Source organism: Pseudoroseomonas ludipueritiae, assembly GCF_014490445.1.
Lineage (GTDB): Bacteria > Pseudomonadota > Alphaproteobacteria > Acetobacterales > Acetobacteraceae > Pseudoroseomonas > Pseudoroseomonas ludipueritiae.
Window position 1 is genome coordinate 1 of sequence record NZ_JACTUZ010000007.1, and the last position, 92,502, is coordinate 92,502.

The following is a 92,502-nucleotide window of genomic DNA, read 5'->3' on the forward strand; positions in this document are numbered from 1 at the left end:
GGGCGCCGCCATCGTCGCCCGTGGCCTTGGCGCCTTCCGCCGGCTGCGCGAGGCACCGGAGGCCGTCGCCGCCGAGCTCCGCCAGGCAGCCGCGGAACTGGCGGCGCTGGAGGGTGCCACGCCGAGCACCTTCCACGCCGCAGCGATGCTGCACGAGGCGGCCGCCATCCTGGCCGAGCGCCCGCGTTTCTTTTTGCGCGGCCATGACTGGCTGGCGGAGCACCCGGCGCCACCCCGCGCCGCCGAGGCGACCGCCTGATGCTCTCCGAGATCAATATCGCCGGTGTTTACCTGGCGCCCATCGTCGTCGAGGGATTGGCGGGGCTCGCCATCTTCCTGCTCTGCCGCTTTGTGCTGGGGCGGCTGGGGCTGCTGCACCGGCTCTGGCACCCGGCATTGTTCGAAGTGGCCCTGTTCCTCTCCATCGTCTCCCTGCTCGTCCTGCTCCGGTAGAACCCACAAGATGCGCTTTCTCCAATCCTCCCTCCGCGTCCTTGTTACCCTGGCGGCCGTGGCGATCGCCGCCGTCCTGGTGGTGGCGCTCTGGCGCTCCTACATGCTGGCGCCCTGGACGCGGGACGGGCGCGTGCAGGCCCAGGTCGTCAATGTCGCGCCCGAGGTGGCCGGGACGGTGGTGCAGGTCCCGGTGCGGGATAACCAATTCGTCCAGCGCGGCGATGTGCTCTTCGAGATCGACCCCATCCGCTTCCGCCTGGCGGTCGAGCAGGCCGAGGCGCAGGTGGAGGGCGCCCGCAACCAGCTGAACTTCGCGCGCTCGGAATCCCGCCGGCAGCAGCAGCTCCGCGTCTATGCCTCCGAGGAAGCGCGGGAGAGGGCGGAGAATACCGTGCAGGTGGCGGCCGCCAGCCTGGATCAGGCGCAGGCGGCGCTCGACATCGCGAAGCTGAACCTCGTGCGCTCCCGTGTCGTGGCGCCGGTGAATGGCTATGTGACGCACCTGCGGTTGCAGGCCGGCAGCTATGTCGCCGCCGGGGCGCCGCAGATCGCCATCGTGGATTCGGATTCCTTCTGGATCGAAGGCTATTTCGAGGAAACCAAGCTATCCCGGGTGAGGCCCGGCGACCCTGCCCGTGTGCGGCTGATGGGCTATGACACGCCGCTGCAAGGCGAGGTGGAGGGCATCGCGCGCGGCATCAGCGACGCCAACGATATCAGCAACAGCCGTGGCCTGCCCACGGTGAACCCGGTCTTCACCTGGGTCCGGCTGGCGCAGCGCATTCCTGTCCGGGTGGCCATCCGGGAGGTGCCGCCGGAGGTGACGCTGGTGGTCGGCATGACCGCTTCCGTGGCGTTGGGGCCGGAAAGCGAGAAGCCGGCGGGCCTGGGCGGGCAGATGCTGGAATGGCTGCGTGACCGGTTGTGACACATAGGTGTCACACTCTCGAATCTCGCGCGTTATTTGCTATATGTGACGGCAATAAGATCGAATAACGAGAGCGGAAATGGCACGGCCGCGTGAGTTTGACCCGGAGAAAGCCTTGCAGGCTGCGCTGATGCAGTTCTGGCAGAAGGGCTACGAGGGCACCAGTATCGCCGACCTGACGGCGGCAATGGGTATCACCAAGCCCAGCCTTTACGCCTGCTTCGGTAGCAAGGAAGACCTCTTCCGCAAGGCGCTGGACAGCTACGAGGCCCGCTACCGCGCCATGGCCGATGGTGCCCTGGCCGAGCCCGATACGCGCAGGGCGGTGGAGCGGCTGTTGCAGGGTTATGCCGATCTGCTGACCTGCCAGGGCATGCCGCATGGTTGCCTTGGCCTGAACGGCGCCATTGCCTGCTCCCCGGACAGCGAGTCGGTGCGGCAGGAACTGATTCACCGCCGCCTGGAGGCCGAGGCCGTGCTCGCCGAGCGGCTGGAGCGGGCGCGGGAGCAAGGCGACCTCCCCGCCAATGCCAGCCCGGATGCCCTGGCGCGCTACCTGATGGCGGTGGCCATGGGCCTGGCCGTGCAGGCCAAGGCGGGCGCGACGCGGGAGATGCTGGGGGAGGTGGTGGAACTCACCATGGCAGGCTGGCCCGGCGGCACCCAGCGCCGCCCGGCCGAGGCGATGGAGCCCGTGGAGGCCTGACGCCGCCTCATTCTCGGGTGGGCGGAAGGGCCATGGCGAGCAGCGCGCGGCCGCTGCGTTCCAGCACTTCAGCGGCTTCCTCATTGCCCAGGTAAGGCGCGGCGGAAAACGCACCCTCCAGCAACAACAGCAGCGCATCGCCCAGCATCGCCGGTTCGGCGGCGCCGGCCTCGGCGCAAAGTTGCCGTAGGTCCTCGCGCGTCTTCAGCTTATGGCTATCGGCCACCTTGCGGGCGGGGTGCTCCGGGTCCGGGAATTCGGCAATGGCCAGGCCGACCGGGCAGCCCCGGAAGCCGGGGGTGCGCAGCGCTTCCGCCGCGGCGGCGATGCAGGCCGCCGGCCGTTCGCGCGGCGGCACGGCCGGGCCTGAAGCGCGGCTGATCAGGCAGGTCCCGTCCGCGCATTCGTCGCGAAGAATGGCCGCGATCAACTCGTCCTTGGATGGATAGGCGCGGTAGAGGCTGATCTTGGTGGTGCCGGCGATGCGGCACAGCTCCTCCACCCCCGTTGCCCGGATGCCCTGACGGTAGAACAGGTCCTTCGCCACCGTTCGCAGCCTCTGCGCGGCCGGGCTGCGTGGCTTGGTGGTTGCGGCATCCGTCACAGGCGCTCTCCCGCTCGTGTCCCCACGGCCGGCATGGGGATCTTGCAATTATACCGATCGGTATGTAATTCCCGGTACGAACCGGTCGGTATCATCCGGCCTCCGGAAATAGACCATGCCCATCTCCTTCCGCAAGACCCTGGCCACGATGGCCATCGTCCTCGCCTTGCCAGCCGCTCCCGCGCTGGCCCAACCCGCTCCGCCCACCGTCACCGTCGCCGAGCCGCTGCGCCGCGACGTCACGGAATGGGAGGAGCACATCGCCCGGCTGGAGCCCTCGGCCCGCGTGGAACTGCGCCCGCGAGTCTCCGGCCTGGTGGAGCAGGTGCACTTCCGCGACGGGCAGGTGGTCCGCGCGGGGGACCTGCTCTTCACCATCGACAAGCGGCCCTTCGAGATCGCGGTGCTCAGCGCCGAGGCGGAGCTGGCCCGCGCGCAGGCGCGGCTGGACCTCGCGCGGCAGGACATCCGCCGCACCACGCCGCTGGTGGAGGGCCGCATCGCGCCCCAGGCGCAGCTCGACACCCGCCGCGCCGCCGAGCGTGAGGCCGAGGCCCAGCTGGCCGATGCCCGCGCCAAGCTGCAGCAGGCGCAGCTGGAGCTGACCTGGACCGAGGTGCGCGCGCCGCAGCCCGGCCGGGCCTCCGACCGCCGCGTCGATGCCGGTAACCTGGTGCAGGCCAGCACGACGTTGCTGACCACCATCCTGACGCTCGACCCCATCTATGCCACCTTCGACATGAGCGAGGCCGATTACCTGCGCCTCGCCCGTGACGGCGGCGCCCGCGCGGGGGCCCAGGCGCCCGATATCCGCTTGAAGCTGGCTGATGAGGCAGGCTGGGACCGCCAGGGCAAGCTGAACTTCCTGGACACCGAGCTGCGTGCCCGCTCTGGCACCATCCGCGCCCGGGCGCTGCTGCCCAATCAGGATCTGTTCCTGACGCCCGGCGTCTTCGCCCGCCTGCGCCTGCCGGTGGGGCAGGGTGAGACGCTGCTGATACCCGATGCCGCCATTGCCGCCGATCAGGCCGCCCGCGTGGTCATGACCGTCTCGGCCGATGGTACGGTGGTGGCCAAGCCGGTGACGCTGGGCCCCATCGTGGATGGGCTGCGCGTGGTGCGCAGCGGCCTGTCGCCCAAGGACCAGGTGATCGTCGCCGGGCTGCATCTCGCCCGCCCGGGCACACGCGTGACGGCGGAGGCACAAGGCCCCGGCCGCCTCGCCCAGGCGCAATGAAGGAGCGGGTGCCATGCGCTTCGCCCAGTTCTTTATCGCGCGGCCGGTCTTCGCCGCCGTCATCTCCATCTTCATTGTGCTGATCGGCGGCATTGCCGCCACGCGCCTGCCGATCAGCGAATATCCGGAGATCGCGCCCCCCACGGTCACCATCAACGCCACCTATCCCGGCGCTTCCGCCGCCGTGATCGCCGAGACGGTCGCGACGCCGATCGAGCAGGAGATCAATGGCGTTGAGAACATGCTCTACGTCACCTCCCAGGCCACCGGCGACGGCAAGCTGACGGTGAACGTGGTCTTCCGCCAGGGCACCGATGTCGATCAGGCACAGGTGCTGGTGCAGAACCGCATGGCGGTGGCCGAGGCCCGGCTGCCGGAGGAAGTGCGGCGCCTGGGCCTGCTGGTGCGCAAGGCCTCGCCGGACATCATGATGGTGATCCATCTGATCTCGCCGGACGGGTCGCGGGATTCGCAGTACCTGTCCAACTACGCTTCGCTGAACATCAAAGACCGGCTGGCGCGGCTCGATGGCGTCGGCGATATCCAGGTCTTCGGCGGCCGCGACTATGCCATGCGCATCTGGCTCGACCCCGCCCGCATCGCCGCGCGCGGCCTGACGGCCGGCGAGGTGGTGGAGGCGCTGCGCCGCGCCAATGTGCAGGTCGCCGCCGGCGGCCTGAACCAGCCGCCCACCGGCGCCAGCGGCGGCGAGGCCTTCCAGCTCAATATCCAGGCGCTGGGCCGTCTCCGCAGCGTCGAGGAATTCTCGGACATCGTGGTGGCCACGGGCGAGGGCGGTGCGCCGCTGCGCCTGCGTGACATCGCGCGCGTGGAGCTTGGCAGCCAGGATTACACCGTCAACGCCTATCTCGGCCGCGACGAAGCCGTGGCTATGCCAGTCTTCCAGCGCCCCGGCTCCAATGCCCTCGCCACCGCCGCCGCCCTGCGTGCGTCGCTTGAGGATGCGAAGCGCAGCTTCCCGCCCGGCGTCGATTACCGCGTGGTCTATGACACCACGCAGTTCATCGAGCAGTCGATGGAAGCGGTGGTGCATACCTTTATCGAGGCCATCGTGCTGGTGGTGCTGGTGGTGATCCTCTTCCTCCAGTCCTGGCGCGCTTCCATCATCCCGCTGGCGGCCATTCCGGTCTCCATTATCGGCACGCTGGCCTTCATGGGGATGCTGGGCATCTCGGTGAACAGCCTGTCGATGTTTGGCCTGATCCTGGCCATCGGCATCGTGGTCGATGACGCCATCGTCGTGGTGGAGAATGTGGAGCGACACCTGGCCAATGGCCTGGACCCCGTCACCGCCACGCGCCGCACCATGGACGAGGTGGGCTTCGCGCTGATCGCCATCGCGCTGGTGCTCTGCGCCGTGTTCGTCCCGACCGCCTTCATCGAAGGCCTGGCCGGCGCCTTCTATCAGCAGTTCGCCGTCACCATCGCCGTCGCCACGCTGCTTTCGGCGCTGGTGTCGCTGACGCTCTCGCCCGCGCTGGCGGCGCTGCTGCTGCGGCCGCATTCGCATGAGAAGCCGACCGGCTGGCGCGCCGTGGCCGGGGCGCCCTTCGGCCTGTTCTTCCGTGGCTTCAACAAGCTCTTTGACGCGCTCTCCCTCGGCTATGGCGCCATGACGCGGCGGCTGGTGCGTGTCGCGGCGGTGATGATGCTGCTGTTTGCCGGGCTGCTCTTCCTGACAGGGCAGACAGTGCGCACCACGCCCACCGGCCTGATCCCGCCGCTGGACCGTGGCTACCTGATCGCCGCCTTCCAGCTTCCGCCCGGCGCCACGCTGGGCCGTACTGATGCGGTGATGCGCCAGGCTTCCGCCGATCTGCTGAAGGTGCCGGGCGTGGCCAATACGGTGGTCTTCACCGGCTTCGACGGCGCCACCTTCACCAACGCGCCGAACAGCGGCGTGATCTTCGTCACGCTGGATTCCTTCGAGAAGCGCGAGGCCGAGCACCTGTCCTATCCCGCCATCATCGGCGCGGTGCAGCAGGCGGTCTCGGGGCAGCGCGACGCCATGGCGCTGGTGATCCCGCCGCCATCGGTCTCCGGCATCGGCACCGGCGGCGGCTTCAAGCTTTACGTGCAGGACCGTGGCGATCGAGGCGCGCGGGAGCTGGAAGCGGTGACCAACCGCGTGGTCGGCGCCGCCAACCAGCTACCGGAGGTCGCCATGGCCTTCACGCTGTTCAACACTTCCACGCCCAGCCTGCGGGCGGAGGTGGACCGCAGCAAGGCGGAGATGCTGGGCGTGCCGCTCTCCCGCGTCTCGGAAACCCTGTCCGTCTATCTGGGCTCGGCCTTCGTGAACGACTTCAACATCCTGGGCCGCACCTTCCGCGTCACCGCCCAGGCGGAGGAGGACCAGCGCCGCACGCCGCGCGACGTGGGCCTGCTGCGCACCCGCAACGATGCCGGGGACATGGTGCCGATCGGCTCCCTGGCCTCGCTGGAGCCGGATACCGGCCCCTATCGCGTGCCGCGCTACAACCTCTTCCCGGCGGCGGAAGTGCAGGGCGCGGCGGCGCCGGGCGTTTCCACCGGCCAGGCCATCGCGGCCATGGAGAAGATGTTGGCCAGGGAACTTCCCCAGGGCTACAGCTTCGAATGGACCGAGATCGCGCTTCAGGAAACCACGCAGGGCAATACCGCGCCCATCGCCTTCGGGCTGGCGGTGGTCTTCGTCTTCCTGCTGCTGGCGGCACTCTATGAAAGCTGGCTGCTGCCGCTGGCGGTGGTGCTGATCGCGCCGATGTCGGTGCTGGCGGCGCTGACGGGCGTGGCCTGGCGCGGCATGGACAACAACGTGCTGGTGCAGATTGGGCTGGTGGTGCTGATCGGCCTGGCGGCGAAGAACGCGATCCTGATCGTGGAATTCGCCCGGCAGGCGGAGGAGGAAGGCATGACCCGCTGGCAGGCGGCCGAGGCCGCGGCCCGCACGCGGCTGCGGCCCATCCTGATGACCTCGCTGGCCTTCATCCTGGGCGTGCTGCCGCTGGCCATCGCCACGGGGGCGGGGGCGGAGATGCGGCAGAGCCTCGGTACGGCGGTCTTCGCCGGCATGCTGGGCGTGACGGTTTTCGGCTTGGTCTTCACCCCGGTCTTCTATGTCGTCGCCCGCGCCGTGGCGCGGCGGCAGCGGCAGGCGACGGTATCCGTGCCCGCCGAGTAAGTTCTCGCCCCCTGCGAGAGCAGGGGGCGGATGCCTTCAGGCGCCAGCGCGCATGCGGCGGGCCAGCGCCTCGCCAATCATCACGCAGGTGAAGTGCAGGTTGGCGCGGCAGTCGGTGGGCATGATGGCGGCATCGGCCACCCGCAGCCCCTCGACCCCGCGCACCTTCAGGTCCGGGTCCACCACGCCGCTCTGGTCCTCATAGGCCGTCATGCGGCAGGTGCCGGCGGCGTGCTGGATGTCGCTGGCTTCCGACAGCAGCAGCGCATCCAGTTCCGCATCCGGCATGGCCGCCACATCGGCATAAACCAGCGCGGTGTCGGAGAAGGTGATGCCCGAGGCGATGCCGGCCACCGCCGGATGCGCCGCGATGCGCGCCAGGCGCCGCACGCCGTCCCTCAGGCGCATCAGGTCGCGCGGGTCGGCCAGCATGTTCTCGTCCACCTCGGGATTGGCGAAGGGATCGGCTGAGGTCAGCCGCACCTCGCCACGCGAGAAGGCGTCGTAGAGCGAGACGCCGATGGAGCCGGTGGAGGCGGGGTTGGAGGCGCCCTCGACATAGCCGGTGTGGTTGAAGGCGATCATGATCATGTCACGCTCCCCACCGCCAGCGAGGCCGGAGCTATAGGTCAGGCAGCAATTGGTATGGCGTGCATCGGGATGGGTTGCTTGGTGCCCGGGCGTCAGGGAGAGGCTGGCCCGGACGATAGGGTGGTCCATCAGCCCCTGGCCCACGGCGGGCAGGTCCTGCAGCAGTTCGATGCCAAGCTTGGCCAGTTGCGCCGCCGGGCCGATGCCGGAGCGCATCAGGATGGTCGGGCTATGGATGGCACCGGCGCAGAGTACCACCTCGCGCGCCGCGATCTCCTGCCACTCGGCCTCGCCCTTGAAGCGCACCTTCACGCCACGTGCGCGGCGGCCATCGAAGAGCACGCGGTCCACCAGGGCGCCGCCACGTATCTCCAGGTTCGGGCGGCCACGCGCCGGCTCCAGATAGCCGTCGTTGGTGGTGACGCGCTGCCCGTCACGGCTGTTGATGGGGTAGCAGGAGACGCCTTCGCCCTGCGGGGCGTTGAGGTCTGCTTTCCAGGGATAGCCGAGGTCCAGCGCCGCTGCCTTCAACGCCCGGTCCACCGCGCCCCAATCCTTCTCCGGCGCGCGGTAGATGGGCAGCGGGCCGCCGAGACGGACGCCGGGGGCGGTGCCGGTTTCCGGATCGTCCTCGATCAGGTCGAAGAGGGGCAACACATCCTCTGCCGCCCAGCCCTCGCAGCCCAGTTCCGCCCATGCATCGAAAGCGGCTGGCACGCCGCGGATGGCGATCTGAGCATTCACTGTAGAAGAGCCGCCCATGGCCTTGCCACGCCAATAGAATTTCGGCTGCTGCGCGCGGGTGCGGCGGGTCTCCAGCCCCGGCCATTGCCATTCCGCCTGATGCGCCGGGGAGCGCATGAACGGGATGATATTGGCGCTGCGCAGCGCATGCGGCGCCTCCGCGGCGCGCCAGTCGCGCCCGGCTTCCAGCAGCAGCACGCGGCGCGTGGGATCTTCGGACAAGCGGGCGGCGAGCGGGGCGCCGGCGGAACCGGCGCCCACCACGATCACATCGTACATTCCCAAGCCTTACCGCGATTCGCGTGGGTGCAACATCGGCTTGGCCGTTACAGCGTTCTCCTCGTCACATCCTGTGGAAGCAGCGCTTCGCGCTGCCATCCCTGCCCGGCGCGCCGCGTTCGTCCAGGGCGAACAGGAGGCGCTCTTCATGAAGTTGCAAGGCAGGATCGCTATCATCACCGGGGCCGATTCGGGCATCGGGCAGGCCACGGCGGAGCTTTTCGCCCGGGAAGGGGCCGATATCTGCATCGGCTACCACACGGACCAGGCCGGCGCCGAGGAGACCCGGCGCCGCGTGGAGCAGGCCGGGCGGCGCGCCTTGGTGGTGCAGGGGGATGTCGGCCAGCCGGCGGATGTGGAGGCCCTGTTCCGCGAGGCCGCCACGCTGGGCACTCCCGACGTGCTGGTGAACAGCGCGGGCAAGGGCATGGGCGGCATGCCCGTGGCCGAGATGGAAGACGAGATGCTGGAGCGCGTGCTGCGCACCGACCTCCTGGGGCCGCTCTTCTGCTGCCGCGCCTTCATCCGGCTGAGGAAGCAGCATGGCGGCAAGGGGCGCATCGTCACCATCAGCTCCGTCGCGCAGCACCTGCCGACACCGGGCAGCGCGCCCTATGGCATGGCCAAGGCGGGCATCGGCTCGCTCACCCGCAGCCTCGCGGTGGAGGTGGCGGAGGACAAGATCAATGTGAACAACATCGCCCCCGGCCTGATCCAGACGCCGATGACGCAGGAACGGCTCGACGATCGGGAGAAGCGGGAGGCTTCCTTCAAGGAGATTCCCTGGCACAGGGCAGGCCAGCCCGAGGAGATCGCGCGGCTGGCCCTGTTCCTGGCCTCGGATGACGGGGATTACGTCACCGGCCAGACCTGGACCATCGATGGCGGCCTGACCATGAACTGGGGTGGCGCCTGAGGCGCCGGCCTCAGAGCGTTTCCGTCACCTTCCGCAGATGCGGCGGGTGGTCGGGGTCCAGGCCCCGGGCGCGGGAAAGGGCTTCCACGAAGCGGTAGAAGCCGGTGATGGCGGCGATGGAATCCGTCAGCGGATGCCCTGTCGCCGGCACCGGCAGCGTTACCGCCCCAGGCGCTTCTCCACCGGCCACAAAGACCCGGCCGCCCTGGGCCGCCAGGCGCGCCACAGTGTCCAGCAGGCCCGGGCGTGCCGCGTCATCCTGCAGGAAGGCCAGTACGGGGAAGCCACCCTGCACCAGGGACATCGGCCCATGCTGCACTTCAGCAGAAGAGAAAGCCTCGGCATGCAAGATGCTGGTTTCCTTGAACTTCAGCGCCGCTTCCATGGCTATCGCGAGCCCGGGGCCCCGCCCCAGCACATAAAGCGAGGAGGCAGCCGCGAACTCGGGAAGGGCAACGGACCAGCTATCCGCCGGAGCGGCGCGCAGGGTGGCGGGCAGGCGGCTCAGTGCCTCCCGCAACGCTGAATCCTGCCGCCAGGCGGCCAGCACAGCCAGCGCCGCGGCGGCCGAGCTGACGAAGCTCTTGGTGGCGGCGACACTGCGCTCCGGGCCGGCACGCAGCGGGATGGTGATGTCGGCGGCCTCGGCCAGGGGCGAGCGTTCGACATTGACGATGGCAATCGTCGCGCCGCCGCCCTGCCGCGCCGCCTGCAAGGCAGCCACAAGGTCCGGGCTGCGGCCGGACTGGGAAATGGCCAGCGCCACGGCCCCCTTCAGCCGCGGCACCGACCTGTAGATGGATGCGATGGAAGGGCCGAGGGAAGCTACCGGCACTCCGGTCAGGATCTCGCAGGCGATCTTGAAGGCGCTGGCCGCGTGGTCCGAGGAGCCGCGTGCCACCGTGACCACCACCGGGGGCGAGAGGCGGCGCAGCAGGGCGCCGGCTTCCGCAATCTCAGCGGCCGAGCCGGTGAGCAGCCGCTCGATGGCATCGGGGATCTCGGCGATCTCCGCTTGCATGAGGCTGGAAGCTTGCGGTGTGTCGCTGGGCATCGGCCGGATGATCTCTCCTATGGTCTGGCACCGGCAGCGGGCGGGGCATGTGCCGGATCAGGCCGCCCCCAGCACCCGCAGCCAGAGGACCAGAGCAACCAGCACCACCAGCAGCACCGGCGGCGTGATGGCAAGGCCGATGCGCATGTACTGCCCCCAGCCGATGGTGATGCCCTTGCGCGAGAGGACGTGGAGCCAGAGCAGCGTGGCGAGGCTGCCGATCGGCGTGAACTTCGGCCCGAGATCACAGCCGATAACATTGGCATAGACCATCAGTTCCCGCGTCAGGGGCGGGATACCCTGCGCCTGCTCGATCGACAGGGCCCCGACCAGCACGCCCGGCAGGTTGTTCATGACCGAGGAGAGCAGGGCGGCGCCGAAGCCGGTACCGATGGCGGCGGCCCAGGGACCGTGACCGGCCAGCCAGACGAGGGCCTGCGCCAACTCCTGCGTTAATCCCGCATTTCTAAGCCCATAGACGACGAGATACATGCCAAGGCTGAAGACCACGATCTGCCACGGCGCCTCCCGCAGCACCTTCAGCGGAGAGATTGCCGCACCCCGGCCACCCTGGTGCCAGCGGCCCGCCAGAGCCAGCAGCACCAGCGCCGCCGTGCCAGTCACCGCCGCCACCGGCACGCCCAGCGGGGCCAGGATGAAGTAGCCAAGCAGCAACAGCACCAGCATCGGAAAGGCGGCACGAAAGACCAGCTGGTCCCGCAGGGCGGTGGCCGGAGCTTCCAGCTGCGCCAGCGGATAGTGCTGCGGCATCTCCCGGCGATAGGCCAACCAGAGGACCCCCAGCGTCGCCAGGAGGGACACGAGGTTCACCGGCACCATCACTGCTGCGTAGCGGTTGAAGGTGATGCCGAAGTAGTTGGCGCTGACGATGTTGACGAGGTTGGAGATCACCAGCGGCAGGCTGGTGGTATCGGCCACGAAGCCGGTGGCGATGACGAAGGCCAGGGTGGCCGCCGGGGTGAAGTTCAGCCGCAGCAGGATCGCCACCACGATGGGCGTCAGCAGCAGCGCCGCGCCGTCATTCGCGAAGACGGAGGTGATAAGAGCGCCCAGAACTACCACCAGGGGAAAGAGCCGGCGCCCCTGGCCGCCGCCCCAGCGGGCGACGTGCAGGGCGGCCCATTGGAAGAAGCCTGCTTCGTCCAGCAGCACTGAAATGACGATCAGCGCCACGAAGGTGAAGGTCGCGTCCCAGACGATCTGCCAGACGGCGGGCACATCGGCCCAACCGATCACGCCCGTCAGCAGGGCCAGGCCGGCGCCGCCCATGGCGCTCCAGCCAATGCCAAGGCCGCGTGGCTGCCAGATGACCAGCGCCAGGGTGGTCAGAAACAGAACAAGAGCAAGCATCAGGCATCCTCGGCCAGCGGCAGGCGGGAGGTTCGGCGGGACGGAACGAGGGGGGGAGAGGTTAGGCTGGTGGAGCCGGCTCAGCCGGCTTCGGTGCCGCTTGCCTCGGGCAGGATCTCAAGAACAAGCTCAGCCGGCCGGCAGAGCCTCACGCCCAGCGGCGTGGCCACCAGAGGGCGGTTGATCAGGATGGGATGGGTCACCATCGCTTCCAGCAACTGGTCTTCCGTCAGCGCCGGATCGTCCAGTCCAAGCTCGGCATAAGGTGTGCCTTTCTGCCGAAGCAGGTCGCGCGCGCTCATGCCGGCACGGGCCAGCAGGCTAGCCAGCTCGGCGCGGCTGATCGGTGTGCTTAAATATTCAATAACAGTTGGTTCCAAGCCTTTGCTACGGATCAACGCGAGAGTGTTCCGGGAGGTGCCGCAGGCCGGATTGTGGTAGATGGCGACGTCCAAGGCTCAGGCTCCGTAAGGTAGCGAGGCCTCAGCTTAGCGGAACTGCGGCGCCTCGGCATGAGGGTTCTTGAGGCCATGAGGGCATCGGAGCCTAACAGCGGCGAATGCTGATGCCTTTACGGACGGGTACATAGGATGCACTGCACCGTCGGGCCGACGACGGTGCAAAATCTTTTAGGATCAGCATTTTCTGCGTTTTCTTTTGCATCGCGCACTCGGCGCTTGCCGGGCCTTCCCGAGGGGAGAAGGCGACCGGAAGGCCGGGTCGGGAATTCCGCATAACAAACGTTATGTAAAATTCTTGAGCCGTCCCCGTAATCCTTACGCTGCCATCGCCGGCTCAGCACCAGAAACCACTTCGGCAGCCTGGGCCGTGTTCTGCTCACGCGTCCGGGCACAGAAGTAGATTGCCACCACGCCTAGGGAAGCTGGCAGCAGTGCCAATGCGGGCTCGCCTGTCGCCCAGGCCATGACCGCGGCGGCCAAGCAGCCCGAGACGGCCCCGAAGTCCCATCCGCCTTCCAAAGAGAAATGGAACCTGTAAACAGCGCCGGATTGCTTCGCCCGCTCATAGATCGTGCTCATGATCACCGGGCCATAGAAGCCGGCGGCTATGGCGCCCGTCAGGTTTGCGATGGTGGCCGCCATCGGCGACCAGGCTGAGCCGATGCGCAGCGCGAAGCCGAAGGCCAGCATGATGCAGACTGCCACGAGGTACTGCTGCCGGCGTCCACCATCGATCGCACGGCCACAGGCGAAGCTGACCGCCGCCCCCACCAGCCCGGCGGCTGCATTCACCAGCCCGAAGGCCCCGTAGCTGCCACCCATCGAGCTGAACAGCACCATGGGCCAGGCGAGCCCCAGGCCGGAAGCAATCCACCCATCAGCCGTGAAGGTAGCCATGCCGCGCAGATCGAGCCCCCGCATCGTCTCACGCGCCCGGGGCACCGCACCGGCCATGACCGGTGCCATACGCCACAAGGGCCAGACCGACAGCAGGCAGATACAGGCGGCGATGGCGAAATCGACGGCCTCGCCGAAGCTGCTCAGCAGCAGCCCGCCCAGCAGCGGCCCCACCACGGCCACCAGGGCGCCGACCATCATCCGCTCGCCCAGTTGCCGGCCGATGCCCTCGCCCTTCGCCACGGTCGCGGCTGTGGAGGCGTGGTAGACGGGCCAGTAGAGCGCCTCGGACAGGGAGACGATCAGGATCCAGACGGCGAGCCAGCGCGCATCCTCCGCCAGCAGGAGCGGCAGGAACTGGAGCGAGGCGATGCCCGCCCCCAGCTTCATGGCATTGCCCAGCCTTACCCTGCGCACGACCTCCAGGGCCAGGAAGCGCATGCCGAAGCGCAGGAGAAGCAGGGCCGCATAAGCCGTCAGCGCCAGGGGGATGCCGAGGCCGAGCTTCAGGAGGTAGGCTCCGATAAAGCCGCCCGCCATGGTTGAGGAAAGCCCATGCAAGGCAGAATGCAAGGTAAGCAGACGAAACTGAGTAAGGGCCGGCACGACATGGCTCCAGATTCTCCGGGCCAAACGCCGCGGCGGCCGGGGTTCTCACGGTTTGTTGAACCTGGGTCAAGAACGAAAAATCGTGTTCAGCCAACTTCAAACTTTGGCTTTGCTGTAGTCCAGACGAGGAAAGAGCGACCTCCTCCAGGGCAGCCGGAGCAACAGCCTACGAGCCGATTCCTAGCCCCTTTATCAACTTATGGTTGATTTTTCCCTCGGGGATTTCCTTTGCCGAGGGCGCGGAATCTCGTCTTTTATGAGCTTGCTGTCCCTGCGCATCCCCCTCCGCGACAAGAGTTATAGAGACCTGCAGAGCCGCTGATCAGACCCTGACGCGGCGCACGTCGCAGATGGGCACAACTTCGAAGCCGATGCGCCTTGGCGCCAGAGGCTCATGGGCTGGTTAGGCTATCAGCGCTCGCCCTTTGTCCGCCGCAACATGCAGAGGCTACGCCGGCGCAGACAGATCTGGGCCGGCAGGCGCTGGCCCTGCTGGCCGGCACGCCGATCATGGACCGCTATTTCGATATGGCGGCCATGACCGCTATGGAGCAGTTCCTGCGTGCTTGCGCGCTGGAATACCTGTTTCAGCTCCTTCGGTGGATTCGGCCTCGCTCCCGGTCTGAACCTGGCTCGCGGAATGGCCCTCCGGCCGGGCGGAGGCCGGCACCTGCCGGCTTCCCTCCAGCCGGTCCCGGTGCAGGGCGGCACGGCCCACCAGCATCAGCGTCACCGGCGTGGTGACGATCAGCAGGATGCCGATCAGCACCTCATGCAGCGCCAGGCGGCTTTGCAGCACCGAGAAGAACAGCATCGAGGCCAGCAGGATGCAGCCCATGCCGCAGGATGTGCCGATGGTGGGCGCATGCAGCCGTTCATAAAAGGTTGACAGCCGCAGCAGGCCGATGGAGCCGGTCAGCGCCAGCCCGGCGCCGATCAACAGCAGCAAGGCTACCGGGATAGCCACCAGCAGAGGCAGGTCGGCGGCGTGGCTCATTCGATCACCTCGCCGCGCATCAGGAACTTCGCCAGGGCCGCGGTGCTGACGAAGCCCAGCAGGGCAATCACCAGCGCCATCTCGAAATAGATGTCCGTGCCGGAACGGATGCCGAAGGTCAGCAACAGCAGCATGCCGTTAACGTAGAGCGTATCCAGCCCCACCACGCGGTCCTGCGCCCGGGGGCCACGCGCCACGCGCCAGGTGGCGCAAAGGAAGGCGAGCCCCAGCATCAGCTGCGCCACCAGCAGCGACCATTGCAGCAGCGCCTGGCTCATTCGAAGATCTCCATCAGCGGCTGTTCGTAGCGGTCCTTGACGACGCGCACCCAATAGTCCTCGTCGACCAGGTCGAGGATATGCAGCAGCAGCCAGCCTTCCTCATTGTCGTATTCCACCCAGGCGGTGCCGGGCGTGGCTGTCAGGATGGTGGCCAGCGCCGCCAGGCCGCGCGGGTCCCGCATCGCCAGATGGATATGGATGAAGCCGGAATGGCGCTCCTTCCTCCGGCCCATGATGACCTGCGCGACGCCGATATTGGACCGGATGATATCCACCGCCACGATCCCGGCCAGGCGCAGCGCCACCAGCGGGCGCCCTACCCGCAACTTGGCGGGCCGCAGCCGCGTCAGCATCCGCCCGCCCAGCAGGGCCACCACCACGCCCACCAGCGCGGGGCCGGGCGCCACCGTCTGGTTCAGCAGCAGCCACAGAAGGAAAAGCGCCAGCGAGACCAGCGGGTGAGGCAGCAGCATTCTCATCGGGCCAGCCCCATCACGCCACGCACATAATCCTGCGGCGCATGCAGCGAGACCGCCGCCGCCTGGGTGTAGCGCAGCACCGGCCCCGCCGCCGCCGTCAGCCCGATGCAGAGGCTGAGCAGCAGCAGCACCGGCGCGATCTCAATCACGCCGACGCGCGGCACCGTGCGGCCAGACGTGGCCCAGAGGCTGCGGATGCCGGCGCGCATCATCGCCAGCACGGTCGCCAGCCCGGAAATGACCAGCGCCGCCAGCAGCGCCCAGCCACCGGCGGAGATGTCGGTCGGCCCTTTCCCCAACCCTTCAGGATTGAGGATGGCACTCAGCATGGCGAATTTGGCGACGAAGCCGGAAAGCGGCGGCAGCCCCGCCAGCAGCAGGGCGCAGCACAGGAAGCAGGCACCCAGCACGGCCATGGTGGCGGGGATGGCCACGCCGACCTCGTCGTCTTCCTCGTCATCGTCCTCGCCATCGCCGAAGGCTTCCAGCGTCACCGCCAGAACGTCGGCGCCGACATCGCGCCCGCGCTCCAGCAGCTCGATCAGCAGAAAGAGCGCCCCGATGGCCAGCGCCGAGCTGGCGAGATAAAGCAGCGCGCCGCTGGTGACGGCGACCTGCCCCGCGCCAACCGCCGCCAGCAGCGTGCCGGAGGAGATCAGCACGCTGGCGCCGGCCAGCCGGGACAGGTCCTGCGTCGCCAGCACGCTGACGGCGCCGAAGCCGATGGTGATGATGCCGCCGGCCAGCAGCCAGGTGCCGCCAAAGCCGGCGGAAACCCCGGCATCGTCGCTGAACAGCAGCAGCGAGAGCCGCAGCACCGCATAGACGCCCACCTTGCTCATCATGGAGAAGATGGCGGCGGCCGGCGGGCTGGCGGCGGCATAGGTCGGGCCCAGCCAGAAGCCCAGCGGCCACATCGCCGCCTTGGCCAGGAAGGCCATGCCGAGGATGGCCGCGCCCGCTTCCAGCAGCGGCCGGTTCTCGTCCGGGATGGCGGGGATGCGGGCGGCGAGGTCGGCCATGTTCAGCGTGCCGGTGACGCCATAGATCATGCTGACGCCCACCAGGAAGAGCAGCGAGGCGGCCAGGTTGATGGAGATGTAGTGCAGCCCCGCCTTCACCCGCGCGACGCCCGAGCCATGGAGCGCCAGGCCGTATGAGGCGGCCAGCAGCACCTCGAAGAAGACGAAGAGGTTGAAGAGATCGCCGGTCAGGAAGGCGCCGTTGAGGCCCATGAGCTGGAACTGGAACAGCACATGGAAATACGGCCCCATGCGCTGCCAGCGCGTGAGCGAGAAGACCAGCGCGCAGAGCCCCAGCACCGCCGTCAGGATCAGCATCAACGCGGACAGCCGGTCCGCCACCAGCACGATGCCAAAGGTGGCCGGCCAGTTGCCCAGGCGGTAGACGGAAACGATCTCGCCGCCGGTATGCGCCTGCACCGCCAGGGCAATGGCGGCGGCCAGCATGGCCAGCGTGGACAGGATGCCCAGTGCGGCGCGCAGCCGGCCGCGCTGGTCCTCCATCGGGATCATGAGCGCGCCCACCGCCAGTGGCAGCGCGATGGGCAGGATCGTCAGGTGCTGCATCCAGCCGTTCATTCGCGGGGTCCCCGACCATCCACGTGGTCACCGCCCGTCAGGCCGCGGGAGGCCAGCATCACCACCAGGAACAGCGCGGTGGTGGCGAAGCCGATGACGATGGCCGTCAGCACCAGCGACTGCGGCAGCGGGTCGGCGAAGACCGCCGGGTCTCCCGATGTGCCGGGCTCCAGGATCGGCGGCCGCCCCACCGGGAAGCGCCCCATGCTGAAGATGAAGAGGTTCACGGCATAGGACAGCAGCGACAGCCCGATGATGAGCTGGAAGGTGCGCGGCCGCATCAGCAGCCAGACCCCGGAGCCGCCCAGCACGCCGATGCTGATCGCGAGGATGAGTTCCATCAGTCGTCTCCTCCGGCGGGGGCACGGGTCGGCAGTACGGGCGGCGCGGGCTTCGGGCTGCGCACCGACTGATGCGCGATGGCGATGAGCATCAGCACCGTGGCGCCAAAGACCAGGGCGAAGACGCCGAGGTCGAAGAGCACCGCGCTGGCCAGTGGCAGCTTGCCCAGCCAGCCGAGATCCGCATAGGCGAAGTAGGAGGTCAGGAAAGGCCGCCCGAAGAACATGGCCGCGCCGCCGGTGCCGGCCGCCAGCAGCAGGCCCAGCCCCATCCAGCGCAGCGGATGGATGCGCAGGTGGTCCTCCACCCAGCGGGTGCCGCCGGCCATGTATTGCAGCAGGATGGCCACCGACATCATCAGCCCCGCCGCGAAGCCGCCACCCGGCAGGTCGTGCCCCCGCAGCAGCAGGAAGAGCGCGACGACGCCGATGACAGGGAACATGAGGCGCATGATGACGCCCGGCACCAGCAGCCATTCCCCTGCCCGGCCCTGCTGCTGCTCCGGCACGCCCACGCTTTCCGGCGCCGGGCGGAAGCGGCGCAGCAGCGCGAAGACCGTGAGCGCGACGATGCCCAGCACCGTGATCTCGCCCAGGGTGTCGAAGCCGCGGAAATCCACCAGGATGACATTCACCACATTGGTGCCGCCGCCCTCGGTATAGGCGCGCTCCAGGAAGTGGCGGGAAATGCCTTCGGGCGAGGGCCGCGTCATGGTGGCGTAGGAGAGCGCCGTCAGCCCCGCGCCGGCGGCGACGGCGATGATGAAGTCCCGGTAGCGGCGCAGGCGCTGCAGCAGCGTGCCGGAAGTGGTGAATTCTACCCGCTTCGGCAGCCAGCGGAGGCCCAGCAGCAGCAGCACCGTGGTCACCACCTCCACCAGCAGCTGCGTCAGCGCCAGGTCGGGTGCCGAGAACCATACGAAGGTCAGGCAGGTCGCCAGGCCGGCGCCGCCCAGCAGCACCAGCGCCGCCAGGCGATGGTATTTGGCCTGGTAGGCCGCGCCAATGGCGCAGCCGGCGCCCGCCAGCCAGATCAGCCCCACCACGGGATCCGCCTCGCTCAGTGCCACGCCGCCCAGCCGCAGGCCATAGGGCAGCAGCGCCAGAGTGGCGGCGAGGAAGGAGACGCAGACCAGGAGCCGAAGCTGCATCTGCAGCCGCGCCGTGCCCATCAGCTGCTCCAGCGTGCGGGCGAAGCGCCATGAGAGGAAGACCATGGCACGGTCGAAGATGCGGCGGCCATCCAGGCCGCGAATCAGCGGCGTGCCTTCCACGCCGGTGGTGAAGTGCCGCTGCAGCAGGTGGTAGAGCAGCACGCCCATGCCCAGGGCGAAGACGCTCATCACCAGCGGCAGGTTGACGCCGTGCCAGACGGCCAGGCTGTATTCCGGCGTGGCCTCGCCCAGTACGGAGCGCACCGCCACGTCCAGATAGGGCCCGATGGTGGCGGCGGGCAGGATGCCCACGACCATGCAGCCGAAGACCAGCACTTCCACCGGCAGGCGCATCCATTGCGGCGGCTCATGCGGCGTGCGTGGCAGGTCGTCCGTATCTGGACCGAAGAAGGTGCCGTGGATGAAGCGCAGCGAATAGGCCACGGCGAAGATGCTGGCCACCGTGGCCGCCACCGGCAGCATGGTATGCAGCATGGTGGGCGCGGAAGAGGCGGTCAGGGCCTCGGTGAAGAACATCTCCTTGGAGATGAACCCGTTCAGCAGCGGCACGCCCGCCATGGCAGCGGCGGCCACCAGCGCCAGCCGGGCCGTGAAGGGCATGGCGCGGTTGAGGCCGGAGAGCCGCCGGATGTCGCGCGTGCCGGTCTCATGGTCGATGATGCCGGCGGCCATGAAGAGCGAGGCCTTGAAGGTCGCGTGGTTCATGGTGTGGAAGATGGCCGCGACCATGGCCAGGGGGCTGTTGAGGCCCAGCAGCAGCGTGATCAGCCCGAGGTGGCTGATGGTGGAATAGGCCAGCAATCCTTTGATGTCATGCTGGAAGATCGCGACGTAAGCCCCTAAAAGTAATGTAATAACTCCCGCGCCACCGACGATCCAGAACCAGGCCTCCGTGCCGGCCATGACAGGCCAGAGCCGCGCCATCAGGAAGATGCCGGCCTTCACCAGCGTGGCCGAATGCAGATAGGCGGAGACCGGCGTGGGCGCCGCCATGGCATGCGGCAGCCAGAAGTGGAACGGGAACTGCGCGCTCTTGGTCAGCGCGCCCAGCAGGATCAGCACCAGCGCCGGCAGGTAGAGCGGATGCGCCCGGACGGCATCGCCCGAGGCCAGCACCTGATCGAGATCGTAGCTGCCGACAATATGGCCCAGCACCAGCACCCCCGCGAAGAGGGCGAGGCCACCGGCGGAAGTGACCGTCAGCGCCATGCGGGCGCCGTCACGCGCCGGGGCGGCGTGCTGCCAGTAGCCGATCAGCAGGAAGGAGAAGAGGCTGGTGAGTTCCCAGAAGAAGACGAGCTGGACGAGGTTGCCGGACAGCACCAGCCCCATCATCGAGCCCATGAAGGCCAGCAGGAAGGCGAAGAAGCGTGGGATCGGGTCTTCCGGCGACATGTAGTAGCGGGCGTAGAGCACCACCAGGAAGCCGATGCCGGCCACCATTACGGCGAAGACGGCGGCGAGACCGTCCATCCGCAGCACGAAGTTCAGGCCCAGCTCCGGTACCCAGGCCAGCTCCATCCGCGTCACGCCGCCGGTGGAAATGGCCGGGTAATACAGCAGCCAGACCATGACCAGTGTCAGCAGCGCCACGCCACCGGCCAGCCAGGCTTCCAGATTGCGGCTGTTGTTGTTCGGCAGCAGGGCCGCCACCAGGGCGCCCAGGTAAGGCAGGCCGACCGCGGCCAGGAGAAAAAAGGCGTCAGGCATCGGGCGCCCTGCGCTGAATGGAACAGAAAGAACGGCGCCCGCTGGGGCCGCCCGGCTCTCGCGTCACGCCCTCAAGGCCCAGCCTCGGGGTCTGGCTGGTCCGCCGCCTGCAGGCGGGAGAGTGCTTCCTCAGCGGAGCGTGCCTGCCGCAGCTGGCGCGGCAGTTGCTGGTCCCGCAGCGCGCGGCAGATGTCGGAGAGCGCCGGCAGGAAGCCTTCGGAAGCGGATTCCGGCCAGAGCACCAGGAAGACCAAGTCCACCGGCTCGTCGTCGCGGGCATCGAAGTCAATGGGGTGGGTCAGCCGTGCCAGGATCGCCAGAGGCGAGTCCAGCCAGTCCAGCCGCGTGTGCGGCAGGGCCACGCCACGCCCCAGCGCGGTGGAGCCCAGCTTCTCGCGGCCCAGCAGGGGCTGGAGGATCTCTTCCTTCTTTCGTCCCAGGCGATTGGCGGCTTCGGCGGCAAGGAGGTCCAGGAGTTCTGCCTTGTTGCCGGGCGCCAGGGTGAGAATGCCCTCTGGGTTCGAAAAAAGGTCAACGATCGGCATACGGTACTCCTGTCCTAAATGTAATCTAGGCCGACGTGCCGGATATCGTAACCCGTCGGGCCGCAAAATTGCCGCGATTCAAGTGTTGCGGCGTATTACTGGGCCCATACTGGGCCAGCCGGGGTGACGGAACCCCCCTTCACCCCCGCCGGGCATTGCTCGCTGTTGCTGGGTGGAGCGCAAGCCGTGGTAGCAGGATGTCTGAACGCGCCCTGCCGCGCGGCAGAATGCTCCGCAGAGCCATGTCATCCAAGAGGAAGTCGATCGGGTGGTGGCCCGTCATCCGTTGGCCCCGGCCGCCGGGACGCGGTCAGCCGGGGAAATACCGGCCACCGGGCCCGCCGGACATTCCGAGCCCGGGCAGCGTCACCGCCCGGCGCCGGTGGCGAAGCGATCGGCCAGCGTGGCCGGAACGCCTCGTCGCGGCGGCAAAGGCGCCCTCCGCCCTAGCTGGCGCGGCGGAGGTTGGTGAAGAGCGGTGCCCCCTTCAGCATGCCGGTCAGCTCGGCGCGGTAGGCGGTCGGCTGATAGAAGACGCCCGTGGGGTAGAAGGGCACCTCCTCGAAGGCCAGAAGCTGCATGTCGCGGCAGATGCGCCGCTGGCTCTCTGCATCGGCGGCGGCGAACCAGGCGTCGCGCAGCGCCTCCATGCGCGGGCTGTCATACCAGCCGAAGGTTGCCCGGCGGCCATTGCCGCGCATGTAGTTATGCGCCGCCGGGTTCATCACGCCCACGCCAAGGCTGAAGTTGCAGAACATGCTCCAGCCGCCTTTGTCCAGGGGCTCCTGCGAGGCGAGGCGTTGCAGCACGGTGCCCCAGTCTAGAGACTGGTAATCGAGGTTGATGCCGACCTTGCGCAGCATGTCGGCGGTCACTTCGCTCATGGCGTTCAGCACCGGGAAGTCGGCCGGCACCAGCAGCACCACGCGTTCGTTGGCATATCCGGCGGCAGCGAGGTCGGCGCGGATCTTCGCCGGGTCATATGCGGTGGGCAGGGCTTCCAGCCCCGCCTCGCTGGCCATGGGGGCGCCGGGCAGGAAGAAGCCGGAGCGATCCTTCCAGAGGCTGCGATCCTCCCCCGCCACCACCTGCATATAATCCTGCTGCCGGATGGCGCCCATCAGCGCGCGGCGGATGGCCGGATTGTCGAAGGGCGGCTGCAGGTGGTTGGGGCGGACCATGGTGAAGGCGCCGGCGGTGTCCAGCACCTCGATCTTCAGCTCCCGGCGGCGGCGCAGCAGCGGCACCAGGTCCATCACCGGCTGCTCCCACCAGTCCATCTGGCCGGATTGCAGGGCGGCGGCGGCGGTGGCCGCATCCGGCATGGTGTGCCATTCCACCCGTTCGAAATGCGCGACACGGGGGCCTGCCAGCATGCTCGCCGTGCCCTCCTGGCGCGGCACATAGCCATCGAAGCGCTGGTAGACGGCCAGGGCGCCGGGCACGCGCTCCCCTGCCACGAAACGATAAGGGCCGCTGCCGACCATCTCGGCCACCGGTTGGGTTCCGGGGGTGGCGGCCAGGCGCTCGGGCATGATGGGGCAGATATTGGAGCCCGCCTTGCCCAGCGCGTCCGGCAGCAGAGGAAAGGGGCGCTTCAGGCGGAAGCGGACCGTACGGTCATCGGGCGCCGAGAGTTCATCGGTGGCCGCCATCAGCGCCATGCCGAAGGCGTCGCGCGAGCCCCAGCGCCGGATGCTGGCCACGCAATCCCGCGCCAGCACGGGCGTGCCGTCGTGGAAGCGCAGCCCCTCCCGCAGCCGGATGGTCCAGAGGCGCCCGTCCTGCTCCACCACATGGCCTTCCGCCATCTGCGGATGCGGCGCCGCGTGCTCGTCCACGCCATAAAGCGTGTCGAAGACCATCATGCCGTGGTTGCGGGTGACAAGGCCGGTGGTCTGCACCGGGTCGAGCAGCGCCAGATCCGCCTGCGGCACGAAGCGCAGCACGGAAGCCTTCTGGGACGAAGCCAGACGCGGCGCGGAGAGAGCCGCCGTGGCCAGCGCGGCCCCGGCGATGAAGCTGCGACGCTGCATGCACTCGTCCTCCTAGTGGGAGTCGCGCAGCGGTGGGGCGCCGCTGCCGCCGACCAGGAAATCGAAATCCGCGCCTGTCTCCGCCCCCATCACATGCTCGACGTACAGGCGTTCGTAGCCACGCTGGTATGGCGAGGCGAAAGGCTTCAGCGCCTGCCGCCGCCGGGCCAGTTCCGCTTCCTCCACCAGCAGCTCCAGGCTGCGGGCGGCGACATCCAGCGCGATGCGGTCGCCGTCGCGCACCAGCGCGAGGGGACCGCCGCCGATGGCCTCCGGCGCCACATGCAGCACCACAGTGCCATAGGCCGTGCCGCTCATGCGGGCATCGGACACGCGCACCATATCCGTGATGCCCTGGCGGATGAGCCTGGCCGGCAGCCGCATGTTGCCGACCTCGGCCATGCCGGGATAGCCGCGCGGCCCGCAGTTGCGCAGCACCAGCACGCTATCGGCCTCCACCGGCAAAGCGGGGTCGTCGACGCGCGCCTGGAAATCCTCGATGCTGTCGAAGACCACCGCCGGCCCGGTGTGGCGCATGAGATGCGGCGAGGCGGCGGAAGGCTTCAGCACCGCGCCCAGCGGCGCCAGATTGCCGCGCAGCACGGTGATGCCACCCAATGGCTTGAATGGCGCTTCCAGCGTGCGAATTACTCCGCCATCCGGGGGCTCGGCCGCATCGGCGATCTCGCCCAGAGTCTGGCCACCGATGGTGGGCGCGCCCCGATGCAGCCGCTCGCCCAGAGCGCGCATCACGGTGGGGATGCCGCCCGCGTAGCAGAAATCCTCCATCAGGTAACGGCCGGAGGGCATCAGATCAACCAGGCAGGGCATGTCCTGGCCCAGGCGGTCCCAATCCTCCAGCGTCAGTTCCACGCCGGCGCGCCCGGCCAGGGCCAGCAGATGCACCACCGCATTGGTGGAGCCGCCCAGCGCACCATTCAGCAGGATGGCATTCTCGAAATGCTGTTTGGTCAGCAGGCGGGACAGACAAAAGTCCTCCCGCGCCAGCGCCACGGCGCGCATGCCAGTCAGATGCGCCAGCACCTGGCGCCGCGCATCCACGGCCGGCAAGGCGGCATTGCCCGGCAGCGCCAGGCCCATGCCTTCCACCAGGCTGGCCATGGTGGAGGCGGTACCCATGGTCATGCAATGGCCGGCGCTGCGGTTCAACTCGGCCTCGGCGGCCTCGAACTGCGCGGGCGTCATGGTTCCGGCCTTCACGGCCTCGACAGCCTTGAAGACATGGGTGCCGGAGCCCATCCGCTCCCGCCCCTTCCAGGCATTCAGCATCGGCCCGCCAGAGAGCACGATGGCCGGCAGATCCACGCTGGCTGCGCCCATCAGCAACGCGGGCGTTGTCTTGTCGCAGCCCGCCATCAGCACCACGGCGTCCAGCGGATTGCCGCGCAGCGCGCATTCCACATCCATGCTGGCGAGGTTGCGGAAGAGCATGGCGGTCGGCCGCATCATGCTCTCGCCGGGAGAGAAGACAGGAAATTCCAGCGGGAAGCCGCCGGCCTCGTAAACGCCCCGCTTCACGAACTCGGCCAGCTGGCGCAGGTGGCCGTTGCAGGGCGTCAGCTCCGACCAGGTGTTGCAGATGCCGATGACCGGACGGCCATCGAACATATGCGCCGGGTGGCCCTGCCCCTTCATCCAGCCGCGGTGCACGAAGCCATGGCTGTCATGCCGGCCAAACCAATCCTGGCTTCGCAGGCGGCGCGGTGGCTGGCTCATGCCGGCGCTTCCCCATGCCACCAATGCGCGAAGGGGTTGGAATGGATGATGCCGTCGACGGTGGCCTGGGCCACACGCGGCAGCCGCGTACCTTCCACGAGGTGGTTGATGTTCCGCAGGCCCTCAAGCGATTCCTCGACGCCTGCGTAGGGGAAGTCCGTGCCCCAGAAGATCTTGTTGCGATCGGCGATGTTGTATTCCTGCGCCGCCACCAAGGTGTTGTAGAACTGCCAGGGCCGGTAGAAGAGCGCCGAGACCTCGCAAAAGACATTGGGGTGCTTGCGGGCGACGACGATGCATTCCTCGCCCCAGGGGTGGCCCATATGGGCCATGATCATCTTGAGGTCGGGGTAGCGCCGCGCGACCTCGTCCACATGAATCGGACGGCCCATCTCCAGCGGCGCGTTGCGGGCATAGGTCGTGCCCATATGCATGGTCAGCGGCAGGTCGTGCTTCACGCAATATTCGTAGACCGGCACCATGCGGGGGTCGGCCAGATGCACGCCGTTGTAGATGGGCCCGAACTTCACGCCACGCAGGCCGAGATCCTCCACCGCATGGCGCAGCAGCTCCATGGCATCCGGGCGGCGCGGGTCGACGGCGGCAAAGCCGACGAATTTCTCAGGATACTTCGCCACGGCGCGGGCGGTGACCTCGTCGTCGCCATCGACGCCGGCACTGTCGCCATAGCGCAGCGTGAAGATGATGGCCTTGTCGACGCCGGACATCGCTTGGAAGATCGCCTCCGCGTCCGCCTTGGGGTCGAAGCCGCCGCTGCGCGAGGCCACCTGCTGCCCGTGCACCGGCGTCAGGTGCCGGTCCTCGTAGATGTTCACATGGCAGTCGACGATCATGGCTCAAAGAATCCCATATTTCTCGAAGACCACCCGCAGCGGCACGCCAGCCCGCAGCTCCCGCAGCGTCTCCTTTTCTCCGCGCAGCTTCGCCTCGGCGCCTTCCGCCACGGCGGCCTCGACGGCCTGCGGCACCACCACCACGCCATCGGCATCGCCGAAGACGAAGTCGCCGGGGCAGACGCGCACGCCGCCGCATTCCACCGGCACATCCAGCGCGACGATCTTGCCGCGCCCCTTGCTGTCCAGCGGCCCGATGCCGCCGTGGAAGACCGGATAACCCATCTCGCGAATGGCACGGACGTCACGCACCATGCCGTCCATCAGGGCGCCGGCGCTGCGCCGGACCTGCGCGGCGGTACTCAGCAGTTCGCCCCAGGGTGCGATGCGGCCGCTATGGCCACAGGCGAAGACCGGGATCTCGCCTGGGGCGAGGGAATCCACCAGGTCGATCTCCAGGTCATAGGGATTCTCCCCCGGCGTGGCCTCATAGACTTCGAGGTAGAGCGCGGTGCGCGCGCGGCCGGCCATGCTGGCGGCATCGTCCAGCGGGCGGATGCGCGACGGCAGGGCCTGGTTCATGTAACCCAGGCTATCCAGCACATCGGATAACAGGGCCGTGAAGAGCTGCTCCCGCATGCGCTCCAGGATCCGTTCGGCCATGATCGTTCCGCCCTCCTTTATTTAACGTTATAGTCTGACCGCAGCACGAAGGCTGCTGTCAACAAGATCCTCCTTCCCGAAGCTGCACCGGCAGCACGATTTCTGGCGTTCGAAAGCTGTCCTGCTCCAGCCGTGCCAGAATTTCCTCCCCTGCCCTGACGCCGATCTCATAGGCGGGGCTTACCACCGTGGTGAGCGCCGGCTGCACGTAGCGAAACATCTCGAAGCCGTTGAAGCCGGCCACTGGCATTTTCTCCGGCACCGCCATGCCGCCAGCCTGCAAGAAGGACATGGCGGCCAGCGCCATCTGGTCGTTGCCGCCGACAATGGCGACAGGCGCCTCATGCCGCTCCAGGGCCCGTGCCAACGCAGCCTGGGTGGCCGTGAAGCTTTCATCCCCGCAGGGTACGGAGCGGATGCGGAAGCCCTTCCCCAAGCCCTGGCGGAGGCCCTCGATGCGTTCCGTCTGTGCTGTCCAGGCAATCTCCGGCGTCAGGAAGAACACCGTGCCCGGACGCGGCAGGCGGGTGCGCAGATGGGCACCCAGGATCTGCCCGCCGGCACGGTCGTCCTGCCGGATCAAGCAGACGTCCTTCAGCCCGCCGCTATCACGTTCCTGCACCAGCACCACGGGCTGGCGCAGGAGCTCCACCTGCGACATCAGCCGCTCCCGCGCTGACCTGGGGCCGGAGAGCAGCAGGCAGAGCGCATCGGTTTCCGACTGCGACAGCAGCGGTGCCATCTTCTCCGCCTGCGGCCGCACGCCTTGCAGCACCAGCGAGAAAGCATGTTCCGCCGCGACATTGCCGAGGCCCGCGATGACATTGGTGATAAAGGGGTCGCGCAGATAATCCGGCGCGCTGTCCAGCACCACAACGCCAATGGCGCCGGTGCGCTCCAGCCGCAGGCGCCGTGCATTGGCATCCGGACGGTAGCTCAGCCGCTCAGCCTCTCGCAGCACCCGGGCCCTTGTCTCGGCGCTGGCACCGGGGCGGCCGTTCAGGACATTGGAGACCGTCATCGGGGTCACGCCAGCGGCCGCCGCGACATCGCGCAGCCGGCTGACCTTGCCACGCCCGGGCTTTTGCTGACTCACGGCCGGTGCCTTGGTGACTGAAGCGCGCCCGGCCTTCCGCCGGGCTTCCCCGGTTATGATAACTCCGCGGCGCCGCTACAAGGCCGCGATACCGGCATTCGCGCCGGATCCCGGCAAAGGGCTGGCCGGGGCAGCGCCGCCCCGGCCGGTTCGTCAGGCCTCGACAGCCTTACCACGCGTGCGGCGGCGCACGCAGACCAGCCCGGCGATACCCGAGGCGAGCAGCAGGATGCTGGCAGGCTCCGGCACCGCAACTTGGTTATGCGCGATCTGCTGCAGCGCCAGGGCCTGCTCCGAAGTGAAGCCAAGGTCCATGGCGACCTTCTCATTCTCGCCGAGGCTGAGCGGATCGATGCTTGTGATGCTGCCGAAGACCACCAGCGCCTCCAGGTAATAGCCATAGGCGCTGGCGTGGTAGCTGTCCGGAGCCCAGAGGTTGATCAGGCCGGGCGCGATGCCGTCATAGGGATTCGGATCGGCGATGCCCGCCTCCATCGCCGCGTTCCAGGCGGCACCGACGGGGAGAACGGCGTCGATCTTGGGGTTGCTCGCCTTGGCGGCTTCGTAGCCGGCCTGCACGTCTGCCTGCATGGCGCTGATGGGCTGGCCATACCAGGCACCGCCGGGCTGGTAAGTCTGGTCGGCACGCGACCATGTCGCCATCAGGTTGATGTTCACGTCAGGGTTCTGCGCGGTCAGCACATCCGCGAAGAGGGACGCATACTGGATCAGCTTCGCCGGGTTGCCGGGCGAAGCGGAATCCAGCGTGCTGTAGCTCTGCAGCACCACATGGTCCCAGGGCTTGTCCAGCAGCGGAAGCTTGTTGTTGTAGTGGTAGTCAAGGCCGGTGCCACCCACCGTCTCCAGGCTGACGGTGTAGTCGAGCCCCGCCTGGACCGTCAGCGCCTTGAACAGCGCGGGCACGCCGCCGATGTTCGTGCCGTTCAGGTCGGTGACGGTATTGGTCTGATAGTTCCGCACGGTCGGCGGGCCACCGGCGGGATCGCCATAAGTGAAGCTGTTGCCGACAAAGAGAATGGTATCCGCCGATGCGGGATTGCAGTGCAGGGCCAGGGCCAACCCGGCTGCCGCCAGCGTCAGGCTTTTCTTGCTGAAGTGCAGCGCCATCATGTTGTTCTCCGAATCTTGGGACGTTTTCCGCTGCGCCTCCCGCTTCGCGCGGACGACGCCCAGGAAGGGAGAGCAAACTTCATGCCGTGCAAAAATGAGGCGAATTCTCAAAGCATTAGCGAAGTGTCAGCCGGTTTTTCGCCAAAACTGTAAAAAGTGACGACGCTGCCGCTGAGCCCGCAGCCATGGCGTCATGCTCCGTCCGCGGATGCTCCTGCCTGCGCCAGCAGCCACTCCCGGAAAGCCAGCATGGCCTGCGTTTCACGGCGGGATTTCAGGCGGGTCAGCCAATAGCCGCCCAGCGTCACTTCCGCCGTGAAGGGCCGCAGGAGCCGCCCCTGGCGCAGGTCATGCTCGAACATCCGCGCCGGCAGCAGGCCGATGCCGAGGCCCTGCACCGCCGCTTCCGCCATGGTCAGTGATGAGTCGAAGACGAAGCCGCGGATATTCGGCGCTGGCAGTTCCACCGCCGCGAACCAGTGCGCCCATTCATCGGTGCGGTAGGAGCGCAACAGGGTCTCCCGCATCAGGTCCGCTGGCTGCCGCAGCCGCCGCGCCAGGGCCGGGGCGCAAAGCGGCGACAGCGGCGCGGTCAGGAGCGGCGTGGCCTCCGTGCCATGCCAGGCGCCGTCTCCGAAGCGGATGGCGTAGTCCAGCCCCTCGCCGGCCAGGTCCACGCGGTTGTTGTTGGTCAGCAGGCGCAGGTCCACGAAGGGATGGGCGGCCCGGAAGTCCGGCAGGCGGGACAAGAGCCAACCGGTCACGAAGGTGCCGACGGCGCCGAGCGTCAGCACCTCCCGCAGCCGCCCGCCCTCGAAGCGGTCGAGCGTCCCGGCGATGCGGTGGAAGGCATCGGTCAGCACTGGCAGCAGCGCCTCTCCTTCCTCAGTCAGCGCCAGGCCGCGCGGCAGGCGGCGGAACAGCGGCACGCCCAAGATTTCCTCAAGCGCCTTCACCTGATGGCTCACGGCCGCCTGGGTGACGCGCAGTTCCAGGCCCGCGCGGGTGAAGCTGAGCTGGCGTGCCGCTGCTTCGAAGGCGCGCAGCGCATTGAGGGGAAGATGCGAAAGGGTCATGCGGCAAGGATTAGTTTTTCTAGGGCGAGTTGCGAAGGATGATCGTTTGCCGCGCCCCCCGCTCCTCCCGCAGTTTCCGGCCGGCAAGACGGGAGGGAATGCATGGTCGGCCGAAGGCAATGGATGATGGGCATGGCGCTGGCCCTGGCTGGCTGCGGCGCGCGCGCGGGCCAGGCGCAGGCCGGCTTCGCCAGCCTGCCCGCGGATTTCGCGCGGATCGAGGCGGCGCATGGCGGACGGCTGGGTGTCGCCGTGCTGGATACCGGCAGCGGCCAGCGGACAGGCTACCGGCAGGATGAACGCTTCCCCCTGACCAGCACCTTCAAGCTGCTGGCGGCGGCGGTGCTGGCGCGGGTGGATGCCGGGCAGGATGACCTGGAGCGCCGCATCCGCTTTTCACGCGAGGAGCTGGTGACCTTTTCCCCCGCCACCGGCCCCCGTGCCGGCGCCGAGGGCATGACCCTGGCGGAGATCGCGGCGGCGGCGGTCACGCTCAGCGACAATACCGCCGGCAACCTCCTGCTGAACGTCCTGGAAGGCCCCATGGGGCTGACTGCCTGGCTGCGCCAGCGGGGCGACGAGGTCAGCCGGCTGGACCGGATGGAAACGGAGCTGAACGAAGCGCGGGAAGGCGATCCGCGCGACACCACCAGCCCGGCTGCCATGCTGGCACACCTGCACGCCCTGACGCTGGGCGATGCGCTTTCCGTCCCTTCCCGCGCCCGGCTGCGCGGCTGGATGCGGGCCAGCAAGACCGGCGACAACTGCCTGAAAGCGCGGCTGCCGCGGGGCTGGGTGGTGGAGGACAAGACCGGCGCCGGTGAGAATGGAACCCGGAACGATGTCGGCCTGCTCTGGCCGCCGGGGGGCGGCGCGCCGGTGCTGGTCGCCGCCTACCTGACCGGCGGCGCGGCCATGCTCGCGGCCCGTGACGCCGTCCTTGCGGAGGTCGGCGCGGCTGTCGCCGCTGCAGTGCGTTAGCGGATGGGCGAGCTGGCCTTCCTGGCGGATCTGCGTGCGCATGCGTACAGACCGCGCCGGAAGGCCGTGCCTATCAGGACCCATGACAGACTGGCACGACGATCAATGCCGAACAGAACTCCGGAACCAGCGCATCCTCGTGGCCGAAGATGAAGCGCTGGTGGCCATGATGATGGAGGACTGCATCGTCGAGGCCGGCGGCATGGTCCTGGGCCCGGTGATCTCGGTGCCCGACGCCCTTCGCCTCCTGGATGCCGCCATGGCGGATGGCGGCGTCAGCGCGGCGGTCATCAACCTTCGCCTCGGGCGGGAAAACACCCTGCGGCTTGCCGATGCCCTGGCCGCGCGGCGCGTACCCTTCATCTACGCCACGGGCTATGTCAGCCACCACGACCTTGAGCTGCATCAGGAAGCGCCGGTGCTTGCCAAGCCCTATAATGCCGCCGACCTGATCCAGGCCCTGGGCGACCTGCTCGTGGGCCAGGCCTAGCGCGGCGCCGGGCGCGCCGGCCTCCTCACCCCGCCGTGGGCCTGGCCTTCTGATAGAAGGACTTCGGCAGCCGCCGGTGCATCCAGAGCCATTCCTCCGGGCGTTCGCGGATCCACGCCTCGATGCGCGCATTCATCTGGCGCGTGAGGCTCAGCACGTCCTCGGAGGCGATGCCGCTCTTCTCCACCACCAGGGGCGGTTCCACGATGATGCGGAATCGGCAGGGGCCGATCCGCAGCACCCGCACCGGGATCAGCGGGCAATCGAAGCGCAGCGCCAACTCGGCCGGCGCCGTGGTGGTCATGGCGGGCTCGCCGAAGAATGGCAGGGCGATGCCTTCGTTGAACTTCTGGTCCGTCAGCAGGCCCAGCGCCCCGCCCCCGGCCAGATGCTTCAGCGCCATTCGCGTGCCGCGCGCGCCCTTGGGAAAGAGCTGCTGGCCAGGGCCGGAACCCCGCACCTCCCGCATCAGCGCATCGACGCCCGGGTTATTGGCGGCGCGGTACATCCCAGCCATCGAGAGGCCCGCGGCTGTGGCAGCCTTCGGCAGCAGTTCCCAATTGGCCAGATGCGCCGAGACCAGCACGGCACGGCCGGCACGCGGCAGGTGGTGCTCCCCCTCCAGCTCCCAGCCCGGGCCGGATGCGGTGCGCGCCAGCCCCTGCACATGCGGCAGCTCCAGCGCTGTGCGCCCCAGGTTCTCCCAGGCGGCGCGCATGATCCGCCGCCGCTCGGCCTCCGGCATCTCCGGAAAGGCCAGCGCCAGGTTGCGCAGCGCGGTGCGGGAGGCCGGCAGCAAAGGCCCCACCCAGCGGGTGACGGTGCCGCCGAGCCAGGAGGCCCAGCGCGGCGGCACGGCGCGCGACAGCCCTATCGCACAGCGGGCAAGGGCGACTTCGATGCCCCAGAAGAATTTGCCCACGAACTGTCCTTCTCGGTACTGCGGAAGCGCATGGGCCATAACATCGAGGCCGTGGCAAGGCAGCCGTGCCGCAGGTCCCGCCGGGCGGCATCCGGGCGGCCGCGCGGCGATCCCGTGGCCGGGCCTCCAGGGCCCGGCCAGGAAGAGGTCAGGCCGTCGCCGGCACCTTCACCACGCTGGTCCAGCCATGCTTGTCGGGCTGCTGGCCGTACTGGATGCCAACAATGGCGTCGTAGAGCTTCTGGGTCAGCATGCCCGTCTGGCCATTGCCGATGCTGATCTTCTCGCCCTTGTAGCCCAGCTCGCCCACCGGGGAGACGACGGCGGCGGTGCCCGTGCCCCACATCTCGCGCAGGGTGCCGTTGCGGCCGGCTTCCATCACCTCGTCGATGCTGACCTTGCGCTCGGAGACCTTGTGGCCCCAGTCGCGCAGCAGTTGGAGGATGGAGTTGCGCGTGACGCCATCGAGGATCGTGCCGGCCAGCGGCGGCGTGATCACCTCGTCGCCGATCTGCATCATGATGTTCATGGTGCCGACCTCGTCGATATACTTGCGCTCGACGCCATCCAGCCACAGCACCTGGGTGTAGCCAGCCTGCTCGGCCTCCTGCTGGGCGGAAAGGGAGGCGGCGTAGTTGGCGGCCGTCTTGGCCTCGCCCAGCCCGCCCTGCACGGCGCGGACATGGGTGTCGGTGGCCAGGATGCGCACTGGCTTCACGCCTTCCTTGTAATAGGCACCGACCGGCGAGCAGATCACGAAGTAGGTGTAGCTATGGGCCGGGTGCACGCCCAGCATCACGTCCGTCGCGATCACGGTGGGGCGGATGTAGAGCGAGGTGCCCTGGGTGGAGGGCACCCATTCATGGTCGGCCGCCACGATCGCCTCAAAGGAGCGGCGCACCAGGTCAACATCCATCTCGGGGATGCAGAGGGCGCGGCAGGACTTGTTCAGCCGCTCGGCATGGCGCTGGGCGCGGAAGAGGCGGATCTGGCCATCGGCGCCACGGAAGGCCTTCAGCCCATCGAAGACCGCCTGCCCGTAGTGCAGCACCGAGGTGGCGGGGTCGAGCGTCAGCGGGCCATAGGGCACCACGCGCGGGTCATGCCAGCCTTTGCCCTCGGTGTAGTTCATGACGAACATATGGTCCGTGAAGACCTTGCCGAAGGAGAGGGAGGAATCCGCGGGGCGCTGGCCGGGCGTCCGGGTCCGGGTCACGCTGATCGGGGTCTCAGATGAGGTCATGATGCCGGTGCTCGCAGTTTTGTTGCGTCTTACCATATTCTGCCGCAACACACCTGCGGCAGGCTTCCCTTTCGCTTTACATTCCACCTATGCGCCTGGGTTCTGATGGGTCAGCCTTGCTGTCCGTCAGGCAGGGCGCGGCAGCCGCGCGGCCGCCGCGCCGGCGGCATCAGGCCACGCTGTTGGCCAGCAGCCCCACCGCCAGCCCGTAGTTCATGGGGGAATTGTAGCGGCGGATCACCCGCAGGTTCGGCAGGCCCAGGAAGACCTGGCCGGAGGAGCGCGTCGGCACCGCCAGGCTGGCCTCGGGCCCGCTGGCCGGCAGCGGCGAGCCATCGGCCCGGCGCCAGCCCAGGCGGCTCCATTCCGCCATGGAGCGCTTGCTCTCGGTATCCACCCGCTCGATGTCGAAACCGGCGGGCGGGCGCGCCTCGATGGCCCAGCCCTGCCCCGCCTGCCAGCCGCTGCGGGCCAGGTAATTGGCGATGGAGGCCAGGGCATCGGCCTTGTTGTCCCAGATGTCGCGGTGGCCATCGCCGTCGAAATCCACCGCCAGCCGCTCGAAGCTGGTCGGCATGAACTGCGGGTGGCCCATGGCGCCGGCCCAGGAGCCCTGCATCCGCTCGGGCGCGACATGGCCGGCATCCAGGATGCGCAGCGCCGCCATCAGCTCCTTGCGGAAGAACTCGGCGCGGCGCCCTTCCCAGGCCAAGGTCGCCAGGGCCTCGACGACATTAAAGCCGCCGGTATTGCTGCCGTAGTTGGTTTCCATGCCCCAGATCGCGACGATGACGCGCGGGGAGACGTTGTAGCGCGCCTCGATGGACTGCAGCAGCGCGCGGTTCTCGGCATAGGCGCGGCGGCCGTTCTCGATGCGCGTGGAAGAGACGATGCGGTCGCGATACTGCTCCCAGGTCAGCACGCCCTCGGGCTGCTTGCGGTCCAGCTCCAGCACGCGCGGCAGCGGGCGGATATTGCCCAGGGCGCGCTGCAGGATGGCCTGGGAGACACCGGCGCGGCCCGCATCGGCGCGGACGCCGGCCAGGAAGGTGTCGAAGCCCGTGGTGTCGAGCGCCGGGCTCTCCGGCAGCGGCGTGGGCGTGGCCACCACGGGGCGGGCGGCGGGCATCACCGGCGCCAGGCTAGGGGCCGGGGGAGCGGCGGTGGAGCAACCCGCGAGCAGGGCGCCAGTGCCGGTGAGGAGAAGGCGACGGTTCAGCATGGGCGAGACGTGACATGCCGCCACCCGCGATGCAACCGCGCCTCTCCCGCTCAGTCCTCCGCCGGCCGGCTCCGCATGAAGCGGGCGCGGTGAAGCGCGGCGGAGCCGAACTGGTTGGCCAGCACCATCGCCTTCCGCAGGAAAAGGCCCACGTCGTATTCGTCGGTGTAGCCAATGGCGCCATGCATCTGCACCGCTTCCTGCGTCACCTTCATGGCCGCCTCGGCCGCGCGGGCCTTGGCGCGGGAGACAACGGCCTGCCGCGCCAGGCCATTGGCGCCATCATCCAGGGCGGCGGCGGCGCCTTCCACGCTGGCGCGGGTCAGGGCCAGTTGGATCTTCAGATCCGCCGCGCGGTGTTGCAGCGCCTGGAAGCTGCCCAGCGGCTTGCCGAACTGATGGCGGGCCCGCAGGTAGTCCAGCGTCATGGCGAAGGCGCGCTCCATCAGCCCCAGCAGATAGGCGGCGGTGCCGAGCGCGGCCTCGTCCAGCGCTTCCGGCAGCACGGCGGCCACATCGCCCTCCAGCCGGCGGGCGCTGGCGAGGTCCGGGCGCAGTGTGCCGTAGTGGCCGCCATCCTGAGTCTTCTGGATCTCGGCTGCCGGGGCCTCGGCGGCGTAGAGCACCATCGCCGCCCCTTCCCGCACCGGCAGCAGCACATGGCTGGCGGCTGAGGCCATGGGGATGAACAGGCGCGGCGCTTCCGCGTCCCCCGGCGTTTCCAGGGTGTCGGGCTGTTGCTGCCAGGCGGTCAGGACAAGGTTCTCCCCCGCCACCAGCGCCGGCAGCAGCGTCTCGTCGCCGATCGCGGCCAGCAGGCGGGCGGAAAGCGCGCCGGCCACCAGCGGCTCCGGCACCAGGGCGCGGCCGAGTTCCTCATAAAGGGCGCAGGCCTCGGACATGCCGAGGCCGATGCCTCCCGCCTCCTCCGGCAGCCGCAGCCCGACCCAGCCCAGGGCGCCCATCCCGGCCCAGGTCGCCGGGTCGATGCCGGGCAGGCCGTAGCGCAGGCGGCGCACCCGCTCCAGGCTGCCATCGGCCGGCACCACGGCGGCGGCGCTGTCCCGGATCATGCGCAGGGATTCGGCGCGGTCCTCGATCATGCTGGCGGACATCCCGGCAACCTCAATCCAGCTTCACATTGGCCAGGCGGATCAGCTCGCCCCACTTGGCGCGTTCCGCCTGCACGAAGGCGCCAAGCTGCTCCGGCGTGCCGCCGGCAACGGTGCCGCCCTGGTCGGCCAGGCTGCGGCGCACGTCATTGTCCTGCAGCGCCGCGACAGCGGCATCGTGCAGGATGCGGATGCGGTCCGGTGGCGTGCCGGAGGGCGCGAACATGGCGTACCAGGTCTCGGAGATCACATCCGGCGCCCCGGCCTCGGCCATGGTGGGCACATCGGGCAGGATGGCGGCGCGTTCCTTCGCGGTGACGCCGAGGGCCAGCAGCTCGCCGCCCCGGATATGCGGCAGCACCACCGGCACGTCGGCCAGGATCATGTCGATGGTGCCGGACAGCAGGTCCGTCACCGCCGGCGCGGCGCCGCGATACGGCACGTGCACGATGTCGATGCCGGTCTTCAGCTTGAACAGCTCGCCCGCCAGATGCAGGGAGGAACCATTGCCGGCGGAACCATAGGTCAGTTGCCCGGGCTGCTTCCTGGCCAGCGCCACCAGCTCGGCTACCGACTTCACGCCCTTCTTCCTGCTGACCACCAGGATCTGCGGCACCGACAGCACATGCGTGATGGGCGCCAGGTCCTTCTGTACGTCATAGGCCATGCGCGGCATCAGCTGCGGCAGCACCACCAGCGCGCCGGTGGAGGCCAGCACCGTGGTCAGCCCATCCGGCCGGCTGCGCGCTGTGGCCTCGACGCCCACCATGCCGCCGGCGCCGGAGCGGCTGTCCACCACCACCGGCTGCCCGAGCTTGGTGCTCATCACCTGCCCGATGATGCGGGCGATGATATCGGCCGGGCCGCCGGCGGCGAAGGGCACGATCATCTTCACCGGCTGGTCGGGAAAAGCAGGCTGCGCCATGGCGGGCACCGCCGGCATCGCGCAGCCGGCGGCGAGCAGGGCAAGGCTCTGGCGTCGGGTCAGCATCCTGGATCTCTCCTCCGCGCCTTTCATGAGGCGACTTTCTTTAATAAACTAGCTTATTGGCTTTTATGATGCCGTGCCCGCCGCGTCCATGGCTTTCACGCGCTGCGACAGCGCGATCAACGCATCGACCGCCAGCACCCGTCGGCCGGTGCAGATGAGCGGATTGATATCCAGTTCCGTGATCGCCGGCTCCGCCGCGACAAGCTCCGCCACCCGGCACAGAATGGCCGCGAGCTGTTCGAGATCCGCCCCCGCGCCCCCGCGAAACCCCTCCAGCAGCGGGTAGCCGCGCAGGCCGCGCAGCATGCGCTGCGCCTGCTGCAGGCTCAGCGGCGCCGGGGCAACGGCGGTATCCTGCAGCAATTCCACCAGAACGCCGCCGAGGCCGACAGCAACCACCGGGCCGAAGACCGGGTCCCGCCGCGCGCCGATGATGAGTTCCACACCGCGTGGCACCATCGGCTGCACCAGCATGCCCCGCAGGCGTGGCTGAGGGGCGATGGCGGCAATCGCGGCCTCGATGCCGGCATAAGCCTCCCGCAGCATGGCGGCGTCACGCAGGTCCAGGCGCACCACGCCGGCTTCGGTCTTGTGCGGCAGGTCGGGGCTCTCGGCCTTCAAGGCCACGGGGTAGCCGAGACGCCCGGCGGCGCGCAGGGCGGTATCGAGGTCGGGCACCAGTTCCTCGGGCACCACCGGCAGGCCGCATTCCGCCAGCACCGCCTTGGCCGCCGATTCCGGCAGCACCGCCCCTGGGGCGGAGGCCAGCAGAGCCCCTGCCCGCGCCAGGGCCGCGGCATCCAGCAGTCGCGTCGGCGCCTCCGCCGGCCGGGTGGCCCAGGTGGCGCGCTCCCGCCAGGCCGCCAGGGCGGCGAAGCAGCGGTCCATGGAGGAGAAGATGGCGGCGTCCTGCACCGCCTCCGCCGCGCGCAGCACGTCTCCTTCCCGCCGCTCGGCCAGCCAGGGCACGCAGAGGAAGCGGCCATGGCGGGCGGCGATCCCGGCCATCACCGGGATGCGGGCGGCCGAGAAGGCATAGCCATGGGTATTGGGATACAGCAGCACGCCGTAGCCAGGGTCGGAGGCCAGGGCATCGGTGCAGGCCAACAGGGCTTCGGCATCGTTCAGCACCTGTGCCGTCAGGTCGCAAGGGTTGCGGGTGGAACCGTATTCCGGAATGCGCGCGGCCAGCACCGCCGCGGCACCCTCCTCCGGCTGCGGCAGGGATATGCTGTGCCGCTCCGCCGCATCGGCCGCCAGGATGCCGGCGCCACCGGAGGTGGAGACCACCGCCACCCCGGCACCACGCGGCACCGCCGGGGCCTTGGCGAAGAAGGCTGCCGTTTCGACCAGGGCCGAGAAGTCGTCGACCAGAATGGCCCCCACCTCGGCCAGTGCGGCGCGCCAGACGGCATGGCCGCCGGCCACGGCCCCGGTATGGGACAGCGCGGCGGCCGCGCCGCCCTCGCCCGAGGCCATCTTGTGCACCAACAAAGGCTTGCCCGCCCGTGCCGCGCGCCCGGCGGCCGCCAGCATCCGGCGCGGCTCGGCCAAGCCCTCCAGCACGCAGACGATGGCGGCGCAGCCCGGCTCCTCCGCCAGGTAGGCAACCAGATCTGCGGTATCCAGCCCGGCCGCATTGCCCGAGGTCAGCACATGGCTGACCGCCACGCCGCGCTCCACCGCCTGCGCCAGGGCGAAGCCCAGGGCGCCGGACTGGCTGACGATGCCGATGGCGCGCCCCTGCGGCACCAATGGCTTTGGCCCGCCGGAGAACGTGACGCCAGCGCCCAGCAGGAAATTTCCGAAGCCCAAGCAATTCGGCCCCAGCAGCGGCAGGCGTCCAGCAAGCGCGCCCACGGCTTCCTGTTCCGCCACACGCTCCGGCAATCCGGTCTCGGCATAGCCGGCGGCGAAGACCACCGCGCCGCCGGCACTTCGGGCGAGGCAATCCTGCAGCACCGCAGTGACACCCTCCCGTGGCGCGGCGATGGCGACGCAGTCCGGCGCCGCCGGCAGCGCGGCCAGGGAGGGATAGCAGCGCCGTCCGCCCAACGTGTCGTAGCGCGGATTCACCGGCCAGATCTCGCCGGTGAAGCCTTCCAGATTTTCCAGCACCCGCGCGCCGAAGGCCCCGGCCCGTGTGCTGGCACCAACCACGGCGATGCTGCGGGGATGCAGCAACCGCCGCAGCGCGGCATGGGAAGGCAGCGGGCGCGTCACGGCTCGGCCGCCGCCCCAGTGCCCAGCCATTCCTCCAGCACTTCCCGCGTGTGCTCGCCCAGTTGCGGCGGCACGCGGCCGTACTCGACCGGCGTGTCCGAGAAGCGCACCGGGTTAGCCACGAAGGGCATGGTGCCCACGCGCGGATGCGGCATTTCCTGCCACATGCCACGATGGCGCAACTGCGGGTCCTGCACCGCCGCGCCGAAGTCATTGAGCGGGCCGGAGGAAATGCCGGCTGCGTTCAGCAGATCTACCCATTCCCCGGCGGTGCGGGCCAGCAGCGCCTGTTGCAACAGCGGCAGCAGTTCCGTCTTATGCGCCATGCGCTGGCGATTGGTCGCGAAGCGCGGGTCGGCGGGCACTTCCGGCACACCGATCACGGTGCAGAACTGCGCGAACTGCCGGTCGTTGCCCACCGCCACCATCAGCGGCCGGTCGGCGGTATCGAAGCTCTGCCAGGGCGTGTTGATCTGGGAGGCAGTGCCGGCGCGCACCGGCATCTTGCCGGAGATCATGTAGTTCATCGCGATATGCGAATGCGCCGCCACCTGCGCGTCCAGCAGCGCCAGGTCGATATGCTGGCCCTTGCCGGAGACGGTATCCCGGTGGTGCAGCGCCGCCAGGATGGCGATGGTGGCATAGAAGCCGGCATTGATGTCCGACACGCTATAGCCCACCAGCGCCGGCCCGGCGCCGGGTGCGCCATCCGGATTGCCGGTGACGCTCAGCAAGCCGCTCATGGCCTGGAAGATCGGGTCATAGCCCGGCAGTGCGGCGTAGGGGCCGTCTTGCCCGAAGCCGGTGATGGAGCAGTAGATCAGCTGCGGGTTCACCTGGGCCAGCGAGGCGTAGTCCAGCCCATAGCGCGCGAGGCCGCCGGCCTTGAAGTTCTCGATGAAGACATCCGCCTTGCCGGCCAGCGCTCGCAGGTCCGCCTGCCCTTCCGGCGTCGCGATATCCAGCGCCACCGAGCGCTTGCCGCGGTTCATCGCCAGGAAGGAGGAGGTATCGCCGGTCTCCCTGCCCTCCGCGTCCTTCTGCGGAAAGCCCATTCGCCGCACGTCGTCGCCGCCTTTCGGGTGCTCGACCTTCACGACTTCCGCGCCGAAGTCGGCCAGGATCTGCGCCGCCCAGGGGCCGGCGAAGATGCGCGTCATGTCCAGCACGCGGATGCGCGGCAGCGGGCCGCTCATGCCGGCAGGTCCAGCACGTTGCGCGCCAGGATGTTGCGCAGGATCTCGGAGGAACCGCCAAAGATAGTGGAAGGCCGCGCCAGCAGGAACTGCCCGGCAGGGTGCAGGCCCTCGCCCGGCATCGGGTCCAGCAGGCCCGCGTTCTCGCCGGCGATCTCCAGCATGGCGTCCGTGATGCGCTGGAAGAGTTCCGTCTGCACGATCTTCAGGATTGAGACATCGGGGCCCAGCGTTTCCCCGCGCTTCAGCTTCGCCACGAAGGATTCATAGAGTTCCTTCAGGTCCGCCAGTTCCATGCTGAAGCGGGCATACTGGTCCAGGAAGGCAGGGTCCTGGTCCTTGCCCACCGCCACAGCTATGGCCTTCAGCCGCGCCAGCCCGTTGGAGGAGAGCTTGGGGGAGCCGATGGCGATGCGCTCGAAGCCCAGCAGCGCCTTGGCATAGGTCCAGCCCTGGTTGACCTCGCCCACCACCATGTCCTTAGGCACGCGGACATTGTCGAAGAAGACCTCGCAGAACTCGTCATGCAGGTCGAGATTGATGATCGGCCGCACCGAGACGCCCGGCGCATCCATCGGCAGCAGCAGGAAGGAAATGCCCTGCTGCTTCTTGCCCGATTTGTCGGTGCGGGCGAGCACAAAAATCCAGTTGGCGTCGTTGGCCAGCGTGATCCAGGTCTTCTGGCCGTTCAGCACCCAGTGGTCGCCGGCATCCGCCGCATCCAGCCGCAGCGCCGCGAGGTCGGAACCGGCGTTCGGCTCGGAATAACCCTGGCACCAGATATCCTCGCCCGAGAGGATGCGTGGCAGGAAGCGCTGCTTCTGCTCCTCCGTTCCGTGCTTGATCAGCATCGGGCCGAGCATGATCAGGCCCATGTCGCTGACACGGGCGCAGCCGTGGCGCTCCAGTTCCTCGATCATGATGAGCTGCTTGGTGGCGCCGAGGCCTATGCCGCCGTATTCACGCGGCCAGTTCGGTGCCAGCCAGCCCTGGCGGGAAAGCGCCATGTACCAGGGCTTGTTCTCGTGCCAGTGCAGGCGGCGGCGCGGGAAGCGCATCTCGGGCGGGTAGTTCGCCTCGATCCAGCGGCGCACATGCAGGCGGAAGGCGTTGTCTTCCATCTGGTCCAGCGCCTCGGGCGGCAGCGTGTCCTGGTCCATGCTGTCAGACTCCCTTGAAGACGGCGGGGCGCTTCTCCATGAAGGCGCGTTGCGCCTCCTTGGTATCCTCGGCGCTGGAGAGGGCCGCCGTCTGCGTCTGCTCGAAACGGTAGCCTTCGTGCAGCGGCATTTCCTCGGTCAGGAAGAAGGAGCGCTTGGCCGCTTGCACCGCCAGCGGGCTCTTGGCCGCGATCTGCTTCGCGATGGCCTGCGCTTCCGCCAGCAGCCGGTCCTTAGGCAGGCAGGCGGAGGCGACATTCATCCGCAGCAGTTCCGGCCCCGGAATACGGCGGGCGGTATAGATCATCAGCCGCGCATCGGACTGCGAGAAGAAGCGCAGGATATGCCGCACGCCGCCGGCGAGGCCGACATCCACCTCAGTCATGGCGAAGAAGGCTTCTTCCGCCACCAGCACGATGTCACAGCACAGCGCCAGCACGCAGCCCGCGCCGATGGCCGGGCCATTGACGGCGGCGATGACCGGCTTGCCGCATTCCATCACGGCGTCGAAGGCGGCACGCACCCGGCGGTTGTGGCCGGGATAGGCACCGGCCTCGCCGGCCAGGTTCGGCCGCTCCCGCAGGTCGGCGCCGGCGGAGAAGGCACGGCCCTCGCCAGTCAGCACCACGGCGCGCACCTCGCGCGTGTCGTGCAGCACGTCGAAGATGCGCGGCAACTCGTCGCGGAAGATGCGATCCTGCGCATTCACTGGCGGGGCCGTCATGGTGACGGTGGCGACATGGTCTTCCAGCGTCACGGAGAAGCGCTGCAGGTCCTCAAGGCCCTTGATCGGCGCGGCGCTCATTCGGCGGCATCCGCGTGACTGCGGGCGGGCGGCAGCGGGAAGAGGCCCTCCGCCGGCGCCTGCACCGGTTCCGCGACGCCGTCCGGCAGCGGGATCTCATGCGCGTTCAGCGTCATGGAGACCATGGTGTAATAGCCGATGACGCCGGTCAGCTCGACCACGCCGCGCGCGCCCCAGCGGCGCTCCACCGCGTGATAGGCGGCCTCGTCCACGCGGCCATGCAGTTGCAGCTGGCGGGCGTATTCGTAGATGGCGGCGTCATCGGCATCGCCGAAAAGCGGTGCCTCGCCGTTGCGGATCGCCTCGATCACCGCATCCGGCAGGCCGGCGGCGGCGGCGGCGCGGGCATGCACCCACCATTCGATCTGGCTGCTCCAGCGGCGGCCGGTCACGATGATGGCCAGCTCGTTCAGCCGCGGCGGCAGGCAGGTGCCGAAGCGCAGGAACTCGCCCAGCTTCGACCAGCGGTCGGCAAGGTCGGGGCTGTGGATCACGGCGCGCAGCGGGCCGATCATCTGCCCGCGCGGGCCGGACACCACGGCGTCATGAACGCGAAGCTGTTCCGGCGACATCTCGGCCGGCGAGGGCAAGGGGATACGCGGCATCAGTGTTTCTTCCTCGGCCTCAGACAATTCCACGGGATTGAAGGTCCTGGCGGCGGGCGGCATCCAGGCCCAGCTCTTCCAGGATCTCGGCGGTATGCTGGCCCAGCAGCGGCGGCGGGCGCTCGAAGGCCAGCGGGTTGGTGGCGAAGCGCATCGGGCTGACCACCTGCGGCACGGTGCCGGCCAGCGGATGCGGCAGGTGCCGCAGCATCTGCCGGTGCTGGATCTGCGGGTCCTCGAAGACCTGCGGGATCTCGTTGATGGGGGCGCAGGGCACGCCTGCGGCATCCAGCTTCGCCGCAAGTTCGGCGCGCGTGAAATCCGCGAAGCGGGCAGTCAGCAGCGGCGTCAGTTCCGCGTTGTTGCGCACGCGGTCGGGGTTCTTCGCGAAGCGGGCGTCGGTGGCCCATTCCGGCCGGCCCAGCGCCTCGCAGAGCTTCACGAACTGCCCGTCATTGCCCACTGCCAGCACCAGATGCCCATCAGCGCAGGCGAAGACATCCTGCGGCTGGATGTTCGGGTGGCGGTTGCCGCCGCGCTTCGGCGTGCGGCCGGAGACCAGCCAGTTCATGGCCTGATTGGCCAGGAAGGCCGATTGCACGTCCAGCATGGCGAGGTCGATGGTCTCGCCCTCCCCGCTCTCCGCCCGCCGCGCCAGGGCGGCCAGGACGGATACGGCGGCGTACATGCCGGTCATCAGGTCCACGATGGGTACGCCGACCTTCTGCGGGCCGCCGCCGGGCATGTCGTCCCGCTCGCCGGTCACGCTCATCAGCCCACCCATGGCCTGGATGGCGAAGTCATAGGCGGCCTGGTCGGCGCGCGGCCCGTCCTGGCCGAAGCCGGTGACGGAGCAATAGATCAGGCGCGGGTTGACGGCGCGGAGCGAGGCGGCATCCAGCCCATACTTCGCCAGGGCGCCGGCCTTGAAGTTCTCCAGCACGATATCGGCGGACTTGGCCAGTTCGCGGATGATGGCCTGCCCTTCGGGCTTGGCCATGTCCACGGTGACGGAACGCTTGCCGCGATTGACGGAGAGGAAATAGCCGGCCTCCCGCGTCGGCTGGCCATCCTGGTCCTTCAGGAAAGGCGGGCCCCAGGAGCGGGTGTCGTCGCCAGCGCCCGGCCGCTCCACCTTGATCACATCGGCGCCAAGGTCGGCCAGGATCTGCGTGGCCCAGGGCGCGGCCATGATCCGGCTGAGGTCCAGCACCCGCACATGCGCCAGCGGGCCCTGGCGCTTCGGTGCCTCAGTCATCGACGGCTTCCGTGGCCTGGGCGGAGGGACGGGCGCGGAAGGTGTCGTGCCAGGCGGTCAGCGCCGGGCGGCCTTCGCGCCAGCCGAGGTCAGGGAAGCGGAAATCGAGATAGGAGAGCGCGCAGCCGATGGAGATATGGCCGATGTCGAAGGGCAGCGCCGCCAGGGCGGGTGCGTCCTTCTCCAGCCGCGCCAGGGTGGCCTCGGTCTTGGTGGCGAAGCTCTTGAGCCATTCCTCGGTCTGCTGCGCGGCAGGCTTGTCCCGCTCGTTGCGCCAGAGGATCAGCAGGTCCAGGAAGCCGGTGCCCAGGGCATGCCGCGTCAGCGCCGCCCAGCGCTCTGGCCCTGCCGGCGGGAACAGGCCGCCGCCTGCCATGTGGTCCAGGTATTCGCAAATGGTCAGGGAGTCGAAGATCGCCGAGCCATCCGGCAGCACCAGGGTCGGGATCTTGCTCAGCGGGTTGTCGGGCAGCAGGTCCTGGTTGGGCATGCCCATGCGCACCACGGTGCGCACCCGCGTGATCCGGTCCTCCAGCCCCAGCTCATGCGCCGCCACCATCACCTTGCGGACGAAGGGGGAGCGCGGGGACCAGTGCAGCGTCAGGCTTGAATCGGCAGTCATCAGGCCGCATCCTCCAAAAGGTCTTTAGGTCATTTGTATAACCTTTTAGACTTGGAGGAAGACGAGGTCCAGCCCTGGCGCTACTTCAACTTGATGTCGATCCGCACGGTATCGCCGCGATAGATACCGTCCGCCACCAGCACCAGCACGCCATTGGCATCCACCGCCGCGCGATGCACCAGCGCCACCGGGGCATTCAGCGGCACCTGCAGCGCGGCGGCCGTTTCCACATCGGCCGTGCCGATGGTCAGGGTCTGGCGGGCATCCACGATCTTCACGCCCTCCAGCCCCGCCACCAGCCGCAGCGCGGTCTTGCTGCGGAGGTCCTCCGGCGTCACCAGCGGCGCCAGCCGCTCATCCAGATAGACATCGGCCAGCAGGAAGGGGCGGCCATCGCGCCAGTGGCGGCGGCGGATATGGCGATAGGCCGGCGCCGGCTCCCCGATGGTGTCGGGCAGCGTGCTGCCGGGCACGTCGCCCTCCTCTCCCAGGATCTCGATCTCGGCGCCTTCGCGGGAGCGGAGCAGGCCGTTCCAGTCCGTCTCCACCGCGCACCAGATCGGGCTTTCCGGCCCCTTGCGCACGAAGGTGCCCTTGGCGCGGTAGCGCTCGATCAGCCCTTCCTGCTCCAGCTGCCCCAGAGCCTGGCGGATGGTGGCGCGGGCCACGCCACATTCTGCGGCCAGGTCGTCCACCGTGGGGATCTGCTGGCCCAGCTTCCAGGTCCCCTGCTCAATCCGCCGGCGGAAGAGCGTGGCCAACTGGATGTAGCGGGAGACGGCGCTGCGGCTGAGATCGACCTTGCCGGTCGTGGTGGCACCGCCGGAGGGTCGGGTGGTGATCGGGTCCATGCCGCCTTCTCTCATACCCAGGGGGCGCTGCGCTACCCGGCGCCGGCCGTGGCAAGGGCGGCGACATTCAGGAAGGGCTCGCCCGCCCGGAAGCGCCCGATATCGGCCAGCAAGCGGCCGATGATGGCCTGCCGCGTCTCCCCGGTCAGGGAGGCGTAATGCGGCGCCAGCACGGCGTTCCGCAACGGCAGGAAGCGCGGGTCCAGCTTCGGCTCGGTGGCGAAGACATCCAGGCCGGCCCCGGCGATGGTCTGGCCTTCCAGCGCCGCCAGCAGCGCCGCCTCATCCACCACCGAGCCCCGGGCGATATTCACCAGGAAGCCGCGCGGCCCCAGCGCCGCCAGTACCCGCGCATCGACGGCATGGTGCGTGGCCGGGCCGCCGGGGCAGGCCAGCACCAGCACATCGGCGGCGGCGGCCAGGGCGGCGATATCCGGCAGATAGGTCCAGGGCAGTTCCGGCTTTGGGCGTGGGCCGCTCCAGGCCACAACCATGCCCAGGCCGGCCGCGCGGCGGGCGATGGCCTGGCCGATCTTGCCCATGCCGAAGACGCCTACCGTCTTACCAGACAGACCAACACCTAGCCCCATTCGCTCCGGCCCCCAGCGGCCGTCGCGGACGAAGCGGTCGGCCTCCACGATGCGGCGGGCGGCGGCATACATCAGGCCGATGGCGAAATCGGCCACGTCCTCGGTCAGCTCATCCGGCGTGTGGCAGACGGCGATGCCCCGGCGCGCCGCGGCGGCGAGGTCGATCTTGTCCAGCCCCACGCCCTGGGAAGCAATCAGCCGCAGGTCCGGCAGGCTTTCCATCAGTGCCGCATCGGCCCCGGCCATGCCCGTGGTGATGGCGATGCGGACGCCTTCCGCCGGGGTGCCGCCCTTTTCCACGAGCGTGTAATGCTCCGCCAGCGCGGCGCGAAGGTCCGCTGGAATCGGCGCCAGCAACAGGATGGGTTCGGATGTCATCGCGGCATGTTCCTGCGTCACGGGTTTGTCGCCGCGCGGCGTGCCGCCAGCCCGGCCATGATCTCCGGCATCCTGTCGGCCGCCTGTTGTTGCAGGCTGTCATAGAGGCTGTTGCCATGGGCATCGATGCCCACCGTCAGCGGCCCCAGATCCTCCACCCGCAGCTTCACCAGACGGAAATGCGCGATCAGGTCGGGCCAATGGACCGAGACCACGCCCTTCACCGCGTCCGACAGCAGTGGAGAGCCGCCGCCGACGAAGGAGAGGTAAACGCAGCCCACGTCCTTCATCGCCGCCGCGCTGGCCGCGTCCAGCCCGCCCTTGCCGCCCACCATGCGCAGGCCGAAATGGCGGATGAAGCGTGGCATGTAGCTGTTGAAGCGTGTGCTGGTGGTGGGGTTGATGTAGAGCACCTCCAGCCCGCCATCCGCCGCATCGCGCGAATAGCTGCCGAGGTGGAACAGTGTCTGGCCATGCAGGCCCAGCGGAAGGTCCTTGCCGGCATCGAGATATTCCTCGATGCGCTTATGCGTCGGCAGGCCGGCGGTGAGGATGATGTCGCCGCTCAGCAACACCATCTCGCCCGCGCGCAGCGAACGGACTTCCTCGACATCCAGCGGCAGGCGCAGGCGGCGGATCTCGTCGGACATGCCCCCCTACTCCACCCGCTCGATGCGGCCATCATTGTAGATCCGGGCACGGGTGCGGCGGTTGATCCAGCAATTGAAGCAGACCGCGACAGGCGTGAAGCCATGCCCGGCGGCATATTCGATATGCACGCCGAGAGTGGTGGTGTCGCCCCCCGTACCCATCGGGCCGAAGCCGGTCTTGTTGGTGGCCTCGGTCAGCCGGGCTTCCATCGCGGCCAGGATGGGCTCGGGGTTCACGGAGCCGAGGGGGCGCAGCGTCGCCAGCTTCGCCAGCTTGGCGCAGTAATCGAAGCTGCCGCCGATGCCGACACCCATGATGACCGGCGGGCAATGCTGCGAGCCGGCTTTCAGCACGCAATCCATCACAAAGGCTTCGATCTGTTCCAGGCTGGGACTGGTGAAAATCTCCAGCGCCGCCCAGCGGCCGGAGCCCAGCGCCTTCGGCTGGCAGGTGATGTCGATGTAGTCCGCGCCGCTCAGCACATCCCAGGTAACCAGCGGCATGTCCTTGCCGCGGTAGCTGCGCTCATTGGTCAGAGGATTGGTGACGTGCTTCAGGATGGGTGGGCTGATGGTCTCCACCAGGTGGTCGAAGCCGTCCCTGATGGCCTGCTTGATGTCGCCCTCGATGCGGGCGCCAGTGCCAAGCTGCACGAAATAGACCGGCACGCCGGAGTCAGAGCAGACCAGACGCTCCGACTGTTCCGCCACCTCCGCGCTGCGCAAGAGGATGCCGAGCGTGCGCTTGGCGAGAGGGTTGCTTTCGGCGGCCTCGGCGCGGCGCAGGGCATCCTTGGTATCGTCCGGCACCTTCTTCAGGGACCAGTCGTAGAGCTGCGCCGTGACGCTCTTCATCAGCTCATAGGTGATCGCCACCTTCGCCTCGCTCCCCTGGCCCGGACAAAGGCCATAAAACTGATTATTATTACTTTAGGGTATAAGGCTCCGGGGGACGCTTCGGCAAGGCCCAGATTCGTTTCGCAATCACGCTGCGCCGGCAGGGGGTGCCTGCCAACGGAGAACTTCCGTAATATACTGTTTTTAAAGCCCCTTACGAAGTGGGAAGGGCGGCGTTACCTTGGCCGCCCTCCTGTTGACCTCAAGTGGCGGGCGTCACCTTCTGCTCCAGGAAGCGGCGCATGGCGGCGTTGAAGGCCTCCGGCTCCTCGATGCAAGGGAGATGGCCGGCGCCGGGAATCTCCACATAGGAGGCATCCGGGATGATGCCGGCCAGCTCCTGCATGGTCTTGGGCATGGCGCCGTCCTTTTCCCCGGCGATCAGCAGCGCGGGCTGGCGCAGCCCCGGCAGCGCGCCGTGGATATCGTAGGATTGCAGCGCCTGCGCGCAGGCCACGAAGCCGCCTTCCGGCGTGTTCAGGACCATCTCATGCACGCGAGGGATGGCCGGCCCATTGGCTTCCAACGCGGCCGGCGCGAACCAGCGCTTCAGCGTGGCATCGGCGAAGGCGGCCATGCCGTTCTGCCGTGCGAAGTCGATGCGCTCCTGCCACGCCTGGACGCCGCCCGGCACGGTGCGGGACTGGCCATCGGAAGCCACCACCGCCTTCACCAAGTCCGGGTGGCGGGCCGCCATATAGAAGGCCGTCGCCGCGCCCATGGAGACGCCGACAAAGACAGCACCGGAGATTCCGAAATGCCGCATCAGCGCGGCGGCATCCTCGGTGAGCTGGTCCAGGGAAGCCGGGCCGGGCGGGACGGTGGTGCCGCCATGGCCGCGCTGATCGTAGCGCAGGATGCGGAAGCGGTCCCCGAAGGCCGCGACCTGGGCATCCCAGAGGCTCAAGTTGGTCAGCAGCGAGTTGCTGAAGACCATCCAGGGCGCGCCCTCCCGCCCATCCAGGCGGCAACGGAAGGTCAGGCCGTTCACGTCGATCTGTTGGAAGCCAGTGTCCACAAGCGTCTCCGTCATCCTTTGGCTAGGGCGGCGGTCGCGGAAGTCCCACCACGCCCCAGCGAATTTCGCCGGATCAGACACGGCATCGCTCTGCGCCGCAAGCCCCTGCGACCGCCTCACCCAATTACATTGAATTCCAAATCATTTTGATGTTAATGCATTGCGATGCCAGCCAGCCCCGCATCGCCCCGCTCCCGCTTCGGAATCGAATTCGTGCTGCTCGCCCGCCGCTGGCGCCGTGCGCTGGACCAGAGGCTGGCGACCGTGGGCCTGACGGACGCGACCTGGGCGCCGCTGGTGCATCTCTCGGAATCCGGCGACGGTATCAGCCAGAAGGACCTTGCCGCGCTGGTCGGCATCGATGGTTCGAGCCTGGTGCGGCTGCTTGATCTACTGGTGGAGCAGGGGCTGGTGGAGCGGCGGATGGATCAGAATGACCGTCGCGCCCGGCTGATCTTCCTCACCAAGGCAGGGCGCGCCGCCGTGGCCCGTATCCGGCGCGAACTCTCGCGCGGTGAGGCCGAGATGCTGGTGGACCTCAGCGACGAGGATATCGCGGCATTGCTCGACGCCTTCGCGCGCATCGACCGCCGGCTGCGGCTGGGGCAGGAGGGACAGCGACCATGACGTCCGCCTTCCTGGCACGGCTGGGCTTCGACCCGGCCCGGATGGGCTTCGCGCTGCGTACCGCGCTGGCGGCCTGCCTGGGCCTGCTGCTGGCCTGGCTGATGGGGCTGGAGCATCCGCAATGGACGGCGATGAGCGTCTGGGCGGCCTCCCAGCCCACGCGCGGGCTGCTGATCGAGAAAGGCTTCTTCCGTGCGCTCGGCACAGTCGCCGGGGTCATCGTGGGCGTGCTGCTGATCCTGGTGTCGGATGGAAACCCCGCGCTGATGGTGCTGGGCCTGGCCATCTGGATCGGCCTTTGTGCCGCGCTCGGCAATGTGCTGCATGGCTTCGTGTCCTATGGCGTCATCCTCGCGGGTTATTCCGCCTCCATGGTGGCGCTGCTGGATGCTGCCGATCCCGGCCATCTCTTACCGTTGGGGATCGACCGGCTGCTGACGGTGCTGGTGGGCGTCCTGGTCGCCACCCTGGCAGGCCTGCTGCTGACCCCGCGTGAGGCGGAGGATGCCTTGGTCGGCGAGACCCGCCGGCTGCTGGCGCGGCTACTGCGCGCCATGGCGGCACGCCTTTCGGGGGAGGCGGATGGGCTGGACCAGCGCGCTACCCTCTCCGACATGGCCAGGATCGACGATGCGCTGGACCGGCATGGCGCCGGCTCGCTCCGTACGCGGCGATCGGCGCGGCTGCTGCGCGGGGTCTTGTCCGCCCAGGTGCCGGCCTTGCTCTGGCTCCGGAGCACCCAGGTCGTCACACCGCATGCCAACCTGGCCGCCGCCCTGACCCGGGCGGCCGAAGTGCTCGAAAGCGCGGCGCCAGTGAATGTGGTCCTCTCGGCGCTGCGGGAGGCCGAGGAACTTTCGGCCAGCCAGCCAAGGCTGCATGAGATCGTGGCGGGGCTGCACGCGGCGCTGCGGGCGCGCCTGCGGCCGGGCGAGACGCATCTGGAGCGGCCTGGCAGGCTGCATCCGGTGGTGGTGCATCGCGATTGGGTGGGCGCCCGCCAGGCTGGGCTGCGCGCCGCCGGCACGCTGCTGTTGCTGGGGACGGGCTGGCTGCTGAGCGGCTGGAGCGGCGGGCCTTACGTGATGCTTGGCACTTCGGTGATGATCACGATCTTCTCCACTGCCGAGAATCCCACGCTGACCATGCGCGCCATTTTCCTGGGCCAGTTCTTCGGCGCGGCGGCGGCGCTGGCTTGCCGCTGGCTGGCCTGGCCGCTGGCCGGTGGGGAGTTGCAATTGATCCTGCTGACGATGCCTTTCATCGTCCTGGGCGCCCTGCCCTCGTCGCACCGCCGCACCATCGCGGGTGCCTATGACTACAACATGATCATGCTGTTGCTGTTGCAGCCATCCTTTCCGCTGGCAGGCAGCTTCGCCAGTTCACTGGCCACGGCGGCGGCCGTGGTGGCGGCGCCGCTGATCGCCATGGCCGCCTTCCGCTTCGCCTTCCCGGCCGATGCGCGGCGGCGCATGCAGGTACTGATGGGCATGATGGTGCATGAGTTGCAGGACATGGCAGGCGACCGTCAGGCCGCGGCGCATGACCGCATCTGGCGCGCGCGCCTCTACCACCGCCTGCTGCGGCTGGTGCGCTGGGCGGAGAAGACGGGCGAGCAGCCGCTTTCTGCCGTGAATGGCAGCATGGCGGTGATGCAGATCGGCGGCGCCATTCTGCGGATGCAGGCGATGTCGCAGCAGCCGGCGCTGCCGCCGGGCACCCGGAGAAGCCTCGACGCCGCGCTGCGTCGGCTGCGACGGATCGGCCATGAGCCCAGGCGCGCGCAGCGGGCGCTGGCCGCCGCCGCCCAGCGCCTTTCCACCGCGTCGCGGGCAGAGGCCGAAGCGCTGGCGGGCTCCGCCGAGGCTCTGCACGCCAACCTCGCCTTCTTTCAGCAGGCTGGCGGCCAGCGGCGTCCTGCCAGGAGCATCGGCGTGTAACCCACAGCCAACTCTGCCAGGCAGGACGAAGCTTAGCGGCCAAAGCAGCGTCAACTCTCACTATTTGGGATGAACTTCACCTATTTGACACAAACTCCGCCTCGCCATAAGCCTCGCGCCCAGCCGTGACCGGGGAACAGGACACCGTGCCGAGAGCAGCGCAGACCGAGCTTGGCGGTTCTTCCGCCGGTGCCGCCGGCACGCAGACTCTGCTGCGCGGCCTGAGGGTGCTCGAACACGTGGCCGCCGGCATCAGTGACGTGCAGGGCATAGCCGCCGCGCTGGGCACGCCGCGCAGCACCACCCATCGCATCCTCAGCAGCCTGGTGGCGGCCAGATACCTGCACCACATGCCGCACAGGGGCTATCTGCTCGGCCCCATGCCGATCCACCTGGGCAACCGCGCGCTGGAGCAGCGCCCGCTGGTGGCCCTTGCCCAGCCGCATTGCGAGACCCTGTCGCGGCAGACCGGCGATACCGTGCATCTCGGCATCGTCGATGGCAGCGAGGTGGTTTATCTCGTGAAGATCTCCGGCACGCGCGGCTTCGAGATGCGCTCCCGCGTGGGCCAGCGCATGCCGCTGGCCACCACCGGAGTCGGCAAGGCGCTGATGCTGGACATGTCGGAATCGCGCTGGCGCAGCCTCTACGACGCCGCCGCGGCCGCCAATGCCCGGCACCCGGAGCGCCCGCCGATCCCGGACTGGGACCTTTTCCTGGAGCGGATGCGGGCCTACCGGAAGCGCGGCCTTGTCTTCGACCTGGAGGAGAACGAGGCCGGCATCCGCTGCGCCGGCGCGCCGGTGCGGGACATGGATAAGCGGGTGGTGGCGGCGGTCAGCCTGGCCAGCGCATCGCCCTTCATGCCGGAGACGCGGCTGGAAGAGGTGGCGCCGCTGGTGCGGGACGCCGCCCTGGCCGTGTCGCGGGAACTGGGTTGGATGGAATGACAGGCATGGACCCCAAGCTCATCGCGCTGGACTGGGGAACCTCCAGCCTGCGCGGCTTCCTGATGGATGCACAGGGCGCGGTGCTGGAGCAGCGCGGCAGCCCGCATGGCATCACCGCCCTGCCAGAGCCCGGCGACGCCGGCTTCGAAGCGGCCTTCGAGGCCCTTTGCGGTGAATGGCTGGCCCGCTGGCCCGCCCTGCCGGTGGTGGCGGGCGGCATGGTGGGCAGCAGCCAGGGCTGGCGGGAAGCGCCCTACGTCCGCTGCCCCGCCGATGTCAGCCTCTTGGCCGCCGAGGCCGTGGAGGTGCCGACCCGGCGCGGCCCCTCCATCCTGATCGCCCCCGGCGTGCTCTCCCACCCCTCCGGCCGGGCGCCGGACGTGATGCGGGGCGAGGAGATTCAGATCGCCGGCGCCCTGCGGCTGCACCCGCAGCTGGCGGCACGGGGCCATTTCCTGATGCCCGGCACCCATTCCAAATGGGTGGATGTGCGGGACGGCCGCATCACCGGCTTCGAGACCTACATGACCGGCGAGTTGTTCGCGGTGCTGTGCCGCCATTCGCTGCTCGGCCGCCTGATGACGGCGGAGGCGGCGGCGCCGGAGGCCGCTGAGGCCGCCTTCGCACGCGGCGTCGAGGCCGCGCGGCACAGCCGCCCCGGCGACCTGGCGCACCAGATCTTCGCCGCCCGCACGCTGGGCCTGACCGGCGAGATGCCCGGCGCGGCGCTGCGGGACTTTCTTTCGGGCCTGCTCATCGGCCAGGAGGTTGTCTCCGCCCTCGGCCATTCCGCCCAGGCCGACACGCCGCTGGCGCTGATCGGGGAGGAAAGCCTCTGCCGCCGCTATGCCGGCGTGCTGCAAAGCTTCGGCGCCGTGCCGGCCTTGCAGCTTGGCAATACCGCCCCCGCCGGCCTCTTCCATTTCGCCATTGCCGCCGGCCGTGTCGCCGCGGCCGGAGACTCCGCCCGATGACCGCATCCCCTTCGCAGGCGCGCCTCGACGCGGCCTTCGACAGCCTGCCCCTGGTCGCCATCCTGCGCGGCCTGAAGCCCGAGGAAGCGGAGCCGGTGGCCACGGCACTCTATGAGGCAGGCTTCCGGCTGATCGAGGTGCCGCTCAACTCGCCGCAGCCCTTCGACAGCATCAAGGCCATCCGCCGCCTCTTGCCGCAGGACGCGCTGGTGGGGGCCGGCACCGTGCTCCAGGCCGCCGATGTGGGCCGGCTGGCGGACCTGGGCGCCGAGCTGGTGGTGATGCCGCATGCCGATACGGCCGTGATCTCCGCCGCCGCCCGGGCCGGCCTGCTCTGCACCCCCGGCGTCGCCACGCCCACGGAAGCCTTCGCGGCGCTCGCCGCCGGCGCCGCCGCGCTGAAGATCTTTCCCGCCGAGATGGTCACCCCCAGCGTCGTGAAGGCGATGCGGGCCGTGCTGCCGGCGGGGACCCGCCTGCTGCCCGTCGGCGGCATCACGCCGGACAATATGGCGCCGTTCCTGGAAGCGGGCGTCGCCGGCTTCGGGCTGGGTTCCGCGCTGTTCAAGCCCGGCATGACTGCCGCCGATGTCGCAACACGCGCCGCCCGCTTCACGGCGGCCTGGCGCGCCCTCCGGCCGCGCTGACCCCGGCCATAGCTTACCGGAACGGGAGGCTGGCGGGGCGGAGGCCTTGCCCCGCCTTCCATGCCGCTGCCCCGGCTTAAACGGGGCAAGACCCAAGGATATCCTTATGCTGACCTACCGTAACCGACTGCACCTGATGGCCGGCCTCGGCGCGGCCACCCTCTTCGGCGCCCGGGCCCAGGCCGCAAGCAACTATCCGCGCCGGCCGATCGAGCTGATCGTCCCCTATGCCCCTGGCGGCGGCACCGACCTGCTCGCCCGCGCCTTCGCCGAGGCGGCGAAGCCGCATCTGGAAAAGGCCATCGGCGTGGTGAACCGCACGGGCGGCGCCGGCGCGGTGGGCCTGTCGGAAATCATGGCGGCGCGCCCGGACGGCTACAAACTCGGCCTCGGCACCGCCGAGCTGACCATGCTGCCGCATATGGGCCTCGTCAGCTTCAAGGCGGAGGACTTCCTGCCCATCGCGCGGCTGAACGCGGACCCGGCCGCCGTGACGGTGAAGGCCGACGCGCCCTGGAAGACGCTCCAGGAATACCTCGACCACGCCAAGGCCAACCCGGGCAAGGTGCGCGTCGGCAATTCCGGCACCGGCGCCATCTGGCACCTCTCCACCGAGGCCCTGGCCGACAAGACCGGCGCCAAGTTCAACAGCATCCCCTATGACGGCGCCGCGCCGGCGGTGACGGCGCTGCTGGGCGGCCATATCGAAGCGGTTGGCGTCAGCCCCGCCGAGGTCAGCGCACAGGTGGCGGCGGGCCAGCTGCGCATCCTGGCCGTCCTGGCCGATGAGCGCCTCGAAGCCTTCCCGGATGTGCCGACCTGCAAGGAAAGCGGCACCGATATCTCCATCGGCACCTGGCGCGGCATCTTCGTGCCGAAGCGCACGCCGGACGATGTGGTGCAGATCCTGCGCGAGGCTTCGCGCAAGACGGCGAACGAGCAGTCCTTCAAGGACACGCTGAAGAAGCTGAACCTGAACTGGGCCTATCTGGATGGCCTCGAGTTCGGTGAGCAGGTCAAGGCGCATAACGCCACCTTCGCCACCCTGATGAAGCGGATCGGCCTGGCCCGCTGACCGATCCAGGCCGCCCGCGACGCCCCTTCAAGGGTATGGCGGGCGGTCCCGGGCCCCGCATTCCAACGAGAACACGCCCCATGAGCAGTCTTCCCGCCGGCCAGGATCAGGCCGCCCAGGGCCAGACCGGTTTCGACCGGATGGCCCATTTGGTCATCGTGGCGCTGCTCTGCGCCATCTCCGCCGCCGTTATCGTCACCGCCTGGGGCTTCCCCGCGCCCATGCCGGGCAGCAGCGATGTCGGCGCCGCCCGCTTCCCGCTGATCTATGCCGTGGCGCTGCTGGGACTGACAGGCGTCCTGCTGGCACAGACCCTGGCGAAACCGGTGGTCGCCGCCGTGGCGCCGGCCGAGAAGCCGCATTACGCCCGCGTCGCCATTGGCATGCTACTGATGCTGCTGATGCTGCTGGCCATCGGCTACGTCGGCTATTTCCCCTCCGCATTCGTGCTGCTGATGGCGCTGATGTTCCTGATGGGGCAGCGCAGCCCGGTCTGGAACCCGGTGATCGCGCTGGCCATCACCACGATCATCTACTTCCTGTTCGACTACGCGCTGAACGTGCCGCTGCCGGCCGGCAGCCTGTTCGAATAACAGCACCGCCGGAATCATTCTCATGGAAAATCTGCAGCTGCTGCTGGGGGGCATGCAGACGCTGGCCTCCCACCCGATGGCCATCCTGCTCTCCATCTTCGGCGTCGCCGTCGGCATCGTCATCGGCGCGCTGCCGGGGCTGACGGCGACCATGGGTGTCGCCATCCTGCTTCCCTTTACCTTCGGCATGGATGCCGTCTCCGGCCTGCTGATGATCTCGGGCGTCTTCTTCGGCGGTGTCTATGGCGGCTCCATCACCGCTATCCTGCTGAAGATCCCCGGCACGCCCGCGGCGGCGGCGACGGCCATGGACGGCTATGCGCTGACGCAGAAGGGCAAGGCTGGCGTGGCGCTGGGTGTCGCCACCATCTCCTCCTTCATCGGCGGCACGATCAGCGTGATGATCCTGATCTTCCTGGCGCCGGTGCTGGCGAGCATCGCGCTGGAATTCAGCGCTTCCGAGACTTTCGCCCTGGCCTGCTTCGGCCTGTCCATCATCGCCAGCATTTCCTCGGGTTCCCTCGTGAAAGGGCTGATCGCCGGCTTCCTCGGCCTGCTGGTAGCTTCCATCGGGCTCGACCCGATGGGCGGCTTTCCCCGCTTCACCGGCGGCTATACCGAGTTGTTCAACGTGCCCTTTATCCCTGTGATGATCGGCCTCTTCGCCGCCGCCGAGGCCTTCAAGGCCATGGAGGGTTCCGAGCTGCGCACCACCGCGGCCGCCAAGCTGGGGCGGCTGATCCCGAATGGGGCGGAGTTCCGTGGGCTGATCGGCACCTTGCTGCGCTCCAGCGGCCTCGGCGCCTTCATCGGCGCGGTGCCGGGCGCGGGTTCCGACATCGCGGCCTATGTCAGCTACAACGAGGCGCGGCGCTTCAGCCGCAACCCGGAGAATTTCGGCAAGGGCGAGCTGGCCGGCATCTCGGCCTGCGAGGCCGGCGCCAATGCCTGCACGGGCGGCGCGCTGCTGACCATGATGACGCTGGGCATCCCAGGCGATGCCGTCACCGCCGTGATGATGGGCGCGCTGACGCTGCAGGGCCTGCAGCCAGGCCCGCTGCTGTTCAAGGACCACAGCGACCTGGTCTTCACCCTCTTCGCCGGCATGCTCTTCTGCTACGTGATGCTGCTGGTGCTGGGCCTGGGCTCGCTGCGCTTCATTGGCCGCGTGCTGATGATGCCGAAGTCGGTGCTGACGCCGCTGATCCTGGTGCTGTGCATCGTTGGCACCTATGCCATCAACAACAGCATCTTCGACATCGGCATCATGCTCGCGGCCGGCGTTGTCGGCTACTTCATGCAGCGCTGGGACTTCCCGGCCTCGCCCATCGTGCTGGCGCTGATCATGGGGCCGATGGCGGAAGCGAGCTTCCGGCGCGCCCTCTCCCTGTCCAACGGCAGCTACGACTTCCTCTGGACCCGCCCGATCACCGTGGGCCTGCTGCTGCTGGCGCTGGTGACGCTGCTGCTGCCCATCCTCCGGCAGCGCCGCCGGGCTTCTCCCACGGCGGCCCAGTCCGGCGTGGAGGTGTGAGCACCCTGGTCCGGGCCTCGGCCCGGACCGCCTGCCGCAGAGCATCCGCGGCCACTGGTTTCGCTTCCACCACAGCCATCTTTGACGGCACGCCTGGCGCCCTGGAACCACATCTCAGTACGTCAACGAGTACCGCTTTCGCTTTCCATGCGGTGCCATGCACGGCACAGATGAGCGGCGGCGGCCCGGGACCCGGGCCGCCGTGCCGCTTCATGACACACCAGCCAAGGAACCCTTGCCGATGACAACAGCCCGCCCCGGCCTGATCCGATCTGTCATGCGAGGGTTTCTGGACAGCGAGGCCTCTGGCGGTCTGGTGCTGATGGCGGTGGCGGCGCTGGCCATCCTGGTGGCCAATTCGCCACTGGCGGAAGCTTACTTCCACACGCTGCACCTTTATGTCGGCCCGCTCTCCGTCGCGCATTGGATCAACGACGCGCTGATGGCGGTGTTCTTTCTGCTGGTCGGCCTGGAGATCAAGCGGGAGATGCTGGACGGCCAGCTCTCCTCCTGGAGCCGCCGCGTGCTGCCCGGCGTGGCAGCGGCCGGCGGCATGCTGGTGCCGGCGCTGATCTACACCGCCTTCAACCACGGCAATGCCGAGGCGATGCGCGGCTGGGCCATCCCGACCGCCACCGACATCGCCTTCGCACTCGGCGTGCTGTCGCTGCTGGGCTCGCGCGTGCCGGCATCCCTCAAGGTGTTCCTGGCGGCGCTGGCCATCATCGACGACCTCGGCGCCGTAGTCATCATCGCGCTGTTCTACACCAGCAACCTGTCGCTGCCGGACCTGGCGGGTGCCGCGGTGCTGCTGGCCGTGCTGTACGGGATGAATCGCGGCGGCGTCCGCTCGCTGCTGCCTTACCTGCTGCTCGGCCTGGTGCTCTGGGTGCTGGTCTTCCGCTCCGGCGTGCATGCCACCGTGGCGGGCGTGCTGCTGGCGCTGACCATCCCGATCCAGAAGACCCCTGGCACGCCGGAAGCGCACGGCGATATCTCGCCCCTGCACAAGCTGGAACATGCGCTGAGCAAGCCTGTGGCCTTCATCATCGTGCCCATCTTCGGCTTCGCCAATGCCGGCGTGTCCTTCACCGGCATCTCCGGCGATGTGCTGCTGGCGCCGTTGACGCTCGGCGTGGCGCTGGGCCTGCTGCTGGGCAAGGTGGTCGGCGTGTTCGGCTTCTCCACCCTGATGATCCGTCTGAAGCTGGCGGACCTGCCGGCGGGGGCGAGCTGGAGGCAGTTGCTGGGCGTCGCCATTCTCTGCGGCATCGGCTTCACCATGAGCCTCTTCATCGGCCTGCTGGCCTTTGCCGAGCAGCCGCTGCTGCAGGCGGAGGTGAAGTTCGGCATCCTCGGCGGCTCCATCCTCGCCGGCCTGCTGGGCTACCTGCTGCTGAACGTGGTGAAGCGCGAGGCGATCCAGCCCGCCCGCGCCAGGGGCTGAACCCGCATCCGGCCTCGCCGCCCACGCGGGCGGGCGGCAACCGCTACTTCACCAGAAGATGCGGTTCTCGCCCGCATCGTAGTCACTACGCCATCCCACGGCAGGGCACGCTGAAGTTCCGCGATGATCCGCTGCGGCATCACCGGCGTTCCCTGCCTGCCGGGCTGGCTGGCCGAAGAAGCCATGCGCGACGCGATAAGGCGGCCCTTCGCGCCGCCCCTCCTCCAGCCGTGACAGCCCGTCACCGGCGGCAAGAAGCTGCTCCATCACCACCCCCGCCTCGCCCAGCAGCGGGTGATCCACCGGGAAGGTCCAGGAGAGGTTGCGGGGCTCCACGTCGATCTGGATGAAGGTCTGGCGCTCCGGGTTCAGCAGCGCCGGGTTCTCCCTGGCCGTGTCGAAGGCGGTCATCTTGGAGCCGGCGATCAGCACCAGGTCCGCCTCCGCCACGCAGGCATTGGCCACGGCGGCGCCGAAGACGCCGAGCGCCAGCGGATGCCGAAGAGCAGGTAGGCCAGTTGGTTGGCGGGGGAAAGGCTCTGGCCGAAGGTGGCGGTGACGTCATGCCTCTGCAGGCCGGCGGCCGTGAACGACCATGGTTTGCTCATCGTCCCCCTCTCCGGCATGCGTTATTTGATATATTCCATAATGGGCTGGCAGTGCATGTTAACAGTCGCCTTGCGTTGGTTCAGGATGGGATGAAGCAGAAGCAACAGGCCGCAGGCCCCGCCGCCGAAGGCCTCGATACGGTTGAGCGGAGTTCCCTGAGCAACCAGGCCTATCAGCAGATCCGGAAAGCGCTGATGGTGGGAGAGTTGAAGCCGGGCCAGAAGCTGAACGGACGCGAGATCGCGCTGCGGCTGGGCACCAGCCTGACCCCGGTGCGGGAGGCGCTGTTGCAGATGGTGGCGGAAGGCGTGCTGGAATTCCGGGCCGGCCAGTCCATCACCGTGCCCCAGCCGCCTCGCCGGGTTTATGCCGAGCTGCGCGGTATTCGCGTGGAAGTGGAAGGCCTCGCCGCCGAGCGCGCGGCACAGCGGATCAGCGCCGCCGGCATCGATGAACTGGCGGCACTGCATAACGAATTGGTGCGCGGCAAGGCGGAGCACGATTACGGCCTCGCGCTGCGTTGCAACGAGGCTTTTCACCTCGGCATCGCCCGCGAAGCCGGGATGCCGCGCCTCTACAGAGTGGTCGAAGGCCTGTGGGCGCAGAGTGGGCCTTTCCTCAACTCTCTCTACAATGGCCCGGAAGGCTGGCCGGCGGGTGACGACCCGCATACGCATGTTCTGGTGATGGAGGCGCTGCGTCGCCGCGATGGTGCCGCAGCGCGTGCCGCCATTGTCCAGGACATCGTGCGTGGCGGTGCCGGATTGCTGAGCCGCCTGCCTGAGTGACGTCCAAGGAAGGAGAAGCCGTGTCAGTTCCCGAAAGCATGCGCCATATCGAGGTTTCCGCGACCGGCGGGCCGGAGGCCCTACGGCTCGTCACCGGCCCTGTGCCTGCGCCGAAGCCGGACGAAGTGCTGCTGCGAGTCCTGGCGGCCGGCGTGAACCGGCCGGATGTGCAGCAGCGGCGCGGCCTTTATCCGCCGCCCCCCGGCGCCAGCCCTCTGCTAGGGCTGGAAGTGGCTGGCGAGATCATGGCCCTGGGCGGCGATGTCACCGGCCTGAGGCTGGGGGACCGCGTCTGCGCGCTAGCGAATGGCGGCGGCTATGCCGAATACTGCGCCGTGCCGGCGGCGCAGTGCCTTCCCTGGCCCAAGGGCTACGATGCCCTGCGTGCCGCCGCGCTGCCGGAAACCTATTTCACCGTCTGGGCCAACCTGTTCCAGATCGGCCGCCTCGCCAAAGGCGAGGCCGCGCTGGTGCATGGCGGCAGCAGCGGCATCGGCGTCACAGCCATCAAGCTGGCCAAGGCTTTCGGGGCGACGGTCTATGTGACCGCCGGCTCGGATGAAAAATGCGACGCCTGCCGCCGCTTCGGCGCCGATGCCGCCATCAACTACCGCAGCGCCAGCTTCGAGGAAGAGGTCAAGCGCCTGACCGGCGGGCGCGGCGTCGATGTGGTGCTGGACATGGTGGGCGCGGATTACGCCGCGGCCAATCTCCGCTGCCTCGCGCAGGGCGGGCGTCTGGTCGTCATCGGCTTCATGGGCGGGCGCATGGCGGAAGGGGTTGACCTGGCGCGCATCGCTTCCCGCCGGCTGACGATCACGGGTTCCACCATGCGGCCCCGCAGCACGGAGGAGAAAGGCGGCATCGCGGCGGAACTGCGCGCGCAGGTCTGGCCCCTGCTCGACCGTGGCGAATGCGCGCCGGAGATCCATGAGGTCCTGCCCCTGGCCGAAGCGGGCGCGGCGCACCGCCTGATGGAGGACAGCCAGCACATCGGCAAGATCGTGCTGCGCGTCAGCCCTGAATAAGAAAACAAGAACGCGGGGAGGAACGAACAAGAATGAAGATCATCACCGAAGGGGTGGAATTCCCTGAAGGCCCATCAGCATGCCGGATGGTTCCCTGCTGCTGGTCGAGATCGCGCGCCAGACACTGACGCGCGTGCTGCCGGAGGGCGGCTTCCGGCGCTGTCTACGTGGCGGCGCTGGAGAGTTGCACGTGATGAAGATCTCCCCCGATGGCTCGCGCGTCGTGCCGCACCGGTTGCCGGACATGCTGGTCACCAATCTCTGCTTCGGCAGCCAGGATCTCCGCAGCGCCTTTACCACCATGTCCTACGAAGGCCGGCTCTGCCAGATGAACTGGCACGAGCCGAGCCTCGCCCTGGCCTATGATTGGGACAGCAATGTTCAGGGCGCCCAGGCCTGCCGCAGGCAGCCGGCGGCAAAGCTCAGCACTGCCGGCACGGTGCTGCTGACCTTGTCCATGGTCAGGATGGCATGGGTCTGGTCGTTCAGGTCCAGGCGGATGACCTGGACGCCGTCCTGTTCCAGCCGGTCGGCATAGCGCAGCCCCTCTTCCCGCAGGGGGTCATGGCCGCAGGTCATCACCAGCGCTGGCGGCATGTCATGCAGGCTGGCGGCCCTGAGCGGCGAGGCCTGCCATTCCAGCCCCGCCTCCGCCGAAGGCAGATAATGGCCGATGAAGTAGCGCATGGTGGCTGGCGTCAGCACCATGCTCTCAGTCGGCGGCCCATAGCTGCCGGGGCGCAGCGCCAGGTCCATGGCGGGGTAGAAGAGCAGTTGGAACATGGCGCGCGGCACCGCGCCATCCCGCCCCATCAGCGCCAGAACGGCGGCGAGGTTGCCGCCGGCGCTGTCCCCGCCCAGCGCGATCCGCTCCGGGTCGATGCCCAGCGATGACGCCTGGCCCACCAGCCAGCGCAGCGCGGCGGCGCAATCCTCCACCGCGGCGGGATAAGGGTGCTCCGGCGCCAGGCGGTAATCCACCGCCAGCACGCAGGCCCCGAGTTCCCGCGCCAGCCGGCGGCACACCCAGTCATGCGTCTCCAGGCTGCCCAGCACCCAGCCGCCACCATGCATGAAGAAGAGGCAGGGCGAGCGTGCCGGCGCATCGGCAGGCCGGTAGAGGCGCACCGGCACCTCGATGCCGCCATCGGCGGCCCGCAGATCCTGGACGGAAGGCAGAACATCGCCCGGCGACTGCAAGGCCCGGGCGCGGGCCGCATGCGCCTTGCGGGCCTCGACGGGCGGCAGGCTCTCGTAAGTCGGGCTGTTGTTCTGCCGCATCAGTTGCAGCAGGTTGATCAGGTCCGGATGGAGCGCGGGCATCCTCTCTCCCTATGGCGAAGGGCCGCCGGGCAGCAACGCCCGGCGGCCTCGTGGCATGATTCCGATGGCAGGTGCTGCCGGCGCGCCCTTCTAGGCGCTGCGGTTGAAGCCTTCGTAACCCTTCTGCACCACTTCCTGGCAGATGCCGGCATAGCGGGCCATGCCACCGGCATAGGGCATGAAGACGCGCGGTTTGCCGGGGATATTCGCGCCCAGGTACCAGGAGGATTCCGCCAGAGGCAGCAGCGTCGCGCTGGCGGCCTCGTTGACATGCGCCACCCAGCCTTCCACCGCCGCCGGGTCCGCCTCGATCCGGTTCAGGCCCCGCTGGCGCATGTCGGCGATACAGCCGGTGATCCATTCCACATGCTGCTCGATGGCCACAGGCATGTTGGTCAGCACCGAAGGGCTGCCCGGTCCGGTGATGGTGAAGAGGTTGGGGAAGCCCGCCACCTGCAGGCCCAGATAGGTGCGCGGCCCCTCTGCCCAAGCTTCCTTCAATGCAAGGCCGCCACGCCCACGAATATCCAGCGCCAGCAGCGGCCCCGTCATGGCATCGAAGCCGGTGGCGAAAACGATGATGTCCAGCTGGTGCTCGCCATCCTGCGTGCGGATGCCGTCCGGCGTGATCTCCAGGATCGGCGAAGCCTTCACATCCACCAGCGTCACGTTGTCGCGGTTGAAGGTCTCGAAATAGTGGCTGTCGATCGGCGGGCGCTTGGTGGCGAAGTGGTGGTCCTTCGGCGTCAGCTTCTCCGCGACCTCAGGGTCCTTGACGATGCTGCGGATCTTGGCGCGGATGAATTCCGACGCCGTGTTGTTCGATTCCTTGTTGGTCAGGATATCGTTGAAGGTGGCGCGGAAGCGCATGCCGCCACGCTCCCAGGCGGCCTCGTAGCGGGCCAGCCTTTCCTCCTCCGACAGTTCCATGGCCGAGATGGGCGGCGGCGCGAAGGGATAGCCATTGGTGGTGGTGCGCGCCATCGCGCGGATGGAGGCGTAATCCGCCTTGATCTGCTGGCGCTCTTCCAGGCTCACCGCGCAATTGCGGGCGGGCACGCTGTAGTTGGCCGTGCGCTGGAACACCGTCAGATGCGCCGCCGCCTCCGCGATGACGGGCGCGGCCTGGATGCCGGTGGAGCCGGTGCCGATCAGGCCCACACGCTTGCCGGTGAAATCCACATCCTCATGCGGCCAGCGGCCGGTGTGGTACCACTGCCCCTTGAAGCTCTCCAGCCCCGGGATGCGCGGCACATTGGCCGAGGAGAGGCAGCCCACCGCCGTGATCAGAAAGCGCGAGCGCAGCCGCTCCCCAGCCTCTGTGGTGACCTGCCACAGCCCTTCCGCCTCATCGAAGGCAGCCTGGCTGACGCGGGTGTTGAACTGGATGCTGCGCCGCAGGTCGAACTTGTCGGCGACGAAATCGAGGTAGCGGCGGATCTCGAAATGCTTCGGGTAGCGTTCGCTCCAGTCCCATTCCTTCTGCAACTCGTCGGAAAAGGAGAAGGAATAGTAGTAGCTTTCGGAATCGCAGCGCGCCCCCGGATAGCGGTTCCAGTACCAGGTGCCGCCGACGCCTTCACCGGCCTCCAGCACCCTGACATTCATCTCCAGCTTGTCGCGCAGTGAATGCAGCTGGTACAGGCCGGCGAAACCCGCTCCAACGATGATCGCGTCGAGAACCGCCGAATCCCGGGCCACCGGCCGCTCGAGCGTCGCTTGCGCGCTGGTCATGATGCGCAACTCCCTGAAATGTTCTTGCTTTGCTTCGGACGTCTTGGGCCCGGTGCGCATGAGCATCCGCCAGGGCCTGCTGGAACGTTAGGGGCTTGCCCCCGGCTCGGCAATTTCCGAAGCTTCCAAGCAGATGTGAATTTTCGTCACAGGAGATGGCGTGGACCGTCTGGGGGAGATGCTGGTCTTCGTGCGCGCGGTGGAGGATGGCGGCTTCTCCGCCGCCGGCCGCTCCCTCTCGCTCTCGCCTTCCGCCGTCAGCAAGCTGATCGCGCGCCTGGAGAACCGCCTGGGCGTGGTGCTGTTCAACCGCTCCCTCCGCAGCCTGGCCCTGACGCCGGAAGGCGAGGCCTTCTACCCCGCCGCCCGCCGCGCCATCTCGGCGGTGGAAGATGCGGAGGCCATGGCCGTCACCGGCGTGGCGGCACATGAGGTGCTGCGCATCCGTTCCGTGCCCACCTTCGCGGTGCACAAGCTGGCGCCGCTGGTGCCCCGTTTTCGCCGCCAGCATCCAATGCTTCGGCTTGAATTCCTGCTCAGCAACGAGCCAGGAAATCTGCTGGAAGGTGGTGTCGATGTAGCGATCTCCATCGGCCATCTGCCGGACTCTTCCCTGGTGGCACGGCCGGTCATGGATATGTGCTGGGTCATCTGCGCCGCGCCGGCCTACCTGGAGGAGCACGGCATGCCGGCCAGCCCCGCCGAGCTGGCCAACCGGGAATGCCTGAACTTCAACAAGCAGATGCCCTGGAGCACCTGGACATTGCAGGACGGCGGGCGCTCGCCTCAGCGCATCCGCGCGCGAGGCAGCGTCACCGCCAATCAGGGGCAGATGCTGATGGCACTGGCGCTATCCGGGGCCGGCATCGCGCGGCTGGCGGATTTCCAGATCGCCTCGCATCTGGCCGCCGGGCGCCTGGTCAGGCTGTTTCCCGACCACGACGCGCTGATGAAGGATACGATCTATGCCGTCTATCAAAGCAAGCGCCACCTGAGCCAGCGGGTGCGGGTCTTCCTTGATTTCCTGGAAGCGTCCTTCTCCCGCCAGCCATGATGGCCGGCTGTCCTAGTCCGCCACGGCCATGGGCTGCGCCGCCTCTTCTCGTGGCGCGATCAGCGCGTCCAGGGCAAGGGCGCCCTCCTCCCGCACCAGGAACGGATTGATCTCGACGCTGGCGACGGAATCCTCATGCGCCACCGCGAATTCCGAGATGTGGCACAGCGCATCCACCAGGGCGCGGCGGTCCAGCGGGCGGGAACCGCGCCAGCCTTCCAGCAGCCTTGCCCCCTTCACGGCATCGATCAGCGCTTCCGCCCGCGCCGGGGTAAGCGGCGCGGTGGCGAAGGCCACGTCGCTGAAGAGTTCCACAGCCACGCCACCGAGCCCGAACATCACCATGGGCCCGAAGACCGGGTCGCGCTGCACGCCGATGATGGTCTCCAGGCCGCCGCGAACCATCGGCGCGACCAGGACACCGTCGAGCCGGGCCGAGGGCTTCGCCGCCTTCGCGCGGCGCAGCAGCTCGTGGAAGCCTTCGGTGACCGACGCGGCGTTGGCCAGGTTCAGCAGCACACCGCCGACCTCGGTCTTGTGCGGAATATCGGCGGACAGGATCTTCATCACGACCGGATAGCCGAGCATTTCGGCCGCGGCCTGTGCTTCCTCTGGGCTGGCACAGGCATGTTCGGGCAGCACCGGGATGCCGGCGGCGCCGAGCACGGCCTTGGCCGCGGCCTCGTTGCCGGCTTCCAGGCGCAGGGGCGCTGCCCTCGCCACGTCCGGGGCCGACATGGCCGCCTGTTGCAGGATGCGCGAGAAGGTGGCGCCGGCCACGGCCTTCACCGCCCGCGTCGGGTCCTCGAAGACCGGAATACCCAGGGCTTCCAGCCTCAGGCGGATCTCCTCCACATGCGTCATGACCGCCACGACCAGGCGGTCGGGGAAGTTCCGCCGCAGCGCCGCCAGCGACTGCTCCAGCGGCGGGAAGCGTTCCAGGTTGCGGCCGAGATGCGCCATATAAGCCATGACGGTGCCGAGATCGGCGCCGCGCATCATCTCCTGGCTGATGCCCTCGAAGATCTGCAGGCCACGGTTGAGCTGCGCCGTGGTGTCGATCGGGTTTCGCCCGCCCGCCACTGGCTGGATCTCAAGGATGGCTTCCATTGTGGCAGCCGGCATTGGCGGCAGCGCCAGCCCGGCCCCGATGCAGGCATCCGCCATCAGGACGCCAATGCCGCCGGAGAGGGTGAGGATACCCACATCGCGCGAAGGCGGCCGTGGCCCGGTGGCGCAGACATAGGCGATGTCGATCATCTCCTCGATGGAAGCGGCGCGATAGGCGCCGCATTCCCGGAAGACGGTGTCGATGATCCGGTCCTCGCCGGCCAGGGAGCCGGTATGGGTGGCCGCCGCCGCCGCGCCCGCCTCGGTGCTGCCGACCTTCATGATGACCACGGGCTTCCGGGCCGCCGCTGCCTTCAGCAGCGCACGGCGCAGCTTCCCACCATCCTGGCACCCTTCCAGCGCGGCGCAGATGACGGTGGTGCCCGCATCCTCAACTAGGTAGTCGATGCAATCGGCGACATCGAGATCCGCCTCGTTGCCGGTGGCGATGGCACGGCTGATGCCCAGGCCACGGAAGCTGGCGGCGGCATAGACATGGGAGCCGTAGGCGCCGCTCTGGGTCGCGACGCCGATGCGCCCCGGCCCGGGACGCGCGGTGTCCAGCAGGCTGGAGAAAGTGCCAAAGAAGCCATCCGCCGGGCTGATGCTGCCCAGGGCATTGGGGCCAGTGAAGCGCATGCCGTGGCGGCGGGCGATCCGCACCAGTTCCTCCTGCATCGCGGGGCCTTCGCCGCCTTCCTCGGCAAAGCCGGAGGAGAGGATCTGCACCTGCAGGATGCCCTTGGTGGCGCAATCTTCCAGCGCCCTGGCCACCAGCGGTGCCGGCAGCACGATCAGGGCGCTGTCCGGCACCTCAGGCAGGCCCAGCACGCTTGGCCAGGATGGGTGTCCCTGCACGGGCTTGCCGCTGAGATTGATGGGGAAGATGCGCCCGGAATAGCCAAAGCTCGTCAGGTGGCGCAGCACGCGCCCGCCCAGCTTGGCCGGGTCGCCTGAGGCGCCGACCACGGCAATGGAACCCGGGCGGAACAGCTTCTCAAGCCTGTGCACCACTCATCTCCCCTTCACCTGTCATGGCTGGCTGGCGCCGGTGGCGGCCTGGAATGCGGCCCGCGCCGGCGCCGTGGCATCAAGGACGCGCCGGACGCACGCCATTCGGGTCATTGCGCTCATCCACCCGCGCCTCGTAGGTCAGGCCGGCACGCATGGCCCAGAGCGCCTTCTGGATGTAAAGCGGCACCACCGCGCCATCCTCGATGACGATGCGGCTCGCTTCCCGCAGCAGGGCCTCCCGCTTGGCATCATCCAACTGGATCTCGGCATCCTCCAGTTTCCGGTCCATCGCCGGGTTGGAATAGCGGATGCGGTTGGCCGCGCCTCGCCCCTTCCCGGCATCGACCGTGCTGAAGACGGAACTCAGCAGCACCGAGACTTCGCCGGTGGAGTTGCCCCAGCTCAGCAGCGCCGCTGGCATCTCGCGCCGCGTGGCGCGGCCGATGAAGGCGGCATAGGGCTGCGCCTCCACCGTGGTGCGCACGCCGATGCGCGTCCACATCTGCCCCACGGCCTGCACCACCCGGGCATCGTTCATGTAGCGGTCGTTGGAACCGGCCAGGGTCATCTGGAAGCCCTGCGGATAGCCGGCCTCGGCCAGCAGCTTCCTGGCCGCCTCCGGCTCGGCGGCGGGAACGGGAAGGTCGGGGATATGGCTGTAGCTGCCGGGCGGCATGAACTGCCCCGTGGGCACGGCCATGCCCTGCATCACCCGGTCCACCAGGGCCTGCCGGTCGATGGCCAGCGACAGCGCCCGGCGTACACGCGGGTCGGCCAGCGGGTTGCGCTCCAGCGGTGCGCCGGCATGGTCGGCCAGCAGCGGCACCTGCCCTTCGCGCGTGGCGTCGAGAGTGATGTACATGCTGCGCAGGCTGGTGGTTTCCGCCACGTGGAAGCGGTTGTCCTTGCGGATGCGGTCCATGTCGCCAGTCGGGATCTGGTCGATGAAATCGACATCGCCCGCCATCAGCGCCGCCATGCGCGCGCCGCTGTTGGTGATGAAGCGGTAATTGACCTGCGCCCAGTGCGAGGCCTCGCCCCAATAGTTGCTGTTGCGGGCAAAGACGATGCGGTCTCCCGGCGTATAGGACACCAGCCGGAAAGGGCCGGTGCCGATGGCCAGCTTGCCATTGTTGAAGTCCGCCGTGGCGGCATTGGCGTGGATCTGCCGGCTCAGCATCATCACCTGGCTGAAATAGACCGGCAGCAGCGGGTAAGGGCCGTTGGTCCGCAGGCGAATGGTCTGCGCATCCACCACCTCCACGCCCCGCACCGGACGGACATGGGTGCTGAAGGAGGCGCCGGGCCCGCTGATCTGCGGAATACGCTCCAGCGTGAAGGCCACATCATCGGCCGTGAAGGGCGCGCCGTTGTGGAATGTCACGCCGGGGCGCAGCTTGAACTCCCAGCCGTCGTCGCCCAACGGCTTCCAGCTCTCCGCCAGACCAGGCCGCATCCGCGCCTGCGCATCACTGATGATCAGCGCGTCAAACAGCATCTGCGACACTTCGCTGTTGGAGCGGAGCTGGTGGTAATGCGGATCAAGCGAGGAGACGGGCGAGCCCATCCCCATGGTCAGGGTCTGCGCCGCCGCGCCGGTCGGCAGGGTCAGAATGGCGAGCAACAGGCGGCACGTTTGGCGGGCCCGGCCTTTCGGCCAATCCTGACGAAACATCGGATGATTCCTCCAGCGGCACCCTTGAGGGTGCTCTCCGCACGACCGCAGACCGACCGATCGTTCGGTAGCAGCCTATGCCGCTTCCGTCCTGCCCCGCAAGGCGCCGCGGCGGCCTGCTTTTGGTTGCGTGGTAAAAACCCGGAACGATACTGTCGCTCACAAACCGACCGGACGGTCGGGAAGGGAAGGACGGCCAGCACGGCCGCCAGAAAAGGAAACGCCATGATAGTGCTGAAGATCTGGCCTGCGCCCTCATGCCTCCTCCAGGAGGCTGGCCGATGAGCGCCGGCATCTCGCGCCGCTTGGCCATGGCGGGGGCGGCGGGCATGGCTGCTACTTTGCGCATAGGTCCTGTGCAGGCGCAGGCCTATCCGGCCCGGTCCATCCGCATGGTGGTGCCCTTCGTGCCGGGCGGCGGCGCCGATGCCACGGCGCGCTTCGTGGCGGCTCCCCTGGGGGCCGAGCTGGGGCAGTCCATCGTCATCGAAAACCGGGGCGGCGCCGGGGGCGCCATTGGCACGGCCGCCGTGGCACAGGCCCCGGCCGATGGCTACACGCTGCTCTATGGCACGCCAGGACCGCTGATCACCAACCCGATCCTGATGCCCTCCCTGCCCTATGACGCGGCCGCCGATTTCGCGCCGGTCAGCCTGCTGACGCGTGGCGCCTACCTGATGGTGGTGAACCGGGATGTGCCGGCGCGGACGGTGGCGGAGGTGATCGCGCTCGCGAAGTCCCGTCCGGGGCAACTTTCCTATGCCAACTCCGGCATCGGCGCCGGGAGCCATCTGGCCGGGGAGCTTCTTTGCATGGAAGCGGGGCTGCGGATGACTCATGTGCCCTATCGCGGCACCGGCCTGGCGGTGCAGGACGTGGCGAGCGGCCGTGTCACCATGTCCATCGACACCTATGGCGCCATGATCCCGCTGATCCAGGCCGGCAACCTGCGCCCGATCGCGGTGACCAGCGCGCGGCGGATGCCGGAGCTGCCGGATGTTCCCACCATCGGGGAAACGCTGCCCGCCTTCGAGGTGACGGTGGTGAACTATATCTGCGTCCGCAGCGGCACGCCCCGGCCGATCATCGACCGGCTCAATACCGCCCTGGTCAAGGTTCTTGCCGATCCTGGCCTCAAGGAAGCCATGAGGCTGGCGGGCAGCAGCCCCCCGGTTTCCAGCACACCGGAAGAGCTTGGCGAGATCCTGAACTCGGAATCCATGAAGTGGCGCAGAGTGATCGACAAGGCTGGCATCCGCGTGGAATAAACCATCCGGTACGTCATGCCGGGCCGGGCCGCAGGTCCTTCGCGGCATGACAGACCCTTGCCCTCCGGCCGGGGTACGGGCGGAAGGGCACTGTCGTGGCGGTTGGAAGCGATTTGGCTCTGGCTGCCAGTGGATCTATAGGCGCCCCGCTTCAGGGGACGAGTTGATCCAGTGCCACTATCCTCCGCCACACCTCCGACACTTCTCCGCATCTCGGGCCTTACGGTGCGTTTCGGCGACTTCACCGCGGTGGAAGGCCTGGACCTCACGGTGGCGCCGGGGGAGACGGTGGCGCTGGTGGGGGAAAGCGGTTCCGGCAAATCCGTGACCTCCCTGGCGGTGACACGCCTGATCGACCACGCGGGCGGCCGGATTGTATCCGGGCAAATCAAGTTCCAGGATCGCGAGGGGCGCCTGCGCGACCTGACCGCCGAGACGCCGGAAGCCATGCGGCGCCTGCGCGGCCCGGAGATCGCCATGATCTTCCAGGAGCCCATGACCAGCCTTAACCCGGTGCTGAAGGTCGGCGAGCAGATCACCGAGGCCATCCGGCTGCACCAGGGAATGGACGGTGCCGCCGCGCTGGCGGAGGCCAAGCGGCTGCTGGAGAAGGTCCGCATCCCCGAGGCGGCGCGGCAGCTTGAGCGTTACCCTTTCCAGATGTCCGGCGGCATGCGCCAGCGCGTGATGATCGCCATGGCGCTCTCCTGCCGTCCGCGCCTGCTGATCGCGGATGAGCCGACCACGGCGCTGGACGTCACCGTGCAGGCGCAGGTGCTGCGGTTGATCCGCTCCCTGCAGCAGGAAACCGGCCTGGGCATGATCTTCATCACCCATGACATGGGCGTGGTGGCCGAGATCGCGGACCGCGTGGTGGTGATGCGCCGGGGCAGGAAGGTGGAGGAAGGCGAGGTCAACCGCATCTTCGCCGCGCCCTCGCACCCCTATACCAAGCGGCTGCTGGATGCCGTGCCGGTGCTGGGCAGCCTGGCGGAGCAGCCCCTGCCCGTGCCCTTCCCCATGCCGGAGGCGCCGGCGCCGCAGCCGCTGGATACCGTGCGGCCCGAGGCCGAGCCGGTGCTGGAACTGCGTGGGTTGACCACCCGCTTCGACGTGCGGCGCGGCTGGCTGGGCAAGGTCGCCGGGCGCATCCATGCCGCCGAGCAGGTCAGCTTCAGTATTCGCCCGGGTGAAACCCTGGCGGTGGTGGGTGAATCCGGCTGCGGCAAATCCACCACCGGGCGCTCCATCATCCGGCTGGAACAGCCGCAATCCGGCGAGATCCGCTTCGCCGGAGAGGATGTGACGGTGCTGGACCGTCAGAAGGAAGCCCGGCTGCGTCGCGGGGTGCAATTCATCTTCCAAGACCCCTTCGCCTCGCTGGACCCGCGCCTGACGGTGGGCTTCTCGGTGGCCGAGCCGATCCTGACGCATAACCTGCTGCAAGGCCGCGCGGTGCAGGACCGGGTGGCGCAGCTGCTGACCCAGGTGGGCCTCGGCCCCGAACATGCCCGCCGCTACCCGCATGAACTCTCCGGCGGCCAGCGGCAGCGCGTCTGCATCGCCCGCGCCCTGGCTTCCGAGCCGCGCCTGATCATCGCCGACGAGGCCGTGGCGGCGCTGGATGTCTCCATCCGCGCCCAGGTGGTGAACCTGATGATGCGGCTGCAGCAGGAGATGGGGCTGGCTTATCTCTTCATCTCGCATGATATGGCGGTGGTGGAGCGCATCAGCCACCGGGTCGCGGTCATGTACCTGGGCCAGGTGGTGGAGATCGGGCCTCGTCAGGCCGTCATGAACGACCCGCAGCATCCCTATACCAAGCGGCTGCTGGCGGCCGTCCCGGTGCCTGACCCCGCCCGGCGCGGCCATGACCGCGGCCTGGACGACAGCGAGGTGCCAAGCCCGCTGCGCCGGCCGGACGACCCGCCGGAAGTGGCACCGCTGGTGCCTGTCGGCCCTGACCACTATGTCGCGCGGCACCGTATCGGCGGCCTGTATTGAACAAGGAGGACCCCGTGACCCATTCTCCCTCTCTCCCCCGGCGCAGCCTGATGGCGGCGCTGGGCGTCACCGCCGCCCTGCCCTGGCTGGGACATGTGACGCCGGCCCAGGCCGCCGCCAATGACCTGGTCGTGGGCGTGCCGGACAACCTGACCGGGCTGGACCCGGCGGATGTCAACGACACGCTCTCGCAATCCGCCTGCCGGCTGATGTTCCAGGGCCTCTATGGCTTCGACGCCGACATGAAGCTCGTCCCCGTGCTGGCCGAGAGCTACGAGGCGGATGAGGCGGCCAAGGTCTTCACCTTCAAGCTGCGCCAGGGCGTCACCTTCCATGACGGCACGCCCTTCGACGCCGAGGCGGTGAAGGTGAACTTCGAGCGCGTCGCCAACCCCGAGAACCGCCTGAAGCGCCAGAGCCTGCTGGCCATGCTCGACCGTGTCGAGGTGGTGGATCCGCAGACCGCGCGCGTTCACCTGAAGGAGCCCTTCGGCGCCTTCGTGAACACCATCGCCCACCCGGCCGGCATGATGCTGAGCCCGAAGGCCATCGCGCAGTTCGGCAAGGAGATCAACCGCAACCCCGTCGGCACCGGCCCCTTCACCTTCGTCTCCTGGAACGCCGACACGCTGCGCACCAAGAAGAACGAGAAGTATTGGCGCCAGGGCCTGCCCAAGGTGCAGAGCGTGACCTTCCGCTCCGTTCCCGAGAATGGCGCGCGCATCGCCATGCTGCAGGCCGGCGAAGCGCAGTTCATCTACCCGCTGCCGACCGAGATGGCGCCGGTGGTGCAGCGCAGCCCGAATGTCGAGATCGTGGACAGCCCCTCGATCATCGCGCGCTATGTCTCGATGAACTGCATGCAGAAGCCGTTCAACGATGTGCGCGTCCGCCAGGCGCTGAACCATGCGGTGAACAAGGAAGCCTTCGCCAAGATCGTCTACAACGGCTTCGCCGTGCCGCTGGACGCGCCGATCCCGGCTAAGCTGGGCTTCTACAGCAAGCAGGACCCCTATCCCTACGACGTCGCGAAAGCCAAGAAGCTGCTGGCCGAGGCCGGCTACCCGAACGGCTTCGAGACGGAGATGTGGGCCAACAACAACACGCTCTCCCAGCGCGGCATGCAGTTCATGCAGCAGCAGCTGGCGGCCGTGGGCGTGAAGGTCACCGTGCTGCCGATGGAAGCGGGCGTGCTGAACGACCGCATCTGGTCCGTGCAGAAGCCGGAAGACGCCCAGCTCAAGATGTACTACGGCGGCTGGTCCTCCTCCACCGGCGATGCCGACTGGGGCCTGCGTCCGCTGCTGTGGGGCCAGGGCTATCCGCCCAAGCTGTATAACACCGCCTATTACAGCAACCCCGAGGTGGACAAGGCGCTGGAAGCCGCCATTGCCACGGCTGACCCGGCCAAGCGCGAGGAATTCTACAAGCAGGCCCAGGCGCTGATCTGGAAGGATGCGCCCTGGATCTTCCTGGGCGTGGAGAATGTGCTGTCGGCCAGGAGCAAGCGCCTGAGCGGGCTGCACCGTCTCCCTGACGGCGGGTTGCTCATCGAGGAAGCGGCTCTCTCCTGATGCTTGGCTACGCCCTGCGCCGTTTGGCTGGCGCCGTGCCCGTTCTGGTCGCGGTGTCGATCTTTGTGTTTGCCTTTGTCCGCCTGCTGCCGGGCGATCCGGCGCGCCTGGTGGCCGGGCCGGACGCGACGGCGCAGGACGTGGCCCTGGTCCGGGAGGAGATGGGCCTGGACCGCCCGATCTGGGAGCAGTACCTGCGCTATCTCGGCCAGACGCTCCAGGGCGATCTCGGCCGCTCCACCAAGACCAAGCTTCCGGTGGCCGAGGAAATCGGCCAGCGCTTCATGCCGACCTTCTGGCTGACGGTGGTGGCCATGCTTTGGGCGACCGTGATCGGCGTGCTGATCGGCGTGATCTCGGGCGTGAAGCGCGGCAAGTGGCAGGACAGGCTCGGCATGGTCTTTGCCGTGTCGGGCATCTCCTTCCCCTCCTTCTGGATGGGGCTGCTGCTGATCAACATCTTCTCGGTGCGGCTGGGCTGGCTGCCCACCGGTGGCTACACCGATTGGAAGAGCCTGATCCTGCCTTCCTTCACCCTGGGCACCACTGTGGCCGCCATCCTGGCCCGCTTCTCCCGCTCCGCCTATGTCGAGGTGGCGCAGGAGGATTACGTGCGCACCGCGCGCATGAAGGGCGTGCCGGAGCGGCGGGTGGTCTGGCACCACACGCTGCGCAACGCGTTGATCCCGGTCATCACCATGACGGGGCTGGAATTCGGCTCGCTGCTGGGCGGCGCCATCGTCATCGAGACGGTCTTCGCCTGGCCCGGCCTGGGGCGGCTGCTGATCGACAGCGTCTCCTACCGCGACTACCCCGTGATCCAGGCGCTGATCCTGCTCTTCGCCCTGGAATTCGTGATCATCAACATCGTCGTGGATCAGCTCTACGCCGTCGTGAACCCGGAGATCCGCCTGCGATGAGCGAGACCCGCATGGAGGATATCACCGACACGGATCTCGACAGCGGCACCGCCGTGCCGCTGGAGATCCGCTCCCCCCTGGCCGAGTTCTGGCGCCGGCTGCTGCGCCAGCGGGTCGCGCTGGTGGCGGGCCTGCTGATCCTGGTGGTGATCGTGGCGGCCATCGCCGCGCCCTGGATCGCGCCCTTCGACCCGGCGGAGCCGGACTACAACAATGTCCTCGCCGGTCCCTCCGCCCTGCACTGGGCGGGGACGGATGCCTATGGCCGCGACATCTTCAGCCGCATCATCTGGGGCGCCCGCATCTCCATCTCCGTGGGCTTCCTTTCGGTGCTGCTGGGCGGGGTGCTGGGCGTGACCTTGGGCCTGGTCAGCGGCTTCTTCGGCGGCTGGGTGGACAGCCTGATCATGCGGCTCTGCGACGTGATGCTGGCCTTCCCCGGCATCCTGCTGGCCATCGCCGTCGTGGCGCTTCTGGGGCCGGGCGTGGCGAACGTGATCTATGCCGTCGCGGTCTTCAGCATCCCCATCTATGCCCGCGTGGTGCGCGGCAGCACCCTGGCGGTTAAGCAGACGCTTTACGTGCAGGCGGCGCGCAGCATTGGCGTGAAGGGACTGAAGCTGGTGCTGCGGCATATCCTGCCCGGCACCCTGCCCGGCATCATCGTCACCACCTCGCTGCGCATGGGGACGGCGATTCTGGTGGCGGCGGGGCTGAGCTTCCTCGGCCTCGGCGCGCAGCCGCCCTCCCCGGAATGGGGCGCCATGCTGGCGGATGGGCGTTCCTACCTGGGCGTTGCGGATCACCTGACCTTCTTCCCCGGTCTGGCGATCTTTCTGATCGTGCTGGCCTTCAACCTGCTGGGCGACGGGCTGCGCGACGCGCTGGACCAGAAGCTGCGGCCCTGAGGACGGGTCATGAAGATCTATATCTCGGCCGATATCGAGGGCGTCGCCGGCGTCGTCTCTCCGCAGCAGGGGCAGCCGGGCAACCCTGAATACGAGCGGGCGCGGCGGCTGATGACCGAGGAGGTCAGCGCCGCCATCGACGGCGCCTTTGCCGGCGGCGCCACCGAGGTGCTGGTCAATGACAGCCACGGGCCGATGACCAACATCATCCCCGAATTGCTGGACCCGCGGGCGGAGCTGATCCTCGGCAAGCCCAAGGCGGCGAATATGTGCGCCGGGCTGGATGCCAGCTTCGGAGGCGCCTTCTTCCTCGGCTACCACACTGGCGCGCGCCGCCAGGGTGTGCTGGCGCATACGGTGAACGGCTTTGCCTTCGGCGCCATCCGGGTGAATGGCCAGCTCTGCTCGGAGGCCACGCTGAACGGTGCTTATGCCGGCAGCATGGGCGTGCCGGTGCTGCTGCTCTCCGGCGACGACCGCACAGCCGAGGAATGCGGCGAACACTTCCCGCAGGCGCATCGTGTCATCACCAAGCAGGCGCTGGGTGCCCGCGCCGCCCGCGCCATCGCCCCCAGCCTGGCGCGGGAGCGCCTGCGCGCGGCGGCGGAAGCGGCGGTACGCGAGGCCGGCACGGCATCGCTCCAGCCTTTCGTCATGCCGGGTCCCTTCCGGCTGGAGATCACGCTGACCAGCCCGGCCCTGGCCGATCTGGCAGCCATCATTCCCGTCGCACAGCGACTGGATGCTGTTTCCGTGGCCTTTGACGCTCCCGACATGGCGGGCGTGCTTGGCTGGGTGAACACAGTCTCCGCCCTCTCGGCCTTTCTGCGCTGAAGCGGTGCCGCAGGGCAGATCGCGTCATGGCTGTGCCGCGGAAGGGTTCATCCACCGCTGCCACAGCGAACTTCTGTCTGATTCCGAACTGAATCACCAAACCACGTGTGACGTGATCTCGCGCTCACCACCCGGCCGTCCCCCTGCCGCGAGCACATCCGGTTGTTCCCAGCCGGATGGTGAGGCGCGGGGCGCCGGTATGGTCAATTCGTGCCATTGGCGATACTTCCTCCGCCGGGCGGCGCCTGCCGGCCCCAGTGACCGGAGGAGAATGCATGGAAGCCGTTTCGTTCGACACGCGGCAGAATCTCATCGGCGGTGAATGGCGCGAGCCCCTGGGCCGCGAAACCATGCCGCTGCTGAATCCCTCCGATGGAACACGCCTCGCCGAGATCGCGCGCAGCGACGCCGGTGATATCGACCGCGCCGTGGCCGCCGCGCAGGAAGCCCGCCGTGGCGCCTGGGGCCGCATGACGGCCACCGAGCGCGGCCGCCTGCTTTCCATCATGTCCCGCATCGTGCTGGAGCGGGCGGATGAGCTGGCGCGGCTGGAAGCCCTGGATGTCGGCAAGCCGCTGCGCCAGGCCAAGGCGGATGCGCTGGCCCTGGCGCGCTACCTGGAGTTCTATGCCGGCGCCGCCGACAAGCTGCATGGCGACACCATCCCCTATCTGGATGGCTATACCGTGCTGACGATCTATGAGCCGCTGGGCGTCACGGGCCATATCGTACCCTGGAACTACCCGATGCAGATCATCGGCCGTTCCGTCACCGCCTCGCTGGCCATGGGCAATGCGGTCGTGATCAAGCCGGCGGAGGAAGCCTGCCTCACCGCCCTGGCCTATGCGCGCATCGCCGAGGAAGCGGGCTTCCCGGCCGGCGCCATCAACATCGTCTCCGGCACCGGCGAGGAAGCCGGCGCGGCCCTGGCGGCGCATCCCGGCATCAACCATATCTCCTTCACCGGCTCCGTGGTGGTCGGCGGGCTGGTGCAGGCGGCGGCGGCGAAGAACGCCGTGCCGGTGACGCTGGAGCTTGGCGGCAAGTCGCCGCAGATTGTCTTCGCCGACGCGGACCTCGACGCCGCCCTGCCCTTCCTGGTCAATGCCGGCATCCAGAACGCCGGGCAAACCTGCTCCGCCGCCTCCCGCATCCTCGTGCAGCGCTCGGTGCATGACCGTGTGCTGGCCGCCATGGCGGAGCGCTACAGCGCTCTCCGCGTCGGCACCGCCATGTCCGACCTCGACATGGGGCCGCTGGTCTCTGGCCGGCAGCAGGAGATCGTGCAGGGCTACCTGGACGCCGCCCGGCAGGATGGGCTGGAAATCGCCGCCCAGGGCCGCATCGGCGCCGAGGCGCCCTCCGGTGGCTACTACGTGCCGCCGACTCTGGTCTCCGGCGCGCAGGGCAGCAGCCGGCTGGCGCAAGAAGAGATCTTCGGCCCGGTGCAGGTCGTCATTCCTTTCGAGGATGAAGCCGAGGCGCTGCGCCTCGCCAATGGCACCGACTATGGCCTCGTCGCCGGTGTCTGGACGGCCGATGGCAGCCGCGCACTGCGCATGGCGCGCGGCATCGAGACCGGGCAGGTCTTCGTGAACAACTACGGCGCCGGCGGCGGCGTGGAACTTCCCTTCGGTGGCGTCAAGCGCTCCGGCCACGGGCGCGAGAAGGGGTTCGAGGCGCTCTACAGCTTCGCTTCGCTGAAGACCATCGCGATCCGGCACGGCTGACCTATCAGGCGGCGCGCGGCCTGAGGGCCGGGCGCCGCCACCATGGGCCAGGCCGCTGCCCTCATCCGTGAACAAAGCGCCGATACGGGAAATGTCGTAATCGAGCTTCCGTTTGTTCAAAAGGAACAATCGGACCCTTCTCCACGTCCTGCTCCTATCGACGCTGGGACCAATCCGCTTCAAAATCTGTCCCGCCGGCGCTGTGCCGGAGTGAAAGCAAGCTTATTTTAGGGGAAACGCCATGGCTGCAGCCTATGGCCAGACACCTGCCTCAGGCAGTTCGCCAAGCGTGAAGAGTGATGTCGAGCGCAGTGCCATGCGAAAGATCGCGTGGCGCCTGCTGCCGTTTCTGATCATCTGCTACTTCGTCTCATACCTGGACCGGGTGAATGTCGGCTTCGCCGGCCCGGCCATGCGCGCCGATCTCGGCCTCTCAGCCACAGCCTTCGGCACCGCCGCCGGCATTTTCTTCCTGGCCTATTTCGTCTTCGAGGTGCCAAGCAACCTGGCGCTGAACCGCTTCGGCGCCAGGATGTGGATCGCCCGCATCATGGTCACCTGGGGCCTGCTGTCCGGTGCCCAGGCCTTCGTGGTGGGTGAAACCAGCTTCAATATCATCCGGGTGCTTCTCGGGGCTGCGGAAGCGGGCTTCTTCCCTGGCGTGATCTTCTATCTCACGCTGTGGTTCCCCTCGGCCTATCGCGGGCGGATCGTCGGCTGGTTCATGTTCGCCATTCCGTTCTCCTCCGCGCTCGGCTCGCCGGTTTCCGGCTATCTGCTGAACATGGACGGCATCTGGGGCCTGCATGGCTGGCAGTGGATGTTCATCGTCGAGGCCATTCCCGCCATCCTGCTGACCTTCGGCGTGCTGTGGTACCTGACGGACCGGCCCTCCGAGGCGAAGTGGCTGACCCAGGCGGAGAAGGACTGGCTGGAAGGCACGCTGCGTGAGGAAGAGCGCCAGCGCGAGGCCGTGGTGCGCTACGAATGGTGGCAGACGCTGCTGAACCCGCGCGTCATCGGCTATGGCCTGGTCTACCTGGGGCTGGTCTCGCCGCTCTATACCCTGGGCTTCTTCCAGCCGCAGATCATCAAGGCGCTGGGCGAGGTTTCCAATGTCCAGCTCGGCTTCCTCAACGCCTTCCCCTATGCGGTGGGCGCGGTGACCATGGTGCTCTGGGGCTTCTTCTCCGACCGCCTGCAGGAGCGGAAGTGGACCACGATCTTCGCCGCCGCCTGCGCCACGGCCGGGCTGCTGATCGCGGCCAGCAATGACGGGCTGGTGCTGAAGCTGCTGGGCTTGGCCCTGGCCAGCTACGGCATCTTCGCGGCGCTGCCGATCTTCTGGTCGTTGCCTACCGCTTTCCTCAGCGGCACCGCCGCCGCGGCGGGCATTGCCTGGATCAATTCCGTCGGCAACCTCGGTGGCTACTTCGGCCCGCAGGTCTTCGGCATCATCAAGGATGCCAGTGGCGGCGACTATTACGGCCTGCTCTTCATGGCCGCGCTGCCCGTCATGTCGATCCTGCTGATCCTGATCCTGGATCGCCAGCCGGCCCGCCGGGCCGCTTCCATGGCCGCAGAATGAGCTGGTGGCGATGCCCCGATGCGCCGGGGCATCGCCGCATGGAAGGCTACTCCGCCGGGGATGCTACCGGCGCCGGGGTGCGGCTGAGGGCCGCCACCTGTTTCCGCCGGCTCAACTGCTGGTCGGCGATGACGCCAAGCAGAATGACGCTCCCCATCACCGCGAAGTTGAGCGACGAGGGGATGCCAAGGATATTCACCAGGTTCTGCAGGATCTGCAGCAACACCGTGCCCAGCACGATGCCGAGGATGCTGCCCTCCCCGCCGCGCAGCGAGCATCCGCCCAGCACCGCCGCCGCGATGGCATAGAGCTCATAGAAGTTGCCGAAGGAGGACGGCGAGACGGAGCTGGTATAGAAAACCAGCAGCACCGTCGAGAGCCCCGCCAGCCCGCCGCCGATCAGATAGGCCCCGGCGATGACGGCATTGGTGCGGATGCCGGAATGGCGCGCCGCTTCCTCATTCCGTCCCACGGCGTAGAGATAGCGCCCGAAGACGGAGCGGTGCAGCAGCACCGCCATGCAGGCCGCGACCACGAGCAGGATGATGAAAGGGTTCGGCACGCCGAAGCTGCGGCCGGAGGCCAGCCAGGTCAGCGTATCCAGGTCCCCGGTGGCATAGCCGAAGCCCATGGTGCCGTCCTGGGTATAGTAGCGCGCGATGCCGCGATAGATCAGCAGGCCGCAAAGGGTGACCACGAAGGGTTGCAGCCGCAGCCGCGTCACGAGCAGCCCGTGCAGCAGGCCCAGCGCCACGCCAGCGGCCAGGATCACCAGCACCGCCAGTGGCCAGGCCATTTCGAAGTTCACCAGCAGGTCCACCAGGATCACGCCCAGCAGCGCGAACATCGAGCCCACCGAAAGGTCGATGCCACCGGTGATGATGATGATGCCCTGCCCGATGCTGAAGACACCGAAGAGGCCGATAAGATTGGCCATGTTCAGCAGATTGGTGCCCGAGAGGAACAGCGGGTTCAATGCCGCCGTGATGCCGCCGATGACGATCAGCAGCAGGCCGAGGCCGAGTTCCTTCTTGCTCATGGATGTGCAGCCTCCGCACTGGCATGGATTTCCTCGGTCTGGCCGATGGCCAGCCGCAGCACCGCCTGTTCGCTGAAGGCATTGCGCTCCAGCATGCCGCTCACGCGGCCTTCATGCATCACCGCGATGCGGTCGCTGACACCGATCACCTCCTCCATGTCAGAGGAGATCATCAGGATGGCCACACCGGAATCCGCCAGCTTCCGCATCAGCGCGTAGATCTCGCCGCGAGCGCCGACATCGATGCCGCGTGTCGGCTCGTCGAAGAGCATGACGCGTGGGGACATGCTGAGCCATTTGCCCAGCACCACCTTCTGCTGATTGCCGCCCGAGAGCGTGGCGGCCTTGATGGCGCATGATGGCGCCTTGATGCGCAGGGACTGGCGCTGCGCCTCGCTCGCCTCGTCTTCCCTCGCACGGTCCACCAGCCCCAGGCGCGCATAGGAGGGCAGGCTGGCAAGGGTGACGTTCTGCACGATCGATAGGTCCAGCACCAATCCGGCCGCCTTGCGGTCTTCCGGCACCAGGTAGATGCCGACCGCGACCGCCTGCGCCGGCTCCCGGATCGTGAGAATCCTGCCGTCCAGCAGGATCTCGCCCCCCAGTGCCGGATCTATGCCGAAGAGGGTGCGGGCGAGCGAGGTGCGGCCCGAGCCCACGAGCCCCGCCAGGCCCAGGATCTCGCCGGGGCGGACATGCAGGTCCAGCGCCCGCTCCGGAAAAGCCGTGGTGCGCAGCCCGCGCAGTTCCAGCCCCCCCTCGCCGGGCATGCGTGCGGGTGGGGTATAGAGCGACCGCAGATCACGGCCGATCATCAGCCGGATCATGGCGGCGTGGCTGATCTCCTCCCGCGCCAGCGCCCCCACCATGCGGCCGTCCCGCAGGCAAACGACGCGGTCGGCGCAGTCGATGATCTCGCCCAGCCGGTGGGTGATGTAGATGATGCCGGTGCCGCTGGCCCGCAGTTCATGCACCAGGGACAGCAGCCGGGCCGTCTCCGACAGCGTCAGCGACGATGTTGGCTCGTCGAGAATGATGATCCGTGCCTCGGCGGCCAGCGCCTTGGCGATTTCGACAAGCTGCCGCTGCGCGATGGAAAGTTCCGCCACGCGCGCATCAGGGCCGAAGTCGGCGCCGAGTCGTTGCAGCAGTGGCGTCACGCGGGCCCGCGCCGCCGCGCGGTCGAGCAGCCGCAGCGGGCCGCCGTGCAGGGGCTCCCGCCCGAAAAGAACATTGGCGGCCACATCGAGATTATCGAAGAGGTTGAGTTCCTGGTGCACGAAGGCGATGCCGGCGGCGCTGGCCTCGGCCACCGTCAGGGCCGGGTATTCGCGGCCGCCAATTCTCACCTGCCCCTCGCTGGGTGGCACGACGCCACCCAGGATCTTCATCAGGGTGGACTTGCCGGCGCCATTCTCGCCGACAAGCCCCAGAACCTCGCCCGCGTGCAGGCGCAGGTCGACGCCATCCAGGGCGCGAACGCCGGGATAGCTCTTGCCGATTCCCTCCAGTTCCAGCAATGGAAGGCCCGGCGCCATGCTCGCGTCCATTCCTACCGCGTGCGCAGCAGATCCCGCATCTGCTTCTGGAAGTCCTCGACATTCGATTTGTCGATGATGCGGGTCGGGATAATGATCTGCTTGCTGGCCGGGATGAAGTCACGGTCGTTGTTCAGGTATTTCACCATGCCGACCATGCTCTGGTAGCCGAATTCGAAGGGCTGCTGCACCACAGTGGAATGGATGGTGCCATCAGCGATGCCGCGCAGCGTCAGCCCGTCCTCGTCGAAGCCCACGACCTTCACGCGGCCTTCGCGCCCGGCGCCCTTCACCGCCTGGTAGATCTGGGGCGTGTTATAGGCCCAGAGGCCAACCAGCAGGTCGATATCGGCATAACGGGCCAGGACATCCTCGACATTCCGCTTGGCACGGGCCATGTCCGATTCGTCCGTGCGGATATCGACGACCTCGATATTGCCGCCCTGCAGCGCCTCACGGATGCCCTGCACGCGTTCCCGCGCGTTGTCCGCATCCATGGTGCCGACGAAGAGCATGGCCTTGCCGCCATTCGGCAGTGCCTTCTTCATCTGCGCCCCGGCCTCGCGCCCGGCGGCGACATTGTCGGTGCCGATATAGACCACGCGGTTGCTGGCCGGTGCATCGCTGTCGGTGGTGAAGAGCACCGCCTGGGCAGCGGCGCGGTTTAGCATCTCGGTGGAATTACCCGGGTTGATGGCGGAGATGGCGATGCCGGCCACCTTGCGCGCCAGCAGCTCGTCCACGATACGGCGCTGCTCGGCGGCGCTGGCCTGGCCGGGCACGATCATCTCCATGTTGAACTGGGGGTGTTCCCGGTTCGCCTTCTCGATGCCGCGCCGGGCGATGGTCCAGAAATCGGCGGAAACGTTGACGACGAAGGCCAGCGTCTTCTTTTCCTGCGCATGCAGGACACGGGGGGCACCCGCCAGGGCAAGCGCCGCCGGGGCGGCAAGCAGACTGCGCCGTTTCATGCTCTCTCCTGAACGTCCTCGCGGCCCTTGTTTGGCGGGCCTTATGGCAGCCGGACCGGCTGTTGCGAGGAAGGCTAGCAGAGCAAGCTGGAGACTGGGAAGAACACGCTTCGGTCTTCACGTCTCCGTCATTCGTTGGAAAGGCTGATGTCAGGTCCAGCCACCATCCACAACAAATTCCTGGGCGGAGCACATGGAGGAAGCCGCCGAGCCGAGGAAAAGCGCCATGTCCGCGATATTCTCCGGCATCACCCGCCCGGCAAGGCACTGGCCGGCCTCGATCTGCTTCTCCGCCTCGGGCGTGACCCAGAGCGTCAGCTGCCGCTTGGTCATGACCCAGCCGGGAACCAGTGTGTTCACGCGGATATTCTGCTTGCCGTAGTCCCTCGCCAGGCCACGCGTCAGGCCATGCACCGAAGCCTTCGCCATGGTATAGGCCGGCATTCCCCCTTGCCCCAGCTTCCAGCTAACGGAACCGAAGTTGACGATGGCGCCGCCGCCCGCGTGCTGCATCTGGGGAATGACGGCCTGCGCGGCAAAGAACATGGGGCGCTGATTGATCGCCATGCGCTCGTCCCAGTATTCCGGCGTCACGTCCTCGGGCTTATGGCGCTGGTCATTGGCGGCATTGTTCAGCAGCACGGTGATGTCGCCATGCGCCTGCCGGGCCTGTTCCACGGAGGCGCGCAGGGCGGCGATGTCGCGCAGGTCGCAGCGGATGAACTTTGGTTCATGCGTCACCCCTTCGCCGCGAATCTGGCGCACCAGTGCCGAGCTGTCTTCTTCCGCGATATCGACAAAGGCAACCTTCGCGCCCTGGTGGGCGAAGGCGCGGGTCAGCGCAGCGCCGATACCGCTGCCGCCACCTGTGATGAAGACGCTTCGGCCGGCGAGGTCGGGGTAGACCGCGTTGCTCTGCATCCGGACATTCCCTTCAGGCTGTTGCTCCGGCACTCATGGAGTGGCGGTGCCGGCTCAAGCAGTCTGGCAGGCCATGGCAGGGCGTCAATGCCGCTCCCTCCTTCCGCAGCGGCACCTCACCACGATCTGTGCTGGCGCCTAGCCTTTTGCTTCGCTTCCGCCCAGCACATGCGATGTCGCCAGCGCGCCGTGCAGGATACCTTCCCTGGCGAAGCGGGAGAGCGTTTCGCGAATCAGCGCGCCGGTCGGTTCCAGCAGGAGATTCGCCGCGCGCCGCCGCAGCCTGACCAGGGCGAGGCTGGAGATCAGCGGCGGGCGTCCGATCGGCGAGGCTCGCAACCGGCCGGCCAAGGCATCGGCATGGACGGCGGCATGGGTCAGGATGGTGGCACCCAGGCCGGCGCCAACCATGGCCTTGGTGATGCTGACGCTGTCCACCTCCATGGCCGGGCGCACCGGCTGCATGCCGCGCGCCAGGGCGCTGTCCAGCAGCAGGCGGTTGGTATGCGGGTGGGTTGGCAGGATCAGCGGCAGTTGCAGCGCCTGGGCGAGGCTGATCTCCCCTGCGGGCGGCACCGGCCAGTCCGCCGGAGTGCCGGCAGGTGGCAGCACCAGCACCATGCGCTCCACGATCAGCGGCTCCACCTCCAGTTCCGGCAGGCGCGGCGGATTATGGACCAGCGCCAGGTCCACCCGCTGCTCCAGCACCCATTCCACCAGCCAGTGGCCCACGCCTTCCCGCACATGCAGCGCCGCCCGCGGCAAGGTGGCGCGGAAACGCCGCATCACCTCCGGCACCAGCATCACCCCCATGGCGGGCGGCACCCCCAGGGAAAGGCGCCCCGTTCCCGCCAGGGTGTCGGAACGAAGCTCCTCCGCCGTTTCCCGCAGGGACCGGAACACCGCCTCGGCACGCTCCAGCAGGCGGGCGCCGGCCGGGGTCAGTTCCACCCCGCGTGGGCGGCGGACCAGCAGCGTGACGCCCAACTCCTCTTCCAGCTTGCGGATCTGCCGGCTCAGGGCCGGTTGCGCGACGTTCAGCGCCTGGGCCGCGCGCGTGATGCCACCCAGCTGGGCCACCGAGAGGAAGTAGCGCAGCGCCCGCAGGTCCATCGTGGCTCCCCATCCATGCCGTGGCGGTATGGTTTGCCATAGAAGAAGGGCTTTTGTGTATGGCGCCCCGCCGCATTAGGTCACCTGCGCGAATGGCGGCGGCAGGGGAAGGAAAACGGCATCGTGGACTGGGCGGAGGTGAACGGCGTCTCCCTGCGTTACACGCTGCAGGGTCAAGGGCCGCTTCTGGTGCTGATCCATGAGATCGGCGGCAGCCTGGAAAGCTGGGACGGCGTGGTGCCGGAACTCTCCCGCCGCTTCCACGTGCTGCGCTACGACCAGCGCGGCGCCGGCGGGTCGGAGAAACCACGCCAGCCCTTCGGCCTGGAGACCCTGGTTTCCGACCTCGATGCTTTGCTGGCGGCCCTGCGCCTGCACTCGCCTTTTCATCTCGTGGGCGCCGCCATGGGGGCCGCGCAGGCGGTGATGCTGGCGGCGCGGCGACCTGGGGAGGTGGCCTCCCTGGCGCTGCTGAACCCCGCGCTGGAAATCGACCCCGCCCGCGCTGGCCTGATGCGGGACCGCGCCCGGCAGGCCGAGGAGCAGGGGCTGCGCGCCACCCTGCCCATTACCCTGGACCGTTCCTGGCCGCCCGATGGCTCCGGGGCCCGCGCGCGTTACCGCGCCCGCTACCTGGCCAACGACCCCTATGGCTTTGCCCGCCAGAATGAGGCGCTGCTGGAGGTGGCGGTGGAAAGCCTGCTGGGCGTCCTCGCCTGCCCTGTGCTGCTGCTGGCTGGCACGCGGGATGCCGTGCGCCCGCCGGAACTGGTGCGGCGCGCGGCGCGGCGCATCCCCGGCAGCCGCTTCGCCGAGGTCGATGCGGCGCATTTCACCGCCGCCGAGGCTCCCGCCGCCCTGCTGCGGCACCTCGGCGCGTTCCATGATGAAGTCCTGGCCAAGGCGAAGTGCTGATCCGCGGTTCCACCGAAACCGCGTCGGCCCGCCGGCTTAGCCCTGCTTCAGCCGCAGCGCACGGACATGCCGCCATCCACCACCAGCTCGGTGCCGGTGATGAAGCGCGCTTCATCCGAAGCCAGGAAAAGCACGGCATTGGCGGTATCGCGCCCATCCCCCGCGAAGCCGAGCGGGATGCGCGCCAGGCGCTGCTTGATCAGTGCCTCGGCATCGCCACCGGCGCGCTGCTTGGCCAGCCGGACTTCCACCATCGGCGTGTGCATCTGGCCCGGCACCACCGTGTTCACCCGGATGCCCTTGGGCGCGTATTGCACGGCCACCACACGGCTGAACTGGATGATGCCGGCCTTGCAGGCCGCATAGGCCACCTGCGCCGCCCCGGTCCAGCGGATGCCGGAGGTGGAAGCCAGGTTGACAATGGCGCCCTGCCCCTGCGCCTCCATGATCGGCAGCGTGTATTTGCAGGTCAGGAAGACGCTCTTCAGGTTGAAGTCCACCTGCGCGTCCCAGACTTCCTCCGGCATCTCCACCGGGCCGCCGGGTGCGGAGCCGCCGACATTGTTGACCAGCACATCGATCCTGCCGAAGCGGGCATGGCAGCCCTCGACCATGCCGCGCACGGAGGAACTGTCCGTCACGTCGCATTCCACTGGCATGAACCGGCCACCCGCCTCGGCGATCAGCGCGGCCGTTTCTTCCATGGCGGCGAGGTTGCGGTCCACGCCGTAGACGGCGGCGCCCTCCCGCGCGAATTGCACGGCGGCGGCGCGGCCATTGCCCCAGCCGCTGCCGACGGAGCCGGCCCCGGTGACGATCACGACCTTGTCCGCGAACCTGTTCAGCATCGTTCTTCCTTGCAGTCTGGCAGGCACCGGGCCAGCCCCGCCGCGCAAGCTAGACGTCACTTCCACCAGGCGCAACACACTTCCGAAAACCAGGAACGCCGCTATGATGCCGGGGTGAGCAAGCCACCCAGCACCCCGCGCCTAGGGCGCAGCCGCGCCGCCGCGAAACCCGAGGCCGAGAAGCCCACTGGCCTGAACGAGGGCAATGTCCGCGCCGTGGACCGTGCCCTGGCCCTCCTCTGCGCCTTCCGCGAGGAAGACGAGCCACTGGGGCTGGCCGAGCTTTCCCGCCGTGTCGGTCTCAACATGACCACGGCACTGCGGCTGCTGCAGACGCTGGAAAGCCAAGCCTTCATCCAACGCCTGCCGAATGGCGGCTACCTGCTGGGCCCCACCCTGATGCAACTGGGGGATCTCTTCCGCCGATCTCTGCGGCTGGAAGACCATGTACCGCCGGCGCTGGAACGGCTGCGCCAGGAGAGCGACGAAAGCGCCACCTTCTTCGTGCGGGATCGCGACCAGCGGCGCTGCGCCTTCCGCCTGGATTCACCGCAGATCGTGCGCGACTATGCCCGCGTCGGCGAGGTGCAGCCCCTGGGGCGCGGCGCGCACGGGCGCGCCCTGATCGCCTTCGAGGGCCCCGAGCCCCCACCGCTGCTGCCGGTGGTCACCAAGGGGGAACGGCACCGGGAGCTGGCCTCCACCGCTGCCCCGGTGCTCGGGGCCACAGGACAGGTGGCAGGCTCCATCGGCATCTCCGTGCCGCTCTACCGCTTCACGCCCGAGGTCGAGATGCTCTGCCGCCGGCTGGTGCTGCGGGAAGCATTGCAGGTGACCCGGGGGCTTGGCGGCGATGCCGCGCGCATCGAGGCCACCGCGGCACCCGACCTGCTGCCCAAGACCGATCGCTAGACAAGAAGGAAACGCCATGCCCCGCCTTGCCCTGCCCGCCGAGGATGCAATGACCCCGGAGCAGCGAGAAGTCTGCGCCGAAGCGGCCGCCGGCATCCGGGGCCGCGTGCCCGCGCCGATGACGGCCTGGGTGCAGAGCCCGGAATTCGCCCGGCGCGGCCAGCGCCTGGGCGAGGTGCTGCGCTACCAGACGACGCTGCCGCCCACGCTCTCGGAACTGGCCATCCTGATCACCGCCCGTTACTGGACCTCCCATTACGAATGGACGGTGCATAAGCGCGAGGGGCTGAAGGCGGGCATGGACCCCGCCACCATCGAGGCCATCGCGGCACGGCGTCCGCCGCCGCTGCGCGATGCGCAGGAACGCGCCGTCTATGCCATTTCCACCAGCCTGCTGGAGACGCGCGAGGTGCCGGAGGCGCTTTATGCCGAGGGTGTCGCGGCGCTGGGTGAACGCGGCATGGTCGAGCTGGTCGGCATCCTTGGCTATTACGGCATGGTTTCGATGACGCTGAACACTTTCCAGATCGGCCTGCCCGAGGCCTTCGCGCCGGAACTCGCCTGACCATGTGGGAGCCCAGCCAGCGCTACCCCGATCCGGCCATCCGCGTCCTGCGGCCGGAATTCGAGCATTACCGGCTGCCCCTCGCGGCCGTGGAGCGCCTCGCCACCGGCTACCGCTGGGCGGAGGGGCCGGTCTGGTTCGGCGATGGCCGCTACCTGCTCTGGAGCGACGTACCGAACGACCGCATCCTGAAGTGGGAGGAGGAAACCGGCTCCGTCAGCACCTTCCGCGGCCCTTCCAACTTCGCCAATGGCAATACGCGCGACCGGCAGGGCCGGCTCATCACCTGCGAGCATGGCGGCCGCCGCGTCACGCGCACGGAGTACGACGGCAGCATCACCGTGCTGCTGGACCGCTTCGAAGGCAAGCGCCTGAACTCGCCTAACGATGTGGTGGTGAAGTCGGACGGCTCCATCTGGTTCACCGATCCGCCCTTCGGCATCGTCAGCAATTACCAGGGGTTCGCGGCGGAGCAGGAGCTGCCGGCGAATATCTACCGCATCGACGGCGTCACCGGCAAAGCCACCGTGGTGGCGGCGGATGTGAACGGCCCCAATGGCCTCGCCTTCTCCCCGGATGAGAAGCAGCTCTACGTCATCGAATCCCGCGCGCGGCCGCGCAATATTCTGGCCTTCGATGTGGAGGCCGATGGCAGGCTTGGCGCCCGGCGGGTCCTGGTCGAGGCCGGACCCGGCACGCCCGATGGCTTCCGGGTCGATGTGCATGGCAATCTCTGGTGCGGCTGGGGCATGGGCGACGAGGAGCTGGACGGGGTGCGCGTCTTCTCGCCGGCCGGCGAGGCCATCGGCCATATCGCCCTGCCGGAGCGCTGCGCCAATCTCTGCTTCGGGGGCCGCGCCAGGAACCGCCTGTTCATGGCTTCCTGCCGTTCCATCTATTCTCTCTACGTCAATACCCAAGGGGTGGCGGGCGGCTAGAGCCTTTCGTCTTCATTCGCTGCTTTCAGGAGGAAACCTTAATGAACCGTCGTCAGTTCACCGCGCTCGGCGCCGCATTCGGCGCCACGGCGCTGCTGCAGCCTTCCCTCTCCGCCCCCGCGCTGGCGCAGGGTGCCGCCACGCTGCCGGACGTGCCGCTGCGCCTCATCGTCCCCTTCCCGCCCGGCGGGCCGAATGACCTGCTGGCACGCCTGCTGGCCCAAAAGATGGGCCCGCGCCTGAAGCGCAATGTGGTGATCGAGAACCGCTCCGGCGCCGGCGGCGTCGTCGGCACCGACGCGGTGGCCAAGGGCCTGGCGGATGGCACCAGCATGGTGCTCACCAGTGCCGGCGCCATCGCCATCTCGCCGACGCTGATGCCGAAGATGCCTTACGATGTCGAGAAGGACCTCGCGCCCATCACGCTGGTGGCGCTGATGCCGGAGCTTCTGGCAGTCAATCCGAAGATGCCGGTGAAGAACCTGGCGGAGCTGATTGCCTATGCCAAGAAGAATCCTGGCAAGGTGAACTTCGCCTCCTCCGGCAATGGCAGCATGCCGCATCTGGCCGGTGAATCCCTGCGCTTCGCCGCAGATATCGACATTGTGCATGTTCCCTATCGCGGCGCCGCGCCCGCCGTGACCGACCTGATGGCCGGGCAGGTGCAGATGATGTTCGCCGATATGCCGGCGCTGCTCGCGCAGGTGCAATCGGGTGACCTGCGGCCCATCGCCGTGGCTGGTGACGCCCGCTCGCCGCTGCTGCCGGAGGTGCAGACCCTGGCCGAAGCAGGCCAGCCGGATGTCGCGCCGGTCAACTGGTATGGGCTGATGGTGCCGAGCCGAACTCCGGCGCCGATCCAGCAATTGCTGCACAGCGCGGCAACCGAGGCCCTGCGCGACCCCGAGCTGGTTTCCGCCTATGAGCAGCAGGGTGCGCGCGCGGCTCCCGGCTCGCCGGAGGAATTCCGCCGCTTCGTCGCGGAGGAAACCAAGCGGTGGGGCGAGATCGGCCGCCGCGCCGGCGCCACCATCGACTGATCCTATGATGTGCCGGAGCGTGTTGACGGCGACAAAGCCATCAACATGCTCCGGATGCCGCCCGGCTTACTCGATGCCCTCATACCAGGTGCGGCCATCGCGCTCGATCATGGCGATGGCGGCCGTGGGCCCCCAGGTGCCGGCGACATAGGGGCGCGGCGCCTCCGGTCGCTCCGCCCAGGCATGTAGCACCGGCTCCACCCAGTCCCAGGCGGCTTCCACCTCGTCACGCCGCATGAACAGGGTGGTATTGCCGCGCACCACATCCATCAGCAGGCGCTCATAGGCATCGGGATAGTGCTGCCCGAAGGTTTTCTCGAAGCTGATGTCGAGCCCGGTGGGGCGCAGGTGCAGGCCGCCGGGGCCAGGCTCCTTGGTCATCATCTCCAGCCGCATGCCTTCCTCGGGTTGCAGGCGGATCAGCAGGCGGTTGGGCTGCAGGTCGTGCTGGTCACGCGGAAAGACGCTGAAGGGCGGCGTGCGGAACTGCACCACGATCTCGCTCATCTTGCGCGGCAACCGCTTGCCGGTGCGCAGGTAGAAGGGCACGCCCGCCCAGCGCCAGGAATTCACCTGCGCCTTCAGCGCCACGAAGGTTTCCGTCATGCTGCGCTCGGTGCTGCCGATATCGGCAAGATAGCCGGGCACCGGCCGCCCCTCGGCCGCACCCGCGACATACTGGCCACGCACGGTGAAGTTGTTCACCTCATGCGGTTCAAACCGCCGCAGCGCGCGCAGCACCTTCAGTTTCTCGTCGCGCACCGCGTCCGTGTCCAGCGAGAGCGGGCTTTCCATCGCCAGCAGGCAGAGCAGTTGCAGCATGTGGTTCTGCACCATGTCCCGCAGGGCGCCGGAGCGGTCGTAATAGCCCGCGCGCCCTTCTGCCCCGACGACCTCGGAGACAGTGATCTGCACGTGGTCGATGACATCGGCATTCCACAGCCGCTCGAAAATCGGGTTGGCGAAGCGTAGCGCCAGCAGGTTCTGCACCGTCTCCTTGCCGAGGTAGTGGTCGATGCGGAAGATCTGCGATTCCGGCAGGACTTCCCCAACCGCCTTGTTGATGGCGCGGGCGGAGGCAAGGTCGTGGCCGATGGGCTTCTCCAGCACCACGCGGGACAGGGCATTGAAGCCGCCATGCCTCGCCAGACGCTGGCAGATCGGGCCGTAGAGTTCAGGCGAGGTGGCCAGGTAGAATGGCCGCACCTGCCCGGGCCGCTCATCGAGCGTGGCGACCAGCGCCTCCCATCCCTCGTCCGAGAGGGCATCGACCTGACGGTAGTGGATGAGGGCCAGGAAGGCGCCCAGCGTTTCCTCGTCCAGGTTGGCGGGGCTCACATGCTGCCGCAGCGCCGCCTCGGCCCGCAGGCGGAAACCCTCAGTTTCCAGCCCGCTGCGCGCCGCGGCGATGATGCGGCTGGTATCGGGAAACTGCCGGTCGCGGTAGCGGTGGTACAAGGCCGCCAGCAGCTTCCGCATCGTCAGGTCGCCCGTCGCACCGAAGACCACGCAGTCGAACGATGCCACCGGAAGAATTCGCGCCATGCCGCATCCTTCGTTCAGCTCTGGCGCAGGATAACCCAGGGGGATGGCGGCCCTCCAGCCGGAAGGCCATCCTGCCTTATCTGACGAAGGGAGACAGCGCCCGCAACCAGATCACGGCCGCCGCGGCGCCGGCATCGGGCACGCCGATGGCACGGTCCCCGAGGTAGCTGGCGCGGCCCAGGCGGGGGCGCATGGCGGCGGTGGCCTCGGCCCCCGCTTCAGCGGCCCGCACCGCC

Annotated in this window: 84 protein-coding genes; 34 read left to right on the forward strand and 50 right to left on the reverse strand. The window is 68.3% G+C overall.

The window, feature by feature from the left end; all coding sequences use genetic code 11:
• From IBL25_RS03565 to IBL25_RS03580, 4 genes are all read left to right on the forward strand, one after another.
• Window positions 1-259, forward strand: a 259-nt coding sequence (locus IBL25_RS03565; protein WP_187777190.1) for a hypothetical protein, incomplete at its 5' end; no start/stop codon positions are given.
• The gene (locus IBL25_RS03570; protein ID WP_187777191.1) at window positions 259-453 is read left to right on the forward strand and encodes a DUF1656 domain-containing protein; all 195 of its coding nucleotides are present in this window, start codon (window positions 259-261) and stop codon (window positions 451-453) included. The genes IBL25_RS03565 and IBL25_RS03570, both read left to right, overlap by 1 nt.
• A 10-nt stretch (window positions 454-463) precedes the next feature.
• On the forward strand, window positions 464-1,384 hold the full coding sequence (locus IBL25_RS03575) for an efflux RND transporter periplasmic adaptor subunit (protein ID WP_187777192.1): 921 nt from the start codon (window positions 464-466) through the stop codon (window positions 1,382-1,384).
• Window positions 1,385-1,499: 115 nt separating this feature from the next.
• Window positions 1,500-2,090, forward strand: coding sequence for a TetR/AcrR family transcriptional regulator (locus IBL25_RS03580; RefSeq protein ID WP_238940193.1), 591 nt, complete (start codon window positions 1,500-1,502; stop codon window positions 2,088-2,090).
• A gap of 7 nt (window positions 2,091-2,097) precedes the next feature.
• Here IBL25_RS03580 and IBL25_RS03585 read toward each other — a convergent pair whose 3' ends face one another.
• Window positions 2,098-2,694 (reverse strand): TetR/AcrR family transcriptional regulator, encoded by a 597-nt coding sequence (locus IBL25_RS03585; RefSeq protein WP_367615547.1) that lies wholly within the window; start codon window positions 2,692-2,694, stop codon window positions 2,098-2,100.
• Window positions 2,695-2,809: 115 nt separating this feature from the next.
• Between IBL25_RS03585 and IBL25_RS03590 the strand changes: the two genes are divergently transcribed.
• Window positions 2,810-3,931 (forward strand): efflux RND transporter periplasmic adaptor subunit, encoded by a 1,122-nt coding sequence (locus IBL25_RS03590; RefSeq protein ID WP_187777195.1) that lies wholly within the window; start codon window positions 2,810-2,812, stop codon window positions 3,929-3,931.
• 13 nt (window positions 3,932-3,944) lie between these two features.
• The gene (locus tag IBL25_RS03595; RefSeq protein ID WP_187777196.1) at window positions 3,945-7,115 is read left to right on the forward strand and encodes an efflux RND transporter permease subunit; all 3,171 of its coding nucleotides are present in this window, start codon (window positions 3,945-3,947) and stop codon (window positions 7,113-7,115) included.
• A 36-nt stretch (window positions 7,116-7,151) separates the two neighbouring features.
• Here IBL25_RS03595 and IBL25_RS03600 read toward each other — a convergent pair whose 3' ends face one another.
• Window positions 7,152-8,729 carry a GMC family oxidoreductase gene (locus IBL25_RS03600; RefSeq protein ID WP_187777197.1) on the reverse strand — a complete coding sequence of 526 codons (1,578 nt, stop codon included), beginning with the start codon at window positions 8,727-8,729 and terminating at the stop codon, window positions 7,152-7,154.
• A gap of 148 nt (window positions 8,730-8,877) precedes the next feature.
• Between IBL25_RS03600 and IBL25_RS03605 the strand changes: the two genes are divergently transcribed.
• Window positions 8,878-9,645, forward strand: coding sequence for an SDR family NAD(P)-dependent oxidoreductase (locus tag IBL25_RS03605; RefSeq protein ID WP_187777198.1), 768 nt, complete (start codon window positions 8,878-8,880; stop codon window positions 9,643-9,645).
• 10 nt (window positions 9,646-9,655) lie between these two features.
• Here IBL25_RS03605 and IBL25_RS03610 read toward each other — a convergent pair whose 3' ends face one another.
• From IBL25_RS03610 to IBL25_RS03695, 18 genes are all read right to left on the reverse strand, one after another.
• A complete protein-coding gene (locus IBL25_RS03610; RefSeq protein ID WP_202986665.1) occupies window positions 9,656-10,699 on the reverse strand; it encodes an SIS domain-containing protein in 1,044 nt (347 codons plus the stop codon).
• Window positions 10,700-10,756: 57 nt separating this feature from the next.
• Window positions 10,757-12,070, reverse strand: a complete 1,314-nt coding sequence (locus IBL25_RS03615) for an arsenic transporter (protein WP_275295945.1) — start codon at window positions 12,068-12,070, stop codon at window positions 10,757-10,759.
• A gap of 80 nt (window positions 12,071-12,150) precedes the next feature.
• Window positions 12,151-12,525: an arsenate reductase (glutaredoxin) gene (arsC, locus tag IBL25_RS03620; protein WP_187777200.1), complete on the reverse strand. Its 375-nt coding sequence runs from the start codon at window positions 12,523-12,525 to the stop codon at window positions 12,151-12,153.
• 321 nt (window positions 12,526-12,846) lie between these two features.
• A complete protein-coding gene (locus IBL25_RS03625) occupies window positions 12,847-13,968 on the reverse strand; it encodes an MFS transporter (protein ID WP_187777201.1) in 1,122 nt (373 codons plus the stop codon).
• A gap of 613 nt (window positions 13,969-14,581) precedes the next feature.
• Complete coding sequence (mnhG, locus tag IBL25_RS03630) at window positions 14,582-15,034, reverse strand: monovalent cation/H(+) antiporter subunit G (protein WP_187777202.1); 453 nt, start codon at window positions 15,032-15,034, stop codon at window positions 14,582-14,584.
• Window positions 15,031-15,312, reverse strand: coding sequence for a K+/H+ antiporter subunit F (locus IBL25_RS03635; protein WP_187777203.1), 282 nt, complete (start codon window positions 15,310-15,312; stop codon window positions 15,031-15,033). The genes mnhG and IBL25_RS03635 overlap by 4 nt, the downstream gene beginning before the upstream one ends.
• Window positions 15,309-15,788, reverse strand: a complete 480-nt coding sequence (locus IBL25_RS03640) for a Na+/H+ antiporter subunit E (protein WP_238940194.1) — start codon at window positions 15,786-15,788, stop codon at window positions 15,309-15,311. The genes IBL25_RS03635 and IBL25_RS03640 overlap by 4 nt, the downstream gene beginning before the upstream one ends.
• A gap of 2 nt (window positions 15,789-15,790) precedes the next feature.
• On the reverse strand, window positions 15,791-17,383 hold the full coding sequence (locus tag IBL25_RS03645; RefSeq protein WP_202986666.1) for a monovalent cation/H+ antiporter subunit D: 1,593 nt from the start codon (window positions 17,381-17,383) through the stop codon (window positions 15,791-15,793).
• A gap of 8 nt (window positions 17,384-17,391) precedes the next feature.
• Complete coding sequence (locus IBL25_RS03650; RefSeq protein ID WP_187777206.1) at window positions 17,392-17,736, reverse strand: Na+/H+ antiporter subunit C; 345 nt, start codon at window positions 17,734-17,736, stop codon at window positions 17,392-17,394.
• Window positions 17,736-20,621: a monovalent cation/H+ antiporter subunit A gene (locus tag IBL25_RS03655; protein WP_187777207.1), complete on the reverse strand. Its 2,886-nt coding sequence runs from the start codon at window positions 20,619-20,621 to the stop codon at window positions 17,736-17,738. Before IBL25_RS03655 ends, IBL25_RS03650 begins: the two co-directional genes overlap by 1 nt.
• 71 nt (window positions 20,622-20,692) lie before the next feature.
• The gene (locus IBL25_RS03660; RefSeq protein ID WP_187777208.1) at window positions 20,693-21,166 is read right to left on the reverse strand and encodes a PTS sugar transporter subunit IIA; all 474 of its coding nucleotides are present in this window, start codon (window positions 21,164-21,166) and stop codon (window positions 20,693-20,695) included.
• 446 nt (window positions 21,167-21,612) lie between these two features.
• The gene (locus IBL25_RS03665; RefSeq protein ID WP_187777209.1) at window positions 21,613-23,202 is read right to left on the reverse strand and encodes an ABC transporter substrate-binding protein; all 1,590 of its coding nucleotides are present in this window, start codon (window positions 23,200-23,202) and stop codon (window positions 21,613-21,615) included.
• Window positions 23,203-23,214: 12 nt separating this feature from the next.
• On the reverse strand, window positions 23,215-24,939 hold the full coding sequence (locus IBL25_RS03670; RefSeq protein WP_187777210.1) for an IlvD/Edd family dehydratase: 1,725 nt from the start codon (window positions 24,937-24,939) through the stop codon (window positions 23,215-23,217).
• Entirely contained in the window at window positions 24,936-25,793 is an 858-nt protein-coding gene (locus IBL25_RS03675) for an amidohydrolase family protein (RefSeq protein WP_187777211.1), read from the reverse strand. Before IBL25_RS03675 ends, IBL25_RS03670 begins: the two co-directional genes overlap by 4 nt.
• Window positions 25,794-25,796: 3 nt before the next feature.
• Window positions 25,797-26,456 (reverse strand): RraA family protein, encoded by a 660-nt coding sequence (locus IBL25_RS03680; RefSeq protein WP_238940195.1) that lies wholly within the window; start codon window positions 26,454-26,456, stop codon window positions 25,797-25,799.
• A 58-nt stretch (window positions 26,457-26,514) separates the two neighbouring features.
• Window positions 26,515-27,552 carry a LacI family DNA-binding transcriptional regulator gene (locus IBL25_RS03685; protein WP_187777212.1) on the reverse strand — a complete coding sequence of 346 codons (1,038 nt, stop codon included), beginning with the start codon at window positions 27,550-27,552 and terminating at the stop codon, window positions 26,515-26,517.
• 153 nt (window positions 27,553-27,705) lie between these two features.
• Entirely contained in the window at window positions 27,706-28,683 is a 978-nt protein-coding gene (locus tag IBL25_RS03690) for a PEP-CTERM sorting domain-containing protein (RefSeq protein WP_238940196.1), read from the reverse strand.
• 191 nt (window positions 28,684-28,874) lie between these two features.
• Window positions 28,875-29,759: a LysR family transcriptional regulator gene (locus IBL25_RS03695; protein WP_187777213.1), complete on the reverse strand. Its 885-nt coding sequence runs from the start codon at window positions 29,757-29,759 to the stop codon at window positions 28,875-28,877.
• A gap of 102 nt (window positions 29,760-29,861) precedes the next feature.
• Between IBL25_RS03695 and bla the strand changes: the two genes are divergently transcribed.
• Window positions 29,862-30,740 carry a class A beta-lactamase gene (gene bla / locus IBL25_RS03700; protein ID WP_187777214.1) on the forward strand — a complete coding sequence of 293 codons (879 nt, stop codon included), beginning with the start codon at window positions 29,862-29,864 and terminating at the stop codon, window positions 30,738-30,740.
• A 139-nt stretch (window positions 30,741-30,879) separates the two neighbouring features.
• A complete protein-coding gene (locus IBL25_RS03705; protein WP_187777215.1) occupies window positions 30,880-31,230 on the forward strand; it encodes a response regulator in 351 nt (116 codons plus the stop codon).
• Between the two features lie 25 nt (window positions 31,231-31,255).
• Here IBL25_RS03705 and IBL25_RS03710 read toward each other — a convergent pair whose 3' ends face one another.
• From IBL25_RS03710 to IBL25_RS03790, 17 genes are all read right to left on the reverse strand, one after another.
• Window positions 31,256-32,152 (reverse strand): lysophospholipid acyltransferase family protein, encoded by an 897-nt coding sequence (locus IBL25_RS03710; protein WP_367615549.1) that lies wholly within the window; start codon window positions 32,150-32,152, stop codon window positions 31,256-31,258.
• Between the two features lie 148 nt (window positions 32,153-32,300).
• Window positions 32,301-33,368 carry a branched-chain amino acid aminotransferase gene (locus IBL25_RS03715; protein WP_367615550.1) on the reverse strand — a complete coding sequence of 356 codons (1,068 nt, stop codon included), beginning with the start codon at window positions 33,366-33,368 and terminating at the stop codon, window positions 32,301-32,303.
• A gap of 196 nt (window positions 33,369-33,564) precedes the next feature.
• Window positions 33,565-34,617, reverse strand: a complete 1,053-nt coding sequence (locus IBL25_RS03720; protein WP_238940197.1) for a lytic murein transglycosylase — start codon at window positions 34,615-34,617, stop codon at window positions 33,565-33,567.
• Between the two features lie 50 nt (window positions 34,618-34,667).
• Window positions 34,668-35,732, reverse strand: coding sequence for an acyl-CoA dehydrogenase family protein (locus tag IBL25_RS03725; protein ID WP_187777218.1), 1,065 nt, complete (start codon window positions 35,730-35,732; stop codon window positions 34,668-34,670).
• A 10-nt stretch (window positions 35,733-35,742) separates the two neighbouring features.
• Window positions 35,743-36,720, reverse strand: coding sequence for a Bug family tripartite tricarboxylate transporter substrate binding protein (locus tag IBL25_RS03730; protein ID WP_202986667.1), 978 nt, complete (start codon window positions 36,718-36,720; stop codon window positions 35,743-35,745).
• A gap of 63 nt (window positions 36,721-36,783) precedes the next feature.
• Window positions 36,784-38,943: an acetate--CoA ligase family protein gene (locus IBL25_RS03735; RefSeq protein ID WP_202986668.1), complete on the reverse strand. Its 2,160-nt coding sequence runs from the start codon at window positions 38,941-38,943 to the stop codon at window positions 36,784-36,786.
• The gene (locus tag IBL25_RS03740; RefSeq protein ID WP_187777220.1) at window positions 38,940-40,139 is read right to left on the reverse strand and encodes a CaiB/BaiF CoA transferase family protein; all 1,200 of its coding nucleotides are present in this window, start codon (window positions 40,137-40,139) and stop codon (window positions 38,940-38,942) included. The genes IBL25_RS03735 and IBL25_RS03740 overlap by 4 nt, the downstream gene beginning before the upstream one ends.
• The gene (locus tag IBL25_RS03745) at window positions 40,136-41,299 is read right to left on the reverse strand and encodes an acyl-CoA dehydrogenase family protein (RefSeq protein WP_187777221.1); all 1,164 of its coding nucleotides are present in this window, start codon (window positions 41,297-41,299) and stop codon (window positions 40,136-40,138) included. The genes IBL25_RS03740 and IBL25_RS03745 overlap by 4 nt, the downstream gene beginning before the upstream one ends.
• A gap of 4 nt (window positions 41,300-41,303) precedes the next feature.
• Window positions 41,304-42,104: an enoyl-CoA hydratase/isomerase family protein gene (locus IBL25_RS03750; RefSeq protein ID WP_187777222.1), complete on the reverse strand. Its 801-nt coding sequence runs from the start codon at window positions 42,102-42,104 to the stop codon at window positions 41,304-41,306.
• Window positions 42,101-42,709, reverse strand: a complete 609-nt coding sequence (locus IBL25_RS03755; protein WP_187777223.1) for a carboxymuconolactone decarboxylase family protein — start codon at window positions 42,707-42,709, stop codon at window positions 42,101-42,103. The genes IBL25_RS03750 and IBL25_RS03755 overlap by 4 nt, the downstream gene beginning before the upstream one ends.
• Before the next feature lie 19 nt (window positions 42,710-42,728).
• The gene (locus IBL25_RS03760; protein ID WP_187777224.1) at window positions 42,729-43,967 is read right to left on the reverse strand and encodes a CaiB/BaiF CoA transferase family protein; all 1,239 of its coding nucleotides are present in this window, start codon (window positions 43,965-43,967) and stop codon (window positions 42,729-42,731) included.
• Window positions 43,960-44,589, reverse strand: a complete 630-nt coding sequence (locus tag IBL25_RS03765) for a glutathione S-transferase family protein (protein WP_202986669.1) — start codon at window positions 44,587-44,589, stop codon at window positions 43,960-43,962. The genes IBL25_RS03760 and IBL25_RS03765 overlap by 8 nt, the downstream gene beginning before the upstream one ends.
• Window positions 44,590-44,669: 80 nt before the next feature.
• Window positions 44,670-45,440 (reverse strand): GntR family transcriptional regulator, encoded by a 771-nt coding sequence (locus IBL25_RS03770; RefSeq protein ID WP_120637678.1) that lies wholly within the window; start codon window positions 45,438-45,440, stop codon window positions 44,670-44,672.
• A gap of 32 nt (window positions 45,441-45,472) precedes the next feature.
• Window positions 45,473-46,408 carry a 2-hydroxyacid dehydrogenase gene (locus IBL25_RS03775; RefSeq protein ID WP_187777225.1) on the reverse strand — a complete coding sequence of 312 codons (936 nt, stop codon included), beginning with the start codon at window positions 46,406-46,408 and terminating at the stop codon, window positions 45,473-45,475.
• A 17-nt stretch (window positions 46,409-46,425) separates the two neighbouring features.
• Window positions 46,426-47,058: a fumarate hydratase C-terminal domain-containing protein gene (locus IBL25_RS03780; RefSeq protein WP_187777226.1), complete on the reverse strand. Its 633-nt coding sequence runs from the start codon at window positions 47,056-47,058 to the stop codon at window positions 46,426-46,428.
• 6 nt (window positions 47,059-47,064) lie between these two features.
• Complete coding sequence (locus IBL25_RS03785; RefSeq protein WP_187777227.1) at window positions 47,065-47,934, reverse strand: fumarate hydratase; 870 nt, start codon at window positions 47,932-47,934, stop codon at window positions 47,065-47,067.
• A gap of 223 nt (window positions 47,935-48,157) precedes the next feature.
• Window positions 48,158-48,988: an alpha/beta fold hydrolase gene (locus tag IBL25_RS03790; protein WP_187777228.1), complete on the reverse strand. Its 831-nt coding sequence runs from the start codon at window positions 48,986-48,988 to the stop codon at window positions 48,158-48,160.
• Window positions 48,989-49,138: 150 nt separating this feature from the next.
• Here IBL25_RS03790 and IBL25_RS03795 point away from each other — a divergent pair, with 150 nt between their 5' ends.
• The 9 genes from IBL25_RS03795 to nhaA all read left to right on the forward strand — a co-directional run bounded on the left by IBL25_RS03795 (window position 49,139) and on the right by nhaA (window position 58,760).
• Window positions 49,139-49,600 carry a MarR family winged helix-turn-helix transcriptional regulator gene (locus tag IBL25_RS03795; RefSeq protein ID WP_187777229.1) on the forward strand — a complete coding sequence of 154 codons (462 nt, stop codon included), beginning with the start codon at window positions 49,139-49,141 and terminating at the stop codon, window positions 49,598-49,600.
• The gene (locus IBL25_RS03800) at window positions 49,597-51,540 is read left to right on the forward strand and encodes an FUSC family protein (RefSeq protein WP_187777230.1); all 1,944 of its coding nucleotides are present in this window, start codon (window positions 49,597-49,599) and stop codon (window positions 51,538-51,540) included. Before IBL25_RS03795 ends, IBL25_RS03800 begins: the two co-directional genes overlap by 4 nt.
• Before the next feature lie 125 nt (window positions 51,541-51,665).
• Window positions 51,666-52,490, forward strand: coding sequence for an IclR family transcriptional regulator (locus IBL25_RS03805; protein WP_239416927.1), 825 nt, complete (start codon window positions 51,666-51,668; stop codon window positions 52,488-52,490).
• 5 nt (window positions 52,491-52,495) lie between these two features.
• Window positions 52,496-53,464 carry a 2-dehydro-3-deoxygalactonokinase gene (locus IBL25_RS03810; RefSeq protein ID WP_321210445.1) on the forward strand — a complete coding sequence of 323 codons (969 nt, stop codon included), beginning with the start codon at window positions 52,496-52,498 and terminating at the stop codon, window positions 53,462-53,464.
• Window positions 53,461-54,111 (forward strand): 2-dehydro-3-deoxy-6-phosphogalactonate aldolase, encoded by a 651-nt coding sequence (locus IBL25_RS03815; RefSeq protein WP_187777232.1) that lies wholly within the window; start codon window positions 53,461-53,463, stop codon window positions 54,109-54,111. The genes IBL25_RS03810 and IBL25_RS03815 overlap by 4 nt, the downstream gene beginning before the upstream one ends.
• A gap of 106 nt (window positions 54,112-54,217) precedes the next feature.
• The gene (locus IBL25_RS03820) at window positions 54,218-55,186 is read left to right on the forward strand and encodes a tripartite tricarboxylate transporter substrate binding protein (protein ID WP_187777233.1); all 969 of its coding nucleotides are present in this window, start codon (window positions 54,218-54,220) and stop codon (window positions 55,184-55,186) included.
• 80 nt (window positions 55,187-55,266) lie between these two features.
• The gene (locus tag IBL25_RS03825; protein ID WP_187777234.1) at window positions 55,267-55,779 is read left to right on the forward strand and encodes a tripartite tricarboxylate transporter TctB family protein; all 513 of its coding nucleotides are present in this window, start codon (window positions 55,267-55,269) and stop codon (window positions 55,777-55,779) included.
• A 22-nt stretch (window positions 55,780-55,801) separates the two neighbouring features.
• A complete protein-coding gene (locus IBL25_RS03830; protein WP_187777235.1) occupies window positions 55,802-57,313 on the forward strand; it encodes a tripartite tricarboxylate transporter permease in 1,512 nt (503 codons plus the stop codon).
• Between the two features lie 277 nt (window positions 57,314-57,590).
• Window positions 57,591-58,760, forward strand: a complete 1,170-nt coding sequence (gene nhaA / locus IBL25_RS03835) for a Na+/H+ antiporter NhaA (RefSeq protein WP_187777236.1) — start codon at window positions 57,591-57,593, stop codon at window positions 58,758-58,760.
• Window positions 58,761-58,808: 48 nt separating this feature from the next.
• On the opposite strand, the gene IBL25_RS03840 is transcribed toward nhaA, so the two are convergent.
• Window positions 58,809-59,252: a hypothetical protein gene (locus IBL25_RS03840; protein WP_238940203.1), complete on the reverse strand. Its 444-nt coding sequence runs from the start codon at window positions 59,250-59,252 to the stop codon at window positions 58,809-58,811.
• Window positions 59,253-59,458: 206 nt separating this feature from the next.
• On the opposite strand from IBL25_RS03840, the gene IBL25_RS03845 reads away from it, so the two are divergent.
• Window positions 59,459-60,157 (forward strand): GntR family transcriptional regulator, encoded by a 699-nt coding sequence (locus IBL25_RS03845; protein ID WP_187777238.1) that lies wholly within the window; start codon window positions 59,459-59,461, stop codon window positions 60,155-60,157.
• Window positions 60,158-60,177: 20 nt separating this feature from the next.
• Window positions 60,178-61,185 (forward strand): NAD(P)H-quinone oxidoreductase, encoded by a 1,008-nt coding sequence (locus IBL25_RS03850; RefSeq protein WP_187777239.1) that lies wholly within the window; start codon window positions 60,178-60,180, stop codon window positions 61,183-61,185.
• Between the two features lie 381 nt (window positions 61,186-61,566).
• On the opposite strand, the gene IBL25_RS03855 is transcribed toward IBL25_RS03850, so the two are convergent.
• Together IBL25_RS03855 and IBL25_RS03860 are read right to left on the reverse strand one after the other, a co-directional pair.
• On the reverse strand, window positions 61,567-62,508 hold the full coding sequence (locus tag IBL25_RS03855; protein WP_187777240.1) for an alpha/beta hydrolase: 942 nt from the start codon (window positions 62,506-62,508) through the stop codon (window positions 61,567-61,569).
• A 90-nt stretch (window positions 62,509-62,598) separates the two neighbouring features.
• A complete protein-coding gene (locus tag IBL25_RS03860) occupies window positions 62,599-64,242 on the reverse strand; it encodes a flavin-containing monooxygenase (protein WP_187777241.1) in 1,644 nt (547 codons plus the stop codon).
• A 160-nt stretch (window positions 64,243-64,402) separates the two neighbouring features.
• Here IBL25_RS03860 and IBL25_RS03865 point away from each other — a divergent pair, with 160 nt between their 5' ends.
• On the forward strand, window positions 64,403-65,296 hold the full coding sequence (locus IBL25_RS03865; protein ID WP_187777242.1) for a LysR family transcriptional regulator: 894 nt from the start codon (window positions 64,403-64,405) through the stop codon (window positions 65,294-65,296).
• A gap of 12 nt (window positions 65,297-65,308) precedes the next feature.
• Here the strand turns inward: IBL25_RS03865 and IBL25_RS03870 are convergent, their stop codons facing one another.
• Both IBL25_RS03870 and IBL25_RS03875 read right to left on the reverse strand, forming a co-directional pair.
• Window positions 65,309-67,420, reverse strand: coding sequence for an acetate--CoA ligase family protein (locus IBL25_RS03870; RefSeq protein ID WP_367615551.1), 2,112 nt, complete (start codon window positions 67,418-67,420; stop codon window positions 65,309-65,311).
• Window positions 67,421-67,496: 76 nt separating this feature from the next.
• Window positions 67,497-69,044, reverse strand: coding sequence for an ABC transporter substrate-binding protein (locus IBL25_RS03875; RefSeq protein WP_238940198.1), 1,548 nt, complete (start codon window positions 69,042-69,044; stop codon window positions 67,497-67,499).
• Between the two features lie 332 nt (window positions 69,045-69,376).
• Here IBL25_RS03875 and IBL25_RS03880 point away from each other — a divergent pair, with 332 nt between their 5' ends.
• The 8 genes from IBL25_RS03880 to IBL25_RS03915 all read left to right on the forward strand — a co-directional run bounded on the left by IBL25_RS03880 (window position 69,377) and on the right by IBL25_RS03915 (window position 79,921).
• Window positions 69,377-70,363, forward strand: coding sequence for a Bug family tripartite tricarboxylate transporter substrate binding protein (locus tag IBL25_RS03880; RefSeq protein ID WP_187777244.1), 987 nt, complete (start codon window positions 69,377-69,379; stop codon window positions 70,361-70,363).
• Between the two features lie 225 nt (window positions 70,364-70,588).
• Window positions 70,589-72,367: an ABC transporter ATP-binding protein gene (locus IBL25_RS03885; protein WP_367615552.1), complete on the forward strand. Its 1,779-nt coding sequence runs from the start codon at window positions 70,589-70,591 to the stop codon at window positions 72,365-72,367.
• A 14-nt stretch (window positions 72,368-72,381) separates the two neighbouring features.
• Window positions 72,382-73,941, forward strand: a complete 1,560-nt coding sequence (gsiB, locus tag IBL25_RS03890) for a glutathione ABC transporter substrate-binding protein GsiB (RefSeq protein ID WP_239416913.1) — start codon at window positions 72,382-72,384, stop codon at window positions 73,939-73,941.
• The gene (locus IBL25_RS03895) at window positions 73,941-74,861 is read left to right on the forward strand and encodes an ABC transporter permease subunit (RefSeq protein WP_187777246.1); all 921 of its coding nucleotides are present in this window, start codon (window positions 73,941-73,943) and stop codon (window positions 74,859-74,861) included. The genes gsiB and IBL25_RS03895 overlap by 1 nt, the downstream gene beginning before the upstream one ends.
• A complete protein-coding gene (locus tag IBL25_RS03900) occupies window positions 74,858-75,769 on the forward strand; it encodes an ABC transporter permease subunit (protein ID WP_187777247.1) in 912 nt (303 codons plus the stop codon). The genes IBL25_RS03895 and IBL25_RS03900 overlap by 4 nt, the downstream gene beginning before the upstream one ends.
• A gap of 9 nt (window positions 75,770-75,778) precedes the next feature.
• Entirely contained in the window at window positions 75,779-76,603 is an 825-nt protein-coding gene (locus tag IBL25_RS03905) for a M55 family metallopeptidase (RefSeq protein WP_187777248.1), read from the forward strand.
• 275 nt (window positions 76,604-76,878) lie between these two features.
• Entirely contained in the window at window positions 76,879-78,333 is a 1,455-nt protein-coding gene (locus IBL25_RS03910) for an aldehyde dehydrogenase family protein (RefSeq protein ID WP_187777249.1), read from the forward strand.
• Between the two features lie 316 nt (window positions 78,334-78,649).
• Window positions 78,650-79,921 (forward strand): MFS transporter, encoded by a 1,272-nt coding sequence (locus tag IBL25_RS03915; protein WP_187777250.1) that lies wholly within the window; start codon window positions 78,650-78,652, stop codon window positions 79,919-79,921.
• Window positions 79,922-79,967: 46 nt separating this feature from the next.
• Here the strand turns inward: IBL25_RS03915 and IBL25_RS03920 are convergent, their stop codons facing one another.
• The 5 genes from IBL25_RS03920 to IBL25_RS03940 all read right to left on the reverse strand — a co-directional run bounded on the left by IBL25_RS03920 (window position 79,968) and on the right by IBL25_RS03940 (window position 85,503).
• Window positions 79,968-80,960, reverse strand: a complete 993-nt coding sequence (locus IBL25_RS03920; RefSeq protein ID WP_187777251.1) for an ABC transporter permease — start codon at window positions 80,958-80,960, stop codon at window positions 79,968-79,970.
• Entirely contained in the window at window positions 80,957-82,498 is a 1,542-nt protein-coding gene (locus IBL25_RS03925) for a sugar ABC transporter ATP-binding protein (RefSeq protein ID WP_187777252.1), read from the reverse strand. The genes IBL25_RS03920 and IBL25_RS03925 overlap by 4 nt, the downstream gene beginning before the upstream one ends.
• Window positions 82,499-82,512: 14 nt before the next feature.
• Window positions 82,513-83,469, reverse strand: a complete 957-nt coding sequence (locus IBL25_RS03930) for a sugar-binding protein (protein WP_187777253.1) — start codon at window positions 83,467-83,469, stop codon at window positions 82,513-82,515.
• Window positions 83,470-83,619: 150 nt separating this feature from the next.
• The gene (locus IBL25_RS03935) at window positions 83,620-84,390 is read right to left on the reverse strand and encodes an SDR family NAD(P)-dependent oxidoreductase (protein WP_187777254.1); all 771 of its coding nucleotides are present in this window, start codon (window positions 84,388-84,390) and stop codon (window positions 83,620-83,622) included.
• A 138-nt stretch (window positions 84,391-84,528) separates the two neighbouring features.
• Entirely contained in the window at window positions 84,529-85,503 is a 975-nt protein-coding gene (locus IBL25_RS03940) for a LysR family transcriptional regulator (protein ID WP_187777255.1), read from the reverse strand.
• A 123-nt stretch (window positions 85,504-85,626) separates the two neighbouring features.
• Here IBL25_RS03940 and IBL25_RS03945 point away from each other — a divergent pair, with 123 nt between their 5' ends.
• Window positions 85,627-86,418, forward strand: coding sequence for an alpha/beta fold hydrolase (locus IBL25_RS03945; RefSeq protein WP_187777256.1), 792 nt, complete (start codon window positions 85,627-85,629; stop codon window positions 86,416-86,418).
• A 47-nt stretch (window positions 86,419-86,465) separates the two neighbouring features.
• Here the strand turns inward: IBL25_RS03945 and IBL25_RS03950 are convergent, their stop codons facing one another.
• Window positions 86,466-87,266, reverse strand: a complete 801-nt coding sequence (locus tag IBL25_RS03950; protein ID WP_187777257.1) for an SDR family NAD(P)-dependent oxidoreductase — start codon at window positions 87,264-87,266, stop codon at window positions 86,466-86,468.
• A 114-nt stretch (window positions 87,267-87,380) separates the two neighbouring features.
• On the opposite strand from IBL25_RS03950, the gene IBL25_RS03955 reads away from it, so the two are divergent.
• From IBL25_RS03955 to IBL25_RS03970, 4 genes are read left to right on the forward strand one after another with little or no spacing between them, the layout of a single operon-like run.
• Entirely contained in the window at window positions 87,381-88,178 is a 798-nt protein-coding gene (locus IBL25_RS03955; protein WP_187777258.1) for an IclR family transcriptional regulator, read from the forward strand.
• 16 nt (window positions 88,179-88,194) lie between these two features.
• Window positions 88,195-88,743 (forward strand): carboxymuconolactone decarboxylase family protein, encoded by a 549-nt coding sequence (locus IBL25_RS03960; protein ID WP_202986671.1) that lies wholly within the window; start codon window positions 88,195-88,197, stop codon window positions 88,741-88,743.
• Complete coding sequence (locus IBL25_RS03965; RefSeq protein ID WP_456315851.1) at window positions 88,740-89,681, forward strand: SMP-30/gluconolactonase/LRE family protein; 942 nt, start codon at window positions 88,740-88,742, stop codon at window positions 89,679-89,681. Before IBL25_RS03960 ends, IBL25_RS03965 begins: the two co-directional genes overlap by 4 nt.
• A 41-nt stretch (window positions 89,682-89,722) precedes the next feature.
• Complete coding sequence (locus IBL25_RS03970; protein ID WP_187777260.1) at window positions 89,723-90,721, forward strand: Bug family tripartite tricarboxylate transporter substrate binding protein; 999 nt, start codon at window positions 89,723-89,725, stop codon at window positions 90,719-90,721.
• A gap of 66 nt (window positions 90,722-90,787) precedes the next feature.
• Here the strand turns inward: IBL25_RS03970 and zwf are convergent, their stop codons facing one another.
• Window positions 90,788-92,266 carry a glucose-6-phosphate dehydrogenase gene (gene zwf / locus IBL25_RS03975; RefSeq protein WP_187777261.1) on the reverse strand — a complete coding sequence of 493 codons (1,479 nt, stop codon included), beginning with the start codon at window positions 92,264-92,266 and terminating at the stop codon, window positions 90,788-90,790.
• 76 nt (window positions 92,267-92,342) lie between these two features.
• Entirely contained in the window at window positions 92,343-92,498 is a 156-nt protein-coding gene (locus IBL25_RS03980) for a DAK2 domain-containing protein (RefSeq protein ID WP_367615553.1), read from the reverse strand.
• Window positions 92,499-92,502: the final 4 nt, after the last annotated feature.

Bases quoted from the DNA above. Each gene is read 5' to 3' on its own strand.
- IBL25_RS03665 (WP_187777209.1), bottom strand. From the start codon at position 23,202: ATGCAGCGTCGCAGCTTCATCGCCGGGGCCGCGCTGGCCACGGCGGCT.
- IBL25_RS03720 (WP_238940197.1), bottom strand. From the start codon at position 34,617: ATGCTGAACCGTCGCCTTCTCCTCACCGGCACTGGCGCCCTGCTCGCG.
- IBL25_RS03905 (WP_187777248.1), top strand. From the start codon at position 75,779: ATGAAGATCTATATCTCGGCCGATATCGAGGGCGTCGCCGGCGTCGTC.
- nhaA (WP_187777236.1), top strand. From the start codon at position 57,591: ATGCGAGGGTTTCTGGACAGCGAGGCCTCTGGCGGTCTGGTGCTGATG.
- IBL25_RS03660 (WP_187777208.1), bottom strand. From the start codon at position 21,166: ATGCCGATCGTTGACCTTTTTTCGAACCCAGAGGGCATTCTCACCCTG.
- IBL25_RS03780 (WP_187777226.1), bottom strand. From the start codon at position 47,058: ATGTCCGACGAGATCCGCCGCCTGCGCCTGCCGCTGGATGTCGAGGAA.
- IBL25_RS03915 (WP_187777250.1), top strand. From the start codon at position 78,650: ATGCGAAAGATCGCGTGGCGCCTGCTGCCGTTTCTGATCATCTGCTAC.
- IBL25_RS03590 (WP_187777195.1), top strand. From the start codon at position 2,810: ATGCCCATCTCCTTCCGCAAGACCCTGGCCACGATGGCCATCGTCCTC.
- IBL25_RS03845 (WP_187777238.1), top strand. From the start codon at position 59,459: ATGAAGCAGAAGCAACAGGCCGCAGGCCCCGCCGCCGAAGGCCTCGAT.
- IBL25_RS03610 (WP_202986665.1), bottom strand. From the start codon at position 10,699: ATGCCCAGCGACACACCGCAAGCTTCCAGCCTCATGCAAGCGGAGATC.
- IBL25_RS03790 (WP_187777228.1), bottom strand. From the start codon at position 48,988: ATGACGGAGACGCTTGTGGACACTGGCTTCCAACAGATCGACGTGAAC.
- mnhG (WP_187777202.1), bottom strand. From the start codon at position 15,034: ATGAGCCACGCCGCCGACCTGCCTCTGCTGGTGGCTATCCCGGTAGCC.
- IBL25_RS03950 (WP_187777257.1), bottom strand. From the start codon at position 87,266: ATGCTGAACAGGTTCGCGGACAAGGTCGTGATCGTCACCGGGGCCGGC.
- IBL25_RS03575 (WP_187777192.1), top strand. From the start codon at position 464: ATGCGCTTTCTCCAATCCTCCCTCCGCGTCCTTGTTACCCTGGCGGCC.
- IBL25_RS03640 (WP_238940194.1), bottom strand. From the start codon at position 15,788: ATGCTGCTGCCTCACCCGCTGGTCTCGCTGGCGCTTTTCCTTCTGTGG.
- IBL25_RS03775 (WP_187777225.1), bottom strand. From the start codon at position 46,408: ATGACATCCGAACCCATCCTGTTGCTGGCGCCGATTCCAGCGGACCTT.
- IBL25_RS03895 (WP_187777246.1), top strand. From the start codon at position 73,941: ATGCTTGGCTACGCCCTGCGCCGTTTGGCTGGCGCCGTGCCCGTTCTG.
- IBL25_RS03655 (WP_187777207.1), bottom strand. From the start codon at position 20,621: ATGCCTGACGCCTTTTTTCTCCTGGCCGCGGTCGGCCTGCCTTACCTG.
- IBL25_RS03910 (WP_187777249.1), top strand. From the start codon at position 76,879: ATGGAAGCCGTTTCGTTCGACACGCGGCAGAATCTCATCGGCGGTGAA.
- IBL25_RS03760 (WP_187777224.1), bottom strand. From the start codon at position 43,967: ATGACTGAGGCACCGAAGCGCCAGGGCCCGCTGGCGCATGTGCGGGTG.
- IBL25_RS03770 (WP_120637678.1), bottom strand. From the start codon at position 45,440: ATGGACCCGATCACCACCCGACCCTCCGGCGGTGCCACCACGACCGGC.
- IBL25_RS03880 (WP_187777244.1), top strand. From the start codon at position 69,377: ATGAGCGCCGGCATCTCGCGCCGCTTGGCCATGGCGGGGGCGGCGGGC.
- IBL25_RS03600 (WP_187777197.1), bottom strand. From the start codon at position 8,729: ATGTACGATGTGATCGTGGTGGGCGCCGGTTCCGCCGGCGCCCCGCTC.
- IBL25_RS03695 (WP_187777213.1), bottom strand. From the start codon at position 29,759: ATGACCCTTTCGCATCTTCCCCTCAATGCGCTGCGCGCCTTCGAAGCA.
- IBL25_RS03605 (WP_187777198.1), top strand. From the start codon at position 8,878: ATGAAGTTGCAAGGCAGGATCGCTATCATCACCGGGGCCGATTCGGGC.
- IBL25_RS03855 (WP_187777240.1), bottom strand. From the start codon at position 62,508: ATGCCCGCGCTCCATCCGGACCTGATCAACCTGCTGCAACTGATGCGG.
- IBL25_RS03795 (WP_187777229.1), top strand. From the start codon at position 49,139: ATGCCAGCCAGCCCCGCATCGCCCCGCTCCCGCTTCGGAATCGAATTC.
- IBL25_RS03820 (WP_187777233.1), top strand. From the start codon at position 54,218: ATGCTGACCTACCGTAACCGACTGCACCTGATGGCCGGCCTCGGCGCG.
- IBL25_RS03800 (WP_187777230.1), top strand. From the start codon at position 49,597: ATGACGTCCGCCTTCCTGGCACGGCTGGGCTTCGACCCGGCCCGGATG.
- IBL25_RS03765 (WP_202986669.1), bottom strand. From the start codon at position 44,589: ATGACTGCCGATTCAAGCCTGACGCTGCACTGGTCCCCGCGCTCCCCC.
- bla (WP_187777214.1), top strand. From the start codon at position 29,862: ATGGTCGGCCGAAGGCAATGGATGATGGGCATGGCGCTGGCCCTGGCT.
- IBL25_RS03730 (WP_202986667.1), bottom strand. From the start codon at position 36,720: ATGCTGACCCGACGCCAGAGCCTTGCCCTGCTCGCCGCCGGCTGCGCG.
- IBL25_RS03740 (WP_187777220.1), bottom strand. From the start codon at position 40,139: ATGAGCGGCCCGCTGCCGCGCATCCGCGTGCTGGACATGACGCGCATC.
- IBL25_RS03860 (WP_187777241.1), bottom strand. From the start codon at position 64,242: ATGACCAGCGCGCAAGCGACGCTCGAGCGGCCGGTGGCCCGGGATTCG.
- IBL25_RS03650 (WP_187777206.1), bottom strand. From the start codon at position 17,736: ATGGAACTCATCCTCGCGATCAGCATCGGCGTGCTGGGCGGCTCCGGG.
- IBL25_RS03935 (WP_187777254.1), bottom strand. From the start codon at position 84,390: ATGCAGAGCAACGCGGTCTACCCCGACCTCGCCGGCCGAAGCGTCTTC.
- IBL25_RS03625 (WP_187777201.1), bottom strand. From the start codon at position 13,968: ATGGCGGGCGGCTTTATCGGAGCCTACCTCCTGAAGCTCGGCCTCGGC.
- IBL25_RS03750 (WP_187777222.1), bottom strand. From the start codon at position 42,104: ATGAGCGCCGCGCCGATCAAGGGCCTTGAGGACCTGCAGCGCTTCTCC.
- IBL25_RS03680 (WP_238940195.1), bottom strand. From the start codon at position 26,456: ATGGCCGAACGGATCCTGGAGCGCATGCGGGAGCAGCTCTTCACGGCC.
- IBL25_RS03830 (WP_187777235.1), top strand. From the start codon at position 55,802: ATGGAAAATCTGCAGCTGCTGCTGGGGGGCATGCAGACGCTGGCCTCC.
- IBL25_RS03825 (WP_187777234.1), top strand. From the start codon at position 55,267: ATGAGCAGTCTTCCCGCCGGCCAGGATCAGGCCGCCCAGGGCCAGACC.
- IBL25_RS03930 (WP_187777253.1), bottom strand. From the start codon at position 83,469: ATGAAACGGCGCAGTCTGCTTGCCGCCCCGGCGGCGCTTGCCCTGGCG.
- IBL25_RS03645 (WP_202986666.1), bottom strand. From the start codon at position 17,383: ATGCAGCACCTGACGATCCTGCCCATCGCGCTGCCACTGGCGGTGGGC.
- IBL25_RS03810 (WP_321210445.1), top strand. From the start codon at position 52,496: ATGGACCCCAAGCTCATCGCGCTGGACTGGGGAACCTCCAGCCTGCGC.
- IBL25_RS03675 (WP_187777211.1), bottom strand. From the start codon at position 25,793: ATGATCGTCGACTGCCATGTGAACATCTACGAGGACCGGCACCTGACG.
- IBL25_RS03920 (WP_187777251.1), bottom strand. From the start codon at position 80,960: ATGAGCAAGAAGGAACTCGGCCTCGGCCTGCTGCTGATCGTCATCGGC.
- IBL25_RS03900 (WP_187777247.1), top strand. From the start codon at position 74,858: ATGAGCGAGACCCGCATGGAGGATATCACCGACACGGATCTCGACAGC.
- IBL25_RS03815 (WP_187777232.1), top strand. From the start codon at position 53,461: ATGACCGCATCCCCTTCGCAGGCGCGCCTCGACGCGGCCTTCGACAGC.
- IBL25_RS03925 (WP_187777252.1), bottom strand. From the start codon at position 82,498: ATGGCGCCGGGCCTTCCATTGCTGGAACTGGAGGGAATCGGCAAGAGC.
- IBL25_RS03725 (WP_187777218.1), bottom strand. From the start codon at position 35,732: ATGTCCGCCAGCATGATCGAGGACCGCGCCGAATCCCTGCGCATGATC.
- zwf (WP_187777261.1), bottom strand. From the start codon at position 92,266: ATGGCGCGAATTCTTCCGGTGGCATCGTTCGACTGCGTGGTCTTCGGT.
- IBL25_RS03940 (WP_187777255.1), bottom strand. From the start codon at position 85,503: ATGGACCTGCGGGCGCTGCGCTACTTCCTCTCGGTGGCCCAGCTGGGT.
- IBL25_RS03745 (WP_187777221.1), bottom strand. From the start codon at position 41,299: ATGGACCAGGACACGCTGCCGCCCGAGGCGCTGGACCAGATGGAAGAC.
- IBL25_RS03970 (WP_187777260.1), top strand. From the start codon at position 89,723: ATGAACCGTCGTCAGTTCACCGCGCTCGGCGCCGCATTCGGCGCCACG.
- IBL25_RS03595 (WP_187777196.1), top strand. From the start codon at position 3,945: ATGCGCTTCGCCCAGTTCTTTATCGCGCGGCCGGTCTTCGCCGCCGTC.
- IBL25_RS03670 (WP_187777210.1), bottom strand. From the start codon at position 24,939: ATGAGCCAGCCACCGCGCCGCCTGCGAAGCCAGGATTGGTTTGGCCGG.
- IBL25_RS03960 (WP_202986671.1), top strand. From the start codon at position 88,195: ATGCCCCGCCTTGCCCTGCCCGCCGAGGATGCAATGACCCCGGAGCAG.
- IBL25_RS03635 (WP_187777203.1), bottom strand. From the start codon at position 15,312: ATGAGCCAGGCGCTGCTGCAATGGTCGCTGCTGGTGGCGCAGCTGATG.
- IBL25_RS03755 (WP_187777223.1), bottom strand. From the start codon at position 42,709: ATGCCGCGTATCCCCTTGCCCTCGCCGGCCGAGATGTCGCCGGAACAG.
- IBL25_RS03690 (WP_238940196.1), bottom strand. From the start codon at position 28,683: ATGATGGCGCTGCACTTCAGCAAGAAAAGCCTGACGCTGGCGGCAGCC.
- IBL25_RS03570 (WP_187777191.1), top strand. From the start codon at position 259: ATGCTCTCCGAGATCAATATCGCCGGTGTTTACCTGGCGCCCATCGTC.
- IBL25_RS03615 (WP_275295945.1), bottom strand. From the start codon at position 12,070: ATGCTTGCTCTTGTTCTGTTTCTGACCACCCTGGCGCTGGTCATCTGG.